Source organism: Pseudomonas sp. TE24901, from assembly GCF_054058375.1.
In genome coordinates, this window is sequence record NZ_JBSSAF010000001.1 from 622266 (window position 1) to 737608 (window position 115343).

The following is a 115343-nucleotide window of genomic DNA, read 5'->3' on the forward strand; positions in this document are numbered from 1 at the left end:
GACATAGTCGCCATAGTCCATATGCCCAGCCAGGTGCAGTTGGCGGATCCTGTCAGGCGGCAAGTTGCGGATGAACGTCCAGGCATCGAACCCATGGTTGCGCGAGCTGACGTACACGTTGTTGACGTCCAGCAGCAGCTGGCAGCCCGTCAGGTGAGCCAGGGCGTTGAGGAATTCCCACTCGGTGAATTCATCGGCCTTGGAGCGCACGTAGCTGGAGACATTTTCCAGTACCAACGGGCGCTGCAACACGTCTTGCACTTGGCGCACGCGGCCAGCCACGTGGTACAGGCTTTCTTCGGTATAAGGCAGGGGCAGCAGGTCATGCAATTGATGGGCGCTGCCGCGGCTCCAGCACAGGTGATCGGACACCCACGCCGGTTGGATGCGCTCGGCGAGCTGTTTGAGCTGTTTCAGGTAATCAGTATCAAGGGCATGGGGTCCGCCGATAGACAGGGACACGCCATGCATCACCAGGGGATAGCGCTCGGCTATCGCGTCCAGGTAGTACAAGGCCTTGCCGCCCTGCACCAGATAATTCTCGGAGATCACTTCGAACCAATCCACGGCCGGCGACTGTTCAAGGATCTGCTGGTAGTACTCACTGCGTAGACCCAGGCCATAACCCAGGCTCGGAAGAGAAGCGGACATCATTCACTCCTGGGCAAAGTGTCCGCAGCGGTGGGGGGCATCCGCTGCGGGAGCACTCGGTTGCCGGTTATTCGCCGACGGTACCGCCAGCCTTGGTGCAAGCATCAGCGCTGGCTTGAACTTTGAAGCCCTGGCCTTTGCAAGAACCCTGGCCTTTGCAAGCGTGGTCCTTGGTTTTGCAGTCGTTCTGGCCTTTGCAGGCGTTGATGCCGTAGCAGTGCACAGACATGTCAGCGGCTTGAGCCTGGGTGACAACACCAGCAAACATGGTAGCGGCGGCCATTGCGAGGGCGGCACCAGCAGCAGCGGATTTGAAGTTCATTTTTGTATCCTCATGATCGGTAGGGGTGTCGGTCTGAACGGATTGTTCAGTCTCGACATACCACTAGAGTGAGGTCCCTCATCGGCGTTACAGCCGTGTGCAAATATTTCTGAAATTATTCGTCGAGCTTCAAAAGCGGTTCCTGGAAGCGTAGCAAACGCCCGGCGTTGCCCAGTACCAGCAGGGTACTGAGGTTGTGCAGCACCGCTGCGATCATGGCGCCGGCCGCCCCCAACCAGCCAAATGCAGCAAATACCACGATGGCCAGCGTCCAGCCCAGGCCGATGATCACGTTGACCTGCAGCGTCTGCCGGCACTGACGACTCAAGCGCACGCAGGTGCCCAGGCGACGCAAGTCACTGCCGATCAGCACCACGTCTGCCGACGCCAGGGCGATATCCGCCCCGCCCGCCCCCATCGCCACACCCACCACCCCGGCTTTGAGCGCCAGGGAATCGTTGATCCCATCGCCCACCACCATCGGGCGGAAGCCGTTGCCGATCTCACCCAGCACCCGGTTGAGCTTGTCTTCCGGCAACGCCTGCGCCTCGACGTCGCTGATGCCCACGTCCAGCGCCAGATTGTCGGCCACGCTCTGGCGGTCGCCCGTCAGCAGCAATTGCCGGCCCAGGCCCAACTCCCGCAATTCTTGCAGGGCTTGGCGGGCTTCCGGCTTGACGCTGTCCGCGAGCAGCAACCAGGCGAGGAACTGCCCGTCCAGCGCCAGCCCGGCAATCGGGCCATCGTGATTCGGCACCCCAGTGGTGACGATGCCCAACTGCTCAAACAACTCCGGGCGCCCCAACGCCGCTTCGCCTTGCTCGGTCTGTGCCACCACGCCGAGGCCCTGGCGTTCGCGAATATCCGTGAGCACCAACAACTGCTCCTGGGTCGCCAGCCCTGCCAACGCCCGGCTGACCGGGTGACTGCTGGCCGAACCCAGGCTCGCAGCCAGATTCAGCAGCACCTGGCGATCCGGTGCGCGCGTCTCGATCGATTGCAGGCGCAGGGTGCCGTAAGTCAGGGTGCCGGTCTTGTCGACCACCAGGGAGGTCAGGTCGGCCAGTTCTTCGAGGAACGCCGAGCTGCGGATCAGAATCCCATGACGCGCCGCCACCGCAATCCCGGCAATCGCCGTGGCCGGCGCGGACAGCACCAACGCACACGGGCACGCAGCGACCAACACCGCCAACATTGCCTGCGCGTCGTTGGTCACAAACCAGGTCACCGCCGCCAGCAGCAACACCAGCACCATGTAGCTGCCGGCATAACGCTCCAGCAGCCGCGTGATCGGCGGCTTGGAACGCTCGGCGTTCTGCATCAGTGCGATGACTTTGCCCAGGGTCGACTCATTGCCGGTGCGGGTCACCTGCAGGCGCAGCAAGCCATCCAGGTTGATCGCCCCGCCAAACACCTGCACGCCGACGCTGGCTTCCAGCGGCACCGACTCGCCGGTGATCGGCGCCGTGTCCAGGCTCGCCTGGCCGGACAGCACCACACCGTCGGCAGGCACGCGGTCGCCGGCACGCACTTCGACGATATCGCCGGTGTTCAGCGTGCCGTTATCCACCTCGACAATGCTGCCGTCGGCCTGCACCAACCGCGCATGGCTGCGGGTCAGCTTGCCCAATGCGTGGATCGCTTCCTGGGACCCGATCACGCTGCGTTCTTCCAGCACATGGCCGAAGATCATGATGATTGGCAGCAATGCGGCGGTGAGCAGGTCGCCAGTGGCCCACGCGCCCATCATCGCCAAGGCGATCAACTGGTCGGTGATGCCATGCAGGCTCGGGTAACGCAGGCTGTACCAGGCCGAACGCATCACCGGCACGGCCACCAGCAACGAGGCCACGCCCAGTAGCAATTGGCTGACGCCCGTCTGGTCCGGTGCCAGCCAGCGCCACACCAGCCCGAGCACCAGCAAACCCAGGGCCAGCATGGCCAAGGTCAATTGCCGGGCAGCACTGCGCTGCTCGGCGGAAGTCAGCATGGGTGCGCTCATTGTTCGGCTCCCTGAATGATCAAGCGGGAGTCGTCTTTAGGATCGACCGTGGTCACCGAGCCGGCCTGGCCGAGAATCTTCGGCAAGCGCTCGCGGTACAGGCGCAACAGCAAGCCCGGGTCTTTGACCTGGGCAAGGCTGGCGACCGTGGCAGTTTGCGCCTGAGCATTGGCCAGGCGCTCGCTGGCCTGGGCATGGGCCACCTGCACCAGGCGGTCGGCTTGCTGGTTGGCGGTCTGGGTGAGTTTTTCGGCGTCGGTGCGTGCATTGGCCACGGCTTTGTCAGCTTGTTGACTGGCGGTCAGCACCGCGTTGAAGGCATTCACCGCCGGGCCCGGCAGGCTCGATTGCACGTCGACGCGGGTCACCTCGATGCCGAGCCCAAGCCCCGTCGAGGCCAATTCAGCCAAGCGCTTATTGATGCCTTGTACCAAGTCACCGCGCAGCCGCTCACGGCGCTCGGCGGCGCCATTGTCGGTGCCGATCAGTTCGGGGCGCGCCACCAGAATAGTGTCCAGGTCACGGGCCGCCGTCAGGGCCACGGCGCTGCGGGTCACCAGGCGATCCAGCGCTGGCAACACATGCTCGCCCTGCAGCACAAACGCGTAGGGCTCGGTGACTTTGTAGAACACCCGCACATCCAGCTGCACCACACCGGCGTCACCGGTCAGCAGGTAACCGGAGCCGGCCAGGGCGTCGCTCAACGGCGTGGCAAAACTCGCCACGCGGTCGGCCTGGATCGCCGTGTCGGAACGCAGCAGGTTTTCGACCCGGCGCTCAATCACTCGGTCGGCGGCCGGCAGCAACACAACCTGCTCGAACGGTTGCGGCCAGGCCAGTAACAGGCCGGCATTCTGAATCCGGTCCAGGGCGCCGAAGTGCAGCACCACGGCGCGGTTCTGCGGGTCGATCTGGCGCACATTGGAAAATGCCCAGGCCAACGCCGCCAACACGGTCACCGCGTACAGCGCCAGGAAGGTCAGGCGCCCGGCCTGGATCCACGGGCTGTCCGGGCTGTCACGCTCGGTCATGGCTGGACGTCCTTCGGCCCGTCCACCAAGGCGCGGAACGGCGCGGCATCGGTGCGCAGGATGATCTTGGTGCCCGGCGTCACCACCGTGCCCAACGTATCCAGGGAGCGCAGCAGGTTGTACAGCTGCGGGTTACCGGCGTAGGCACGCCCATAAATTTGCGCCGCTTCGACCCGCGATTGCGCCTCGATATCGGCGGCTTTCACCGTGGCATCGGCTTGCACAATGCGCGCATCACGCTCGGCAGCCGAACGGATCTGCGCCGCTTCACGCTTGCCCACGGCGGTGCGCTCGGTGGCGATGGTTTCACGCTCGGCGCGCATGCGGTCGACGGTGGCGGTGAGCGTCACCGACGGCAAGGTCAGCCGCTCGATGCCCACTTGCGCCACACGCACGCCATAGGTGGTGAGCAATTGTTGATCAATCTGCTGACGCAATTGCGCTTCGAAATCAGCGATGCGCACTTGGCTGGCGTCGGTGTTGATCAGGCTGGACAGGTCAAAGCTGGCGGCGGTGGTTTCCAGCGCCGAGCCGACGAAGGTGCGAATCTGCCGCGCCGCTTCATCCGGCTGGTTCTGCACCGCGCGCATGAAGCGCTGCACGTTGTCGGCGTCGCCCTGCACCTGCCACGCCACGTAAGCCTGCACGATGATACGCAGGCCATCGCGGGTGCCCACGTCCTGCAAACCGCTGGAGGTGGTGCGCAGGCGCAGGTCCACCGGGATCGCCGCCTCGAACGGCGCCGGCCAACGCCAGCCGAGGCCCGGCTCCAGCAACACACGGGACGGGTTGCCGAAGCGAGTGATCACCGTGGCCTCGCCGGAACGCACTTGCACCAGGCTGGCCGCTGCCACGGCAAACAGCACCAGCAACACCGCCCACGCCATGCGTCGCCAAGGGAACGGGCCGCCCGCCTGTTCGTCACCATGATGATGGTGGTGGTGATGGCCATGATGGTGATGATGACCGTGATCGTGAGAATGAGCGCTCAACAGACAGACTCCTTATTGAACGGCTTTACGCGGCACCGAAGGGTCGGCCGGCAAAGTAAAAGAACGCAGATCGATCGTCGGCGCGCCGTCGGCACCCAGGCGATGATCCAGAATGAGCAGCTTGGCGTGGGCCAGGCCTTGGCTGAGCTGGCCGAGGTATTGCTCCAGCACGAACGCCTGGCCCGCCGTCGCGTAGGCCTTTTGTTCGGCGGCAAAACGCAGGTCCGCCGCTCTGGCGCCGGCGCTCACTTCGCGCGCGGTGGCCTGGGCCTCATCGCGTACGGTGCTGGCTTGCAGCAGGGCCTGGTTGGTCTGCTCGCTGGCCGCGCCACGTTCGCGGGAAATCAGCGCCTGGGCGCCGATCTGCGCCGCTTGCACCCCGTGATAGGCATTGGCGGCACCCGCCGGCGGGTGAATCGCTTCCACTACCGTGGCGAGAATTTCGACACCACTGTCGAGTTTCTGCAGGTCGGCCTGCACGGCGCGGCCTATTTCATCAGCAAGGCTGGTGCGCTGTTCACCGAGCAATTCATCGAGGGTGCGTGAGGCAAAATCGTGGACGAGGATGCGGCTGGCGGTGCTGCGGATCAGGGTCGGCACATCCGCGCTGTTGTAGGTGGCGGCGAGTGCAGCCCGGTCAGTCAGGCCGATGCGGTAGACGAACCGCACGTCCATGTTGACGATCTGGAAGCCTTGTTTGTCGCCGCTGCTGCTGGCGATGACCTGGGATTTGTCATTCACATGACTGGCGTCCCACAAACGGTTGGCGATCAGCGGAGCCGGGCCTTCGGCGGGTGCCAGTTCCGGGGTGGAGGCTTCGCTGACGCTGGTCGCCAGCTCATGCACCACGCCGTTTTCCACAGCCAATACGCGGCCCAACGGCCACGGCAACCCGGCGTGCAGGCCGGGGCCGAACACTTCCACGGGTTTGCCAAAGCGCTCATAGATCCCACGGCCTTGCAGGGGCACTTCATGCACGCCGGTCAACGCCCAGCCCACCGCCAGCACCACCAGCAGCACCGGCAGAAACGCCCGGCGCATGTAGGTAAACGCCCAAATCTGGCGCAGATCGATACCAAAGCGGTTGTGCAGTTCGTGCTGCAAGGCCAGCAAGGGCTGCGGCGGCCAGCGCAGCAGCCCGGCGATAAAACTCTGCGCCATCAGGCGCGGTTCAAGGCGTGGCTGGCGTGGGCTGAACAGCGACAGCACGGCCCGCAGCAAAAACTCCACGGCCACCAGCCCCGGCAGCAGGCCGACCAGCACGGCCAGGCGCAGCGGCCACACAGACGCCGCACCGGCAAACAGCAAACACAGCGCACTGACCACCAGGCAAACAATCGCTACCCGGCTCAATTGCGCCAGTGGCGAAGCTTCCGGCCATTGGGCCACGGATTCCTGAGCCAGGCGGCGCTCGAACACCAGCAGGCCAAACGCCAAGGCCAACGCCAGCGAGGCACCGATGCTCGCCGATTGGCCGACGGGCGCAGCGGGCAAGGTCAGGTTCCAGAACTCGATAAGGCTGACCAGCGCCAGCAACGACCAACCCGCCAGCCACAGCACCGGCGCACCAATCTGGGCCAGCAGGCCATTGCGCAAACGCCCGACAAGGCGCGAATACCCCGCCACGTCATCGACGGGCGGCTCAATCAGTGATTCGGCGGGTTCCTCCAGCACCTGGGCACGCCAATCGGCCACCCACCACGCCGATTGCAACCCGGCCACCAGCACCAGCAGCGCCGACGAACAGGTGATCAGCACCACCGGCCAGATCGACAGCGGGGCAAACAGGGCGACAAACAGCGCCAGTATCCAACCGGCCACGGCCAGGGTTGTCAGGCTGATGCCGGCTTGGCGCAATCGACGGGCGTGAAACACCCCCTGTTGAAAACGCGGAAGGCCTTCCACCGAAGCGCCGTCAGCTTCCAGATCCACTTGCATCCACTCAACGCCCGTTAACACACAATTAGTTACGATATAACACGGAGCGTGAAATTTTTGTCCTATGAATGCAGGTTTTGAACCCACCGCAGTTCCCCTGTGAGAGCGGGCTTGCTCGCGAATGCGGTGGGTCAGCCACCCCTGTTGTGACTGTCCCACCGCATTCGCGAGCAAGCCCGCTCCCACATTTGTTCCCCAGCGTCTGCAAGACCGTGACTAAACCCCCATAAACACGAGCCATCACTGGTGCAGGCCGTGATTAATCGGCACACTCCGAAACAGTTTTTCGCGGGTCCACGGACAAGGAAGCGTCACCCCCCATGATTTCGATCTATCAACTCAAGCCGCGTTTTCAAAACCTGCTGCGCCCGCTTGTGCAGCGTCTCTACGACAATGGCACCACGGCCAACCAGATCACCGTGCTGGCCGGCGTGGTTTCCTTGTTGGTCGGCGCACTGATCGCCGCGTTTGCCCAACACCTCTGGCTGTTTGCGCTGATTCCGCTGTGGATGATCCTGCGCATGGCCCTCAATGCCATCGACGGCATGCTCGCCCGGGAATTCGGCCAGCAGTCGCGACTGGGTGCCTACCTCAATGAGCTGTGTGACGTGATCGCCGACAGCGCGCTGATCCTGCCATTTGCGCTGATCCCCGGTGTCAGCCTCATTCCCGTGCTGCTGGTGGCGCTGCTGGCGGTGTTCAGCGAATACGCCGGTGTACTCGGGCCGATGGTCGGCGCGTCACGCCGTTACGACGGGCCCATGGGCAAGAGCGACCGGGCGTTCGTACTCGGCGTGCTGGCCACCGGCGTCGCCCTGGGCTGGCTGGGTGCCGGCTGGGTCAACACGGTGATGTGGCTGGTCGCCGCCCTGCTCGCCTACACCTTGGTCAACCGTGTGCGCCAAGGCCTCAAAGAAGAACACACCTCTCCGATTGCATAAGGATTTTTGCGATGCGCGAACAGCAAGAGCACACCTTCAGTACCCATGATGGCGTCGAGCTTTTCTACCGCCACTGGCCGGCCACGGACGTTACCGGGCCACGCCAGGCGATCCTGCTGTTCCATCGCGGCCACGAGCACTCGGGGCGCATTGCGCACTTGGTGGACGAGCTGAACCTGCCGCAATTCGACTTCTATGCCTGGGACGCCCGTGGTCACGGCCAATCGCCCGGGGAGCGCGGCGACAGCCCAAGCTTCGCCACCAGCGCTCGCGACGTGCAGACCTTCTGTGACCACATCGGCACCACCTACGGCATCGAGGCAGAAAACCTCGCGGTCATCGCCCAGAGTGTCGGCGCCGTGATCGCAGCCACCTGGGTGCACGATTACGCGCCGAAGATCCGTGCGCTGGTGCTCGCCTCCCCGGCCTTCAAGGTCAAGCTGTACGTGCCCTTCGCCCGCCCGGGCCTGGCGCTGATGCGCAAGTTTCGCGGCAATTTCTTCGTCAATAGCTACGTCAAGGCCAAGTTCCTCAGCCATGACCCGGAGCGTGTAGCCTCCTACGACAGCGACCCGCTGATCACCAAGGCCATCTCGGTGAATGTGCTGCTGGGCCTGTATGAAGCGGCCGACCGTGTTGTAGCCGATGCCCAGGCGATCCAGGTGCCGACCCAAGTGCTGGTGTCTGGCTCCGACTTCGTGGTGCACCGCAAACCCCAGCAGCAGTTTTTCGACCGCCTCGGCAGCCTGAAAAAAGAGCTGCACATTCTCCCGGGCTTCTTCCACGACACCCTCGGCGAACGCGACCGGGCCACCGCCGTGAGCAGCGCCAGGCGCTTTATCCTGCAGAACTTCAGCTACTCGCTGGACCGCGCGTCCTTGCTGGATGCCGACAAGCTAGGCGCCACCTGCGCCGAATCCGAAGCCCTCGCCGCGCCACTGCCGCGCAATTCCCTGCGCGACCTGTACTGGCGCCTCACCCGCGCCAGCATGGGCCTGGGCAAAAGCCTGTCGGACGGCGTGAAGCTGGGCTTCGATACCGGTTTCGACTCGGGCAGCACCCTGGATTACGTGTACCGCAACACCCCCACCGGCAAGGGCGGGCTGGGGCGGATGATCGACACCAACTACCTCAACTCCATCGGCTGGCGTGGCATTCGCCAGCGCAAGTTGAACGTCGAGGAGCTGCTGCGCCTGGCCATGGCCAAGTTGCGTGATGAAAGCCGTGAAGTGCGCATCGTCGATATCGCCGCCGGCCATGGGCGTTACATCCTCGAAGCCTTGCAGGGCGTTTCGCCGCTGCCGGAATCGATCCTGCTGCGCGACTACAGCGACATCAACGTGCGTGACGGTAGCGCGCTGATCCGCGAAAAAGGCCTGGGGGATATCGCGCAGTTCGTCAAAGGTGACGCCTTTGATCGCGCCGACCTCGCGGCACTGGACCCCAAGCCGACGCTGGCGGTGGTGTCCGGGCTGTATGAATTGTTCGCCGATAACGGCATGGTCGGCGGCTCCCTGGCTGGCCTGGCTGAGGCCGTGGAGCCGGGTGGCTATCTGGTCTACACCGGCCAGCCCTGGCACCCGCAACTGGAACTGATCGCCCGCGCCTTGACCAGCCACCGCCAGGGCCAGGCCTGGGTGATGCGCCGTCGCAGCCAGGCGGAAATGGACCAACTGGTGGAAGCTGCCGGCTTCCGCAAGATCACCCAACGCGTGGATGAGTGGGGCATTTTCACCGTGTCCCTGGCGCAGAAGATCTGAGCATGCGCGAACCCGGCCTGTTGAAGCCCGCCGTCCTGTGGCTGCTGGTGTTGGCACCGCTGTTTTTCAGCACCTACGGCTTTGCCACGTGGGTCACCAGCCAGCGCAGCGACGTCGGCACCCTGGTGTTCGACTGGGAAACCCACATGCCCTTCTGGGCATGGACCATCGTGCCCTACTGGTCCATCGACCTGCTCTACGGCTTTTCCCTGCTGCTGCCCAACACCCGCCATGAACTCAAGCAACATGCGCTGCGCCTGCTGACTGCCCAGGTGATCGCCGTCAGTTGCTTCCTGATCTGGCCGCTGCGTTTCACCTTCGAGCGGCCAGAGCTGGACGGTGTGTTCGGCTGGCTGTTTGCGGTGCTGGCAGGGTTCGATAAGCCGTTCAACCAGGCGCCGTCGCTGCATATCGCACTGCTGGTGATCCTGTGGGTGATGTACCAGCGCCATACCCGAGGGTTTTGGCGCTGGCTGGTGCATGGCTGGTTCGCCTTGATCGGGATCTCGGTGCTGACCACTTATCAACATCACTTTATCGACTTACCCACAGGTGCCCTCGCCGGCTGGCTGTGCGTGTGGTTATGGCCGGTGGAGCATCCCAGCCCATTGTTGAATGTGCGACTGACACGGGACGTACAACGCTGGAAAATCGGTGCGCGCTACGGCCTGGGGGCGGTGCTCTTGGTGATGTTGGCCTGGGTGCTGCGCGGCGCCTGGCTGTGGATACTGTGGCCGGTGGTTTCCCTGGCGTTGATCAAGGCCAATTACTTCGTGCTCGGTGCTTCAGGCTTCCAGAAGCGCGCCGATGGCCGACTCACGCCCGCCGCACGTTGGCTGTACGCGCCCTACCTGGCGGCGGCGTGGATCAATTCACGTGTGTGGACGCGCAAGCACCCACAGCCGGACCTGATTGTGGATAACGTTTGGCTCGGGCGCATTCCGACAACGAATGAGCAAGAGCCTTTCAAGGCGATCGTCGACCTGTGCGCCGAATTACCGATTCATCCACAGGGCCGCGCCTATCAATCCATTCCCGTACTGGACCTGGTGGCGCCTACGCCCGCCGAATGCCTGCAGGCCGCGCAAGCCATCGAATGCCTGCGCTCGCACGGCCCGCTCCTGGTGTGCTGTGCCCTCGGCTATTCGCGCAGCGCCACTGCCGTGGCCGCCTGGCTGATGCACACCGGTCGCACCAGCACGGTGGACGAGGCACTGGCTATTATTCGTACAGCGCGGACCCACGTAGTCCTGCACCCCGCTCACCGCGAAGCTTTGGAGGGTTTGCCCCATGCCCGCTGATATGGAACTCCAGGTGGTCGCCAGCCTGTTGCGCCGTGGCCGCTCCCTGGATCAGTTATCCACAGGCCTGACGCTGCTCGGCTTTCTGTTTGGTCTTGCGCAACTGTTGCTGGCAAGTATCTCGACCCTCTGCCTGCTGCTCGCCCTGTGGATGATCATCCTGGGGCTGCTGCAAAAGTACTGGGCGCTGCGCGTGGCCTTCGACGCCGACCTGTTCGCCCTGCTGGCCCGCGACACCGCACGCACCCCGGACCTCGACCAGGCGCTGGTGGACCTTGGCCTGCAATCGGCCAAGCGCGTCGGCCGGCCCTGGAGCGAACGCCGTCGCGGCGCCCTCAAACTGTTGCGCAAACAAGCCTGGCTGCTCGGTGCGCAAGCGCTGCTGACCCTGGGCGTGGTCCTCGCCAGCCCTTGGCTGCCTTTCGCCGGATAAGGAATCCCCATGTTCGAACCCGTGGTCGCCACGCTGATTACTTCCATGGCCCGCACCGTCACGGGCGCCCGCAGCCTGTGGCTTGGTTGCGCGCCGGTGCCGGTGCAACGCATCTACTTCGCCAACCACAGCAGCCATGGCGACTTTGTGCTGTTGTGGGCCTCGCTGCCGCAGAACCTGCGCAAATTCACGCGCCCGGTGGCCGGCAGCGATTACTGGAACAAAAGTGCCCTGCGCCGCTACATCATCAACCGCGTGTTCAATGGCGTACTGATCGACCGTGAACGCAAGGACCCTGTGGATAACCCATTGCAGCCCATGCTCAGTGCCCTGGAGGCTGGCGATTCGCTGATCATCTTTCCCGAGGGCACACGCAACCTGGAAGACGGTTTGCTGCCGTTCAAGAGCGGGCTTTATCACCTGGCAAAAAGTTACCCACAGGCCGAATTGATCCCGGTGTGGATTGCCAACCTCAACCGCGTCATGCCCAAGGGTCGCGTGTTGCCGCTGCCCCTGCTGTGCACCACCAGCTTCGGCAAGCCGCTGCAATTGGAAGAAGACGAAGACAAAGCCGCCTTTCTCGCCCGCACCCGCGACGCGCTGCTCGCCCTTGCCCCGGAGCACGTCTGACATGCCTAGCCAAACCCTGATGTTGTTCGGCGGTATCGGCGCGATCCTGGTGCTCGCCTCGCTGATCGGCCTGATCCTCAAGCTGCGTACCCGTGGCACACCGAATGCGGTGATCGACAACCTCAACGCCCGCATCAATGCCTGGTGGGTGATGGTGGTGGTGATCGGCATCGCCTTCTGGCTCGGCACCGGCGCAGTGATCCTGCTGTTCTACGCCGTGTCGTTCTACGCCCTGCGTGAATTCCTCACGCTCACCCCCACGCGCCGCAGCGATTATCCGGCGCTGGTGGCCGCGTTCTACCTGGCCCTGCCGCTGCAATACCTGCTGATCTATTCGGATTGGTACGGGCTGTTCTCAATCTTCATCCCGGTGTACGTGTTCCTGCTGCTGCCGATCCTCGCGTCACTGGGTGGCGACAGCACGCACTTCCTGGAGCGCGCCTCGAAAGTGCAGTGGGGACTGATGATCGCGGTGTTCTGCGTGTCGTTCGTACCGGCTCTGCTGACCCTCGACATCCCGGGCTACGAAGGCCGCAACCTGTTGCTGATCGCTTACCTGGTGATCGTGGTACAGCTCTCGGACGTGCTGCAGTACGTGTGCGGCAAGCTGTTCGGCAAGCACAAGATTGCGCCCAACCTGTCGCCGTCCAAGACCGTGGAAGGTTTTGTCGGCGGCATCCTGCTCTCCTCGTTGATTGGTGCCGCGCTGTGGTGGACCACACCCTTCAACCCGTGGCAGTCGTTTTTGATCGCGCTGTTGATCAACCTGCTGGGCTTTGCCGGCGGCATCGTCATGTCGGCAATCAAGCGCGATCGCGGCGTGAAAGATTGGGGGCATATGATCGAAGGGCACGGCGGCATGCTGGATCGGTTGGACTCCGTGTGCTTCGCGGCGCCCATCTTCTTCCACCTCGTGCGCTATTGGTGGACGTGACCCCAACCTCAAGAACAGTGAAGATCAAACTGTGGGAGCGGGCTTGCTCGCGAAGGCGGTGGGTCAGCTGGCAAATTCAGCGGCTGACACGCCGCCTTCGCGAGCAAGCCCGCTCCCACAATGGGTTTGTGGTGGGCCGTTAGGTTGGTAGATGGCCCAACGGCAACGCTCCCGGAGTCTTTACGGTCTGGATCGCGAAGTTGCTGCGGATATCCCTCACCCCCGGCAGCTTCAACAGGCTGCCGGTGACAAACCGTTCATAACCGCGCAAATCCGGCACCACCACCTGCAACAGAAAGTCCGACTCCCCCGACACCAGGAACGCCGAGATCACCTCGGGCAGTGCCGTCACCGCCTCACGAAAGGCATTGGCCTCGGTGTCGTTATGCCGCTCTACCTTCACGCCCACAAACACCATCATGCCCAGGCCCACTTCATCGCGATCCAGCGTGGCCTGGTAGCCGCGAATGACCCCGGCTTCTTCGAGCAGGCGCACGCGGCGCAGGCAAGGTGATGCAGACAGGCCAATCTCGTCGGCCAGTTGCACGTTGCTCAAGCGACCATCCCGTTGCAGGGCTTCGAGTATCTTGCGGTCAAAAGCATCGAGTTTCAGATTTGGCATAAGTGAATGGTCTTTGTAGTTGTTAGTGGTGGATAGTGCCAAGACTAGCCGATTTATCAGCTGACTACGCAACCACCTGCCCCGCCCTTCGGCCCTAGAATTTGCCAACATTCAAGGGGGTGAAACATGGCGGAGCTCTGGTTGTTTTTGGTGGCCCTTTCGGTGGCGTATCTGCTGCCGGGGCCGGACATGATCCTGCTGCTGCAAACCGGCGCCCGCCAGGGCAAGACCTTGGCGCTGACCACGGCGATTGGCCTGGGGGTTGCCCGGGCGTGCCACGTGGCGTTGGCCGGCATGGGCTTGGCGACCCTGTTCAAGGTGGCACCGTGGACGTTTGACGTGGTGCGCCTGGGCGGCGCGGCCTACCTGTTGTGGTTGGGTGTGCAATGCCTGCGCGCGAATATGTTGCCCAGCCTCGACCCGACACATGCCATCACACAGGCCCACGCCTGGCGCGAAGCCTTCCAGCGCGGCCTGCTGACCAACCTGCTCAACCCCAAGGCGCTGCTGTTCTGTTCGGTGCTGCTGCCGCAGTTCATCAACCCGCAGGCCGGCCCGGTGGCGGCGCAGTTCGCGTTGCTGGGTGTGATCCTGGTGGCGGTCGGTTTCGCCTTCGACTGCTGCTACGCCCTGGCCGGTGCGCGCATCGGCCGATGGCTGGCGCGCAATCGTTCGGCGCAGCGGGTGCAGCAATGGTTGTTCGGCAGTCTTTTGATCGGTTTTGCGGTACGCCTCACCTTTGTGCAACACGCCTGAGCGGTCCGGCGTATCCACGTCATCTTTTGTATCAAAGACGCGTGTAAGATACGCCGCACTTAGCCAGGGATGCTCACCATGTTCGATTCGTTGAAAGCGATCAGCCGCCGTATAACCAGTGCGTTACTGACTGTGGTGGGGGCCGTCTTCGGCGAATGGCATCCGCCGTTCTGGCTGCGCGCTATCGGCCGGGGCCTGGCGAACCTGGGCCACAAGGCCCGCGCCTATCCGCGCCAAGCCGGTGCTGGTGTGCTGGGCCTGGCGTTGCTGGCCGGCGCCGGGTTCTATGGCTGGCAGTGGTATTCCCACCTGCCGCAGCCCCACACCGTGGGTTACTCGCTGCACAAGCCGAACCTGACCGACTACACCCAGCAGCCACCGGTTGTGGATAACTTGCAGGTGCGCTTTGCCGAATCCGTGGCCCCGCTGGCCGCCATTGGCAAGCCGGTCACAGAAGGCATCACCCTCAAACCACCCGTGGCGGGCGCCTGGCGCTGGTCCGATGACCGTACCCTGCAATTCGTGCCGGAAAAAGACTGGCCGGTAGACGCCCATTACACCCTGGACCTGGCCAAGAAAAAGCTGCTGGCCGACGGTGTATTGCTCAGCCAGTACAGCAGCCAGTTTTCCACCCAACCGTTCCGCGCCACCCTGGCGCAAAACGAGCTGTACCAGGATCCGTCCAACCCGACACTGAAACAACTGGTGGCGACCTTCCATTTTTCCCACCCGGTGGATGAAGACAACCTGCGCAAACGCGTGTCGGTGACCCTCGGCAAAGGCCTGGCCTACCGCGACGCCCAGTTGCCCAACCGTCCGGAAGTCACCTTCGACGACACCAGGCTCAACGCCTACGTCCGCTCCGCCGCCCTGGCGACGCCGCTGGAAAGCACGCCGGTGAGCGCCAAGCTCGATGAAGGCATCAAGGCCCGTGACGGCGGCAACGCCAGCACCGCGCCGCTGGTCTCGGAAGTCACCGTGCCCGGCCGCTATCGCCTGACCTTCACCGGCGCCGAAGTGAGTTTTGTCGACAACGAACGTGGTGAGCCGGAACCGGTGCTGATGTTCAGCAGCTCCAGCGCCGTCGCCGACGAAACCATTGCCGGTAAGGTGCAGGCCTGGCTGCTGCCGGAAAAAGCCCAGGACGACACGCGCCCCTATAACAGCAACGACATCGACGACGCCCTGCTGGCCCGCAGCACCAAGGTCACCCTGACCCACGTGCCCAGCGTCGAACCGCTGAACACCCTGCACGCCTTCAAGTTCAAGGCCCCGGCCGGTCGCGCCATTTACGTGCGCGTGCCTGCCAACCTGGAAGCCATCGGCGGCTACCTGGCGAAAAACCCTACGGCGTCGCTGATCAGCATGCCGGCGTACCCACGCACCCTGCAGTTCCTGTCTGACGGCGCGTTGCTCAGCCTCAACGGCGAAAAACGTCTGGGCTTCATGGCCCGTGGCGTGCCCGGCGCCCACGTGGAAATCGCCCGCCTGCTGCCCAACCAGTTGCAGCACCTGGTGGACCAGAGCAGCGGCAGCTTTGCCCGGCCGAACTTTGGCAACGAATACTTCGACCGCATGGTTGAGCGTCAGTCGCTGGACATTCCCCTGTCGTCCAACGACCCGGCAAAAACCGTCTACGACAATGTGGACCTCAGCCATTACCTCACCGCCAACGGCGGGCGGCGCGGCATTTTTGTGCTCAAGCTCAGCCCTCAGGATGACCCAGCCACCCGTACCTTCGAGTACGACCGCAGCAGCACCAGCGACCTGCGCTTCATCGTGGTGACGGACCTCGGCATCATCGCCAAGCGCTCCAGTGACGGCAGCCATGACGTGTATGTGCAATCGATCGGCAACGGTTCGCCGGTGTCTGACGCCCAAGTCGACATCATTGGCCGCAACGGCTTGCCCGTGAGCAGCGGCCGCACCGACTCCGAAGGCCACGCGCATTTCGCCAAGCTGGATGAACTGCGCCGTGAGAAAACGCCGCTGATGTATGTGGTCACACGGGGCAATGACCAGTCGTTCCTGCCGATTGCCCGCCAGTCCCAACAGTTGGATTTGTCGCGCTTCGACGTAGGCGGTCTGGAAGAGGACGGTGCGATTGATCGCCTCAGCGCCTACCTGTTCACCGACCGTGGCCTGTATCGGCCGGGCGAGACCGCGCACCTGGGCATGATCGTGCGCAGCGGCAACTGGAAAGGCGCCCTGCAAGGCCTGCCAGTCGAGCTGCAAATCACCGACCCACGGGGCCTGGAAGTGATTCGCCAGCCCCTGAAACTGTCGGCCAGCGGCTTTGAAACCTTTGATTTCCCCAGCAGTGAAGTCGCCCCGGCCGGTGAATACACCGCGACCTTGCAGTTGATTGGCCAGAAGCAGACCCGCACCGACCTGGGCAGTGTCAGCTTCAAGGTGCGTGACTTCGAGCCGGACCGCATGAAGGTCAGCCTGAGCCTGCACGACACGCCGGTACTGGGCTGGATTCCACCGGACCAGGTGGTGGCCAAGGTCACCGCCATGCACCTGTTCGGCGCCCCGGCATCCGGCCGGCGTGTCACCGCCAAGATGTCCCTGAGCCCAACGCTCGCGGCGTTCGACCGCTACCCGGATTACCGCTTCCGCCTGAACAACGCCCTGGAGGACGCCAGCACCGAAGACCTGGCCGAAACCACCGTGGATGACAACGGCCAGGCCACGCTCGACCTCAACCTGCAACGCTTCGCCAACAGCACCTATCGCCTGCAGGTGATGACCCAGGTGTTCGAAGCCGAAGGCGGTCGTAACGTGGCGGCGCAAAACGCCTTGCTGGTGTCGTCCGCGCCTTACCTGGTCGGTGTGAAAAGCCAGGATTCGCTGTCGTACGTCGCCAAGGATGCGCCGCGCCAGGTGCAATGGCTGGCGGTCGCGCCAGACCTTACACCGGTAGCGGTAGACGGCCTGACCACTGAAGTGGTGGAGCACCGTTACGTGTCGGTGCTGGTGAAGCAGTCCAACGGCACCTACAAATACGAGTCGCGCATCAAGAACATCAGCCAACCGGCCTCACCGCTGGTGATGACCAAAGACGGCGCCAAGCAGGCCCTGAACACCGGTACGCCGGGGGATTTCACCCTGCAACTCAAGGACGCCAACGGCAACCTGCTTAACCAGATCGACTACAGCGTGGCCGGGCGCGGCAACACTTCGCGCTCCCTGGAGCGCAACGCTGAACTGCAACTGCGCCTGGATAAACGCAGCTATGCCACCGGTGATGAGATCGCCATCAGCATCCGCGCGCCGTACACCGGCGCGGGCTTGATCACCATCGAGCGCGACAAGGTCTACACCCAGCAGTGGTTCAAGGCTGACAGCACCAACAGCGTGCAGCACATCCGCGTGCCTGCGGGGCTTGAGGGCAATGCCTACGTCAACGTGCAGTTTGTGCGGGACATGGGCTCGGCCGAGGTGTACATGAGCCCGCTGTCCTATGGCGTGGTGCCGTTCAGCATCAACCTGGATGCGCGGCGCATGGCGCTGAAGGTCGAAGGCCCGGCGAAGATCGAACCGGGGCAGGCCCTGGACATCAAGGTCACCGCCGACCGCCCGGGCCGTGCCGTGGTGTACGCGGTGGACGAAGGCATCCTGCAAGTGGCGCGCTACCAGACGCCGGACCCGCTGGGCTTCTTCTTCCAGAAACGTGCGTTGGAGGTCGGCACCAGTCAGATCCTTGACCTGATCCTGCCGGAATTCAGCCGACTGCTCAGTGGGTCGGCGCCTGGTGGTGATACAGAAGGCGCCCTGGCCAACCACCTCAACCCGTTCAAGCGTAAACACCAGCCGCCTGTGGCGTGGTGGTCCGGTTTGGTGGACCTGCCGGCCGGTGAAACCGTGCTGCACTACCAGGTGCCGGATAGCTTCAACGGCAAGCTGCACCTGTTTGCAGTGGCGGTAGATAACGACAGCGTCGGCGTCAGCGACGCCAACACCGAGGTACGCGGACCGATCGTGATCACCCCGAACGTGCCAGCCTTCGTGGCGCCGGGCGATGTGTTCAACGTAAGCGCCGGGGTGTTCAGCAACCTCGACGCCGCGGCGGATGTGAAGTTTGAACTGCAGACCAGCGACGGCCTGAACGTGCAAGGCGACAAGGGCAGCACGCTGTCGCTGCAACCGCGCAAGGAAGGCACGGCCGAATTCAAGATCAAGGTCGGCGAAACCCTGGGTTCGGCGGACCTGCGCTTTGTCGCCGTGCTGCCGGATGGCAAGCGAATCCAGGTGGCGGAAACCACCTCGATCCGCCCACTGAGCGAGCACCGCGTGGCCTTGAGCCTGGGCCGTTTCGACAGCGCCAGCAAAGAGCTCAAGCCCACCCGCGAGCTGTTCAGCCAACTGCGCGACGTGCAAGTGGGCGTGGCCGCGTCGCCGCTGGTATGGGCCAACGGCCTCAAGCATTACCTGGACGACTACGGCTATGCCTGCACCGAGCAATTGGTGTCCAAGGCCATGCCGGCGCTGATCTGGGGCGGCAACGCGCCGGAAGCCGAGCAGGCGTTCACAGGCGCGGTGCGCATGTTGCGCCAGCGTCAGAACGGCGCCGGTGGTTTCGGTCTGTGGGCGGCCAACCCGGATGTAGCGCCTTACGCCAGCCTGTACGCGACTGACTTCCTGATCGAAGCCAAGGAACGTGGGCTGCCGGTGCCAGAAGATCTGCTGGTGCGTTCCAATGCGTACCTGACCGACCTGGCCAATGGCCCGAGCGAAGGCCTGTCGGAATTGCGCAACCGCGCTTACGCCAGTTACCTGCTGAGTCGTCAGGGGATTCTGGTGAGCGGTGCGTTGAGTGATATCCGCGAGCGTTACGAGAGCTACTTCAAGGACACCTGGCAGAACGACTTGGGCGCCGCGTACCTGGCCGCCAGCTACAAGCTGCTCAAGCAGGATCGCCAGGCCGATACGCTGTTCCGCAAAATCCCGTGGCGCTCCCTTGTGGATAAGTGGGACAGCGACGGTCTGTACTACGACCCGTTGGTGCACGACGCAGAACACCTGCACCTGCTGGCACGTCACTTCCCGGAGATGATCGACGACGTGCCGACGGCGCTGCTGGACAAGCTCGGCAAACGCCTCAACGAACAGCGTTACAACTCGCTGTCGGCTGCGCTGTTGCTGCGTGCCCTGGACAACTACGGCCAACGTGCGCAAAGCGACATGACCCTCAAGGCCACCGCGTGGCTGAGTGACAAACAACAGCAATTGCTGGAAATGGCTGGCCAGCCACCCCGCGCTGCCGTGCCGAGCGCCACGCAGAAACTGGTGATGGAGAAAACCGACGGCCCGGCCGCGTTCTACATGCTCAGCGAAGCCGGCTTCGACAAGGGTGCCAAGCTCAAGTCGATCACCAATGGCCTGGAAATCATCCACGAATACCTCGACCTCAAGGGCGACCCGGTGAGCAAAGTCGCCGTCGGCGATGAGTTCCTGGTGCGCCTGCGCCTGCGGGCCACCGACCGCGACCAAGTGCAGCAAGTGGCCGTGGTCGACCTGCTGCCGGGCGGGGTCGAGCCTGTGTATAACCTGCCACCGGAGCCGGAAGCCGCGAGCACCGAGGAAAGTGAAGGCGACGATGCCGAGTACGTGGAAACCGGCGAAGACAGCCAAGAGGCGGATGCCTGGCAAGCGCCGATCGGCGAAACCGAGCTGAGCAACTGGCAACCGGACTACGTCGACGTGCGTGATGACCGCGTGGTGTTGTACGGCACCGCGCTGCGTGATGTAGGTACTTTCGTGTATCGCGTGCGCGCCACCAACGCCGGGACCTTCAATACGCCACCGGCTTATGCCGAAGGCATGTACGAAACCACCCTGCAAGGGCGCGGCAAAGTAGGCCAGCTTGAAATTACCAAGCCTTAAACGCCTGGCGCCGCTGTGTACGGCGGTGGTGGTGCTGGCGGGGTTGCGGCTATGGCCGCATGCCCCGCTGGAGCAGGCCGTGACCTCATCACGGGTGGTGCTGGCCGACGACGGTTCACTGCTGCGCATGACACTGGCGGACGACGGGCAATACCGCTTGTGGCTACCTCTGGAGCGGATGTCACCTTCATTGGTCGAAGCCTTGTTGCTCAAGGAAGACCGTAATTTCTACTGGCACCCGGGGGTCAACCCTCCGGCATTGCTGCGGGCGGCCATGGCCACTTACAGCGGTGGCCAGCGCCAGGGCGGCTCGACCTTGAGCATGCAATTGGCACGACGCCTGTGGGACCTCAACACCCGCCAGGTACCGGGCAAGCTGCAGCAGATGGCCCTGGCGCTGTGGCTGGAAGCGCGCTACAGCAAGCACGACATCCTTGAGGCCTACCTGAACCTGGCGCCCATGGGCGGCAATATCGAAGGCGCCGAGGCCGCCAGCCGCATCTATTTTGGCAAGTCGGCGGCGCAGCTTTCGTTGTCCGAGGCGCTCGCGCTGGCGGTGATTCCCCAACAACCCGGACGGCGTGCGCGCTTCGGGCCATCGCTGCAAAACGCCAGGCTGCGCTTGATGGCAGACTGGCGCGCCACTTATCCACAGGACCCGCGCAACGACAGCTTGCTGGACTTGCCCCTGGAAGCGCGCAACCGTCAGCAGATCCCGTTCCTGGCGCCGCACCTGAGTGAACAACTGCTGGCGTCCCAGCCGGGCAACGAACTCAACAGCACGCTCAACTTGCCACTGCAGCAATTGCTGGAACGCCTGATTACAGGCTTTATCGCCGAGCGGCGCAGCACCGGTGTGGAAAACGCCACAGCCATCCTGATCGACAGCCGCGACCAAAGCGTCAAGGCACTGGTGGGCTCGGCGGACTACTTATCCACAGGCATCCACGGCCAGGTCAACGGTGTACTGTCGCGGCGCTCGCCCGGGTCGACGCTCAAGCCGTTCCTGTACGGGCTGGCGCTGGATCAGGGGGTGATTCACCCCATGAGCATCCTCAAGGACCTGCCGAGTAACTTCGGCTACTTCCAACCGGAAAATTTCGACGGCAGTTTTGTCGGCCCACTGACGGCGCGGGATGCGTTGATCCGCAGCCGCAATATCCCGGCCGTGTGGCTGGCCAGCCAGGTGAAATCACCTTCGCTGTACGGGCTGTTGCAACGCGCCGGCATCAAGGGCCTGCGCGACGAAAGCCATTACGGCCTGGCCCTGGCGCTCGGCGGCGGCGAGATGACCCCGGAAGAGCTGGCCCGTCTGTACGTGATGCTGGCCGGCGACGGGCATTTACGCCCGTTGCGCTATTTGCAGGAACAACCTCAATCCACCGGCCCGCAACTGCTCACGCCCCAAGCGGCATTCATGGTGCGTGACATGTTGCGCCGCAACCCACGCCCCGACGGGTTGCCGAGCCGCCATTGGCGCACCGCCTGGAAAACCGGCACCTCCTGGGGTTTTCACGATGCGTGGAGTGCCGGCCTGGTCGGCCCTTACGTGCTGGTGGTGTGGGTGGGCAACTTCGATGGCCGGCCGAACCCGGCATTTATCGGGGCCAAGACCGCCGCGCCGTTGTTCTTCCGCATCGCCGACGCGTTGCCCCTGGCGTTGCCCAACGTGGTGATCAAACCCGACAAGCCGCCCGTGGGGCTGGTGCGCATCGACGTCTGCGCCGCATCCGGCGAGCTGCCCAACCGCTGGTGCCCGCAAACCCGCAAGACCTGGTACATCCCCGGTGTGTCGCCGATTCGTGTATCCAACCTGCATCGCCCGGTGCTGATCGACACCCGCACCGGCAAGGCGGCGTGCCCGCCCTTTGATGCGCAATACACCCGAGAAGAAGTCTTCGAATTCTGGCCCAGCGACGTGCAACGCCTGTACCGCGCAGCCGGCCTGCCTCGACGCACACCACCCACCGTGATGAAAAACTGCCAGCCCAATCGCATCAGTGACACGAGCGAAGCGCCGCAGATCCGCTCGCCACTGACCCAGGTGAGCTACCAGTTACGCCTGTCCCAACCCCAGGAAAGCATCCCGCTGAACGCCAACGCCGCCAGCGATGCCACCACGCTGTACTGGTTCGCCGACCAGACCCTGATCGCCCAAGGCCCGCCGCAAGCTCTGTTGAACTGGCGGCCGGGCAAGTCGGGGGAGTATCGGTTGCGGGTCACCGATGATCAGGGGCGCAGCACCAACCGGGGGCTGAAAGTGGAGTTTGTGCCCTGATCAGGCGTCTTCGTCGCTGAAACTGCCTTTGCTCACGCGTTTGGCAAAATGTTGATACGCCACGCCCATCTTACGTTGCTCAAACAGCGAGAACGCCAGGGTGCCGAGCAAGATCAGCATCCAGATCAAAAATTGCTTCAACGCATCCACATGGGCGACAAACAGCAGCAAGGCCACCACTCCGCCGATGACCGCTCCCAACCCTGCCCACGCGCCGAGTACACGTCCCACGGCCAGGCGTATCCCTTTGGGCAGCAACAACCGGGTCCAGATCAACACCATGAAAATCGTCAGCATGAAGCCGAACGCCGCCATGAACGGAATCGGAAAACCACCTTCGCGGTACAGCCAGGCGAGCAACTGATACACCGGACCCTGTCCGGCCATCTGTGGATAAGTGTCGGGCCCCGGTAAATGCAGTTGCGCAAAATGGGCCGGGGTCAGGGCCATCACGCCGACGCCGAGCAACCCGACTATCGCACCATAGAAGCCACCGGCGCGCCATAACGGCGCCAGCACGCGGCGGTTTTCCACATCGACGGTCAACGCCACACCAAACACGGCTTTCGGTTCTTTGCCCTGTGCGATCACTGTATGGCCATCGCGCTCACAGGCGTCGCCGATCAGCATCACGTCCAGATCCTGCACCAGCAGAAGTTCGCCCTGGCGACGGGAACTGCCCAGCAACGCGTATTCGTCAGGCGATTTATTGCCAAACAGGTCAATGCCCTCGGCAATCACCGCCACCTCACCGCTGGCGTCCTTCAGGCGGAAATCATTGCAGCGCGCCTCGCCAGACACTCGGCTCCAGCTCCAATCGCCGTCTTTGTCTTGGGTGCCTTCTTCGACAATCCATACATACCCCACGCACGGTTTGCCATTGACCGGCGACAGCTGGGTCTTGTCCGCAATGACCTTGCCGCGCACCTCCACCAGGCCCATGGCCAGCGAGCGTATCTGGCTGGTGGCCAGGCGCTGTTCGGTTTTGTAGAAGTTGGGGCCAAAGCTGACCAGCAGGCCGATCAGGATGAGCATCGGAAAAAACAGCGCGATCAGGATATTCGGCGCGAACACCATCAAGGCGATAAAACCGGCGAGGAACACCAGGCCCAGCGCGGTTTTCCACTTCGGCTTTTTCACCACAACGCCCGCCTGAGTGGTTTTCATGCCCCCGGCACCTCAAGCTTCACGCCTTCGTAACGGGTTTCTTCAGCGCTGATGGCCAGCAGCGGGATGCGCTGATAGCTGAGCATCCGCGCAAAGAACAGGTCGGGGAACACGGCAATGGCGATGTTGTAGAGGTTGACCGACTCATTGAAAAACTCGCGGCGGTCGGCAATGCGCTCCTCCACGGCCGAGATGGCTTGCTGCAACTCGACCATGTTGGGACCGGAGATCAACGTCGGGTAACCCTCCGCCACCGCAATCACCGACTTGAGCGCCGCATTCAACTGGTTGGACGCATCGACCTTGTCGTTGAGGCTGCTGGCATTCAGGTACTGCTGGCGCGCATCGCTGAGCCGGGTGAACAGCGCGTGCTCGTGATTCATGGCGGTCTGCACCACACGCATCAGGTCCGGGATCTGATCGGCTCGCTGCTTGAGCAGCACATCGATGTTGGCGAACGCTTTATCCACATCGTTACGCCGCATCACCAGGCCGTTGTAGACCCCCACCATCCAGCCCACCAGGCCGACGACAATGATCAGCACAACGATGCCGGCAATTAGCAGTTCGATATTCATGGTGAGCGCGTCCCTGGGTGAGTTATCCACAGGGGGCATTCTAGGGTTAAAGCCGGACCGTGCGCTCGGCAGTAGCCCACAGATTCGACAAGAGGTCGTTAATTGGATTGGGCCATTCGCACCACCTCATTTCGGTCCACCTTGCCCAGCGCATTACGCGGGATGGTCTGGCTCAACACGATGCGCTGGGGCAACTTGAACGGCGCCAGACGCGTGCGCAGCCAGGCGAGAATCTCATCCGCCGTGGTGTCGGCAGCATCCTGTTCCAGCTTGACCAGCACCACCACGCGCTGCCCGGCGTTGCAATCCGGCGCGCCGGCAACGGCGGCGTCGGCGATTGCCGGGTGCAGGATCAGTTGGTTTTCCACTTCCACCGGGGAGATCTTGTCGGTGAAGCAGACGATCTGGTCTTTGCAGCGCCCCACAAAACGAAATTCGCCGTTGGGTTCTTGCTGCATCAAATCGCCGGATGAAAACCAGCCATCACGGCTGTGGCTGATGATGTCGCCGGGGCCGGTCCAGTAGCCGAGGCTCAGATTGGGGCCGCACATCTGCAATTCGCCCACCTCGCCCGGGGCCACGGCCACGCCGTTGGCGTCCACCAGGCGGGCGCGCCCGGGCACGGCGGTGAGGGTGTCCCAGGCCGAACCGAAGGCCATGCTGCCCAGGCATTCCGTCAGGCCATAGGTGTTGTTCAGTCGCAGGTCAAAGGTGTCCTGGAAGGTCTCGGCCACCCTCGGCCGGCAGGCGTCGCCGCCAATCCCGCAGACCTTCAACGCGCTGAGATTCCGTGGGCGCCTGCGCTGGGCGTCCACCAGCGGCGGGCAGATAAACGGCGCGACAAACAGCATCGAGCCGCCCTCTTGCTCGATGGCGTCGAGCAGTTTGTCGGCATCGAAGCGGCTGAACATGACTTCCTGGCAGCCCTTGATGATCGTCGCCAGCAACACGAACGAGCCAGACACATGGGCCACCGGGGTGCTGCCGAGGGTGCACGAATCCAGATCCAGCTGCCACGCGCCCAAGGCGCCGACCACGTGGGCAATCGCGCGCTGGTTGTAGGCCACCAACTTGGGCATGCCGGTGGTGCCGGAGGTTGCCAACAGCAAGCAGGTTGAGTCGATATCAACGGGCACTGCCGCCGTTTGCGGACTGCCTTCGCCCAGCAGCGCGTGCCAGTTCGTGCTGCTGAAGGTGCGCGTGCGTTCGATAGCCGCGTCGTCTATCTGGGCGATGACGGGTTGCAAATCCGCTTCGTGGATAAACAGCCGAGGCCGCAGCCAGCCCAGAAACTCCTCCAGCTCCCGCGCGGTGAATTCGGTCTTGAGCGGCACCATGATTGCGCCGCTCATCATCGCGGCAAACAGGAACACCGCATACAGCGGCGAAGTGCGCACCAGCATGACGATCCGTTCGCCCGGCTCGACGCCCTCACGCTTGAACCCATTGCTCAGGCGCACCACCTCACCGGCCAGGCGGTGATAGGACCACACGTCACCGTCGGCAATCAGGGCAATGGCATTGGGCCGTTCGGCCGCGTGCTGGAACAGGGCCTGCAACGGGGCTTGCGAGGCGGACAGGGCTTCAAGGGGTTCGAAACAGGTCAGCATGATGGTCTTCCAGGGGTGGCTTGGCGCGTTCTCCCCAAGGGAACACCTGGAAGGGCCGGTTTATTTCGTGAAGGTTCGTTTACGCATAATCGAACACTCACATCCTTGTGGCGAGGGAGCTTGCTCCCGCTGGGGCGCGAAGCGGCCCCCGCTCTTTTGGGGACTGTTACGCAGTCCAGCGGGAGCAAGCGCCTTCGCCACAAAGACAGCGTCAGGCGACGACTTCGCCGAGGAAGCTGTAATCGATGTAACCCTCACCACGGCCGCCGTAGAAGGTGTTGCGGTCGTAATCATTAAGAGGCGCGCCGCTGCGCAGGCGCTCCGGCAGGTCGGGGTTGGAGATGAAGAGCCGGCCGAACGCGACCAGGTCGGCATCGCCCGCCGCGAGGATTTCCTCGGCGGTGTCCCGGGAAAATCCGCCAGCCGCCAGGATCGGCCCCTTGAAGATACCGCGCAGGCTTTTGGAGGCCACGGCAGGGACGTTCAACTCGATGTCTTCGTAACCGCGAATGCGCGGCTCAATGACGTGCAGATAGGCCAGGCCGAAGCGGTTGAGTGCCTCGGCCAGGTAGCCGAAGGTCGCGGCCGGGTTGCTGTCGGACATGGTGCCGAACTGACCGCTCGGAGAAATGCGCACCGCCACGCGGTTACCACCCCACACCGAGATCAGAGCCTCGACGACTTCGAGCATGAACCGCGCGCGGTTCTCGATCGGGCCGCCGTAAGCGTCGTCGCGGTGGTTGGAGCCGTCCTGCAGGAACTGGTCCGGCAGGTAACCGTTGGCGCCATGCAGTTCTACACCGTCAAAGCCTGCAGCCTTGGCGCGTTCTGCCCCACGGCGGAATTCTTCGATGACGCCTGGGATCTCTTCGAGACGGAGCGCACGGGGCACCACCTGATCCACCTCGGCGATGCTGTCACCGTCGCGGATCACCGATTTTTCTTCACCGCGAATTGCCGAAGGGGCGACGGGTTGCGCACCGTCCAGGTTACCCGGGTGCGCCTGGCGGCCGCCGTGCCAGATTTGCAGGTAGATGCTGGCGCCTTTGGCGTGCACGGCGTCGGTCACACGCTTCCAGCCGGCCACTTGCGCATCGGTGTAGATGCCAGGCGCCAGTGCATAGGCGATGCCCATGGGCGACACGCTGGTGGCTTCGGCGATCAGCAACCCGCCTTGGGTGGCGCGCTGGGTGTAGTACTCGACCATCAAGTCGCCGGGTACATCACCGGCTTCGGTGCGCAGGCGGGTAAGCGGTGCAAGCACGACGCGGTGAGCCAGGTTGAGGGTGCCGACTTGGGTAGCGCTGAATAGCTTGGTCATGATGAGTTCCGTGTTTTTGAGTGGATGCGGTGACTAGACCTGGGCGATGCCGCCATCGACAAACAGGTCGATACCGGCCACGAAGCTGCTGTCTTCAGAGGCGAGAAAGAGGGCAACCGACGCCACCTCTTCAGGCCGGCCAAGGCGACCGAGCGGAGTGGCGTGTGCGAATTGAACGCGCAGGGCGACAGCCTCTTCGGGCGTGGACACCTGGCTGTCCATGATCGGTGTATCGATGGCGCCCGGGCTGAGGGTGTTGACTCGGATGCCGCGGTCTTTCAGCTCCATCGTCCAGGTGCGTGCGAACGAACGGACCGCCGCCTTGCTGGCGCTGTAGGTGCCGTAGGTGGGATAGCCTTTGACCCCGGCAATCGAGCCGGTGAGGATGACGCTGGCGCCATCGCGCAGCAGCGGCAACGCTTTCTGCACGGTGAGCGCGAGGCCGCGCACGTTGACGTCGAAGGTCTTGTCGTAGTGTTCGGTGGAAAACGCCTCCAGGGGGCGAAGCTCCACCACACCCGCGTTGGCAAACAGTACATCCAGCTTGCCCTTCGCCTGCTCGACCGTCGCGTAGAGCCGGTCGAGGTCGCGGGGTTCGGACGCGTCGCCCTGTACCGCCGTGATGTCGCCACCAATCAGGGTGACGGCGTTGTCCAGTTCGGCTTGCCGGCGGCCGAAGATGAAAACGCTGGCGCCTTCATCGACGAAACGCTTGGCTGTCGCCAGCCCGATACCGCTGTTACCGCCCGTGATGACGGCGACCTTGCCTTGTAGCCTGGCCATGCAGTGCTCCACCTGTTGAGTGCCCGTGGGTTACGGACCAAGGACTCAACGGTACTGACGGAGGTGCATGCCTTGTAGAGGGTGACCAAGCATGAAGGTTATTCCAGATCAGAATAGCTTGGCCTTGAGCAAGAGGATCAGGTCGGCGGGGATGCCGTTGCCATCCGCGATTCCACGAACGCAACAAAAGCCCGCGCCTTGGCGCTGGCCTGACGACCCGTGGGAAACACGGCCCACAGGTCGATCGAGGGCAGTGTCCAGTCTTGCAGCACGGGTTTCACGGTTCCGGCCTGTAGCTCGGGTGCGAACATCCATTCGGAGGAGATAGTGAGGCCCAGCCCCGCCAGCACCGCTTCACGAATACCTTCAGCCGCACTGATGCGCAGCCGCCCGCGAACGGTCACAGTGGTTTTTTCCGAACCTTGCTGAAACGCCCACACCGCGCCACCGCCCCGTTGGTCGTAGACGACGGCTTGATGGGACGCCACATCCGCAGGTACCTGCGGCTCGCCAGCGCTTTCGAAATAGGCCGGTGTGCCGAGCACCAGGCGGCGAGACTGGGCGATTTTCCTGGCGGTCAAACCGGAGTCGACCAGGTCGCCCATTCTCAGCGCCACGTCGATGCCGGCTTCGATGAGATCGACGTTGCGATCATCCAGCACCACCTCGACCTCCAGCGACGGGTGCTCCGCGAGGAACAGCCCCAGGTGCGGCACGATGTGCAGCCGTGCAAAGGTCACGGCGGCGCAAATCCGCAAACGGCCGGTGAGCGCCATCGCGGCTCCCCGCGCGGCCATGTCCGCCTCGTCAGCCTCTTCGATCGAACGCTTGGCGTGTTCGTAGAAGTTTTGTCCGGCTTCGGTGGGCGTCAGGCCGTGGGTAGAACGCAGCAGCAGGCGCACGCCCAGCCGCTCTTCCAGCAGGGCGATGGCTTTTGAAATCGCTGGCTGCCCCACGTGAAGCTGGCGTGCCGCACCGGAAAACGAACCGGTTTCAATGACGCGTACCAAGGCTTCCATGGCAGCCAGTCGATTCATGACGGTTTACTCCACGGTCACCGACTTCGCCAGGTTGCGCGGCTGGTCGACGTCGGTGCCCTTGAGCACGGCAACGTAGTACGACAGCAACTGCAGCGGGATGGTATAGAGGATCGGCGACAGGGTGTCGTGGATGTGCGGCATGTTGATGACGTGGGTGCCTTCACCGTTGGTCATGCCGGCTTTTTCGTCAGCGAAGACGATCAATTGGCCGCCACGGGCGCGCACTTCCTGCAGGTTCGACTTTAGCTTCTCCAGCAGTTCGTTGTTGGGCGCAACAGTCACCACCGGCATGTCGTCATCCACCAGGGCCAGCGGGCCGTGTTTCAGCTCGCCGGCCGGGTAGGCTTCGGCGTGGATGTACGAAATTTCCTTGAGCTTGAGCGACCCCTCCATCGCCACCGGGTATTGCGCACCACGGCCGAGGAACAGGGTGTGGTTCTTGTCGGCGAACAGCTCGGCGACTTTTTCCACGGTGCTGTCCATGGCCAAGGCTTCGCCCAGGCGGGTGGGCAGGCGGCGCAGTTCTTCTACCAGCGTGGCTTCGACGCCCTCGGCGAGGGTGCCGCGCACTTGGCCCAGGGACAAGGTCAGCAACAGCAGGCCGACCAACTGGGTGGTGAAGGCCTTGGTGGACGCTACGCCGATTTCGCGACCGGCCTGGGTGAGCAGGGTCAGGTCGGATTCACGCACCAGGGAGCTGATGCTGACGTTGCAGATCGCCAGGCTGCCGAGGAAACCCAGCTCCTTGGCATTACGCAGTGCAGCCAGGGTGTCGGCGGTTTCGCCGGACTGGGAGATGGTCACGAACAGGGTATCGGGTTGCACCACCACCTTGCGATAGCGGAACTCACTGGCGACTTCGACCTGGCACGGGATACCGGCCAGTTCTTCCAGCCAGTAACGGGCAACCATACCGGCGTGGTAGCTGGTGCCGCAGGCGACGATCTGCACATTGCGCACTTTGGCGAACAGCTCGGCGGCTTGCGGGCCGAAGGCGTTGACCAGTACTTGATTCTGGCTCAGGCGACCTTCAAGGGTGCGTTGCACCACGGACGGTTGCTCGTGGATTTCCTTGAGCATGAAGTGGCGGAACTCGCCTTTATCGGCAGCCTCGGCACCGTCGCGGTATTGCACCGCTTCGCGCTCGACGGAATTGCCGTTGACGTCCCAGATCTGCACGCTTTCACGGCGGATGTCGGCAATATCGCCCTCTTCCAGGTACATGAAGCGGTCAGTGACCTGGCGCAGGGCCAGTTGATCGGAGGCGAGGAAGTTTTCTCCCAGGCCCAGGCCGATCACCAGCGGGCTGCCACTGCGGGCGGCAACCACGCGGTCGGGTTGGCTGGCGGACACGACGGCCAAGCCGTAGGCACCGTGCAGTTCCTTCACGGTGGCTTTCAGGGCCACGGTCAGGTCGCCCAGGGTCTTGAGCTTGTGGTTCAGCAGGTGCGCGATGACTTCGGTGTCGGTGTCCGAGGTGAACGCGTAGCCCAGGCCCTTGAGTTGTTCACGCAGCACTTCGTGGTTTTCGATGATGCCGTTGTGCACCACGGCCAGGTCGCCGGAGAAATGCGGGTGGGCGTTACGCTCGCAGGGCGCACCGTGGGTGGCCCAACGGGTGTGGGCGATGCCCAAACGACCTACCAGCGGCTCGCCGGCCAGGGCCTGCTCCAACTCGCTGACCTTGCCCGGGCGACGCATGCGCTCAAGCTTGCCGGCGTTGGTGAAGACCGCCACGCCGGCGCTGTCATAGCCGCGGTATTCCAGGCGCTTGAGGCCTTCGAGCAAGATGGCGGTGACGTTGCGTTCAGCGACTGCGCCTACAATTCCACACATGGTGTTTCTCCTAGATGATTGCCGCGCATATCAGCGTAATGCCGCGGGCTTGGATCTGGTCGCGGGCCTCAAGCGGCAGGCGATCATCGGTGATAAGGGTATGGACGCTGCTCCAGGGCAGTTCCAGGTTGGGAATCTTGCGGCCGATCTTGTCGGATTCGACCATCACCACCACTTCACGGGCGACCTCGGCCATCACACGGCTCAGGCCCAACAGTTCGTTGAAGGTGGTGGTACCGCGCTGCAGATCGATGCCGTCGGCGCCGATGAACAGTTGATCAAAGTCGTAGGAACGCAGTACCTGCTCGGCAACCTGACCCTGGAACGAGTCCGAATGCGGGTCCCAGGTGCCACCGGTCATCAACAGCACCGGTTCGTGTTCCAGCTCACTCAAGGCGCTGGCCACATGCAGGGAGTTGGTCATCACCACCAGGCCGGGCTGGTGGCCCAGCTCCGGGATCATGGCGGCGGTGGTGCTGCCGCTGTCGATGATGATGCGGGCGTGCTCGCGCAGGCGCATCACGGCGGCACGCGCGATGGCGCGCTTATACACCGAGATGGGCTGGGCGGCGTCACCCACCAGTTCCTGGGGCATGGTGATGGCACCGCCGTAGCGGCGCAGCAACAGGCCATTGCTTTCGAGGGCGGCCAGGTCCTTGCGGATGGTGACTTCCGAGGTTTCGAAACGCTTGGCCAATTCGTCCACGCTGACTTCGCCCTGTTCATTGAGCAAAGTCAGAATGTTGTGGCGCCGTTGGGGTGTATTTCGTTTCGACATGGTGATGATAAGTTTCGTTTCGAAAGATAACGAAGGCAATAAAAACCTATTGGCGAAAGATCGTCAAGCGGGGGCGTTGAAAATTTTTGGGAAATCACAAACCAAATGTGGGAGCTGGCTTGCCTGCGATAGCGGAGTGTCAGGCGACACCCGTCTTGGATGTCAGACCGCTATCGCAGGCAAGCCAGCTCCCACAGGGGAACCTCACTAGGCCATAGAGCTGTGGATAACTCAGCTCTTCTTGATTTTGACCGGGCGTTTCCAGCCGTCGATATTGCGCTGGCGGGCACGGGCGACAGCCAGCTGAGACTTATCCACATCCTGATTGATCGTCGAACCCGCTGCGGTATTCGAGCCATCACCAATGGTGACAGGTGCAATCAGGGAGTTGTTGGAACCGATGAATACGTCTTCACCGATAGTTGTCTGGTATTTGTTGGCGCCATCGTAGTTGCAGGTAATTGCACCCGCACCAATGTTGCTGCGAGCGCCGATGACTGCGTCACCGAGGTAGGCTAGGTGGCCAGCCTTTGCGTCGTCGCCCATACGCGCGTTTTTCAATTCAACGAAGTTACCCACATGTGCCCTGGCCCCCATCACTGTGCCAGGACGTAGACGCGCAAACGGGCCGGCATCGCTGCCCTCGCCCATGATCGCGCCGTCAAGGTGGCTGTTGGCTTTGACCACCACGCCTTTGCGCAGGGTGCTGTCCTTGATCACGCAGTTAGGCCCGATCACCACGTCGTCTTCGATGATCACGCGGCCCTCTAGGATCACGTTGATATCGATCAGCACGTCACGGCCGACGGTGACTTCGCCGCGTACATCAAAGCGAGCCGGGTCGCGCAGGGTTACGCCCTGGGCCATCAGGCGGCGGCCTTCACGGAGCTGGTAGTGACGCTCAAGCTCTGCCAGCTGCTTGCGGTCGTTGGCGCCCTGCACTTCCATCGGGTCGTGGGGCTGTTCCGTGGCAACCAGCAGGCCATCGCTCACGGCCATCTCGATGACGTCAGTGAGGTAGTACTCGCCCTGGGCGTTGTTGTTGGACAGGCGGCTCATCCAGTCGGCGAGCTTGTTGGCAGGCACCGCCATAATGCCGGTGTTGCCTTCGGTGATGGCGCGCTGGGCTTCGCTGGCATCTTTGTGCTCGACGATTGCAGCAACCTTTCCGCTTGCGTCACGCACAATGCGACCGTAGCCGGTGGGGTCATCCAGCTCTACGGTGAGCAGGCCCATTTGGCCAGGCACCACGTGCTTGAGCAGGCGCTGCAGGGTGTCGACTTCGATCAGCGGCACGTCGCCGTAGAGGATCAGCACGGTGTCGGCGGTGATAAATGGCACGGCTTGCGCGGTGGCGTGGCCGGTGCCGAGTTGCTGGTCTTGCAATACGAAATTCAGGTCATCGGCCGCCAGGCGTTCACGCACCACATCGGCGCCGTGGCCGATCACCACGTGGATGCGTTGTGGATCAAGTTGCCGGGCGCTGTGGATAACATGACCCAGCATGGAATTGCCGGCAACCGGGTGCAGCACCTTGGGCAGGGCCGAACGCATGCGGGTGCCCTGGCCTGCGGCGAGAATGACGATTTCAAGAGACATGAATGGCTACCAATCCTGGGCGGTCCGGCTTCAGACCAGAGAAGTGTTTTGCTGAAAAAGAAAAAGGGTAGCCGAGGCTACCCTTTTTAATCAATCGCGCTTGAAGCATGACGGCGTGGCCGCTTACTTCTTGCGGATCTGCTGGAGCGTGCGCAGCTGGGCTGCAGCCTCGGCCAGACGTACAGCAGCAGCGCTGTAGTCGAAGTCCGCACCCTTTTCGTTCAGGGCCTTCTCAGCAGCCTTGACGGCTTCCTGAGCGGAGGCTTCATCCAGGTCGCCAGCACGTTGCACGGTGTCGGCAAGTACCTTGACCATGTTCGGCTGAACCTCGAGGAAACCACCGGAGATGTAAAACACCTCCTTGTCCCCGCCTTGCTTGGTCAGAGTGATCGGACCTGGCTTCAAGCTGGTGATCAGCGGTGCGTGGCCCATGGCAATACCAAGGTCACCCAATTCGCCGTGTGCAATCACCATCTCTACCAGACCGGAGAAAATTTCCCCTTCCGCGCTGACGATATCGCAATGGACTGTCATAGCCATCTGATTGCCTCAACCTGATGAGCGCCCGTTTCCGGGCGCTTGGATTACAGTTTCTTGGCTTTCTCGATCGCTTCTTCGATGCCGCCGACCATGTAGAACGCTTGTTCTGGCAGGTGGTCGTAGTCACCGTTGAGGATGCCTTTGAAGCCAGCAATGGTGTCTTTCAGGGAAACGTATTTACCCGATGCACCGGTGAAGACTTCAGCCACGAAGAACGGCTGCGACAAGAAACGCTGGATCTTACGAGCACGGTTTACCAACTGCTTGTCGGCTTCCGACAGCTCGTCCATACCCAGGATCGCAATGATGTCCTTCAGTTCTTTGTAACGCTGCAGCACGTACTGAACGCCGCGAGCGGTGTCGTAGTGCTCCTGGCCGATCACGTTCGGGTCCAGCTGGCGCGAAGTCGAGTCGAGTGGATCGACCGCTGGGTAGATACCCAGGGAAGCGATGTCACGGGACAGTACGACGGTGGCGTCCAAGTGGGCGAAGGTGGTCGCAGGCGACGGGTCAGTCAAGTCATCCGCAGGTACGTATACCGCTTGGATCGAGGTGATCGAACCTTCTTTGGTCGAAGTGATACGTTCTTGCAGAACGCCCATCTCTTCGGCCAGGGTCGGCTGGTAACCTACTGCCGAAGGCATACGGCCCAGCAGTGCGGATACTTCAGTACCGGCCAAGGTGTAACGGTAGATGTTGTCGACGAACAGCAGAACGTCGTTACCTTCGTCACGGAACTTCTCGGCCATGGTCAGGCCAGTCAGTGCTACGCGCAGACGGTTTCCCGGCGGCTCGTTCATCTGACCGTAAACCAGTGCCACTTTGTCCAGAACGTTGGAGTCCTTCATCTCGTGGTAGAAGTCGTTACCCTCACGAGTACGCTCACCCACACCGGCGAACACGGAATAACCGCTGTGCTCGATGGCGATGTTACGGATCAGTTCCATCATGTTTACGGTCTTGCCTACACCGGCACCACCGAACAGACCCACTTTACCGCCTTTGGCGAACGGGCAAACCAGGTCGATAACCTTGATGCCGGTTTCCAGCAGGTCGTTGCCGCCAGCTTGCTCGGCGAACGACGGTGCAGCGCGGTGGATGCCCCAACGCTCGTCGGTGGCAATCGGGCCAGCTTCGTCGATCGGGTTGCCCAGTACGTCCATGATCCGGCCCAGGGTCGCTTTACCGACCGGTACGGAGATGGCTGCGCCAGAGTCGACAACGTCCAGACCGCGCTTCAAGCCTTCGGTGGAACCCATCGCAATGGTACGAACTACGCCGTCGCCCAGCTGCTGCTGAACTTCCAGGGTAGTTTCCGCGCCTTGTACTTTCAGCGCGTTGTAGATGCTCGGTACGCTGTCGCGTGGAAATTCCACGTCGATAACGGCGCCGATGATTTGAACGATACGTCCGCTACTCATAGCTGGATCCTCTGAATATTTGAACCGTTAAACCGCGGCAGCGCCGCCGACGATTTCCGAGATCTCTTGGGTGATCGCAGCCTGACGCGCCTTGTTGTAGATCAGCTGCAAATCGCTGATCAGATCACCGGCGTTATCGGTAGCGTTTTTCATCGCGATCATCCGCGCCGCTTGTTCAGCTGCGTTGTTCTCGACCACCGCCTGGTACACCTGCGACTCCACGTAGCGCACCATCAAGCCGTCAAGCAGCTCTTTGGCGTCTGGTTCGTAGAGGTAGTCCCAGTGGTGCTTGAGTTCCTGATCCGGAGTCGCCACCAGTGGAATCAATTGCTCCACGGTTGGCTGCTGGGTCATGGTGTTGATGAACTTGTTGGATACCACGGACAGGCGGTCAATCCGGCCTTCCAGGTACGCATCCAGCATCACCTTCACACTGCCGATCAAATCATTGATCGACGGCTCTTCACCCAGGTGGCTGATAGCTGCAACGACGTTACCGCCGAAGTTACGGAAAAAGGCCGCACCCTTGCTACCAACAACACACAGATCGATCTCGACGCCCTTTTCGCGGTTTACCGCCATGTCCTTGACCAGGGCCTTGAACAGGTTGGTATTCAAACCACCGCACAAACCACGGTCACTGCTCACTACCACATAACCCACACGCTTAACTTCGCGGTCGATCATGAACGGGTGGCGGTATTCCGGGTTGGCGTTGGCCAAATGCCCAATTACCTGGCGGATACGCTCCGCATAAGGACGGCTAGCAGCCATGCGCATTTGTGCCTTGCGCATTTTGCTGACCGCCACTTTTTCCATGGCGCTGGTAATTTTTTGCGTGCTTTTGATGCTCGCAATCTTACTGCGAATCTCTTTTGCGCCTGCCATGTAACACCTATCAGGTTAGCAAGCGGGAGCCTTGCGGCTCCCGCTGCGGCTTACCAGGTTTGGGTGGCCTTGAACTTCTCGATACCGGCTTTCATGCCAGCGTCGATTTCGTCATTGAAGTCACCCTTCACGTTGATCTTGGCCAACAAGTCGGCGTGATCGCGGTTGAAGTAAGCAATCAGCGCTTGTTCGAAGCTGCCGACCTTGGTGATTTCGACGTCAGTCAGGAACCCACGCTCAGCGGCATACAGCGACAACGCCATGTCAGCGATCGACATTGGGGCGTATTGCTTCTGCTTCATCAGCTCGGTAACGCGCTGACCATGCTCAAGTTGCTTACGGGTCGCTTCGTCCAGGTCAGAAGCGAACTGGGCGAATGCCGCCAGTTCACGGTACTGAGCCAGAGCGGTACGGATACCACCGGAGAGCTTCTTGATGATCTTGGTCTGAGCGGCACCGCCCACACGGGATACCGAAACACCGGCGTTCACTGCAGGGCGGATGCCCGAGTTGAACATGGCCGATTCCAGGAAGATCTGACCGTCGGTGATGGAAATCACGTTGGTCGGAACGAACGCGGAAACGTCGCCAGCCTGGGTTTCGATGATCGGCAGTGCGGTCAGGGAACCGGTTTTGCCGGTCACTGCGCCGTTGGTGAACTTCTCTACGTACTCTTCCGAAACGCGGGATGCGCGCTCCAGCAGACGGGAGTGGAGATAGAACACGTCGCCTGGGTAAGCTTCACGGCCTGGTGGACGACGCAGCAGCAGGGAAATCTGGCGGTAAGCCACTGCTTGCTTGGACAGATCGTCATAAACGATCAGCGCGTCTTCACCGCGGTCGCGGAAGTATTCGCCCATGGTGCAACCGGAGTACGGTGCCAGGAATTGCAGCGCAGGAGATTCCGAAGCACTGGCAGCCACGATGATCGTGTTGGCCAGGGCGCCGTTTTCTTCCAGCTTGCGAACCACGTTGGCGATGGTCGATTGTTTCTGACCGATGGCTACGTAGACGCAGAAAATGCCGCTGTCTTTCTGGTTGATGATCGCGTCGATCGCCAGAGCGGTCTTACCGATCTGACGGTCACCGATGATCAGCTCACGCTGGCCACGGCCGACTGGGATCATGGCATCGACAGCCTTGTAGCCAGTCTGTACTGGCTGGTCTACCGACTTACGCCAGATCACGCCTGGAGCAACTTTCTCGACCGCGTCGGTCTCGGTGTTGCCCAGTGGACCTTTACCGTCAACAGGGTTACCCAGTGCGTCGACAACGCGACCCAGCAGTTCCTTACCAACAGGAACTTCCAGGATGCGGCCAGTGCACTTGGCGCTCATGCCTTCAGCCAGACTGGTGTACGCGCCCAATACAACGGCACCTACGGAGTCTTGCTCCAGGTTGAGGGCCATACCGTAGACGCCGCCCGGAAACTCGATCATCTCGCCGTACATGACGTCGGCCAGACCGTGAATCCGCACGATGCCGTCAGATACGCTGACGACAGTGCCTTCGTTACGGGCTTGGGAGGTCACATCGAGCTTGTCGATGCGGCCCTTGATAATTTCACTTATTTCGGAAGGATTGAGTTGCTGCATTGCTCTGCTGCCCCTTCAAACTCAAGATTTCAATGCTTCGGCAAGTTTCGCGATTTTGCCGCGAATCGAGCCATCGATAACCAGGTCGCCGGCACGGATAACAACACCACCGATCAGTGATGCGTCCTCCGAAGCTTGCAGGCGCACTTCCCGATTGAGTCGTGCACTGAGAACCTTGGCGAGTTTGTCTTGCTGTTCTTGGTTCAATGCAAAAGCACTGGTCACTTCAACGTCTACCGACTTCTCTTCTTCGGCCTTGTACAGGTCGAACAGAGCGGCGATCTCCGGCAACAGCGGGAGACGGTCGTTTTCGGCAACGACATTGATGAAGTTCTGTGCCTTCACATCAAACTTGTCGCCGCACACTTCAATAAAAGTGGCGGCCTTGTCTGCGCTCGTCAGGCGCGGGGCCTTGAGCACGCGCTGCATGGTGTCGTCTTGCGACACCGCTGCTGCCAGGCCGAGCATGGCTGACCAAGAGGCCAGCTGCTGGTGGGCCTGGGCGTGCTCGAAGGCTGCCTTGGCGTAAGGTCGGGCCAACGTGGTCAGTTCTGCCATGATCGCCCTCGCTTAAATTTCAGCAGCCAGTTTGTTAACCAGCTCCGCGTGCGCGTTTTGATCGATTGTGGCACCGAGGATCTTCTCAGCACCGCCGACCGCCAGAGCACCCAGTTGGGCACGCAGCGCGTCTTTGACGCCGTTCAGTTCCTGTTCGATCTCGGCATGAGCCGAAGCCTTCACACGGTCAGCTTCGACGCGGGCTTTTTCAACAGCCTCTTCGACGATCTGGTTACCGCGTTTCTTGGCTTGCTCAATGATTTCAGCTGCCTGTGCCTTAGCTTCGCGCAGTTGATGACCCGCTTTCTCTTGGGCCAACTCCAGGTCGCGAGCTGCACGGGTGGCAGCGTCCAAACCGTCCGCGATCTTCTTCTGACGTTCGTGCAAAGCCGCGATGACCGGAGGCCACACGAACTTCATGCAAAACACTACAAAAATGAAGAACGCAACGGATTGGCCAATCAGGGTTGCATTAATGTTCACGCCAACACCTCGCTCATTCGTTGTCCATCACCCCAATCACTCGAAAAGTCGAGTGATTAGCCAGCGAGTTGACCAACGAAGGGGTTCGCGAAGGTGAAGAACAGAGCGATACCAACGCCGATCATGGTCACGGCGTCGAGCAGGCCGGCGACGATGAACATTTTAACTTGCAGCATTGGGACCATCTCTGGCTGACGCGCTGCGCCTTCCAGGAATTTGCCGCCCAGCAGGCCGAAACCAATGGCAGTACCCAGGGCGCCCAGGCCGATCAACAGTGCAACAGCGATAGCGGTTAGACCAACTACAGTTTCCATCTTTCCTCCCGACTTTTACGTCGTATGGTTTAGGTTTTTTAGATTTTAAAGCGGTAAAACAAATCGTTTCATAGCCCTGTTGGGCCACCTTCCCGTTTCACCGGGAAGGACATCAGACTAGTCGAGACTGGTCTTAATGGTTCTCTTCGTGCGCCATCGACAGGTAGACGATGGTCAGCATCATGAAGATGAAGGCCTGCAGGGTGATGATCAGGATGTGGAACACAGCCCACGCCCACTGCAGAACTACGCCCAGGCCGCTAAGCCAGAGCAGGCCGCTGCCGAACATCACAGCGATCAGGATGAACACCAGCTCGCCGGCATACATGTTGCCGAACAGTCGCAGGGCCAGGGAGATCGGCTTGGCGACCAGGGTCACGAACTCCAGCAGGAAGTTCACCGGAATCAGCAGGGCTTGAACGAAGATGTTCTTGCTGCCGAACGGGTGCAGGGTCAGTTCGCCGATGAAGCCGCCGATGCCCTTGACCTTGATGCTGTAGAAAATGATCAACGCGAACACCGACAGGGCCATGCCCAGGGTGGCGTTAGGGTCCGTGGTGGAAACCGCACGGAATGGAATGTGGTGATCGCCGGAGATCAGGATGGCCAGCTGAGGAATCCAGTCGACCGGTACCAGGTCGACGGCGTTCATCAGGAACACCCAGACGAAGATGGTCAGTGCCAGCGGTGCAATCACCGGGCTACGGCCATGGAAGCTGTCTTTCACGCTGCCATCGACGAATTCGACCAATACTTCAACGAAGTTCTGCAAAGCACCTGGCTGACCGGAAGTCGCCTTCTTTGCCGCCATGCGGAAAATCAGGACGAAGATCAGACCCAATGCGACCGACCAGCCCAGAGTATCCAGGTGGAAAGCCCAGAAACCCATTTCTTTGGCTTCTGCTGCGGAGTGGGCAAAGCCCCAGCCGCCATTGGGTAGCTGACCGAAGGTCAGGTTCTGCAAGTGGTGCTGGATATAGCCCGAAGCGGTTGTTTCTGCCATGGTTGCCTCAAACGCCCTAAGGTCTCGAAAGTCTTGTTTTCATTAGCAGGGGAGCGAACCAGCTGACCAGTTGGGTCAACACGAAGACGCCGAATACAGCCAGCGGCGCCAATGGCTTCACACCTGCAAAGGTCAGTGCAAACAGCACTGCCGTCAAAATCAGTTTCCCCGCCTCGCCGGCATAAAAGGACCGGACGATAGCCTGGGCTGCTCGGGCGCCGGAAAACCGAAAGGCCCTGTGAGCAAAATACATATTGGGCAGCAAGGCTATCAGGCCTCCGCAGAGTCCTGAATATCCGGCAACGACTCCATGCCAATACCAAAGCGCCAATGCGGCGATCAGCAAAATGACAAATTGAGCCAATAAAACCGGAAAAACGGCCAAGCGATGGAACGGCAACGTGTTTGGCGTGCGGGTTTCCATCACTCTTGCTCCTCAATGGTCGGCTGCCGGAAATCAATAACTTGGCATAATTTGTGCCGACAAAATGCGCGCAGAGTATAGGGGCGGTTCAGCCCCTATTCAACTGTCGGGTAGTGTTTTCCGATCGCGCGCTACATAAGCAAATGTTTCAGCGGATGTGGGCAAGGACGCCCTGAAGCTCATCGAGTGAGTTATATCCGATCACCAATTGCCCTTTGCCTTTCTTGCCATGGCGAATTTGCACCGCAGAGCCCAGGCGCTCGGCTAGGCGCTGCTCGAGGCGCGCGATATCCGGATCAGGTTTGGCTGTTTCGACCGGTGCAGGTTTGCCGCTGAGCCACTGGCGAACCAGGGCTTCGGTCTGACGAACGGTGAGCCCCCGTGCGACAACGTGTCGCGCCCCTTCAACCTGTTGATTTTCGGGCAAACCGAGCAAAGCACGGGCGTGGCCCATTTCCAGGTCGCCGTGGGACAACATGGTCTTGATGACTTCCGGCAGAGCGATCAGGCGCAGCAGGTTGGACACCGTCACGCGGGATTTACCCACCGCCTCGGCCACTTGCTGCTGAGTCAGCTGGAATTCCTGCTGCAGACGCTGCAACGCAATCGCTTCTTCGATCGGGTTGAGGTCTTCGCGTTGGATGTTCTCGATCAATGCCATAGCGATGGCGGTTTCATCCGGCACGTCGCGCACCATGGCCGGGATGGTTTCCTTGCCGGCCTGCTGGCTGGCGCGCCAGCGGCGTTCACCGGCGATGATCTCGAAGCGCCCACCACCGATTGGGCGTACCACGATTGGCTGCATCACGCCCTGGGCCTTGATCGAATTGGCGAGTTCCTCCAGCGCCTGGGGGTCCATGTCTCGGCGTGGCTGATATTTGCCACGCTGGATCAGGTCCAGGGGCAGGTGCTGCAACTCGCGCTCGTCGGCCTGTACCGCTTGTTCTTCAAGCGACGTGACGGTCGGACCACTCAGCAGTGCATCCAGTCCACGTCCGAGACCTCGTTTCTTGACGGCCATGGGGATTCCTTAAGTTGGCTGGGCAGCAGCGGTGCGTGAGTTGCGGCGTTGGCGACGAACCATCTCGCCGGCAAGGGCCAGGTAGGCCAGTGCGCCACGGGATTGTTTGTCATACGCCAGCGCCGGCATGCCGTAACTGGGCGCTTCGGCCAAACGGATGTTGCGTGGGATCACCGTGTCGTACAACTGGTCGCCAAAGTGTTCCTTGAGCTGCGCCGACACATCGTTCATCAGGCTCAGGCGCGGATCGAACATGGTGCGCAAAAGACCTTCGATCTGCAGGTTCGGGTTGAGCAACTCGGCGATACGCTTGATGTTATCCACAAGGTCGCTCAGACCTTCCAGTGCGTAGTACTCGCACTGCATGGGGATAATCACCCCATCGGCGGCCACCAATGCATTAAGCGTGAGCATCGACAGCGACGGCGGGCAGTCAATCAAAATGTAATCGTAATTCTCGCGGATCGGCGCCAAAGCGCTGCGCAGACGGCTTTCTTTCATCTGCATTTCCAGCAGCACCACTTCCGCCGCGGTCAAGTCGCGGTTGGCCGGCAGCAGTTGATAACCACCGTGTTCGGAGAAGTGCATGGCCTGGGCCAGGTCGCACTCGCCAATCAGCAAGTCGTAGACCGAGTTTTCCAGGCCGTGTTTATCCACACCGCTACCCATGGTGGCGTTGCCCTGTGGATCAAGATCGATCAACAGCACCCGGCGCTTGGTAGCGACCAGGGATGCTGCGAGGTTGATGCAGGTGGTGGTTTTGCCCACGCCACCTTTCTGGTTCGCTATCGCGAATACCTTAGCCATTCTTGCTTGTGTTCCCAATCATGCCGTGCGGCGCAGTATCAGCAGATGGCGTTGGCCTTGGCAACCGGGTACGGCCAAGGCGTGTTCGCTATCGAGGTGGAAGTCTGCCGGCAATGCTAACAGCTCATCGCTTGGATGGACGCCCTTCATTGCCAGCCAGCGGGTGTCGCGGTCGCCCAGGTGGCGAGTCCAGTTGCTGAAGTTCTCCATGCTGCTGAACGCCCGGGAAACAATTCCGTTGAAAGGCTGTTCAGGCGTGAAGGCTTCGACGCGACTGTGGATAACTTGCAGGTTATCCAGCTTGAGTTCGAGTTTGACCTGGGTCAGGAAGCGGGTTTTCTTGCCGTTGCTGTCCAGGCAAGTCACTTGGGACTCGGGAAACAGGATCGCCAGTGGAATACCCGGCATGCCGCCTCCACTGCCCACGTCGAGCCAGCGGCCGTTTTCGATGAATGGCATCACGCTCAAACTGTCGAGCAAGTGGCGGGACACCATTTCGTCCGGATCACGCACGGCAGTCAGGTTGTAAGCCTTGTTCCACTTGATCAACAGGGCCAGGTAACCCAGCAGCAGTTCATGCTGGGCTGCAGTCAGGTCAACGCCCAACTGGCGCGCACCTGTGGATAACTCTTCGGCGTGTTGCGAGGTGACCAACGAACTCAAGCGCTTTGCTCCAACTGACGGCCCGCGCCGCGTTTTTTCAAATGAATCATCAATAGCGAAATGGCTGCCGGGGTGACGCCGGGAATACGTGAAGCCTGGCCCAGTGTCTCTGGACGAGTTATCCCCAGCTTGCTTTGAATCTCTTTCGACAACCCGGAAATCCCGGTGTAGTCGATATCCGCAGGCAGCTTGGTGTCTTCACTGGCGCGCAGACGAGCAATCTCATCCTGTTGGCGATCAATGTAACCGGCGTATTTGGTCTTGATTTCGACCTGTTCCGCGACCTGTGGATCTTGCGCGCCATTGCCTGTCACTTCGACCAGACCAGCGTAGTCGATTTCCGGACGAGACAGCAGGTTCAGCAAGTTGTATTCGTGAGTCAGCGGCGTGCCGAATTTTTCGGCGATCGCATCGCCCTGCTCCGTACCGGGGCGAACCCAGGTGCTTTTCAAGCGTTGTTCTTCCAGCTCGATGCTTTCGCGCTTTTTGCAAAAGGCAGCCCAACGCATGTCGTCGACCAAGCCCAACTCGCGACCTTTTTCGGTCAAACGCAGGTCGGCGTTGTCTTCGCGCAGGATCAGACGGTATTCCGCCCGCGAAGTGAACATCCGATACGGTTCCTGGGTACCCAGAGTAATCAGGTCGTCGACCAACACGCCGATGTACGCTTCATCGCGACGCGGGCACCAGCTGTCTTTGCCCTGGGCGCGCAATGCTGCGTTGGTCCCGGCCAGCAAACCTTGGGCACCGGCTTCTTCGTAACCGGTGGTGCCGTTGATTTGCCCGGCGAAGAACAGGCCGCCGATCACTTTGGTTTCCAGGCTGTACTTCAGGTCACGCGGGTCGAAGTAGTCGTATTCGATGGCATAGCCCGGGCGCACGATGTGGGCATTTTCCATACCGCGAATCGACTGCACGATCTGGATTTGCACGTCAAACGGCAAGGAAGTGGAAATCCCGTTCGGGTACAGCTCGTGGGTGGTCAAGCCTTCGGGCTCGATGAAGACCTGGTGGCTTTGCTTGTCGGCAAAGCGGTGGATCTTGTCTTCAATCGACGGACAATAGCGTGGACCAATACCTTCGATCACCCCGGAATACATCGGCGAACGGTCGAGGTTCGCAGCAATGATTTCGTGGGTGCGGGCGTTGGTGTGGGTAATCCAGCAGCTGACTTGTTTCGGATGCTGCTCTTTGGACCCCATGAACGACATCACGGGGATAGGCGTATCACCGGCTTGCTCGGTCATTACCGAGAAATCCACAGAACGCCCGTCAATACGCGGCGGGGTCCCGGTTTTCAGGCGGCCGACACGCAGCGGCAATTCACGCAGGCGTTTTGCCAGGGCAATCGAGGGCGGATCACCAGCGCGGCCGCCGGAATAGTTCTGCATGCCGATGTGGATAAGTCCGCCGAGGAACGTACCGGTGGTCAATACCACGGATTCCGCGAAGAAACGCAGGCCCATCTGGGTCACAACACCGCGCACCTGATCCTGTTCGACGATCAGGTCATCGGCGGCCTGTTGAAATATCCACAGGTTCGGCTGGTTTTCCAGGGTTTCGCGGACCGCGGCCTTGTACAGGATACGGTCGGCTTGAGCCCGAGTTGCGCGCACGGCCGGGCCTTTGCGGCTGTTCAGCACGCGAAATTGAATACCACCCTTGTCGGTAGCCATGGCCATCACGCCGCCGAGGGCGTCGATTTCTTTGACCAAATGGCTTTTGCCGATCCCACCAATGGCGGGGTTGCAACTCATCGCACCGAGGGTTTCCACGTTATGCGTCAGCAACAGGGTTTTTACGCCCATGCGTGCTGACGCCAGTGCTGCCTCGGTACCGGCATGACCGCCGCCGATGACGATCACTTCAAAACGGGAAGGGAAATCCACCACGCACCTCGTGCCTGCTTATGTAGGTAATCAGGAATTGTTTGTTGAAAGGGTTTTAGAGCTTTGGCGGCAAGTATAGGGACTTAGCCCTTCCTAAAGAACCCTTTGCACAAAATTTAACCAGCTGTGGATGAATCACAGACAATAGAAATTAAAAGAGAGAAATTTATTAAATCTTTGTTTTTATGTTTATTTCTACTGACCTACCTTTCTGTGGATAGATTTACACAGCCCTTTATTTACGTGGTGTACAGCGATTCAAAAGTCTGTGGTCATGTGCCAATGAGGCCCTTGGATAAGTGCTCTAAGCCTGTGGATGAAAGAGGTGGTTATCCACAGTCGGGTTTTTACTCAGGTTTCAGGCCCTGTTATCAACTGGGCACAGAGGCGGTTATTCACAGGGCTTAATCCACAGAAATTCACTTCCTGGGCCAAATGGCGTCCACGCGAATGCCTCCAAAGTCTTGGTGACGGAAGGAAAATTCGGGAGGTGTCGGGCGAAAGGGGGAGAACAGACAGGCACGAATGGCCTGTCTGTGGATAACGAAAGGTTATTTACCGATGCAAAAGCTGGAAAAGATCCGACCGAGCAAGTCATCAGAGCTGAATGCCCCGGTGATTTCCCCCAACAGTTGCTGTGCTTGACGCAGATCCTCGGCCAACAGCTCTCCAGCACCTGCCAGGGTCAGCTGCGCCCGACCGTGCTCCAACGCCGCGCTGGCGTGTCGCAGGGCTTCCAGGTGCCTACGGCGTGCACTGAAGCTGCTCTCCGAGGTCTGTTCGTATCCCATGCAGGCCTTGAGGTGCTCACGGAGCAATTCCAGGCCTTCGCCGGCCGCCTTGGCACTCAAGCTGATGGTGACATGCCCGTCCGCACTGGTTTCCATCGCGATGGCTTCACCGGTCAGGTCCGCCTTGTTGCGGATCAAGGTGACTTTGGCCGGGTCCGGCCTTTGCTCAAGAAATTCCGGCCACAATGCAAAGGGATCTACAGCCTCAGGCGCCGTGGCATCCACCACCAACAGCACGCGATCCGCTTCACCGATTGCCTTGAGCGCACGCTCCACACCAATTTTTTCCACCTGGTCATCGGTATCGCGCAAGCCGGCCGTGTCGACCACGTGCAGTGGCATGCCATCAATGTGGATATGTTCACGCAGGACGTCCCGTGTGGTGCCGGCAATCTCGGTAACGATCGCCGCTTCACGGCCCGCCAACGCGTTCAGCAGGCTGGATTTGCCCGCATTCGGCCTGCCGGCAATTACTACCGTCATGCCGTCACGCAACAGCGCCCCTTGGCCCGCTTCACGCAGGACGGTGGATAACTCGTCGCGAACCTTGTCCAGCATCGCCAGAACGTGACCATCGGCAAGAAAGTCGATTTCTTCTTCAGGGAAATCAATGGCCGCTTCCACATAGATGCGCAGGCTGATCAGTTGCTCGGTCAGGTTATGCACACGCAGGGAAAACGCGCCCTGCAGCGAGCGCAACGCATTGCGCGCTGCCTGTGAAGAACTGGCCTCGATCAAGTCGGCAATTGCTTCGGCCTGGGCCAGATCAAGCTTGTCATTCAGGAACGCCCGCTCGCTGAATTCCCCGGGCCGTGCCAGGCGGCAACCCAATTGCAGGCAGCGCTGCAGCAGCATATCCAGCACCACCGGGCCGCCATGGCCCTGCAGTTCCAGGACATCTTCACCGGTAAACGAGTTCGGCCCCGGGAAATACAGGGCCAGGCCCTCGTCTAATACGCTTTTGTCAGCATCCAGGAAAGGGCCGTAATGGGCATAGCGCGGCTTCAGCTCGCGGCCACTGATGGCCTGGGCCGCCACGCCTGCAAGCGGCCCGGAAATTCGAACGATACCGACACCGCCGCGACCTTGAGCGGTAGCGACAGCAGCGATGGTTTCACGAGGAGCGCTCATCAGCAGGTTCCAGAACAAAAGTGACGGAAAGCAAAACGCCCCACTAGGGGGCGTCTTGAGTGGTTATCCACAGAGTAATTTACGCCGCAGCTTTTTTGGTAGCCGCTTCGATTTTACGTGTGATGTACCACTGTTGAGAGATCGACAACACGTTGTTGACCACCCAGTACAGCACCAGACCAGCAGGGAACCACAGGAAGAAGAAGGTGAAGATGATTGGCATCATTTTCATGACCTTGGCCTGCATCGGATCCGGCGGAGTCGGGTTCAGTCGCTGCTGGATGAACATGGTCGCGCCCATGATGATCGGCAGGATAAAGAACGGGTCTTTGATCGACAGGTCAGTTATCCACAGCATGAACGGAGCCTGGCGCATTTCTACGCTTTCCAGGAGTACCCAGTACAGCGAGAGGAACACCGGCATCTGTACGAGAATCGGCAAGCAACCGCCCAACGGGTTGATCTTCTCTTTCTTGTACAGCTCCATCATGGCCTGGGACATTTTCTGCCGGTCATCACCATGTTGTTCTTTCAGAGCCGCCAGTTTCGGAGCCACGGCACGCATGCGCGCCATCGACTTGTAGCTGGCTGCCGACAGCGGGAAGAAGATCCCTTTGATCAGCATGGTCAGGAAGATGATCGAGAAGCCCCAGTTACCCACAATGCTGTGGATATGTTGCAGCAACCAGAAGATCGGCTGGGCAATGAACCACAGGATGCCGTAGTCCACAGTCAGTTCCAGGCCTGGGGACAACTCCTTGAGTACTGCCTGGCTTTTCGGGCCGGCGTACAGGGTAGCGCTGGTTTCAGCCTTGGCGCCTGGTGCCACGGTCAATGCCGGGCCAGTAAAACCAATGATGTAGTTGCCTTGGCTGTCTTTGCGGGTTTGCACCAGGTTGGCTTCACCCTTGTTCGGGATCCAAGCGGTCACGAAGTAGTGTTGCAACCAGGCAACCCAGCCACCTTGCACGGTTTCTTTCAGCGCGCCCTTGTCGATATCTTTCATCGACACTTTTTTGTACGGCTCGCTACTTGTCCACAGGGCGGCGCCCAAGTAAGTCGCGGTGCCGGTGGCAGTGCTGGAAGAAGGATCGGCGCTGTTGTCACGCTTCAATTGGGCAAACAGGTTGCCGGTCCATGCCTTGTCGCTTTCGTTGTCGATCAGATAAGTGACCTTCAAGTCGTACAAACCACGGGTGAAGCTGAAACGCTTGATGTAATTGACGCCGTCGAGGCTGAATTTCAGGTCGACGTTCAACTGGTTCTGGGCATCAGCCAGTTGGTAAGTCTTCTGTTCGGTCGAATAAACCGGACGACCGGTCGCACGTGCATCCGGACCGTTGGTGCCGGTCAGGCCACTTTGTGCCAGATAAATACGTTCGCCACCGTTATCGAACAGTTGGAACGGAACATCCGGGTGATCCTGACGACGTGGATACAGCGGCAGCTTCAGCTGGGCGATATCACCACCTTGTGGGTCGATTGCCAGGTCGAGCACATCCGTTTTTACGTGGATGAGGTCTTTATTGGTGATAACCGGCGTTTCAACTGGGGTGCTGGTATCGGCATTCGCGCTGGGTACATCGGCACTGGCGGAAGCATTGTTACCCAACGGGGTGTCCGGAATAGCCGGCGCAGCCTGATTGGTAGCAACATTCTGAGTCGGCAGGGCAGCCTGGCCATAGTCCTGGTTCCAATTAAGAACCATGACGTAGGACACGATTGCCAGGGCGACGATCAGGATCGTGCGTTTAATATCCATGATTACTCGGCCATCGAAGAAGAACGGGAGGTAGGGATAGGTGGAACCGGGTCATAACCACCGGGATTCCACGGATGACAGCGACCTAAACGACGAAAGGTCAGCCAGCCACCGCGCAGAAGACCATGATTTTCTATGGCCTCTAACGCGTAGCAAGAACAACTGGGGTAGAAACGACAGTGGTTGGCCATCAGAGGACTAATGGCGTAGCGATAAAACTGGATCGGAACGAGGGCCAGTTTACGCATCAAGGCTGTCTACCCCTACAGTTTCGGTGCTGACTGCTGGTGCTGGCTTGTGGGTACGCGCCAAACGTTTCCAGAGCTTGCCGAAATGCTGAATCAATTCGGGGTTTTCTACATCCCCCAAGCCTTTGCGCGCGACGATAACAATATCCCAACCAACCAGAGTGTCCTGGTGGAGGCGAAACGATTCGCGCATCAGACGCTTGAGGCGATTGCGCTCAACGGAGAGCTTTACGCTCTTCTTGCCAATCACCAACCCGAGACGGGGGTGATCAAGATCGTTGTTACGCGCAAGGAGCAGGAGATTTTTCCCCGGAACCTTGCCGGTGGGGGAGTCAAAGACTGCCTTGAAGTGCCGGGGGTTTAGCAGACGCTTTTCCCGACTGAAGTCCTGACTCACCACCAGTACCGGATTATCAAACTGCCAGACGCGCACGACCTTTGGCGCGGCGACGCGACAGGACTGCACGGCCGTTCTTGGTAGCCATGCGAGCACGGAAACCGTGGGTACGGGCGCGTTTGATGGTGCTTGGTTGGAAAGTACGTTTCATGGCGTTGTTACCTGGTTCGTCCACAACGGGCCGGAATGGCCCCCGTTTTAAGAGACCGGCGATTCTAGAGAAAGCAAGCCTCTAGGTCAATTTCCAACCAGCTTTTCCTTTAATTAGATCTCTAACGGTCAGGAAGCTCTTTTCTGTGTGCCTGCCTTTCATGTGCTTGGGCATAGATATAAAAATAAAGAAGGAAGTTATTTAAAGCTTTTCTGTAAAGCTTATAAAAGCTAGAGCACAGATCGTCTGTGGATAACTGCATTGAGGCTAGATTCTACGTGCTGTACAGAGAATGACAACTACGGGGGAAAACGGTGCTCTCCCTGTGCTGCGCTGTCGGATAAGCTGTGGGTGAAACAGGTTGTTATCCACAGGCCAGTTACCCACAGACTTTCGACCCCACTTGTACAACGAGCTCAGGCGCGCTTATCCACAGAGCTTATGCACAGACCATTGGTCGTATTTTTTGTGGTTAAGGCATTGATTTTGGGTGTGCTGTGAGCAACCTACATGTGGATAAGTGGGCGTCTCGCCGCTACAATGGCGGCTGTTTTTGCCTCACCGGCTTTCAACTTAGGGGATATCCGTGTCAGTGGAACTTTGGCAGCAGTGCGTGGAGCTTTTGCGCGATGAGCTGCCTGCCCAGCAATTCAACACCTGGATCCGTCCGCTACAGGTCGAAGCCGAAGGCGACGAGTTGCGTGTCTACGCGCCGAATCGTTTTGTTCTCGACTGGGTCAACGAGAAGTACCTGAGCCGCGTTCTCGAATTGCTCGACGAACATGGCAACGGACTCGCGCCTGCGCTTTCCTTATTAATAGGCAGCAAACGTAGTTCCGCACCTCGCGCCGCACCCAATGCACCGCTGGCTGCTGCTGCATCGCAAGCCCAGGTAGCGACCGCTCCGGTTGCCACCCCGCCTGCCCCGGCACCTGCGGCGTCAAAATCTGCTGCGCAGAAGAATGCTCCAGAGCACGAAGAGCCGTCCCGCGACAGCTTTGACCCGATGGCCGGCGCCAGCTCACAACAGGCCCCGGTGCGTGCCGAACAACGCACTGTCCAAGTCGAAGGCGCGCTCAAGCACACCAGCTATCTGAATCGCACCTTTACCTTTGAGAATTTCGTCGAAGGTAAATCCAACCAGTTGGCCCGCGCGGCTGCCTGGCAAGTCGCCGACAACCCCAAGCACGGTTACAACCCGCTCTTCCTTTATGGCGGCGTAGGCTTGGGTAAGACGCACTTGATGCACGCTGTGGGTAACCACCTATTAAAGAAGAACCCGAATGCCAAGGTCGTGTACCTGCACTCGGAGCGCTTCGTGGCTGACATGGTCAAGGCCTTGCAGCTCAACGCAATCAACGAGTTCAAGCGGTTCTACCGCTCCGTTGATGCCTTGCTGATCGATGACATTCAATTCTTTGCGCGCAAGGAACGTTCCCAGGAAGAGTTCTTCCATACCTTCAACGCCCTGCTCGAAGGTGGCCAGCAGGTCATCTTGACCAGTGACCGGTACCCGAAGGAAATCGAAGGCCTGGAAGAACGCTTGAAATCCCGTTTCGGTTGGGGCCTGACCGTTGCGGTCGAGCCGCCAGAATTGGAAACCCGCGTTGCGATCCTGATGAAGAAGGCCGACCAGGCCAAAGTCGATCTGCCACACGATGCGGCATTCTTCATTGCCCAACGCATTCGCTCCAACGTGCGTGAACTGGAAGGCGCCCTCAAGCGCGTCATCGCTCACTCGCACTTCATGGGCCGCGACATCACCATCGAGCTGATTCGCGAATCCCTGAAAGACTTGTTGGCGCTGCAAGACAAGCTGGTGAGTGTGGATAACATCCAGCGCACCGTGGCCGAATACTACAAGATCAAGATTTCCGACCTGCTGTCCAAGCGCCGCTCGCGCTCGGTCGCACGTCCTCGTCAGGTGGCCATGGCACTCTCCAAAGAGCTGACCAACCACAGCCTGCCGGAAATCGGTGATGTGTTTGGCGGTCGCGACCACACCACGGTCTTGCACGCGTGCCGCAAGATCAACGAACTTAAGGAATCCGACGCGGATATTCGCGAGGACTACAAGAACCTGCTGCGTACACTGACTACTTGATGACACCAGCGCAGCTTATTAAGGCAAGGGACTAGACCATGCATTTCACCATTCAACGCGAAGCCCTGTTGAAACCCCTGCAACTGGTCGCAGGCGTCGTCGAGCGCCGACAGACCTTGCCGGTGCTCTCCAACGTATTGCTGGTGGTCGAAGGCCAGCAACTGTCCCTGACCGGTACCGACTTGGAAGTCGAGCTGGTCGGTCGTGTACAGCTGGAAGAACCCGCCGAACCTGGCGAGATCACCGTACCGGCGCGCAAGCTGATGGATATCTGCAAGAGCTTGCCGAACGATGCGCTGATCGACATCAAGGTCGATGAAGCCAAATTGGTCGTCAAGGCCGGTCGCAGCCGCTTCACCTTGTCCACGCTGCCAGCCAACGATTTCCCGACGGTGGAAGAAGGCCCAGGCTCGCTGACGTGCAGCCTGGAGCAAAGCAAGCTGCGTCGTTTGATCGAACGCACCAGCTTCGCGATGGCCCAGCAGGACGTGCGTTACTACCTCAATGGCATGCTGCTGGAAGTGTCCGAAGGCATTATCCGCGCTGTGGCTACAGACGGCCACCGCCTGGCGATGTGCTCGATGCGCGCTGACATTGGTCAGCCTGACCGCCACCAGGTCATCGTGCCGCGTAAAGGTATCCTGGAGCTGGCTCGCTTGCTCACTGAACCAGAAGGCATTGTCAGCATCGTGCTGGGCCAGCACCACATCCGCGCAACCACCGGCGAGTTTACCTTCACTTCCAAGCTGGTCGACGGCAAGTTCCCGGACTACGAGCGCGTTCTGCCTAAAGGCGGTGACAAGCTCGTACTCGGTGATCGCCAAGCCCTGCGTGAAGCGTTCAGCCGTACTGCGATCCTGTCGAACGAGAAATACCGGGGTATCCGCCTGCAACTGGCCAATGGTCAGTTGAAAATCCAGGCCAACAACCCGGAGCAGGAAGAAGCGGAAGAAGAAGTGGGCGTCGACTACAACGGCGGTTCACTGGAAATCGGCTTCAACGTGAGCTACTTGCTCGACGTGCTGGGTGTGATGACCACCGAACAGGTTCGCCTGATTTTGTCCGACTCCAACAGCAGCGCCCTGGTGCAAGAATCTGATAACGACGACTCGGCTTACGTTGTCATGCCGATGCGCTTGTAATCATGCCCAGCAGAAGCTAGATGTCCCTCAGTCGCGTCTCGGTCACCGCGGTGCGCAATTTGCACCCGGTGACCTTCTCCCCCTCCCCCCGCATCAACATCCTCCACGGTGCCAACGGCAGTGGCAAAACCAGCGTGCTGGAAGCCATTCACCTGCTGGGGCTTGCTCGTTCCTTTCGCAGTGCTCGCCTGTTACCGGTGATTCAGTACGAACAATTGGCGTGCACAGTGTTTGGCCAGGTTGAACTGGCTGAAGGTGGGCACAGCGCCCTGGGGATATCCCGTGATCGTGGCGGGGAGTTTCAGATTCGTATCGATGGTCAAAACGCGCGCAGTGCGGCGCAGTTAGCGGAAATCCTGCCGCTGCAGTTGATCAACCCCGACAGCTTCCGCCTGTTGGAAGGCGCACCAAAAATCCGCAGACAATTCCTCGATTGGGGAGTGTTCCACGTGGAACCGCGTTTCATGGCCACTTGGCAGCGCCTGCAGAAGGCCCTGCGGCAGCGGAACTCATGGCTGCGGCATGGTACACTTGACGCCGCTTCGCAAGCGGCCTGGGACCGGGAACTGTGCCTGGCCAGCGATGAAATAGATGAATACCGACGCGCCTATATCAAAGCCTTGAAACCAGTCTTTGAGCAGACCTTGAGTGAGCTATTGGATCTCGAGGGGCTGACGCTGAGCTACTACCGTGGTTGGGACAAAGAGCGTGAACTGAGTGCGGTGCTCGCCACGTCCTTGCAACGGGATCAGCAAATTGGCCACACCCAGGCCGGACCCCAACGGGCTGACTTGCGCCTTAGACTAGGCGCACACAATGCCGCGGATATCTTGTCCCGTGGCCAGCAGAAGTTGGTGGTGTGTGCACTGCGTATTGCCCAGGGCCACCTGGTTAGCCAGGCTCGGCGCGGTCAATGTATTTATCTGGTGGATGACTTGCCGTCAGAACTCGACGAGCAACACCGCCGTGCGTTATGCCGCTTGTTGGAAGACTTACGCTGCCAGGTGTTTATCACCTGTGTAGACCACGAATTATTGAGGGAAGGCTGGCAGACGGAAACGCCAGTCGCTTTGTTCCACGTGGAACAGGGCCGTATCACCCAGACCCACGACCATCGGGAGTGAAGGCATGAGCGAAGAAAACACGTACGACTCGACCAGCATTAAAGTGCTGAAAGGTTTGGATGCCGTACGCAAACGTCCCGGTATGTACATCGGCGACACCGATGATGGTAGCGGTCTGCACCACATGGTGTTCGAGGTGGTCGATAACTCGATCGACGAAGCTCTGGCCGGTTACTGCGACGATATCAGCATCATCATCCACCCGGACGAGTCCATCACCGTGCGCGACAACGGTCGTGGCATTCCGGTAGACGTGCACAAAGAAGAAGGCGTTTCGGCGGCAGAGGTCATCATGACCGTGCTCCACGCCGGCGGTAAGTTCGACGATAACTCCTATAAAGTTTCCGGCGGTTTGCACGGTGTAGGTGTTTCGGTAGTAAACGCCCTCTCCGAAGAACTGGTATTGACTGTTCGCCGCAGCGGCAAGATCTGGGAACAGACCTACGTGCACGGTGTGCCCCAAGCGCCGATGGCCATCGTGGGCGACAGTGAAACCACCGGTACCCAGATTCACTTCAAGGCCTCCAGCGAGACCTTCAAGAATATCCATTTCAGCTGGGACATCCTGGCCAAGCGTATTCGTGAGCTGTCCTTCCTGAACTCCGGCGTAGGTATCGTTCTCAAGGACGAGCGCAGCGGTAAGGAAGAGCTGTTCAAGTACGAAGGTGGCCTGCGTGCGTTCGTTGAATACCTGAACACCAACAAGACTGCGGTCAACCAGGTATTCCACTTCAACATCCAGCGTGAAGACGGCATCGGCGTGGAAATCGCCCTGCAGTGGAACGACAGCTTCAACGAGAACCTGTTGTGCTTCACCAACAACATTCCGCAGCGCGATGGCGGTACTCACCTGGTGGGTTTCCGTTCCGCTCTGACGCGTAACCTGAACACTTACATCGAAGCCGAAGGCCTGGCCAAGAAGCATAAAGTTGCCACCACCGGTGATGATGCCCGCGAAGGCCTGACCGCGATTATCTCGGTTAAAGTACCGGACCCTAAGTTCAGCTCCCAGACCAAAGACAAGCTGGTGTCTTCCGAAGTGAAGACCGCAGTGGAACAAGAGATGGGCAAGTACTTCTCTGACTTCCTGCTGGAGAATCCGAACGAAGCCAAGCTGGTTGTCGGCAAGATGATCGATGCGGCACGTGCTCGTGAAGCGGCGCGTAAAGCCCGTGAGATGACCCGCCGTAAAGGTGCGCTGGATATCGCTGGCCTGCCGGGCAAATTGGCCGACTGCCAGGAGAAGGACCCTGCCCTCTCCGAACTGTACCTGGTGGAAGGTGACTCTGCTGGCGGTTCCGCCAAGCAGGGTCGTAACCGTCGCACCCAGGCCATCCTGCCGTTGAAGGGTAAGATCCTCAACGTCGAGAAAGCGCGCTTCGACAAGATGATTTCCTCCCAGGAGGTTGGCACCTTGATCACGGCGTTGGGTTGCGGTATCGGCCGCGAAGAGTACAACATCGACAAGCTGCGCTATCACAACATCATCATCATGACCGATGCTGACGTCGACGGTTCGCACATTCGTACCCTGCTGCTGACCTTCTTCTTCCGTCAGTTGCCGGAGCTGATCGAACGCGGCTACATCTACATCGCCCAGCCGCCGCTGTACAAAGTCAAAAAGGGTAAGCAAGAGCAATACATCAAAGACGACGACGCCATGGAAGAGTACATGACGCAGTCGGCCCTGGAAGATGCCAGCTTGCACCTGAACGACGAAGCCCCGGGGATTTCCGGTGAGGCGCTGGAGCGCTTGGTTAACGACTTCCGCATGGTGATGAAGACCCTCAAGCGTCTGTCGCGCCTATATCCGCAGGAGCTGACCGAGCACTTCATCTACCTGCCGGCCGTCAGCCTCGAACAGTTGGGCGATCATGCAGCAATGCAGGATTGGCTGGCCCAGTACGAAGTACGCCTGCGCACCGTAGAGAAGTCTGGCCTGGTGTACAAAGCCAGCCTGCGTGAAGACCGTGAACGTAACGTATGGCTGCCAGAGGTCGAACTGATCTCCCACGGCCTGTCGAACTACGTCACCTTCAACCGCGACTTCTTTGGTAGCAACGACTACAAAACCGTGGTGACCCTGGGCGCGCAACTGAGCACCCTGCTGGACGACGGCGCTTACATCCAACGTGGCGAACGCAAGAAGCAGGTCAAGGAATTCAAGGAAGCTCTTGACTGGCTGATGGCCGAAAGCACCAAGCGCCACACCATCCAGCGATACAAAGGTCTGGGTGAAATGAACCCGGATCAACTGTGGGAAACCACCATGGACCCAAGTCAGCGTCGCATGCTGCGCGTGACCATCGAAGACGCCATTGGCGCAGACCAGATCTTCAACACCCTGATGGGTGATGCGGTCGAACCTCGCCGTGACTTCATCGAAAGCAACGCATTGGCGGTTTCCAACCTGGACTTCTGATCAGACGAACCGGCAAAACAAAAAGGCCAACGCTTAGCGTTGGCCTTTTTTATTGGTCGTTTGAATGAGCATTTTTGAAATGCTCCACGTGGAACATCCCCGTTTACCCAGGAGTCGTCGCAGAAACGCTTTCCAACCGATACCCGTAGCCGTAGATGGTCAGCAGTTGCCATCCACGATCTGCGGTGAGCCCCAGCTTGTTCCGCAGGCGGTAAATATGAGTGTCCAGCGGCCGTGAAGAGACCATTTCTTCATGGGTCCAAAACCGTTCATACAAGTATTCCCGAGACAGCGGCCGAGCCAAGTTGGCAAACAAGCAGCTAGCGAGTCGATACTCTCGCTCGGTCAGGTTGATCGGTTTGCCCGCACGGGTAACGGTCAACTCGGCATCATCAAAGGTCAGGTCATTGAAACTCTGCACTTCATGGGTGTTGGTTTTTTGCAGGCCGTGGCGGCGCAAAACGGCCGAGACCCGGGCCTTCAATTCATTGGGACGAAAGGGCTTGCTGACGTAGTCATCGGCGCCGCTGTTCAATGCGGTGACGATATCGCTCTCGGCATCACGGCTCGTCAGCATGATCACCGCAGGGGGCGATTCCATGTGTTCGCGAGTCCAGCGCAAGAGAGCAATCCCGGTGATATCGGGCAACTGCCAATCGAGTATCAGCAGGTCAAATGTTTCCCGGCGCAGTTGGCGGAGCAGGTCTTCACCGCGTTCAAAAAAATGCAGGGACCAAGGCTGTTCCGTGGTGCTGGGGATTTGTCGCAGTGTCTGTTCAACCCGACGCAATTCAGCGGGCTCGTCATCCAGTATTGCGACACGCATGGGTGGGTCCTTTCTACGAAAAAATACGGCGGCCAACTTCGCGCTAGGCTGCTCAATTACCGGCCTTTGAATCTGAAGAATTGTGGTCAGACTCAACGGTCCTATGAATCCCTCGGTAGGCTGATATCAAAGAGCCCTTAACCTACTGAAAGACTTCAAAACCGATGTAGGAAAGATACCGGCTCCTGCCCCTGAGGAAAAGGATCAGCCGACACATGCGCTGCCGTCATCCTGTGCGCGTTGGTGTCAGATGCCTTCTGGAACCCATAACCTTGATGAGCACCATGACTTCTTCCCTTAACCGAGTGCGCTATGTCCTCCCCTCATTGCTGGGTTTGGTGGTGGGGGCGGCCAGTGCTTCTGCTTTGGTGCGCCCCCCCTATGTTGATGACCAATGGTTGTGTCGAGCTCAGCCGTTACCGGCCGTTGTGCAGCACCTGACAGGAGAAGCCTGGAAGCTGGACACCAAGGGACAGTTACGCCTATTGCAGGAGGGCATGACGATTGATGAGAAAGAAGGTGTGAAAACCTCGGCGTCGGCGTTCGTTAGCCTGTTGCTGGGCGATGGATCCCGGGTCGTGCTCCCGTCCAGTTCGCAGGTGCGTTTGCATATGGTCGAGAAGCAATCGATTCCCCAGGTCATCCTGGAACAAGGCCAGGCCGAGGCCTATGTGATCAAGCGGCCCAGTGAGCATGACCGGTTTCAGATCGTGACGCCCATTGGTGTGCTGGGCGTGCGCGGTACGCACTTTCGGGTGCGGGACGATGGCGAGCAATCGGTGCTTGAGGTGCTGGATGGGCAGGTAGCGGCCAACCGAGACATCCGGAAAAAACCTAATGAAGACGAAGTAAAAGTCGGCGCACGCCAAGGCCTGCTGTTTAAGAAACAGGGTGATTTGAACGCCGTGACGCTCCTGCCCGCGCCCAAGTTAGTGGGTCAGGACGGTCAAAAAGGCGATGCACCAGTGTGGACGCTGTACGTGCGGCCCTTACCCGGCGCCCAGCGCTATCGCGCCCAAGTCGCCACCGACCAAGCCTTTATGAACATCAAGCAGGAAAACTTTTCCAGCGAGCCAAAAATGAGCTTCACTGGGCTCAAAGCATCGTTCTATCACGTGCGATTGTCGGCTTACGACGAACACGGCCTGGAGGGAATAACCGGGGTTTATGACATCTTCTACTATCCGCCCGCAACGCAGGCCAAGGCCTCTGGTGGCTAATCCATGATGCTCTGGCGCAAGGCCGAGAAACGCCAACCCACCCACGCCCAGCGCCTGTTCCACGGTTTGGTCCGTGAGTGGCTGTGGATAGGTTTGCTGCTCTTGCCTATCACTGCTTACCTGTCGCTCAGCCCAGGACTGGCGCTGAACAACCCGCTGTATGACAGCCTGCGCCGCCTCACCCCGCTGCCGGTAGACCCGCGCATTCTGCTGGTCACCATTGATGACAAGAGCTTGAAAGACCTCGGCCGATGGCCTTGGCCGCGCAGCCTGCACGCAGACCTGATTGACCGCCTGAGTGCTGCACAGCCGGCAGCCATCCTGTTCGATGTGATCTTCAGCGAACCCGGTGAGCCGGCCAACGATCGGCGCCTTGCCCAATCAGTGTGCGAGGCCGGTAACGTGTTGCTGCCCCTATTGCGCGAAGACGCCACCCGCTACAGCCAACCCAGCGCACAAATACTGCCGCTGCTCAAATGTGCCAAGGGCGTAGGGCATATCAATGTCGAGGCCGACAGTGACGGCGTGGTTCGCAACCTGTACATGCGTGAAGGCCCGCCTGATGACACCACGCCGCAACTGGCGTGGATGGCGTACACGCTGAGTGGCCAGGCGGACGAGATGCCAGGTGAGGCGCTGGAGCCGGTCAGTGCGCACTGGCACCGTGAACACGCCATACGCATTCCGTTCATTGGTGCCCACACGCACTTTCCGAGTGTGTCCTACGCCAGCGTCTTACGGGGTGAGGTGCCTGCTGAGCAACTGCGTGACCGGCTGATTCTGGTGGGTGCCACGGCATCGGGAATGGGCGACCGTTTTGTCACCCCGCTTTCCTCCACCGTCGGCACCACAGCCGGCGTGGAGATCCAGGCCAACGTCCTCAACGGTCTGCTTCAAGGCCGGAGCATCGTTGACCTTCCCGGCTGGCTGGCGGCGTTGATGGCGACGTCACTGGTGGCGTTGCTGCTGGGCTTGTTGCTCTACCGGCCCCGCTACGCCCTGTGGATGACCTTGGGCTGCATGGCGGCCGCGTTGCTGGGCGCTTGGGGGCTGCTGCGCCTGGGGCACTGGTGGTCGCCTGCGGCCTGCTTGATTGGCCTGCTACTCAGTTACCTGATCTGGAACTGGCGCCGCCTCAGTGTGATCCTTGCCTATTTCGGGTGGGAACTGGCCCGGCTCGACAATGAGCCCAAAGTGCTTCCAGAACGCCGCCGAGCGCCCGCCAGCAAGGGCGATGTACTGCAGGCGCGTATCTTTGCCCTGGAGCAAGCCGTGAGTCGTACGCGGGACACCCGGCGCTTCATGGCCGATGGCCTCGAATGCTTGCCGGTAGCCACGCTGATTACCGACCCTCAGGGCAACATCCTGCTGGCCAACCGCATTGCCCGCGACGTATTTGGCCATGACCTGATCACCGCAAACCTGCTCGAAGAACTGGCCGACCTGGGCTACCCGCCGCTGCACAATGGCGTGCGCCCTGCCCTGTCCGCGCTGGAGTTGGTCGAGTTCCGGGACATCCACCAACGCAGCCTGCGTATGGAACTGGCCCCCATGTTGCCGGCCGACGGTGACGTCGCCCTGGGCTGGCTGCTGAGCCTCACAGACCTGAGCAAAGAACGTAACGCCCAGCAGCATCGGGAAACCATGTTGCGTTTCCTGTCTCACGACCTGCGTGCGCCCCACTCCGCGATTCTTGCGCTGCTGGATGTGCACAACGGCGAGTCCCCGGTGTTCGCCCAGATCGAGCAACAAGTGCGGCGCGCGCTGAGCCTTACCGAATCTTTCGTACAGTTGGCGAAGGCCGAGGCTGACGGTTACCAGTTCCAGCCAACCCTGTTCGCCATGTTGGTGATGGATGCCTTCGACCAGGTGGCGGTCATCGCGCAGCTCAAGGGTATTCATTTGGTCCACGACCTGGATGAGGCCGACGAGGGCATGATCCTGGCCGACCAATCGCTGCTGACCCGGGCGTTGTTCAACGTGCTGGAGAATGCGATCAAGTATTCAGCATCCGGCACCACCGTCCGCTTGAGCCACGCCAGCGAGCAGGGCTGGTTGGAGTGCCGCATCAGCGACCAGGGGCCGGGGATTGCGCCAGCGGATCTACCGGAGCTGTTCAGCCAATACCGACGCTTCGATTCGGCCCAGGGCAGTGAGGGGCTGGGGTTGGGCCTGACCATGGTCAAGGCCGTGCTGGAACGTCATGGCGGACGCATTCAGTGCGAGAGCGAGCTGGGCAAAGGCACGACATTCAGCCTGCAACTGCCCTTGCTGGATGACTGAAAAACGTACTTTTCTGCTGTGCATAAAAAACCGGTCACAAGGACCGGTTTTTTAATGCTGAAAAAACTTATGCACGTTTTTCGCGATTTTATGAGGTTGAGAAATATGTAAGTAAATCAGCCTGTTATGAATCAAAAAAGCCAATTCGCCAACAAACCGTACACAGGTTATCCACAGATCCTCAAACCGCCGGCGTCTCGACCACAACCGGCTCCGGCGGCAACGAACCCATGGCCCGTTGCTGGGCTTCATTCCACGCCTGGGCACGGTCATTCAGTGCCGCAATGGCGCGCGGGCCTTCACCTTCGGCGTACATCGGTTCACCGATTACCACCGTGATGGTGCCCTCGCGTTTGGCCCAACCGGTCTTTGGCCAGAACTTGCCAGCGTTGTGCGCAATCGGCAGCACCGGCAGGTTGGCGTTGACTGCCAGAGCAGTACCGCCGCGTGAGAACTTGCCTACGGTGCCGTAGGGAACGCGCGTACCTTCCGGGAAGATCAGTACCCAAACGTTGTCCTTGAGCAGCTCATCGCCCTTCTTGGCCACGTGCTTGAGAGCAGCCTTGGGGTTGTCACGGTCAATGGCGATCGGCCGCAGCATGGCCATGGCCCAGCCGAAGAACGGCACATACAGCAGCTCACGCTTGAGCACCTGGCTCAGGGGTGAGAAATAGGCCGAGAGAAAGAACGTCTCCCAGGTGCTCTGGTGGTTCGACAGAATCACGCAGGGCTGGTCGGGCACGTTTTCGGCCCCCTTGACCTCGAAACGGATGTTCAGGAACACCTTGGTCAGCCACAACGCGCAGCGGCACCAATAGACGTTGATAAAGCGATAGCGCGCCTTGAACGGCAGGAAGGGCGCAATAAAAAAGCTCAGGGTGCACCAGAGGAACGAACTGGTGCCCAGCAGCAGGTAAAAGAAAAAGGTTCTGATGGCCTGCAAGATCGACATGGCGGCATTTACCGTTGCGGGACACGGCCCGCCTGTTAAAAGCGCACTCCCGAACAGTCCTTGGTCAGGAAGTCGAGGGCGGCTAGTTGTTGATAAGTTCTGCGGCAACCGCCGCCAGATCGTCAAAAATCAAGGTGCCTACCGGCAGGTTTTTCGCCTGGGTCTTTTCGCCTTTCCCGGTCTTAACCAAAACTGGCTGAGAGTCGACGGCTTTGGCCGCCTCCAGGTCACCGAGGCTGTCCCCGACGAACCATATCCCAGCCAGTGGCACCTTGTAATGTTCTGCAATGGTTTTCAACATGCCAGGCTTGGGTTTGCGGCAATCGCAGCCCTCGTCCGGCCCGTGGGGGCAGTACACGACCAGCCCCACCTCACCGCCCTGCTCGGCCACTAACGTGCGCAAGCGCGCATGCATGGCGTCCAGGGTGGCGATGTCGTAGTAACCACGGGCGATGCCGGACTGGTTGGTGGCGATGGCCACCGTCCAGCCGGCTTTGCTCAACTGCGCGATGGCCTCGATCGAGCCGGGCAGTGGGATCCACTCCGCCACCGACTTGATGTAAGCGTCGGAGTCGTAATTGATCACCCCGTCCCGATCGAGAATCAGCAGTTTCAACATGGTCAGCTCAGCGTCGAAATGTCAGCGATGTTGACGAACAAGCCGCGCAGGCGCGCCAGCATGGCGTAGCGGTTTTTCCGCACACCGGCATCGTCGGCGTTGATCATCACGGCTTCGAAGAACGCATCCACCGGCTCACGCAAGGTGGCCAGGCGTGCCAAGGCTTCGGCGTAGTTGCGTTCGGCGATCAGCGGTTTCACCGCGTTTTCTGCCTTGGCGATGGCCGAGTTCAGCGAGAACTCCTTGGCATCGGCAAACAGGCCAGGGTCGACTTCGGCGTTGCCCAGGCCTTCGGCCTTGCTCAGCAGGTTCGACACGCGCTTGTTCACAGCGGCCAGGGCATCGGCTTCCGGCAGTTTGCGGAAGGCCTGTACGGCTTGTACGCGTTGGTCGAAGTCCAGCGCCGAACCCGGCTGCAGGGCACGTACCGACAGGTACACCGACACGTCCACGCCTTCGTCTTCATAACGCGCACGCAGGCGGTCGAACACGAATTCCAGCACCTGCTCGGCCAGGCCGGCTTGCTTGACCTTGTTGCCGAACTGGCCCACAGCGAACACCACGGCCTGGGTCAGGTCGAGGTCCAGCTTCTTGTCGATCAGGATGCGCAGCACACCCAGGGCGGCACGGCGCAGGGCATACGGGTCTTTGCTACCGGTTGGCAACATACCGATACCGAAGATACCCACCAGCGTATCCAGTTTGTCGGCGATCGCTACGGCTGCACCGGTCAAGGTGCTTGGCAGTTCAGCGCCAGCACCACGCGGCATGTACTGCTCGTTCAGCGCCAGGGCCACATCGTCGGGCTCGCCGTCGTTGAGGGCGTAGTAGTAGCCGGCAACGCCTTGCATCTCCGGGAACTCGCCGACCATCTCGGTGGCCAGGTCGCACTTGGACAGCAGGCCTGCACGCGCAGCCCATGCAGCGTCACCGCCAATGCGTGGCGCAATATAGGCGGCCAGCTTGGAAACACGTACGGCCTTGTCGTAGACGCTGCCGAGTTTTTCCTGGAACACCACGTTCTGCAGGCGCAGGTTGAAGTCTTCCAGCTTCTGCTTCTTGTCTTGCTTGAAGAAGAACTCGGCATCAGTCAGGCGCGGGCGCACGACTTTCTCGTTACCGGCGATGATCTGCTGCGGGTCCTTGCTCTCGATGTTGGCCACGGTGATGAAGCGCGGCAGCAACTTGCCATCCACGTCCAGCAGGCAGAAATACTTCTGGTTGTCCTGCATGGTGGTGATCAGGGCTTCTTGCGGCACGTCGAGGAAACGTTCTTCGAACGAGCACACCAGCGGCACCGGCCATTCAACCAGGGCGGTCACTTCATCCAGCAGGTTTGGCGGCACGATGGCGGTGCCTTCCTGCAGGCGGGCCAGCTCTTCGGTCCGCTTGCTGATCAGCTCGCGACGCTCGTTGGCGTCGGCCAGCACGTAGGCAGCACGCAGGTCGGCGGCGTAGTTGGCCGGCGAAGTGATGCGTACAGCTTGCGGGTGGTGGAAGCGGTGACCACGAGAATCACGACCGGCTTTCTGGGCGAGAATGGTGCAGTCGATGACCTGGTCACCGAGCAACATCACCAGCCACTGGGTCGGACGCACGAACTCTTCTTTGCGCGCACCCCAGCGCATGCGCTTCGGGATAGGCAGGTCGTTCAACGAGTCTTCAACGATGGTCGGCAGCAGGCTCGCGGTCGGCTTGCCGGTGATGACCTGGCTGAACCGCAGTTTCGGGCCGCTCTGGTCGATCTCGCTCAGCTCGACGCCACACTTCTTGGCGAAACCCAGTGCCGCTTGAGTCGGGTTGCCTTCGGCGTCGAAAGCGGCCTGGCGTGGTGGGCCGTCGAGGTTGATGCTGCGGTCCGGTTGCTGGGTTTCCAGCGCGGTCAGCAACACCGCCAGGCGACGTGGCGCGGCGTAGACTTTTTTCGCTTCGAATTTGAGGCCAGCGGTTTGCAGGCCTTTTTCGATACCGGCCAGGAACGCGTCGGCCAGGGTGTTCAGTGCCTTGGGTGGCAGCTCTTCGGTGCCCAGTTCAACCAGGAAATCTTGAGCACTCATTGTGCAGCCTCCAGCTTAGCCAACACTTCATCACGCAGGTCCGGGGTAGCCATCGGGAAGCCCAGCTTGGCGCGAGCCAGCAGGTAGGCTTGGGCGACGGAACGCGCCAGGGTGCGCACACGCAGGATGTATTGCTGGCGCGCGGTTACCGAGATGGCACGGCGGGCGTCCAGCAGGTTGAAGGTATGGGAGGCCTTCAACACCATTTCATAGCTTGGCAACGGCAGCGGCTGGTCCAGTTCGATCAGGCGCTTGGCTTCGCTTTCATAGAAGTCGAACAGTTCGAACAGCTTGTCGACGTTGGCGTGTTCGAAGTTGTAGGTGGACTGCTCCACTTCGTTCTGGTGGAACACGTCGCCGTAGGTGACCTTGCCGAACGGGCCATCTGCCCACACCAGGTCGTAGACCGAGTCCACGCCCTGCAGGTACATGGCCAGGCGTTCCAGGCCGTAGGTGATTTCGCCGGTCACCGGGTAGCACTCGATGCCGCCCGCTTGCTGGAAGTAGGTGAACTGAGTCACTTCCATGCCGTTGAGCCAGACTTCCCAGCCCAGGCCCCAGGCGCCCAGGGTCGGCGATTCCCAGTTGTCTTCAACAAAACGGATATCGTGGACCAGTGGGTCCAGGCCCACATGCTTGAGCGAGCCCAGGTACAGTTCCTGGAAGTTGTCCGGGTTCGGCTTCAACACCACCTGGAACTGGTAGTAGTGCTGCAGACGGTTCGGGTTTTCGCCGTAGCGGCCGTCAGTCGGGCGACGACTGGGCTGCACATAAGCGGCGTTCCAGGTTTCCGGGCCGATGGCCCGCAGGAATGTTGCGGTGTGGAAAGTGCCGGCGCCTACTTCCATATCGTAGGGCTGAAGTACCACACAACCTTGCTCGGCCCAGTATTGCTGGAGGGCGAGGATCAAGTCTTGGAAGGTACGCACGGCTGGCGTAGGCTGGCTCACGAAATTCACCTGTTACTTGGGCTGCGATTTAAAGAGCGGGAGTATACCCGATTCGGCCGCGCCACCATCCCCTGGAGCCTTATGCCACGCTGCTTTTGGTGTTCTGAAGATCCGCTGTACATGGCTTATCACGATCAGGAGTGGGGAACGCCGCTGCGCGACGCACAGGGCTTGTTCGAGTTGCTTTTGCTCGAAGGGTTCCAGGCGGGCCTTTCCTGGATCACCGTTTTACGCAAACGCGAGCATTATCGAAAGGTCTTGTTTGGTTTTGATGCGCAGCGCCTGGCGCGCTTGACCGATGACGAGATCGAAGCGCTGATGCAGGACCCGGGTATCGTGCGCAATCGCCTGAAGCTCAACGCCACCCGTCGCAATGCCGCGGCCTGGCTGGCGCTGGAGGACCCGGTAGGGTTGCTCTGGTCCTTCGTTGGCGGCAAGCCCAAGGTCAATCATTTCAAGGATCGCAGCGAAGTCCCGGCGATCACCCCCGAGGCCGAAGCCATGAGCCGCGCCTTGAAAAAAGCCGGCTTCACCTTCGTCGGCCCGACCATTTGCTATGCCTTCATGCAGGCCTCCGGCATGGTCATGGACCATACCCTGGACTGTGACCGTTACGCGGACCTGGCCAACGCCGGTTAGAATGCTGGCTTTGCGCACCACACACGATCAGGAGTGACCTGTGGAAAAGTTTAAAGGCGCCTTGCTGGTAGGCGCTCTCCGGTTGTTTGCCCTGCTGCCCTGGCGCGCTGTCCAGGCGGTCGGCACGGCGATTGGCTGGATCATGTGGAAAACCCCCAACCGTTCCCGCGACACGGTACGGATCAACCTCTCCAAGTGCTTCCCGGACATGGACCCGGCCGCCCGCGAACGCCTCGTCGGCCAAAGCCTGATGGACATCGGCAAGTCCCTGACCGAAAGCGCCTGTGCCTGGATCTGGCCGGCCCAGCGCTCCATCGACCTGGTGCGTGAAGTCGAAGGCCTGGACGTGCTGCACGAAGCCCTGGCCTCTGGCAAAGGCGTGGTTGGCATCACCAGCCACCTGGGCAACTGGGAAGTGCTGAACCACTTCTATTGCAGCCAGTGCAAACCGATCATTTTCTACCGTCCGCCCAAGCTCAAGGCGGTGGACGAATTGCTGCGCAAGCAGCGCGTGCAGTTGGGCAACCGCGTGGCGGCCTCCACCAAGGAGGGCATCCTCAGCGTGATCAAGGAAGTGCGTAAAGGTGGCCAGGTGGGCATTCCCGCCGATCCGGAACCGGCTGAATCGGCCGGGATCTTCGTACCGTTCTTCGCCACCCAGGCACTCACCAGCAAGTTCGTGCCGAACATGCTGGCGGGCCACAAGGCTGTTGGTGTGTTCCTGCACGCGCTGCGGCTGCCGGACGGTTCGGGTTACAAAGTGATTTTGGAAGCAGCGCCGGAAGACATGTACAGCACCGACACCGCCACGTCCTGCGCGGCGATGAGCAAGGTGGTGGAACGGTATGTCGGCGCCTACCCAAGCCAGTACATGTGGAGCATGAAGCGCTTCAAGAAGCGCCCACCGGGCGAGGCGCGCTGGTACTGATACCGGCCTGACATTTGTAGTGAGCGAGCTTGCCTCGCGCGGGCAAGCCCGCTCACTACAACAGCACGCGTCTAAACGCGATCCAGCTTTTTAAGAAACACCGCCATCTCTTTCTCGGCCTGTTTATCGCCATGGGCCTGGGCCGCCACAATCCCCTGCTCCCACGCCAACCGCGCCGCCGCACGGTCTTCCAGCCCCAACTGCGCCTTGCCCAACAGCTTCCACGCCGCCGAATATTTCGGGTCGAACTCCACGCACTTGCGCAAATGCTCCGCCGCCTTGGCGTGGTCCTTCAAGTCCAGGTAACCCTTGCCCAGCCCAAAGCGCAGCAGCGAATTATCCACGCCCTTGGCCAGCATTTTCTCGAGTGACTCAAGCATACGAAGAACCCTGTAGGAGCCGGCTTGCCGGCGATAGCGTCATCAGAAAAAGCTCAGCCCCACGTGGAACAACTTCTCCACATCGCGGATATGTTTCTTATCCACCAGGAACAGGATCACATGGTCACCGGTAGCGATCACCGTGTCGTCGTGGGCGATGATCACCTCTTCGTCACGAATGATCGCGCCAATGGTGGTGCCCGGCGGCAGGCCGATATCGCGGATGGCTTTGCCGATCACCTTGCTCGACTTGGCGTCACCGTGGGCAATCGCTTCGATGGCCTCCGCCGCGCCACGGCGCAGGGAGTGCACACTCACAATGTCGCCACGGCGCACGTGGGCGAGCAACGTACCGATGGTAGCCAGTTGCGGGCTGATGGCGATGTCGATATCGCCGCCCTGGATCAGGTCCACATAGGCCGGGTTGTTGATGATGGTCATCACCTTCTTTGCCCCGAGCCGCTTGGCCAGCAGCGACGACATGATGTTGGCTTCGTCATCGTTGGTCAGCGCCAGGAAGATATCTGCGTCGGCGATGTTTTCTTCCATCAGCAGGTCGCGGTCTGAGGCACTGCCTTGCAGTACGACAGTACTGTCCAGCGTGTCGGACAAATGCCGGCAACGTGCCGGGTTCATCTCGATGATCTTGACCTGGTAGCGGCTCTCGATGGCCTCGGCCAAACGTTCGCCGATCTGCCCGCCGCCGGCGATGACGATGCGCTTGTAGGTCTCGTCGAGGCGGCGCATTTCGCTCATCACTGCGCGAATATTCGCCTTGGCAGCAATGAAGAATACTTCGTCGTCGGCCTCGATCACCGTGTCGCCCTGGGGCAGGATCGGCCGGTCACGCCGGAAAATCGCCGCGACGCGGGTTTCCACATTTGGCATGTGCTCGCGCAACTGGCGCAGTTGCTGGCCCACCAGCGGGCCACCGTAGTAAGCCTTCACGGCCACCAGTTGGGCCTTGCCTTCGGCAAAGTCGATCACCTGCAAGGCGCCAGGGATTTCGATCAGGCGCTTGATGTAGTGGGTAACCACTTGTTCCGGGCTGATCAGCACGTCGACCGGAATCGCGTCGTTGTCGAACAGGCCGGCGCGGGTCAAGTAGGCCGCTTCGCGCACGCGGGCGATCTTGGTCGGGGTGTGGAACAGGGTGTGGGCGACCTGGCACGCGACCATGTTGGTCTCGTCGCTGTTGGTCACCGCCACCAGCATGTCGGCGTCGTCGGCACCGGCTTGGCGCAGCACGGTCGGGAACGACGCGCGGCCTTGTACAGTGCGGATGTCCAGGCGGTCGCCGAGGTTGCGCAGGCGCTCGCTGTCGGTGTCGACCACCGTGATGTCGTTGGCTTCGCTGGCCAAATGTTCAGCCAGCGTGCCGCCGACCTGCCCTGCCCCAAGGATGATGATTTTCATCCGGTCACTCCCTTAAAACCGTTCAGCCGCGAGCGGCGGCGATCTTGATCAGTTTGGCGTAGTAGAAGCCGTCGTGGCCGCCTTCTTGGGCGAGCAATTGGCGACCGTGGGGCTGCTTGATGCCGGCCGTGGTAGCCAGGTCCAGTTCGCGTGCGCCGCTGGTACGGGCAAGGAAGGCTTCGATGACCTCGGTGTTCTCGGTCGGCAGCGTGGAGCAGGTGGCGTAGAGCAGGATGCCGCCGACTTCCAGGGTTGGCCACATCGCGTCGAGCAATTCGCCTTGCAGCACAGCCAGGGCGGCGATGTCGTCGGGTTGGCGCGTGAGCTTGATGTCCGGGTGACGGCGAATCACGCCGGTGGCGGAGCACGGCGCGTCCAGCAGGATGCGTTGGAAGGGTTTGCCGTCCCACCAGGTGGCGGTGTCGCGGCCGTCGGCAGCGATCAGCTCGGCGCTCAGGCCCAGGCGTGCAAGGTTCTCACGCACGCGCACCAGGCGCTTGGCTTCCAGGTCGACCGCGACCACACCGGCGAGGTCTTTTTCGACTTCCAGAATGTGACACGTCTTACCGCCCGGAGCGCAGCAGGCGTCGAGTACGCGTTGGCCGGGTGCCAGGTCGAGCAGATCGGCGGCCAGTTGCGCCGCTTCGTCCTGCACGCTGATCCAGCCTTCGGCAAAGCCCGGCAGGCTGCGCACATCGGTGGCGGCTTCGAGCACGATACCGTCGACGCTGTACACGCATGGCGTGGCGTTGATACCGGCGTTGGTGAGCAATTGCAGGTAGGCGTCGCGGCTGTGATGACGACGGTTGACCCGCAGGATCATCGGCGGGTGAGCGTTGTTGGCGGCGCAGATGGCTTCCCATTGCTCAGGCCAGAACGCCTTCAGCGATTTTTGCAGCCAACGCGGGTGGGAGGTACGCACCACCGGGTCATGCTCCAGCTCGGCCAGCAGCGCTTCGCTTTCGCGCTGGGCGCGGCGCAGCACGGCATTGAGCAGGGCCTTGGCCCACGGCTTTTTCAGTTTGTCGGCGCAACCCACGGTCTCGCCGATGGCGGCGTGGGCCGGCACGCGGGTGTAAAGCAGTTGGTAGAGGCCGACCAGCAACAGCGCTTCCACATCCGCATCCGCCGCCTTGAACGGTTTTTGCAGCAGCTTGGCTGCCAGCGCCGACAAGCGTGGCTGCCAACGGGCTGTGCCAAAGGCCAGGTCCTGGGTGAAACCTCGATCGCGGTCTTCAACCTTATCCAGCTGGGTGGGCAACGAACTGTTCAGCGAAGCCTTGCCGTTGAGTACGGCGGCGAGAGCCTTGGCGGCGGCCAGACGTGGGTTCATTGGGCAGCACCCAGGACGGTGCCTAGGGCAAATTTCTCACGACGGCTGTTGAACAAATCGCTGAAGTTAAGCGCCTTGCCGCCAGGCAATTGCAGACGGGTCAGGCACAGCGCCTGTTCACCGCAGGCCACCAACAGGCCCTCTTTGCTGGCGCCGATGATCTCGCCGGGCGCGCCTTTGCCTTCTGCCAGGGTCGCGGCCAGTACTTTCAAGGCTTCGCCGTTAAGGGTGCTGTGGCAGATTGGCCACGGGTTGAAGGCGCGTACCAGGCGCTCCAGCTCAACGGCCGGGCGGCTCCAATCGATGCGTGCTTCGTCCTTGTTCAGCTTGTGGGCGTAAGTGGCCAGGCTGTCGTCCTGCACTTCGCCTTCCAGGGTGCCAGCCGCCAAGCCGGCAATGGCCTGGATCACGGCGGGCGGGCCCAGCTCGGCGAGGCGGTCGTGCAGGCTGCCGCCGGTGTCTTGGCCGGTGATCGGGGTGGTCACCTTGAGCAGCATCGGGCCGGTGTCCAGCCCGGCTTCCATGCGCATCACGGTCACCCCGCTTTCGCTGTCGCCGGCTTCCACGGCGCGTTGGATTGGTGCCGCACCACGCCAGCGGGGCAGCAGCGAGGCGTGGCTATTGATGCAGCCCAGGCGCGGAATATCCAGCACCGCTTGCGGCAGGATCAGGCCGTAGGCCACGACCACCAACAGGTCGGGTTTCAGAGCCGCCAACTCGGCCTGGGCCTCGGCGTTGCGCAGGGTCGGCGGTTGCAGTACGGGGAGGTTGTGTTCCAGCGCCAGTTGCTTGACCGGGCTCGGCATCAGTTTTTGCCCGCGACCGGCCGGGCGATCCGGTTGGGTGTACACCGCGACGATGTCATAAGGGCTGGCAAGCAGGGCCTTGAGGTGTTCGGCGGCAAATTCGGGAGTGCCGGCAAAAACAATGCGCAGTGGCTCGGTCATGGGAGGTCTCGGTTAAAAACAGTCACAAAAGAAAAAGGCTTGCCGCAGCAAGCCTTTGGAAGAGAGGCATCAAGCTTGCTGGCGATGCTTTTTTTCCAGCTTCTTCTTGATCCGGTCACGCTTGAGCGTGGACAGGTAATCGACAAACAGCTTGCCGTTGAGGTGGTCGCATTCGTGCTGGATGCACACCGCCAGCAGGCCTTCGGCGATCAGCTCGAACGGCTTGCCATCACGGTCCAGGGCCTTGATCTTCACGCGCAGCGGGCGTTCGACGTTCTCGTAGAACTCTGGCACCGACAGGCAGCCCTCCTGGTATTCACCCATCTCGTCGGTCAGCGGTTCGAACTCGGGGTTGATGTACACCATCGGTTCGCTGCGATCTTCCGACAGGTCCATGACCACGACACGCTGATGCACGTTGACCTGGGTCGCGGCGAGGCCGATGCCCGGGGCTTCATACATTGTTTCAAACATGTCATCGACCAACTGACGAACCTTGTCGTCCACTACGGCCACCGGTTTGGCGATCGTGCGCAGGCGCGAGTCGGGAAATTCGAGGATGTTCAAAATAGCCATAAGCGTAATTGCTGCACATGTGAGGTAGAGGCAAATCGGCGTTGGGATGGACCCAGACAGCCGGTGTGAAACGCCCAAAAGCCACGAAGGCACGGGGATTTCACGCGAACGCACATAATAAAGGAGATTCACCCCATGAGGAAATCGCTACTCGTCTTGCTGCTGTGGGCCCCTTTCGCCATGGCCCTGCTGCCCCCGCCCGCCCAGCGTCTGGATCAACCGACGCAACAGGCGATCCAACGCTTCCTGCTGCACAACCGCATTCTCGATACCCCGCAGGATTTGGACAATGCGCCGTACATCGTCGCGGCGGACGCCGGGCGTGTCCTGGGCGCCCATGACGAACGGGTGCATGCCCGGGGCCACCTGGACCCGGCCCTGCCCATCTATGGGATCTTTCGTCGGGGCAAGACCTACACCGACCCCGATACCCAGGAACTGCTGGGCGTAAACGCCGATGACGTCGGCACGGCTCGCTTTGTGACCGCGGGCGATCTCACCACCCTGGCGGTGCAGCGGGTGACACAGGAGGTGCGCCCCGGCGACCGCTTGCTGCGAACCGAAACCCCCATTGCGTTGGCAGATCTTGAAGTCGCGCAACGTGCGCCCTTCATCGAAGGAAAAATCATCGACATCCCCAAGGGCGTGACTCAGATCGGCGTGCTGGATGCTGTCACCCTGAACAAGGGTCGCCGCGATGGCTTGGTCGAAGGCCAATTGCTCACGGTGATCAAGGCCGGCGCCACCGTGCGCGACAACCTCACGGGCGCTCCGGTGAAGCTGCCCGACGAGCGCGCGGGCACCCTGCTGGTGTTTCGCATCTACGAAAAGCTCAGTTACGGCCTGGTACTCAGCGCCTCACGGCCACTGGCAGTCATGGACCGCTTCGAGACTGCCCATCAAACACAATAAATAGGCTGCTAAATAAGTTACCAACAGAGTTATCCACAGCTTGTTCCGGTCAAGGATGATCAGATGTATCCGATAAACAGCCATGAAATTTCTCCGTCAGAACTGGAAGCTCGTCTACGCTTGCACAGGCTGCCGGAACTGGGTCCGAAGCGTTTTCGCCTGTTGATCGAAGCGTTCGGCTCGGCCTCCAAGGCGATCAGCGCGCCGGCCAGTGCCTGGCGTTCCCTTGGGTTGCCCGCGATCAGTGCAGAGGCACGGCGCAGCCATGCAATACGCGACGGTGCCAGTGCTGCGTTGGCCTGGCTGGCCCGCCCGGCCCAGCATTTGCTGATGTGGGACCAACCCGACTACCCGGCACTGCTCGCTCAGATCGACGATGCGCCACCGCTTTTATTCGTGGCCGGCAACCCCGCCATCCTCGAAAAACCGCAGTTGGCGATGGTCGGCAGCCGCCGTGCTTCTCGCCCTGGGATGGACACAGCCGCTGCGTTTTCCCGCAGCCTGGCGAGTGCCGGTTTTGTGATTACCAGCGGGTTGGCGCTGGGCATCGACGGGGCCGCGCACCAAGCGGCATTGGATGTCGGTGGGCATACCATCGGCGTGCTCGGTACCGGGCTGGAAAATTTTTATCCACAGCGCCACAGAAAGCTCGCCGACGCGATGATTGCCCAGGGCAGCGCCGTGGTTTCCGAGTTTCCGCTCGATGCCGCACCCCAGGCGGGCAACTTTCCACGGCGCAATCGGATCATCAGCGGCTTGTCCCTGGGTGTGCTGGTGGTGGAGGCCAGCATGGCCAGCGGTTCGTTGATCACCGCGAAGCTGGCGGCCGAGCAAGGGCGCGAGGTGTATGCGATTCCGGGCTCCATCCATCATCCTGGGGCCAAGGGCTGTCATCATCTGATCCGCGAGGGTGCGGTGCTGGTGGAGACCATCGAACACATTCTTGAAGGGTTGCGCGGTTGGCAGGCGCTGTCCCGCCCGGCGCCAGTGCCGGTGACCCATCCGCTGGTGGCCCTCTTGCATGCCGCACCCCATACCAGCGAAGCCTTGGCGATGGCCAGTGGGCGGCCTTTGTCCCAGGTGTTGGCAACCCTTACGGAACTGGAGCTTGAAGGTCAGGTGATCTGCGAAAGCGGGCGCTGGCTTGCGCGCTGTGCGCTTTTGTAGGGATGGGTTTTGTAACGAAGATCGGTAAACTGCGCAGAGCTTTAAGTCCGGAGAGTGAGCAATGGTCAACAGGTGGCGTGTGCTGGAAGCCGCACGAGAAATTCGCGCAGGCGCGGTGATTGCCTATCCGACCGAAGCGGTCTGGGGCCTGGGCTGCGACCCGTGGAATGAAGAAGCGGTGGACCGGTTGCTGGCGATCAAGAATCGCTCGGTGGACAAGGGCCTGATCCTGGTAGCGGACAACATCCGTCAGTTCGACTTCCTGTTCGAAGACTTCCCGGACGCCTGGATCGAACGCATGGCCAGTACCTGGCCGGGGCCGAACACCTGGCTGGTGCCCCATCAAGACTTGCTGCCCGAGTGGGTGACCGGTGTGCATGACACCGTGGCCCTGCGGGTCAGCGATCACCCGTTGGTGCGGGATTTGTGTTCGCTGGTCGGGCCGCTGATTTCGACGTCGGCCAACCCCCAGGGGCGGCCGTCTGCGCGCACGCGGCTTCGCGTGGAGCAGTATTTCCGTGGTCAGCTTGACTTGGTGTTGGGCGGTGCTTTAGGTGGACGCAAGAACCCGAGCCTGATTCGGGATTTGGCCACGGGTGAGGTGGTGCGCCCTTCCTGAGACCGAGGCGCGGCCATCGCGGGCAAGCCCGCTCCCACTTTTTGACTGTATTCACAGATCCAAATGTGGGAGCCGGGCTTGCCCGCGAAGAGGCCCTCACAGACGCCGAAAACCCATAGTCTTAAGGCAGCAGAATGGTCGACCCCGTCGTCCGCCGCCCCGACAACTCCGTCTGTGCCTTCGCCGCATCCGCCAGTGCATACCGCTGGTTGATATCGATGCGTACCTTGCCGCTCTTGATCATCGAGAACAGATCATCGGCCATCGCCTGAAGGTTTTCCGGGTTATTGGCGTAAGTCGCCAGGGTTGGGCGCGTCACATACAACGAGCCTTTCGCCGCCAGGATCCCCAGGTTCACCCCGTCGACCGCACCCGACGCATTGCCAAAGCTCACCACCAACCCACGGGGTGCCACGCTGTCCAGCGAGGTCAGCCAGGTGTCCTTGCCGACGCCGTCATACACCACCGGGACTTTCTTGCCTTCGGTCAATTCCAGCACGCGCTGTGCGACGTTTTCCTTGCTGTAGTCGATGGTTTCCCATGCGCCCAGGGATTTGGCCAGCGCGGCTTTTTCCGGCGAGCTGACGGTGCCGATCAGCTTCACGCCCAGCGCCTTGGCCCACTGGCAGGCCAGGGAGCCCACGCCACCGGCAGCGGCGTGGAACAGGATGGTTTCACCGCCCTTCAACTCATAGGTCTGGCGCAGCAGGTACTGCACGGTCAGGCCCTTGAGCATGGCGCCAGCAGCTTGTTCGAAGCTGATGTCGTCTGGCAGGTGCACCAGGTTGGCGGCAGGCAGCACGTGCAGTTGGCTGTAGGCACCCAGTGGGCCACTGCCGTAGGCCACGCGGTCACCGACCTTGAATTGGGTGACTTCGCTGCCGACCGCATCGACCACACCGGCACCTTCTGCGCCCAGTCCCGACGGCAAGGCGGGCGGCGCGTACAGGCCGCTGCGGAAATAGGTGTCGATGAAGTTCAGGCCGATGGCCTCGTTACGCACGCGAACCTGTTGTGGGCCAGGCTCCGCTGGGGTGTAGTCCACATACTCAAGCACGTCGGGGCCGCCATGGGCACTGAACTGGATACGTTTGGCCATCTGCACTTCTCCTGGGTTCGAATTCGCGTAGCCCCCTATCGGACTCCTAAGCTTGATCTTCGTCAACTGCGGCACAGCGGGGTGCGGTGGTATCCTGTGCGCCCATTTGCCGCCGACGCCCAATGGCCTCGCGTAGCTTTGCCCGATTCAAGGTGATGCCATGACTACCCGCACCGAGGCTGTAAAGGCCTACCTGCTTGACCTGCAAGACCGCATTTGCAGCGCCCTGGAAACCTTCGAGACGGACACTCGCTTTATCGAAGACGCCTGGACCCGGCCTGCCGGTGGCGGTGGTCGCACCCGAGTGATCGCAGACGGTTCGGTGATCGAAAAAGGCGGTGTCAACTTTTCCCACGTGTTTGGCAGCGGTCTCCCACCGTCTGCCAGTGCCCATCGCCCCGAGTTGGCTGGCCGAGGTTTCGAAGCCTTGGGCGTATCGCTGGTGATCCACCCGCATAACCCGCACATACCTACTTCCCACGCCAACGTGCGCTTTTTCATCGCCGAAAAAGAAGGCGAAGAGCCGGTGTGGTGGTTCGGTGGCGGCTTCGACCTCACGCCCTACTACGGCAACGAAGAAGACTGCATTCACTGGCACCGCGTAGCCGAGCAGGCCTGTGCGCCGTTCGGCCCGGACGTGTATTCGCGCTACAAGGCCTGGTGCGACACCTACTTCCACATCAAGCATCGCAACGAACCGCGTGGCATCGGCGGCCTGTTCTTCGATGACTTGAACGAGTGGGACTTCGACACCTGCTTCGCCTTCATTCGCGCCATCGGTGACGCCTACATCGACGCCTACCTGCCGATCGTGCAGCGCCGCAAGGCCACGCCCTATACCGCGCAGCAGCGCGAGTTCCAGGAGTTCCGCCGTGGCCGCTACGTGGAATTCAACCTGGTCTACGACCGTGGCACGCTGTTCGGCCTGCAATCGGGCGGGCGCACCGAATCGATCCTGATGTCGCTGCCGCCGCAAGTGCGCTGGAGCTACGACTGGAAGGCCGAAGCCGGCAGCGAAGAAGCGCGACTTACCGACTACTTCTTGCAAGACCGTGACTGGCTGGGCCTCGCCGCGCCTAAGGCGGCTGTCTAATGGACCGTTATGTCGTGTTCGGCAACCCCATTGGCCACAGCAAGTCGCCGTTGATCCACCGTATGTTCGCCGAGCAGACCGGCGAGCAACTGGACTACAGCACCTTGCTGGCGCCGCTGGAGGATTTCACCGGATGTGCCCGTGCCTTTTTTGCACAAGGCCGTGGCGCCAACGTCACCGTGCCGTTCAAGGAAGAAGCCTACCGCCTGGCCAACACCCTCACCGAGCGTGCTCAGCGCGCAGGCGCAGTGAACACCCTGAGCAAGCTGGCCGACGGCAGCCTGTTGGGTGACAACACCGACGGTGCCGGCCTGGTGCGCGACCTCACGGTGAATGCGGGGTTGAACCTGCAAGGCAAGCGCATTCTGTTGCTGGGCGCTGGTGGCGCGGTACGTGGCGCGCTGGAGCCGTTGCTGGCCGAGCAGCCGGCTTCACTGATCATCGCCAACCGCACCGTGGAAAAGGCCGAAATGCTCGCTGAGTTGTTCGACGACCTGGGCCCGGTGTCTGCCAGCGGTTTCGACTGGCTGCGTGAGCCGGTGGACGTGATCATCAATGCCACGTCCGCCAGCCTGTCAGGCGATGTACCGCCGATTGCAGGCAGCCTGATTGAACCGGGCAAGACCTTTTGCTACGACATGATGTACGCCAAGGAACCGACGGCGTTTTGTCGCTGGGCCACTGAACAGGGCGCAGCCGTGGCAATGGATGGCCTGGGTATGCTGGTTGAGCAAGCGGCGGAAGCCTTCTTCCTGTGGCGCGGTGTGCGCCCGGAATCGGCGCCCGTACTGGCTGAACTCCGCCGCCAACTGGGCTGATACAGAACTAAATGTGGGAGCGGGCTTGCTCGCGAATGCGGTATGTCAGCCAAAAATTACTTAGCTGAACCACCGCATTCGCGAGCAAGCCCGCTCCCACATTTTTAACTGCGTTCAATCCTGAAAATTGATAGGGCAGCTGTCGGCCCCTTCCAGCTTTTTCAACTCTTCTACTACCTGCGGCCGCGCCCGCCGCAACGTCAGGCTGCGCCCCAGCCCATGCAACCGTCGCGCCTCCTGGTGCAGCATCTCCACCCCGGAGTAATCGATAAAGTTGATCTGCTGGGCCTCAATCACCACCCGCTCACCCTGCAGGCTCTGCAGGCGCACCTGCAGGTAGTGGCTGGCGCCGAAGAAGATCGACCCCCCTACCCGCAACACATCTTCATCGCCGTCACGCCATTGCTGCACTCGGGGTTGCGACGTGCGCTTGAGATAGAAAAACAGCGACGCCAGCACGCCCGCATAAATTGCTGTTTGCAGTTCCAGCAGCAAGGTGGCGATGCAGGTCAGGCTCATCACCACAAATTCGGCGCGACTGACGCGGAATAAGGCGCGAATGCCGCGACGGTCAACCAGCCCCCAACTGATCAGCAAGATGCTGGCGGCCATGCTCGGGATCGGAATGTGGGCGATCAACGCCGCGCCAAACAACGCAAACAGCGCCACCCACAAGGCAGAAAAGATGCCGGCCAACGGCGAACAGGCGCCTGCCTCGTAGCTCAGGCCGGAGCGGGTAAAGGAACCCGCTGACAAATACCCGGAGAAAAATCCGCCGACGATGTTGGATAACCCCTGCGCACGCACTTCCTGGTTGGCGTCGAGCAGCTGTTGCGAACGCGCCGACAGCGAGCGGGCGATCGACAGGCTGGTGACCAGCCCCAACATGCCCACCGCCACGGCGCTCGGCAGCAGGCGCAGGATCACATCCAGGTCCATGGGCAACGGGCTGAACGGCGGCAGTTTGCCGATAAACGAACTGACCAGTGCCACATGCCCGAACATCGCCGGCCATAACCAGGCGACCAGGCTGCCCAGCGCCAGCGCGATCAACAGGGTTGGCCAGCGTGGTACGAGGTATTTGAGCAGCGCGCCCACCAGTAACGTGCCTACTCCGAGGAGGAGTGAGGCATGGTCCCATTCGCCGCTGTGATGGACCAGTGCCAGCAGGCTGTTGATTGCTGTGGCCTGGCTCGGTAAATCCAGCCCCAGCAGATTGGGTAATTGTCCGAGCGCAATCACCACGGCTGCACCCAAGGTGAACCCGAGCACCACCGAATGGGAGACAAAATTCACCAGCGCGCCAAAGCGCAGCATGCCCAACAGCCACTGGAAAACCCCGGCGAGGAATGTCAGCAACAGGATCAAGGTGATGTAGTCCTGCGACCCCGGCACGGCCAACGGGCTGACGCTGGCGTAAAGAACAATGGAAATCGCCGCTGTGGGCCCACAGATCAGGTGCCACGACGAACCCCACAGGCACGCGATCAGCACCGGGATAATGGCCGCGTACAAGCCATATTCGGGTGGGAGACCGGCGATCAATGCGTAGGCAATCGACTGCGGCAGGGCGAGCACCGCGCCGCTGAGGCCGACGATTGCGTCCCGCCCCACGCTGGCGCGGGTTTGGCGCGGCAGCCAGCGCAGGAAGGGGAAAAGAGTGTGGCGGGTGGGCCGGGGCATCAGGGTCTCGGTTTGAAGGTTTTACGCAGAATATCAGTACATACAAAACCCTGTGGGAGCGGGCTTGCTCGCGAATGCGGTGGTTCAGCTAAGCAATTGTTGACTGACACGCCGCATTCGCGAGCAAGCCCGCTCCCACATTTGAATTGCATCAGGTCTTAGAGTTTTGCTTTAACTGCGGGCAATGCATCCTTGCCATCCACGGTCTTCACCCCCTCCAACCACTTATCCAGCACCGCCGGGTTAGCCTTGATCCACGCCTTCGCCGCGTCGGCGTTGCTGACCTTGTTGTTGGTCACCTCGGCCATGATGCTGTTTTCCATGTCCTGGGTGAAACTCAGGTTGGTCAGCAGTTTGCCGACGTTCGGGCAGGCCTGTGCATAACCCTTGCGGGTCAGGGTGTACACGCTGCCTTTGTCACCAAAATACTTTTCGCCACCGGTGAGGTAGTGCATTTTCAACTGCACGTTCATCGGGTGCGGCGTCCAGCCGAGGAAGGTGACGAACTTCTGTTTCTTCACTGCTCGCGACACTTCGGCCAGCATTGCCTGTTCACTGGACTCGATCAGCTTCCACTGGCCCAGGTCGAAGTCGTTTTTCTTGATGATGTCCTGCAACGAGATATTCGCTGGCGCGCCGGAGCCGATGCCGTAGATCTTTTTGTCGAACTTGTCGGCAAATTTGTTCAGGTCGGCGAAGTCATGTACGCCGGCGTCCCACACGTAGTCGGGCACGGCGAGGGTGAACTCGGTGCCTTCGAGGTTTTTCGCCAGTTGCACCACATCGCCATTGGCCACGAACTTGTCATAGAACCCTTGCTGCGCCGGCATCCAGTTGCCCAGGAACACATCCACCTGGCCGTCCTTGAGCCCGCCAAACGTGATCGGCACCGCCAGGGTGTCGACCTTGGCCTTGTAGCCCATGCCCGTCAGCAGGAAACCGGTGATGGCATTGGTGGCTGCGATATCGCTCCAGCCCGGATCGGCCATTTTCACCGTGTCACAGCGGGTGTCCGCGTACACATTGGCGCTGCTCAACGCCAGGGCTGCGAGTATCACCGTCAACTTTTGCATGGCCTTCCCTCTGTTTATTTATTGGTTTTGGCAGGGTTGTGGATAACGTGCCATGCGCTCCAGGTCGTCGAGGTCGATATGGTTGCGCATGTATTGCTGACTGGCGTCGACCAGTGGCTGGTGATCCCAGCTCTTCAGCTCTCCTTCGGTCAGTGCTTCAAACACCAGGCGACGGCGGCGTTGGCTGGCGAGCACCTGTTGGTGGATCGCCGGGATGTCCCATTTGGCTCGCGCCTCATTCAAAAACGCCTCGAACAGTGCCCGGTGTTCCGGTGACTGGCTGAGGTTCTCCCGCTCGTGCGGGTCGTTGTGCACATCGAACAGTAGACAAGGGTCGTCTTCGCTGTAGATGAATTTGTAGGCGCCACGGCGAATCATCATCAGCGGGCTGATGGTGCCTTCGGCCATGTATTCGCCAAAGACCTCGTCGTGCCCGCCCTGCCCTTGCAGGTGCGGCACCAGCGAGCGGCCGTCCAGCGGCAGGCGTGGGTCCAGCTCGCCACCGGCCAGTTCCACCAGCGTCGGCAACAGGTCAGCGGTGGACACGGCTTTGCCCACGCGGCCCGCCGCAAATTGCCCCGGTGCACTCACCAGCAGCGGCACGCGGGCGGCCATCTCAAACCAGTGCATTTTGTACCAGAGGCCACGCTCGCCGAGCATGTCGCCGTGGTCGCCGGAGAAGATGATGATCGTATTGTCCGCCAGGCCCGTGTCTTCTAGCGTTTGCAGCAGCTTGCCGACATTGCTGTCGATGTAGCTGCAGGCGCCGAAGTAGGCGCGCCGCGCATCGCGGATCTTGTCCACCGGCAGCGGTTTGTCCCACAGGTCGTAGACCTTGAGCAGACGCTGGGAATGCGGGTCGAGATCGGCTTGGTCGGGCGTCGTAGGCAAAGGGATATCGGCGTCGTCGTACAGGTCCCAGAACGGCTTCGGAATGGTGTACGGGTCGTGAGGATGGGTCATGGAGACGGTCAGGCAGAACGGTTGATCGCCGTCCTTGCGGATATGGTCGAACAGGTACTGCTGGGCCTTGAACACCACCTCTTCGTCGAAATCCAGCTGGTTGGTGCGCACGCATGGGCCGGCCTGCAACACCGAGGACATGTTGTGGTACCAGCTGGGGCGTACGTCCGGCTCATCCCAGTTCACTGCCCAGCCGTAGTCGGCGGGGTAGATGTCGCTGGTGAGGCGTTGTTCGTAGCCGTGCAACTGGTCCGGGCCACAGAAGTGCATCTTGCCTGACAGCGCGGTGCGGTAGCCGAGACGGCGCAGGTAGTGGGCGTAGGTCGGCACATCGGCGGGGAAATCGGCGGCATTGTCGTAGGCGCCGATCTTGCTCGGCAGTTGGCCACTCACCAGGGTAAAGCGCGACGGCGCGCACAGCGGGCTGTTGCAATAAGCGGCGTCGAACACCACGCCTTGCTCAGCGAGGCGGCTGAGGTTGGGCAGCTTGATGGGTGAAGAGCCGTAGAACGGAAGCAACGGCGCGGCCATTTGATCGGCCATGATGAAAAGAATGTTCTTGCGCTTCATGATCTATCGGCATTCCATAGGCAGTGTTTATGCCAATGAGCATGCAGCCCATGAAAAGTGGGGTAAAGCCCATGAAAAGCAATGTCTAGGATAAGCACAGCTTATGTATGAAGCCCTCGGCGATTTATCCCTTGATTTGCTGCGCGCGTTCGAAGCGGCGGCGCGTCACCGCAGCTTTACGGCGGCGGCAATGGAGCTGGGCACCACCCAGCCGGCCATCAGCCAGCAGATCAAGCGCCTGGAAGAACAGTTGGCGATCCGCCTGTTTGATCGCATCTATCGCGGCATCGAACTGACCGACGCCGGCGCGTTGCTGTTCGAGCATGTGCAAGGCGGTTTGCAGGGGATCAACCAGGGCCTGAGCCTCATCACTCAGCAGGATCAGCATGAAGTGCTGCAAGTCGCCACCGACTTCGCCTTCGCCGCCTATTGGCTGATGCCGCGCCTGCATCGCTTCCATAAGGCCAACCCGCAGGTGGATGTGAGCCTGGTGACGAGCGAGCGCAACCACGCCACCTTGCGCAGCGATATCGACGTGGCCGTTCTGTTTGGCGACGGCCGTTTCAAACAAGGCGACAGCCTGTGGCTGTTCAATGAGGAAGTGTTCCCGGTGTGCAGCCCGCAATGGCTCAAGGAACAGACCTCCGCGCTGACTGTGCAAAATTTGCACGATTTTCCCCTGCTGCACCTGCGCCAGGAAAACAACAGCCAGTGGTTCGATTGGGCCGGCGTGTTTCGTGAGCTGGGCATCAGCGCCGCGCCCACTCCGGGCCAACTGCGTTTCGACAACTACACCTTGCTGATCCAGGCGGCGATTGCCGGCCAGGGCGTGGCCATTGGCTGGCGCCACTTGGTGGATAACCTGCTGGAGCAGGGTTGGTTGTGCCGGCCGGTCAGCGACACCGTAATCTCGCGCTTCGGCTATTACGTCGTGCAGCCTCAACGCAAACGCCGAGGGCAGTTGGTCGAGCGCTTTGTCGACTGGCTGGTGGCCGAGCAAGCCAGCAGCGCGCAGTCGTTGACTGGGCTGGCCCTGCCGTCCATTGCGGTCTAGCATCTGGCGCATAGTGGATCCGGAGTCCGTCATGCAACGTATCAAGGGCTATCACGCCCATATCTACTTCGACGCCAGCACCCTCGAACAGGCGCGCACCCTGTGCGAAGACGCCGCCAAACTTTTTCCGCTGCGCATGGGCCGCGTGCACGAACGCCCGGTGGGGCCGCACCCGGATTGGAGCTGCCAATTGGCGTTCGACCCTGAATACATCGGTGTTGTGCTGCCGTGGTTGGTGATCCATCGCAATGGCCTGGTGGTGTTTCTGCACCCTGAAACCGGTGATGACCTGAAGGATCACACCGACTATGCCGTCTGGATGGGGGCAATGCGGGAGCTGAACCTGTCAGCCTTTTCTTAAATGCCATCCCTAAATATGGGATTGATATTTATATATTGAGACTTGCGTCCGCGTAGGTTTATATTCGCTGCATCCGCTCAAAACTCAGGTGAAGCGATGCAGGCGCAATTGATCGCGCTCGATTGGGGGACCAGTTCCCTTCGTGCTTATAAACTCGGCTGCGCAGGTGTGGTGCTGGAACAGCGCTCGCTGGCGTGGGGCATCATGCATTTGCCTGATGAGCCCCGGGACATTGCCGGTGTGCGTTGCAGCAATGGCTTCGAGTTGGCGTTCGATGCCGCGTGTGGCGACTGGCTTGACGCCGAACCCGGGTTGCCCGTGATCGCCTGCGGCATGGTCGGCAGCGCCCAGGGCTGGAGCGAAGCGGCCTATCGCACCACCCCTGTCGATGTCGCCAGCCTCGGCCAGGCGTTGCACCAGGTGCGCAGCCTGCGCGGTGTGGACGTGCATATCGTGCCTGGCGTGATCGAGCAGGTCGGCTTGCCCAATGTGATGCGCGGCGAAGAAACCCAGGTGCTGGGCGTGCTCCAAGGGTTGGGTGCCGACGCGTTGATCGGCCTGCCTGGCAGCCATTCCAAATGGGTCGAGGTGGTCGAAGGTCGCATCACACACTTCGATACCTTCATGACCGGCGAGGTGTTTGCGGTGTTGAGCAGGCACAGCATCCTGGGGCGCACCCAGCAACCGTGCGAACACTTCCAGGCCCAAGCCTTTGATCGCGGCGTGCAGGTGGCGCTTTCCAACGATGGCCAGCGCGGCGTGCTATCCACCCTGTTCAGCGCCCGCACCCTTGGGCTCACCGGTGAACTTGCCCCAGACCAGCAGCCCGATTACCTGTCCGGCTTGCTCATCGGTCATGAACTTGCCGGCCTGCCCGACAGCGCCAAACACCAGCCGATCATCCTGGTCGGCGCCGCCCCGCTCTGTGCCCGTTATCAACGCGCCCTCGCCCTCTTCGGCTTCGCCCATGTCAGCCTGGCGCAGGAGGCCACCGAGCGCGGCCTGTGGCAACTGGCCGTGGCCGCCGGGCTCACTCAACCTGTATCGGAGGCCTGACATGCTCAAGCAAGCACTCGCGCAAAACGGTTTGATCGCCATCCTGCGTGGCATTCGCCCGGACGAAGCCGAGGCCATCGGCCACGTGCTGTACCAGGCCGGTTTTCGCGTGATCGAAGTCCCGCTCAATTCGCCCGACCCTTACACCAGCATCCGCACCCTGCGTGACAGCCTGCCCGCCGATTGCCTGATCGGTGCGGGCACGGTGTTGACGCCAGAGCAGGTTGAGCACGTGAAGGCGGCCGGTGGCCAGGTGATCGTCATGCCCCACAGCGATGCCAAGGTGTTGCGTGCCGCCAAAGCCGCTGGCCTGTTTCTGTCGCCAGGCGTGGCCACGCCCACCGAAGCCTTCGCCGCACTGGCCGAAGGCGCCGACGTGTTGAAGCTGTTCCCTGCCGAGCAAATGGGCCCGGCGGTGATCAAGGCATGGTTGGCTGTATTGCCAGCCGGCACCTTGCTGCTGCCGGTGGGCGGCATCACCCCGGACAATATGCAGGTGTTCATCGACGCCGGCGCCAAAGGGTTCGGGCTGGGTTCCGGGTTGTTCAAGCCGGGTATGACCGTGGAACAGGTAGCCAGCCGTGCCCAGGCCTATGTCGCCGCCTGGAAAGCCCTGAGCTGATTTCAAGTCTTGCGCCTGCAGGCGCCGCATCTACAAGAGAGATAACAGATGAAAATCACCAAACTCACGACCTTTATCGTCCCGCCGCGTTGGTGCTTCCTGAAAGTTGAAACCGACCAGGGCGTGACCGGCTGGGGTGAACCCGTGGTCGAAGGCCGCGCTCACACCGTCGCCGCTGCCGTCGAAGAACTGTCCGACTACCTGATCGGCAAAGACCCCCGCAATATCGAAGACATCTGGACGGTGCTCTATCGCGGCGGTTTCTATCGCGGCGGCGCCGTGCACATGAGTGCCCTGGCCGGTATCGACCAGGCGCTGTGGGACATCAAGGGCAAGGCCCTCGGCGTGTCCGTCAGCGACCTGCTCGGCGGGCAGGTGCGTGACAAGATCCGCGTGTATTCCTGGATCGGCGGCGATCGCCCGGCCGACACTGCCCGCGCTGCCAAGGAGGCCGTGGCCCGTGGTTTTACTGCGGTGAAAATGAACGGCACCGAAGAACTGCAATTCGTCGACAGCTTCGAAAAAGTCGACCTGGCCCTGGCCAACGTCGCCGCTGTGCGTGACGCGGTTGGCCCGAACGTCGGCATAGGCGTGGACTTCCATGGCCGGGTGCACAAGCCCATGGCCAAGGTACTGATGAAGGAGCTCGACCCGTACAAGCTGATGTTCATCGAAGAGCCGGTGCTCAGCGAGAACTACGAGGCGCTCAAGGAGCTGGCGCCGCTGACCAGCACGCCGATTGCCCTGGGCGAGCGCCTGTTCTCGCGTTGGGACTTCAAGCGTGTACTCAGCGAAGGCTACGTCGACATCATCCAGCCGGATGCGTCCCACGCAGGCGGCATCACCGAAACCCGCAAGATCGCCAACATGGCTGAAGCCTACGACGTGGCCCTGGCCCTGCACTGCCCGCTGGGCCCGATTGCCCTGGCCGCGTGCCTGCAACTGGACGCGGCTTGCTACAACGCGTTCATCCAAGAGCAAAGCCTGGGCATTCACTACAACGAGAGCAACGACCTGCTCGACTACGTGCGCGACCCCGGCGTGTTCGACTATGACCAGGGCTTCGTGAAGATCCCCAACGGGCCGGGCCTGGGCATCGAGATCAACGAGGAATACGTGATCGAACGCGCGGCCATCGGCCACCGCTGGCGCAACCCGATCTGGCGCCACGCCGATGGCAGTTTTGCCGAGTGGTGATAACCCTTCCCCTGACGAAACCGAATCCACTGTAGGAGCTGGCTTGCCAGCGATAGCGCCGGGTCAGCTTGCACCTCTGGCACTGATCCACCGCCATCGCTGGCAAGCCAGCTCCTACAGTCGGGCGTGTTCTGTCAGCCAATATCCGTCCTCAATAAACATAAAAAGAGGCAACCCCCATGCACCCTGAATCCTTCACCGGGCAGGCTTCTTTAGTCACGCCTACGAGAAAGCGCTACTTCATCATGGTGCTGCTGTTTATCACCGTGGTGATCAACTACCTCGACCGCAGTAACCTGTCGATTGCCGCCCCGGCGCTGACCAGCGAGCTGGGCATCGACCCGGTGCATGTCGGGCTGATCTTCTCCGCGTTCGGCTGGACCTACGCCGCCATGCAGATCCCGGGCGGCTGGCTGGTGGACCGCGTGCCGCCACGCATTCTCTACACGGCGGCTTTGCTGCTGTGGTCTATCGCGACCGTCATGCTCGGCTTTGCCGCCAGCTTTATCGCCCTGTTCGTGCTGCGCATGGCGGTGGGCGCGTTGGAAGCGCCGGCGTATCCGATCAACAGCCGAGTGGTCACCACCTGGTTTCCCGAGCGTGAGCGTGCCACGGCGATTGGCGTCTACACCTCCGGGCAGTTTGTCGGGCTGGCGTTTCTCACGCCGGTGCTGGCGTGGCTGCAACACGCGTTTGGCTGGCACATGGTGTTTGTTGTTACCGGTGGTGTCGGCATCTTGTGGGCGGTCATCTGGTACGCGGTGTACCGCGAGCCAAAGGATTTCAAGGGTGCCAATAGCGCGGAAATCCAGCTGATTCGTGAAGGTGGCGGCCTGGTGGACATGCAGGAAAAAACCGCCAAGGCGCCGTTCAGTTGGGTCGACCTGGGGATCGTGCTGAGCAAGCGCAAGCTTTGGGGCATCTATCTCGGGCAGTTCTGCCTGAACTCCACGCTATGGTTTTTCCTGACGTGGTTTCCGACCTACCTGGTGAAATATCGCGGCATGGACTTCATCAAGTCCGGCTTGCTGGCATCGCTGCCGTTCCTTGCTGCGTTTGTCGGCGTGCTGTGTTCCGGGATCTTTTCCGACTGGCTGATCCGTCGCGGCGCGTCGGTGGGGTTTGCGCGCAAGCTGCCGATCATCGGCGGGTTGCTGATCTCTACGGCGATCATCGGCGCCAACTATGTGGATTCGACGGCCTGGGTGATTGCGTTCCTGGCCGTGGCGTTCTTTGGTAATGGCCTGGCGTCGATCACCTGGTCGCTCGTCTCGACCTTGGCGCCGGCGCGGTTATTGGGGCTGACGGGGGGCGTGTTCAATTTCATCGGCAATTTGTCGGCGATCGCCACGCCCATCGTGATTGGCTTTTTGGCCAGCGGCGACTCGTTTGCGCCGGCGATTACCTACATTGCCGTGTTGGCATTGCTCGGCGCGCTCTCTTACGTGTTGCTGGTCGGTAAAGTCGAGCGGATCGAGTTGTAGGAATCGGGCGACCTTGAGGTCGCCCTTTTCATTCTGGATTACGGCACCGACATCTCGTTACGGAACACATTCAATGGGTCCCAACGTTGCTTGGTGCGCCGCAGACGGCTTTCGATAATGAGGTCGGGGAAGAAAACCTTGTACCACTGCGGGTTCGGTCCCTTGTTGGGGTCACCGTCGATAAACAGCATGTCGCGGTCGGGGTAATTGATATAGCACCCCTGGAATTGGGCATTGATGGGAACACCAGAGTCATTGGCGAAGGCGGCGAAGAACAAGCCTTGAATCCACTGTGCGTGTGCCTGATCTGATGCGGTGCTTTCATCACGCCAGTAGCATTGCGGCTGCCACTTAAGATACGACGAGCGCTGCGCCACCGATGACTCCCGGCGTACTGCGGCGCTGGCCTCATTGATCTGCCCGCCAAATGACTGGATCTGGATCAGGCTCTGAGTCAGTTGTTTACCTGGGTCATTCCAGGTCAGTGTGTCCCAGATCGCCTGCAGTACCGTTGGTGTGAAAATACCTGTCTGGTAAGCCGACTTATATCGGCCACGCTGGTTCGGGCCGGAACCGTTGAGCGTCTGTTGGCAATGCAGCCAATCCATCTGGCGCGTCGCTGCTAGTGCAGACTCCACGGAGTTGATCGTGCGCCCGGTCGGGTTGCTGCGTGGCAGGTGGGTCGTTGGGAAAGGGCTCAGGCATTCGGTGGCAGGAATACCGATGGCATTGAGCATTGAGCTGACAAAGTCCTCGAATGGGGCCCGGTCGTTCACCTCACCGTTCTTATCCACGTAATGAACATCCATCGTGACGTTGCCGGTGTTCTGATGCCGCATTTCCAGCTTGGTCGCCAAGCCCCACGTGTCGGGGTTGGCTTGATTGCGAGAAAACCAGTCCTGATAGGCCGTCAGCAACTTGTCGAGTGCCGGCTTGGTCAGCAGCGACCAGTCCCACTCCAACACCAACCACAGCACTTCCTTGGGGGCTTCGGGCAACGCTTCGAAGTAATAGCTGGTGATAATCCCGAACTGTCCGCCGCCTGCCCCGCAACACGCGGCAAACAGGTCCCGCTCGTCCTGATCGGTGCTGTTGCGGGAGACGTGTACAGGTGCAAGGCCATTGCCTTGAGCATTGGGCACCAGCATATCGACGCCACTCAACCAGTCACATACCAAGCCATCCTTGCGCGACAGCAATCCATAGCCACCGCCGCAAATATGGCCGCCCAGCCCGACGGAGTAACATGAGCCGCCTGGCAGGCTCTTGTTGGCTAATTTGTACAGTGCCACGTAGGCATCCCAGTTCTGGCCGCCAGCCTCCAAGCGGAATCCGTAGCGATGTGGCGAAGTGGGGACCAGTTCCGAAGCGATCTGCCCTTTGGGGTCGTAGACCACTTGGTTGAGTTGGCTGATATCGAGGATCGACAACACTTCATTGGGATTGCCGGGCATTTTGTTGGCGACGAAACCTTCGTAGCAATGACCGCCGCTGCGCACGGTGATACGGCCATCGGGCACTGCCAGCGCCTGGGCGGCGGCATCGATAATGTCTTGGGTGCTATAGCACAGGTAAATCAGGTTGGCGCCGTTGGGCGAGGACTGGCCTTGGACATTACCCAGGGGCCAGCGAAGGTTGAAGCCTTTTTGCAGGGTTGAATGACGACGGTCCGACGGGGTGACGAGATCAAATGCCATGATGTACTCCAAAGAGCCAAGGATGACTTCTGATGCGACTAACTTAACAACCTCGAGGCAAGGAATGCGTGGCTTGCAGAGGTGTTAGAAGGCAATAGGCATGAAGTGGCTTGAAGGGTGAACATACGTTCACCCTTCAAGCCTAGCGGAAGAAATACAGATGCAGAGGGCTTAGTTCAGGACGCCGTCGAGGATTTCGTAGACGATCCCCGTGCCCACGGCGATCAACACCACGTCAGGCCCGGAACGGCGCCATTCGTAGCCTGGGTACTGCGGCAGGCGGCCCAGCGCTCGGTTGTCCAGGCGCTCGCCATAATAGCCGCGTGGCAGCGGCTGGCCACGCACCAGGCGTACGTTTGGGGGCGGCGGTGCGCCACGGGCGAACTGGCCGTGGTTGTCGTGGATGATCTGGCGTACCGGGCCGAAATCCTGCGGTGGGCCACGGCGGTTGTCTGGCGGGCCGCGATGGTCATCGCCGCGCTGCTCGTGCTGGCCTTGCGGGCCGCCACGGTCGGGGCCGCCCTGATCGTAGGGCGCCGCGTGTGCCAGGGCAGTGGCACCCAGCATCAGCACGCCGAGACCGGCGATCAAGCGTTTAGGCATTTTCATGGGGGCTTTCCTCAGTACTGCACGAACAAAAAAGGGATTTCGAACGAGGTTCGAAATCCCTTGGTCTTGTCAGTTTAGGTACTGAGTTTTCAGTTTGATTCCTCTGTATCAGGAACTTTACCTACTGCTACACGGCGTTTACTTACGGGCGTTACGGACACCTTCCGACAGCGCCGCGCACAAGCTCAATACGCCATCAATCGCTTGCTGATCATTTTTCGCAGTGGCGATGTGGTCGATTAATGCCGAACCTACCACGACACCGTCCGCCAACCGCGCGATGGCTGCCGCTTGCTCCGGCGTGCGAATACCAAAACCGATGCTGATCGGCAGGTCGGTATGCCGACGCAGGCGGGTCACGGCCTCTTCGACGTGTTCCAGGGTCGCGGCGCCGGCACCGGTCACACCGGCCACCGACACGTAGTACACAAAGCCGGAGCTGCCGTTGAGCACGGTGGGCAAGCGCACGTCATCGGTGGTCGGCGTGGTCAGACGGATAAAGTCGATGCCAGCGGCCTGGGCCGGGTCGCACAGCTCGCCGTTATGCTCTGGGGGCATGTCGACCACGATCAGGCCATCAACGCCGGCCTCTTTGGCGTCGGCGATGAACTGCGGCACGCCGTACTTGTGGATCGGGTTGAAGTAGCCCATCAGCACCAGGGGCGTGTCGTTGTTGTCCTTGCGGAACTCACGCACCATCTGCAGGGTTTTCACCAGGTTCTGCTTGGCGTTCAGCGCACGGATATTGGCCAGCTGGATCGCCGGGCCGTCGGCCATCGGGTCGGTGAAGGGCATGCCCAGCTCGATCACGTCGGCACCTGCGGACGGCAGGCCTTTGAGGATGGCCAGCGAGGTGTCATAGCCCGGGTCGCCAGCGGTGACGAAGGTCACCAGGGCGGCGCGGTTCTGTTCTTTAAGCTGTGCGAAGCGGGTGTGCAGGCGGCTCATCAGTGTTTCTCCTGCTGAGAGGTTTCCATGTGGTGCATGACGGTCTGCATGTCTTTGTCGCCACGGCCGGACAGGTTGACCACCATCAGGTGATCTTTCGGCAAGGTCGGTGCGCGTTTGAACACTTCGGCCAGGGCGTGGGCGCTTTCCAGTGCAGGAATGATCCCTTCCAGGCGGCAGCATTTGTGGAAGGCGTCGAGGGCTTCGTCGTCGGTCACCGAGGTGTACTGGACGCGACCGATGTCATGCAACCAGGCGTGTTCCGGGCCGATGCCGGGGTAGTCCAGGCCGGCAGAGATCGAGTGGGCGTCGATGATCTGGCCATCGTCGTCCTGCAGCAGGAAGGTGCGGTTGCCGTGCAACACGCCCGGTACGCCGCCGTTGAGGCTGGCGGCGTGCTTGCCGGTCTCGATGCCATGGCCGGCTGCTTCAACGCCGATGATTTCAACGCGGGTGTCATCCAGGAATGGGTGGAACAGGCCCATGGCGTTGGAACCGCCGCCGATGCACGCCACCAGGCTGTCTGGCAGACGGCCTTCCTGGGCTTGCAACTGGTCGCGGGTTTCCTTGCCGATCACGGCCTGGAAGTCGCGGACCATCGCCGGGTACGGGTGCGGGCCGGCCACGGTGCCGATCAGGTAGAAGGTGCTGTCGACGTTGGTCACCCAGTCACGCAACGCTTCGTTCATCGCGTCCTTGAGGGTGCCGGTGCCGGCAACCACCGGGATCACTTCGGCGCCCAGCAGCTTCATGCGGAACACGTTGGCCTGCTGGCGCTCGATGTCGGTGGTGCCCATGTAGATCACGCATTGCAGGCCGAAGCGCGCAGCCACGGTGGCGGTGGCCACACCGTGCATGCCGGCGCCGGTTTCGGCGATGATGCGTTTTTTGCCCATGCGTCGCGCCAGCAGGATCTGGCCGATGCAGTTGTTGATCTTATGCGCGCCGGTGTGGTTCAGCTCTTCGCGCTTGAGGTAGATCTTGGCGCCGCCGCAGAACTCGGTCAGGCGTTCAGCGAAATACAGCGGGCTTGGACGGCCCACGTAGTCGCGTTGGAAGTAGGCCAGTTCTTCTTTGAATGCTGGATCTTCCTTGGCCGCTTCGTATTCGCGGGCCAGGTCGAGGATCAACGGCATCAGGGTTTCAGCGACGTAGCGGCCGCCGAACGCGCCAAACAGGCCGTTGGCGTCTGGGCCGTTGCGTAGATCGGTCTGGGACTGAGTCATGGGACGCTCCAGGAAGGAATGGGTGTGGGAAGCAATGAGGGCCACTCTACCCCTGACCTTCTGCGCTGAAAACCGATAAGATCGCTGCAACCTGTCAGGAAAACTCACAGATGAGCCGAGACCTTCCCCCTCTCAATGCCCTGCGTGCCTTTGAAGCCACTGCGCGATTGAACAGCGTCAGCCAGGCCGCAGAGCAATTGCATGTGACCCACGGTGCTGTCAGCCGGCAGTTGAAGGTGCTGGAGGAACAGTTGGGTATCAGCTTGTTCGCCAAGGATGGGCGCGGCCTTAAACTCACAGATGCGGGCGTACGTCTCCGTGATGCCACCACCGATGCGTTCGAGCGGCTCAGAGACGTGTGTGCGGAACTGACCCAGGCCAGCGCCGACGCACCTTTCGTGCTCGGTTGTTCGGGCAGTTTGTTGGCGCGCTGGCTGATCCCGCGTTTGGGCCGCTTGAATGCAGATTTGCCGGACCTGCGTTTGCACTTGTCGGCGGGTGATGGTGATCTGGACCCGCGCCGCCCAGGCCTGGACGCGCTGTTGGTGTTCGCGGAGCCGCCATGGCCGGCGGACATGCAGGTGTATGAACTGGCCAGTGAACGCATCGGCCCGGTGATGAGCCCGCGCTTTGCCGGTTATGAACGCTTGCGCGAGGCGCCGGCTGAAGCTTTATGTGGTGAAAAGCTGTTGCACACCACCTCACGTCCACAGGCCTGGCCCAGTTGGGCCACGCAGCACGGCATCGAACCCGGCGCGTTGAAACACGGCCAGGGCTTTGAACATTTGTATTATTTGCTGGAGGCGGCAGTGGCAGGGTTGGGCGTGGCGATTGCCCCGCAGCCACTGGTGGCCGAGGACCTGCGGGCAGGCCGCCTGGTGGCGCCATGGGGCTTCAGTGAAACCCCGGCGCACCTGGCGCTGTGGCTACCCAAGCGTGCCGCAGATGGGCGCGCCGGGCAGCTGGCGCAGTGGCTCAAGGCTGAGCTACTGCGCGAACCGGTTTAATCGCCGCGTTTGCACAGCAGGTAAGCGGCGAGCAGACCCAATGCACCGACGGCGACGCCGGCTGTGGTCCACGGGTGCTCTTGTGCGTAGTCCCGGGTGGCAACACCGGTTTCGCGGATTTTGACTTTGCTTTCTTCGTAGGCATCGCTGATCAAGTGGCGGGAATGCTTGAGGGCATTCTCGGCATTGCTTTTCAGGGCCTTCAAGGTTTTGCGCGACTCGTCGGATGCATCGTCCTTGAGGCTTTCCAGCGATTTGAGCAGGCTCGAAATCTCGGCTTCCATGCTTTCCAGCGACGCTTTGCGTAAAGAAGTGTTGGCCATGTGGACTCTCCTGAAGTGATTGAGTGGCAGGTGTAGATACCGACTGCGGCGGTTTCAGAAAGTGCAGTAAATCTGAACTTTCACCCAGGAACGGTCGCCAGAAGCAGTAAGAACATTGACTGCTACGCTTGCTTAACGACCCTTAGGAGAACTGCCATGAGTGATCATCACACCTACAAGAAAGTCGAACTGGTGGGCTCGTCCACCTCCAGCATCGAAGACGCGATCAACAATGCCCTGGCCGAGGCCAACAAGAGCATCAAGCACCTGGAATGGTTCGAGGTGACTGAAACCCGCGGCCACATCAAGGACGGCAAGGCCGCGCACTTTCAGGTCACGCTCAAGGTGGGGTTCCGAATTGCCAGTAGTTGATGGCATCGGTTGAACTTTGCCGACTGGCCGATTGCCATAACCTGCGCTACAACCTTAGGGTGCCGACGCGACGCGCGCCGGCACGCTCTTTTCGATCAGCGCAAGGAAAGTAACGGATGAAGAAGTTCCTGTTAGCGGTAGGTTTGTTGAGCATTGCGGGCACAGCCCTGGCGGCGGGCAAGCCATGTGAAGAGCTGAAAAGCGAAATTGCTGCGAAAATCGACGCCAAGGGCGCCAAGCATTACTCGCTGGAAGTAGTGGACAAGGGCGCTGCAGCCGAAGGTTACAAAGTAGTCGGTAGCTGCGAAGCCGGTACCAAGGAAATTGCTTACAAGCGCGGTTAATCCCGTGTTGCAGACATAAATTCGACGCACTTGTGGCGAGGGAGCTTGCTCCCGCTGGAGTGCGTAGCGCTCCCATTTTTTGGGGCCGCTACGCAGCCCAGCGGGAGCAAGCTCCCTCGCCACAGGTGCGTCGTTTTTTTGCCTGAGGGGGTCAACCCTTCATCAATTGCGCCAGCAACTCGTAGGAATGAATCCGGTCGGCGTGCTCGTACAGGTCACAGGTGAAAATCAGCTCATCGGCGCCGGTTTGTTCGATCAGCACTTCCAGCTTGGCGCGGATCTTCGCCGGGCTACCCACCATCGCTAGGCCCAGGAAGCTGCCCACAGCGTCTTTTTCATGGGGCAGCCACAGGCCGTCCATGGTTTTCACCGGTGGGCGCTGCACCAGGCTCTGCCCGCGCATCAGGGCGAGAATGCGCTGGTACACGGAAGTCGCCAGGTAATCGGCCTGCTCATCGGTGTCGGCGGCCACCAGCGGAATGCCAAGCATGACGTAGGGCTTGTCCAGCACGGCTGAAGGCTTGAAGTGGTTGCGGTAGACGCGGATCGCCTCGTGCATCAGGCGTGGTGCGAAATGGGAGGCGAAGGCGTAGGGCAAGCCTCGCTCACCTGCCAGCTGTGCGCTGAACAGGCTGGAGCCCAGCAGCCACACCGGCACGTTGGTCCCGGTGCCGGGAACCGCAATCACCCGCTGGTCGGGGGTGCGCGGGCCCAGGTAGGCCATCAGTTCGGCGACATCTTCAGGGAAATCGTCAGCACTGCCGGAACGCTCACGACGCAGGGCGCGGGCGGTCATCTGGTCGGAGCCGGGCGCACGGCCCAGGCCCAGGTCGATACGGCCGGGGTAGAGGCTTTCAAGGGTGCCGAACTGCTCGGCAATCACCAGCGGCGCGTGGTTGGGCAGCATCACGCCACCGGAGCCGACGCGGATGGTCGACGTACCGCCCGCCAGGTAGCCCAACAACACCGAAGTGGCCGAGCTGGCGATGCCGTCCATGTTGTGGTGCTCGGCCACCCAGAAGCGGTTGTAGCCGAACTTTTCCACGTGCTGGGCCAGGTCCAGGGAGTTGCGCAACGACTGTGCCGGGCTGCCGTTGGCGCGCACGGGCACGAGGTCGAGGGTCGAGAACTTCACGTCGGACAGCGATTTCATAAGCCTGCTTCTCCATTAGGTGCGCAGGCTTATAGACGAACCAAAACCTGCCGCTTCATGTGCATGGTTAATGAGATGTGGGCATATACCCGAGATTCAATAGCGAGGATGGAAATTTCCTACTGCATTGCTAGGTTTCTCCGACAAGATGAACTTTGGCGGGGCGTCTATCCTCAGAACCCTTACTGACGCAAAACCACCGTTCGAGGAGACCGCTATGAGTATCGTGAAAAAAGCATCCGCGCATTGGGAAGGTGACCTGAAGACTGGCCTGGGCTCCATCTCTACGGAAACCGGCGTATTGCGCGAAGCGCCCTACGGCTTCAAGGCGCGTTTCGAGGGCGGCAAGGGCACCAACCCTGAGGAATTGATTGGCGCGGCCCATGCCGGCTGCTTCTCCATGGCCTTTTCCATGATTCTGGGTGATGCCGGCCTCAAGGCTGACAGCATCGACACCCAGGCCGAAGTCACCCTGGATCAAGTCGACGGCGGCTTCGCCATTACCGCTGTGCACCTGATCCTCAAGGCCAAGATCCCCGGCGCGAGCCAGACGCAGTTCGATGAACTGAGCAAAAAGGCCAAGGAAGGTTGCCCGGTCTCCAAGGTGCTGAATGCAAAAATCAGCCTGGATGCCACTCTCGTAAACTAACGCAACAGAACCCCTGTGGGAGCGGGCTTGCTCGCGAATGCGGTGTAACAGTCACAGATTTATTGACTGACACACCGCATTCGCGAGCAAGCCCGCTCCCACATTTGGTTTGTGTTAAATCAGAACTCGCATTTATAAACTGTGGTCGAATAGCCATTACTGCCTAGGCGCACACCCGTGCGCAGTGCATTCAGGGAGCTTCACACATGAAACGTTTTGCCTTGGCGATCATCTGCGGTGTTCTGGCCACGTCGGCCGTGGCCGCTCCAAAAGATTGTGAAGAGCTCAGGAAAGAGATTGAAACGAATATCCAGGCCAAGGCGATTCCTTCGTACACCCTGGAAATCATCACCGCCGAAGAAGCCAAGAATCACGACAGTGCGATGATTGTCGGTTCTTGCGAAAACGGCTCCAAGCGCATCCTCTACCAGAAAAACAACGACTGATCAGAGGCAGTTCACACTGCGTTCTTCGGCCAGTAACTTGCCAGCAGCGTCATACAGCCGGATGTTGGGCGTGAACGCCAGCGAGCGTCCTTCCAACTGATAGTGCTGCCCCGCCTGGAAATTGTCGTACTGCAGGGTCATGAAGCAGGTGCGGTCGCGCGTCTGGTCCAGCCCGCCGATGCCCGTGCCGGTATTTACCTCGAAATCGAAGCGCACCATCAGCTCATGGCTGCCCGGTGGCACCTGGAAGAAACGCCCGTCGTTGAGGTTCTTGCCGTCCAGGCGCTGGGCCATTACCAGCTTGGCACCGGGTGTCGGGGTGATGAAGTCGACCCAGGCCTGGTGCGGGTCCGCTGGCGGGATCGGCGTGGTTGCGCACGCTGTGAGGAACACGGCGGCGAGGGGAAGCAAGAGCTGGCGCATGGCAGGCACTCAACGGTTGGAAAGAATTGAGCCTGGCGCAGATGGCAGCAGACTCCCTATGAGTATAAACACGCCACGCCATGGAAAAATTCCGTGCAGGCAGGATAGTCTGGCGAATCAATAACCCAGGAGTCGGGGCATGGTCAGGCGTTTTCTTCCAGGGTTGCTGGCGGTGCTGCTCAGCGGTTGTTCCAGCGTCAGCTATTACAGCCAGTTGGCCAGCGGCCAATGGCAGTTGCTGCGTGCGCGTGAGCCGGTTGCCGAGGTGATCGCCGACCCTTCCCGCCCCCAGGTTTTGCGTGAGCACCTGGTGCAATCGCAGAAAGCGCGCACCTTTGCCAGCGAACACCTGCACTTGCCCGACAACCAGAGTTACAGGTTGTACGCCGACATTGGCCGGCCTTACGTGGTCTGGAATGTCTTCGCCACGCAGGAATTTTCCCTTTCACCTGAAACCCATTGCTTTCCGATTGCCGGTTGCGTGGCCTATCGCGGTTATTACAACCAGGGCGCGGCGCGTGGCGAAGCGGCGTTGTTGCGGCAACGGGGCATGGACGTGTCGATTGGCGGGGTGGAAGCCTATTCGACCTTGGGTTGGTTCAACGACCCGATCATGAGTTCGATGATGAACTGGGGCGATGAGCGCCTGGCCACGCTGATCTTCCATGAATTGGCGCACCAGCGTTTTTATGTGAAGGACGACACCGAGTTCAACGAGTCCTATGCCAACTTCGTTGAGCAGGAAGGCACCCGCCAATGGCGTGCTGCACGCGGCCTGGCGCCGGTCAGCGACGCGGCATTGAAGCAACGCGACCAGTTCATCCGGCTGGTGCTCGACACTCGCAAGCGCCTGGAAACGCTGTACGCCCAACCGTTGGCCGCCGATGTGATGCGCCAGGCCAAAGCCGCAGAGTTTGAGCGCTTGCGCCGTGATTACCGGCAGATGCGCGACAGCCAGTGGGCGGGGGATAAACGCTATGACGTGTGGATTAACCAGCCGATGAACAATGCGCGACTGTTGCCGTTCGGGCTGTATGACCAGTGGGTGCCGGCGTTTGCGGCGTTGTTTCGGCAGGTGGATGGGGATTGGGTGAGGTTTTTTGCGGCGGTGGAGAAGATGGGTGGGTTGCCGGTGGCGCAGCGCAAGGCGGCGTTGAAACAGTTGGAAGGGGGTGGTCTTTAGGGCCTCATCGCCGGCAAGCCGGCTCCCACAGTTGACCCCATTTCAAATATGGAACCCGGTCAACTGTGGGAGCTGGCTTGCCGGCGATGGCAATCTCAAGGCCGCTGCAAAAACGCCTGATGCATCTGCGCCAACGTCTCAAAATGCCAGGTCGGCGCCTCGGCACTCAACTCCTCGAAGCTGCCAAACCCATACCCCACCGCTGCTGAATCCAGGCCATTGCTGCGCGCGCCGATCAGGTCGTGCTTGCGGTCACCAATCATCAAGGTGGTGGCCGGGTCCAGGCCTTCTTCGCGGATCAAGTGCGCGATCAGCTCAACCTTGTTGGTACGCGTGCCATCCAGCTCGCTGCCGTAGATCACCTTGAAATGCTTGGCGAAATCAAAATGCCGGGCGATTTCGCGGGCAAACACCCAGGGCTTGGACGTGGCCACGTAGAGCTGGCGGCCTTGGCTGCTCAGGTCTTCCAGCAACGGCATCACGCCTTCGAACACACGGTTTTCATACAGGCCGGTGACCTTGAAGCGTTCGCGATAAAAATTCACCGCCTCCCACGCCTTGGCCTCATCGAAGCCGTAGAACTGCATGAAGGCTTGCAGCAGCGGCGGGCCGATGAAGTGTTCCAGCTTCGTCAGGTCCGGCTCGTCGATGCCGAGCTTGCCGAGGGCGTATTGGATCGAACGGGTGATGCCTTCACGCGGGTCGGTGAGGGTGCCGTCCAGGTCGAACAGGACGGTGGTGTAGTTCAGGGTCATTGATTGAATCCTTCGGCCAGGTGCAGGTCTTTGAGCTTCACGTAGTTCGCTGCGCTGTAGGTGAAAAAGGCACGCTCCTTGTCGGTCAACGGACGGATTTGTTTAACCGGGCTGCCCACGTACAAAAAGCCGCTCTCGAGTTTCTTGCCCGGTGGCACCAGGCTGCCGGCGCCGATGATCACGTCATCCTCGACCACCGCGCCGTCCATCACGATGCTGCCCATGCCGATCAAAATGCGATTACCGACGGTGCAGCCGTGCAGCATGACCTTGTGGGCGATGGTCACGTCGTCGCCGATCAGCAGCGGGAAACCGTCCGGATTGAACGGGCCGGCATGGGTGATGTGCAGCACGCAGCCGTCCTGCACGCTGGTGCGGGCACCGATGCGGATGCGGTGCATGTCGCCACGGATCACCGTGAGCGGCCAAACCGAGCTGTCGGTGCCGATTTCGACATCGCCGATCACCACCGCCGAAATATCGACAAAAGCCCCGGCGCCCAGGGTTGGCGTGTGGTTCTGATAGGTGCGAAGGGTCACGATAGCCTCTCTCTCTTCTGCTGATAGCTGCGGTGGGCATTGATTGTAATTAAGATGGCCCCATCTTTGTTCTTACATGTTTCTTCAGCCAAGGTACCCACCGTGAGCGCGAACAACCCACTTTTGCAGTCCTACGACCTGCCGCCGTTCTCGGCGATCCGTGCCGAGCACGTCCAGCCGGCCATCGAACAGATCCTCGCCGACAACCGCGTCGCCATCGAAGGCATCCTGCAAAGCCAGGGCCAAAACCCTACGTGGGCTGGCCTGGTGCTGGCCATGGACGAACTGAATGATCGCCTGGGCGCTGCCTGGAGCCCGGTCAGCCACCTCAACGCCGTGTGCAACAGCGCCGAACTGCGTGAAGCGTACGAAAGCTGCCTGCCGGCCTTGAGCGCCTACTCCACCGAGATGGGCCAGAACCGTGCGCTGTTCCAGGCCTTCGAAGCCTTGGCCAACAGCCCGGAAGCCGCGGGTTTCGACGTGGCGCAGAAAACTATCCTGGAACACTCCCTGCGTGACTTCCGCCTGTCGGGTATCGATTTGCCGCCCGAGCAGCAAAAACGCTACGCCGAAGTGCAGAGCAAACTGTCCGAGCTGGGCAGCAAGTTCTCCAACCAGTTGCTGGATGCCACCCAGGCCTGGACCAAACACGTTACCGATGAGGCCACCCTCGCCGGCCTGACCGACTCGGCCAAGGCGCAGATGGCCGCCGCTGCCCAGGCCAAAGGCCTCGACGGCTGGCTGATCACCCTGGAGTTCCCGAGCTACTACGCGGTGATGACCTACGCCCAGGACCGCGCGCTGCGTGAGGAAGTTTACGCGGCCTATTGCACCCGCGCGTCGGACCAAGGCCCGAATGCCGGTCAGAACGATAACGGCCCGGTTATGGAGCAGATCCTCGACCTGCGCCAGGAACTGGCTCAGTTGCTGGGCTACGCGTCCTTCTCCGAACTGAGCCTGGCCACCAAGATGGCCGAGTCCAGCGACCAGGTCCTGAGTTTCCTGCGCGACCTGGCCAAGCGCAGCAAGCCGTTTGCCACCCTGGACCTGCAACAGCTCAAGGCCTACGCCGCCGAACAAGGCTGCGCGGACCTGCAAAGCTGGGACAGTGGTTTCTACGGCGAAAAACTGCGCGAGCAGCGCTACAGCGTGTCCCAGGAAGCCCTGCGCGCCTACTTCCCCATCGACAAAGTACTGAGCGGCCTGTTCGCCATCGTGCAACGCCTGTACGGCATTGAAATCGCCGAGCAAAAAGGCTTCGACACCTGGCACCCGGATGTCCGCCTGTTTGAAATCAAGGAAAACGGCCAGCACGTGGGCCGCTTCTTCTTCGACCTGTACGCCCGCGCCAACAAGCGTGGTGGCGCGTGGATGGACGGCGCGCGTGACCGTCGCCGCACGATCGACGGCGTACTGCAAAGCCCGGTGGCCAACCTGGTGTGCAACTTCACACCTGCCGACAGCGGCAAACCTGCCCTGCTGACCCACGATGAAGTGACCACGCTGTTCCATGAGTTCGGCCACGGCCTGCATCACCTGCTGACCCGCGTTGAACACGCCGGCGTTTCCGGTATCAACGGGGTGGCTTGGGATGCGGTGGAGCTGCCGAGCCAGTTCATGGAGAACTGGTGCTGGGAGCCGGAAGGCCTGGCGCTGATCTCCGGCCACTACGAAAGTGGCGAACCGCTGCCACAAGACCTGCTGCAAAAAATGCTCGCCGCCAAGAATTTCCAATCCGGCCTGATGATGGTGCGCCAGCTGGAGTTCTCGCTCTTCGACTTCGAGCTGCACGCCACTCACGGCGACGGCCGCAGTGTTGCTCAGGTATTGGAGGGTGTGCGTGATGAGGTGTCGGTGATGCGTCCGCCCGCCTACAACCGCTTTCCCAACAGCTTTGCGCATATCTTCGCGGGCGGTTACGCGGCGGGGTACTACAGCTACAAATGGGCCGAAGTGCTGTCGGCCGATGCCTTCTCCAAGTTCGAAGAAGACGGCGTGCTCAATGCCGAGACCGGTCGCGCCTTCCGCGAGGCGATCCTGGCCCGTGGCGGTTCCCAGGCGCCGATGGTGCTGTTCGTCGATTTCCGCGGACGCGCGCCGTCGATTGACGCACTCTTGCGCCACAGCGGCCTGAGTGAGGACGCGGCAGCATGAGTGAAGGGCCTGTGATTACCAAGAAACAATTTATCGCCGGGGCGGTTTGCCCGGCGTGCAGCGAGCCGGACAAGTTGAAGATGTGGACCGAAGACAACGTGCCACACCGTGAGTGCGTGGCCTGCGGTTATACCGACACGCTGAATGACCAGGGCTTGTCGGTGCCCAAGGAATTGGGCACGCGGGTGAATACGTCGGCGTTGAAAGCGCCAGCGGACCCGAAGGTGCAGGCGGTGCAGTTTTTCCCCAATCCGAAGCTGAAAAAGGACTGACTGATGTGATGTTTTTTGCCCTGAAACACAGGTTTCAGGGCGAAGAGCATTAAGCATCTACGCCCCTCAATTCTGACGCGTGTTCCAGGATGGCTGCCCCCCTTTTGCGGTTATCAAGGAAGCACCATGCCGGACCTCAACCCTCTGTTGCAGGACTATCACCTGCCGCCTTTCTCGGCCATCCGTGCCGAGCACCTTGTGCCTGCCATCGACGCGATTGTGCTGAGCAGTCGCACCGAAGTAGCCCGTATCATTGCCAGCCAGCGACACCACCCAAACTGGGATGATTTGATGTTGGCGATGGAAGCCGTTACCTCCCGCATTGACGAGGTGCTATCGGTGATTTACATCCTCGACAGCACCACTACCGACCCAAGATGGTTGGAGGCCAGTGCGCTGGCCACTTTTCGGGCTTCAGCGTTCACCCAAGAGCTGACAGGTAATCAAGGGCTGTACGACTGCTACAAAGCGTTGGCCGCGAGTTCATCTGCGGCGCTGTTTGATGCGTCCCGCCAGAGTTTGCTGAAGCGCACGCTGAAAAAATTTCGGCTGGCCGGCATTGAGCTGGAACCGGCTATGCAGAAAAAACGGGTGATGCTCGACCATAAAATTGCCGGTCTCCAGCAATTGTTCCTGACCCGACTGGAACAGGCTAACAACGCGTGGCGCAAACACATCACCGATGAATCGCGATTGCAGGGACTCACCCCGACCCTCAAGGCACGGATGGCGCAAAAGGCGCGAGCGGCTAACGTGCAGGGTTGGCTCATTACCCTGAATGACGAGAATTACCGGGAATGCATGGCTTACGCGCAGGATCGAACATTGCGAGAGGAGATTTTCGTTGCCTACAACACGCGTGCTTCTGATCTGGGCCCGCACGCTGGGCAGTTCGACAATGGCCCCTTGTTGCAAATGCTGAGGGTCAGCCGTCATCAGAAAGCCATGCTATTGGGTTACGCCAATTTTGTTGAATTGGCACTCGAGCTGCAAATGTTGGAGACCCGGGATCAAGTCCTGGATTTTATTCGTGACCAAATTGCGTCATCACGCACAGTCTTTGCACATGACAAACAGGTGCTTGAGGCGTTGGGGCATGAGCTTGGACTGACAGGCCTGCAGCCCTGGGATTTCACGTTCCTGGCGCAAATCATCCGGCAAAGAACCTGCGGGGTTTCCGAAGATGATCTGCGCGTCTATTTTCCTCTCGAGAACACCTTGTCTCAGCTATTTGCGCTCGTAAAGCAACTGTTTGGTATCGAAATCAGCGAGCTTTATGGCTTCGATGCTTGGGCTTCCGGGATCCGTCTCTTTCAGATAACAGAACATGGTGAAGTGCTGGGGCAGATCTTTTTTGTGCCGTATCGGCAAAATGACGGGGGTTACCCCTACGCAATATCGTTGAGAAACCGCTGGACCACGGCTGAAAGTCGCAGGGTGCAACCGATGGCTGTGCTGTTCACTCAGTTTGAAGGTACCCCCGATGAGACGTGTTTGCTCGGGCATCGGCAACTCAAGATCCTTTTTCATGAGTTCGGTCATTGCTTGCAGCAACTATTGGTGGGCATCGGTTACCGCACCAAAATGGGTACTGATGACTCAGGTATCGACAGCGCGGAATTTTTCGGCCAGTTCTTCGAACGCTGGTGTGACTCGCCGGATTGTCTCGCATGGCTTTCCAGCCATTTCAAAACGGGGGCGTCTTTGCCCATGGCGATGGCTCGGCAACAAGCCCTGTATACCGATACCCAGTCTTCCTGGGAGCAGGCAGAGTCGTTGACGCTTGCATTATTTGATATCGAAGTACACGGCTCACAGGACGATGGACGTACCATTGAACACGTATTTGCGAGCGCCAACCGTGAAGTCGGTCACCTGCCGTCGCTGGACACTGTGCGTTATGCCAACAGCTTCAGCCATTTGGTATCGGGATATGAAGGTGGGTATTACGCCTACCAATGGTCTGAGGTGCTGGCGCGCAGAGCCTTCAAAAGGTTTGAGCGCGAAGGTGTTTTCAATGCCGCGACGGGTCGGGCGTTTCGCGAGCAGGTGCTCGCTCCCGGCCACTCTCGTTCATTGCTTGAGTCGGTGCGGTTGTTTTCAGAGGAACCCTCGGGGCGCGCGCCCTGAAGTCAGGTGTCGGAATTGGCCGTGTTCATCCAGCTTTTCATTGAACACAGGGCAAAGGCGCTGGTGCTGCACTCTCCGTTCTGCAGTGCCGTGCGTAACTTGGCGACATCCGCTTTCATCATGTAGCGAACACCGTCCTTGAAGCCGTTGCTGCTGCCGAAGCCGCCTTGGGTCATCTCGTTCAGCGCATCTTCTTTGCTCCAGCCTTGCACCACCACGCGGTACATCGCCGCCATCAGGCCGGTGCGGTCAGAGCCATGTTTGCAATGCATCAACACCGGGCCGTTGGCTTCGGCTTCCTGAATCGCCCTAAGCGCCGCGAGCACGTCGGAATCATCGACATGGTTGGTGCGATAAGACAACTGTACCTGTTTGATATCAGATGACTTCAGCCACGCCGAATCAGACTCCGGCAAGAAGTTGATCACCGTGCCGATTTTCAGTTGGTCCAACACGGGCAGCGCATTGCTGTCTGGCAAGGCACTGCGATACAGCGTGGGCGTCATCTGATGCAGATTGAATTGGTCGCCTACTGGCTGAGCCCACTCGGGTGGTCGGATAGACGTGGCATCGTCGGCCTGGGCAGGGGCGCCGATAAACATCGCAAGGAGCGCCAGGCTGAGGGCCGGTAACAATCGAAGAGTGAACATGCGTGACGTGACCCGATAAGGGAGTGGTAATGGGGCCCAGAGTGGTCTTGAGGGGGTGAATGGGGTGTGAGGTGTGCGTCAAAGGATCGTGAACCGGCGCATCTGATCCGCTGTTTTTGCAGCTGAATCGATTCCCTCGATGCTTAGCCTGCTATCATTTGTAACTATTGATTGCCAGTGTGTTCTATCCCCTTGGATCCCATGCCTTGGCAAACCTTCACGCTGCTCCCAGAAGCGGCTGATCAACCCGTGACTTCATGATGAGGTGCCTCTATGTCTGATCAAGATCAAGACAACCCCCGGCGTGACTTTTTGCGCAAATCCTTGACCTTGATCCCGGTGGTCACGGTTGCCAGCACGGGCCTGGGTGGCTCGATGCTGATGGCCACGCCCGAGCCGGCCCAGGCTGCTCCCGCCCCGTCGGCCGCCAGCGACAAGCCCTACGAACCGACCTACTTCACGGCCGAAGAGTGGGCCTTCATCAACGCTGCTGTTGCGCAGTTGATTCCCGCGGATGAGCAGGGCCCGGGTGCGCTGGAAGCCGGCGCGCCGGAATACATCGACCGCCAGATGAACACGCCTTACGCCAGTGGCGCACTGTGGTTCATGCAAGGCCCGTTCAACGCCGACGCCCCGCCAGAGATGGGGTGGCAGTCCAAATTGGTACCCAAGGAAATTTATCGCCTGGGTATCGCCGCCACGGATGCGTGGTCGAAGGCGTTCAACGGGAAAGCTTTTGCTGCGCAAGACAGCGCTACCCGAGACGATATGTTGCGTCGTTTGGAGGCTGGCGGCAGTGAGGTCAGCGCGCATTTCGCAGCAGTACCTCCGAAAATGTTCTTCAACCTGTTGCTGCAAAACACCAAGGAAGGGTTCTTCTGCGACCCGATCCACGGCGGCAACAAAGGCATGGTCGGCTGGACCATGATTGGTTTCCCCGGCGCCCGCGCCGACTTCATGGACTGGGTTGAACGCAACGAGCAATACCCCTTCCCGGCTGTTTCCATTCGCGGCGAGAGGGCGTAAACGTGGCGACCATCATGAAGAAAGTGGATGCGGTGATCGTGGGCTTCGGCTGGACCGGCGCGATCATGGCCAAGGAGCTGACGGAAGCAGGCCTTAACGTGGTGGCGCTGGAGCGCGGCCCGATGCAGGACACTTACCCGGACGGCAACTATCCCCAGGTCATCGACGAGCTGACCTACAGCGTGCGTAAAAAACTCTTCCAGGACATCTCCAAGGAGACGGTGACCATTCGCCATAGTGTGAATGACGTCGCTCTGCCCAACCGTCAGTTGGGCGCATTCCTGCCGGGCAATGGCGTGGGTGGCGCAGGTTTGCATTGGTCGGGCGTGCACTTTCGTGTCGACCCGATTGAGCTGCGCATGCGCAGCCATTACGAAGAGCGCTACGGTAAAAACTTCATTCCCAAGGACATGACCATCCAGGACTTCGGCGTCAGCTATGAAGAGCTGGAGCCGTTTTTCGACTACGCCGAGAAGGTGTTCGGCACCTCGGGCCAGGCGTGGACGGTCAAGGGGCAGTTGGTGGGTGAAGGCCGTGGCGGTAACCCGTATGCGCCGGACCGCTCGAACCCGTTCCCATTGGAGTCGCAGAAAAACACCGTCTCTGCACAGCTGTTTCAGAAGGCCGCTACCGAGGTCGGTTACAAGCCTTACAACCTGCCGTCCGCCAATACGTCGGGGCCATACACCAACCCCTACGGCGCGCAGATGGGCCCGTGCAATTTCTGCGGGTTCTGCAGCGGCTACGTCTGCTACATGTACTCCAAGGCTTCGCCGAACGTGAACATCCTGCCGGCCCTGCGCCAGGTGCCGAACTTCGAGCTGCGGCCCAATTCCCACGTGCTCAAGGTCAACCTCGACAGCACCAAGAGCAAGGCCACCGGCGTGACCTACATCGACGGCCAGGGTCGTGAGTGCGAGCAGCCGGCCGACCTGGTGATCCTCGGGTCTTTCCAGTTCAACAACGTGCGGTTGATGCTGCTGTCGGGTATCGGCAAACCTTACGACCCGATCACCAATGAAGGCGTGGTGGGCAGAAATTTCGCCTACCAGAACATGGCGACCATCAAGGCGTTCTTCGACAAGGACACCCACACCAACAACTTCATCGGTGCGGGTGGTAATGGCGTGGCCATCGACGACTTCAACGCCGACAACTTCGACCACGGGCCGCATGGCTTCGTAGGCGGCTCGCCGATGTGGGTCAACCAGGCGGGCAGTCGGCCGATTGCCGGCACCTCCAACCCACCTGGCACCCCGGCCTGGGGCAGTGCCTGGAAGCGCGCTACCGCCGATTACTACACCCACCAGGTGTCGATGGACGCCCACGGTGCCCATCAATCCTACCGGGGCAACTACCTGGACCTGGACCCGGTGTACCGCGATGCCTACGGCCTGCCGTTGTTGCGGATGACGTTCGACTGGCAGGAAAACGACATCAAGATGAACCGCTTCATGGTCGAGAAAATGGGCAAGGTCGCGCAGGCGATGAACCCCAAGGCCATCGCGCTGCTGGGCAAGAAAGTCGGTGAGCACTTCAACACCGCCTCGTACCAGACCACCCACCTCAATGGCGGCGCGATCATGGGCACCGACCCGAAAACCAGCGCGTTGAACCGCTACCTGCAGTGCTGGGATGTGCACAACGTGTTTGTCCCGGGCGCGTCCGCTTTCCCACAAGGCCTGGGCTACAACCCGACCGGCTTGGTGGCGGCGCTGGCCTATTGGTCGGCGCGGGCGATCCGCGAGCAGTACCTGAAAAACCCCGGCCCACTGGTTCAGGCATAAGGAGCGATGACCATGAAAGCATTCGTTATCGCCTCCCTGGCGCTCTTCAGCAGCTGTTCCGTCAGTGCGGCTGACACCGACCTGATCAAGCAGGGCGAATACCTGGCCCGCGCCGGCGACTGCGTGGCCTGCCACACCGCCAAGGGCGGTAAACCCTTCGCCGGTGGCCTGCCGATGGAAACGCCCATCGGCGTGATCTATTCCACCAACATCACCCCGGACAAGACCGGCCTGGGCGACTACAGCTTCGAGGACTTCGACAAGGCCGTGCGCCATGGCGTCGCCAAGAGCGGTAGTACGCTTTACCCGGCGATGCCCTACCCGTCTTACGCACGCGTCAGCGACAGCGATATGCAGGCGTTGTATGCGTACTTCATGAAGGGTGTGGAACCGGTTGCCCAAGAGAACAAGGACAGCGATATTCCTTGGCCCCTGAGCATGCGCTGGCCGTTGGCAGCATGGCGCTGGATGTTCGCGCCGACGGTTGCAGAGGTGCAACCACAGGCGGCTGCCGACCCGGTGATCAGCCGCGGTGCGTACCTGGTGGAAGGCCTGGGCCACTGCGGCGCGTGCCATACGCCGCGTGCCCTGACGATGCAGGAAAAAGCCCTGAGCGCCACTGACGGCAATGCATTCTTGTCCGGCAGTGCGCCGCTGGAAGGCTGGATCGCCAAAAGCCTGCGCGGTGACCATAAGGACGGCCTCGGCAGTTGGAGCGAGGAGCAACTGGTGCAATTCCTCAAGACCGGTCGCAGTGACCGCAGCGCGGTGTTCGGCGGCATGAGCGATGTGGTGGTCCACAGCATGCAGTACATGTCGGAAAATGACCTGACCGCTATCGCCCGTTACCTCAAGAGCCTGCCGGCGGTGGATCCGAAAGATCAGCCGCACCTGTACGACAAGCAGGTGGCTGACGCGCTGTGGAAAGGCGATGACAGCAAACCGGGCGCCTCGGTGTATATCGACAACTGCGCGGCTTGCCACCGCACCGACGGCCACGGCTACACGCGTGTATTCCCGGCGCTGGCGGGCAACCCCGTGTTGCAGACGGCGGATGCGACGTCCTTGATCAATATCGTGTTGAACGGCGGCACCTTGCCGGCCACCCACACGGCGCCGTCTACCTTCACCATGCCCGCGTTTGCGTGGCGCCTGTCGGACCAGGAAGTGGCGGATGTGGTCAGTTTCGTGCGTGGCAGTTGGGGTAACAAGGGCACGCCTGTGAAGGCCAGTGACGTGGCGGACCTGCGCAAGAATGATATGCGCACCACCTCGGGCGATGACCTGGGCCAAGTGACGCAAAAACACTGACGCGTACCTGACCGCCAAACGGCACTGGTCAGAACCCTTGCGCCTCGATACTGTATATAAAAACAGTATCGAGGCGTTTTCATGTCTACTCCGTTGCCGCCCCGTGGCCGGGGCACTGCCACCAACCTGCACAACCGCTTCGCGCCCACCGTCAGCGTGGTCGAGGACGACGGCTGGTACCAGGAAGTGCCACCCACCCAGGGCACTGAAGTGCGCATTGAAACGGCCAAGACCATCATCACCCGCAACAACTCGCCGGACCTGCCGTTTGATCGCTCAATCAACCCTTACCGAGGTTGCGAGCATGGCTGTATCTACTGCTACGCGCGGCCCAGCCATGCCTATTGGGACATGTCCCCCGGGCTGGACTTCGAGACCAAGTTGATTGCCAAGAGCAACGCCGCCGATGTGTTGGAGCAGCAGTTGTCGAAACCGGGCTATATGTGTGCGCCGATCAACCTGGGCTCCAATACCGACCCGTACCAGCCCATCGAGCGCGAATACAGGATCACCCGTCAAACCCTTGAAGTGCTGCTGCGCTACCGGCATCCGGTGACGATCATCACCAAGGGCTCGCTGATCCTGCGCGACCTTGATTTGCTCACTGAGCTGGCCAAGCAGCGACTGGTGGCGGTGATGATCAGCCTCACCAGCCTGGATGACGAACTCAAGCGCATCCTGGAGCCGCGCACGGCGGCGCCCAAGGCGCGGTTGCGGGCGATCCGGGTGATGCGTGAGGCGGGTATCCCGGTGGGGGTGCTGTGTTCGCCGATGATCCCCATGATCAACGACAGCGAGCTCGAAAGCCTGCTCACGGAAGCCCACGCAGCCGGTGCTCAAAGTGCAGCCTACATGATGCTGCGCCTGCCCCTTGAGGTGGCGCCGCTGTTCGAGGAATGGCTGGCGGCGCATTACCCGCAGCGAGCGGCCCATGTGATGAGCCTGGTGCGGCAAGTGCGGGGTGGCGAGGTGTACGACAGCCGCTTTGGCGTGCGCATGCGTGGCGAGGGGCCGTTTGCCGATTTGCTGGCCCAGCGCTTCAGCAAGGCGATCAAACGCCTGGGGCTCAATCGTCGGGAGGGGTTTAATCTGGATTGCACAGCGTTCTGCCCACCGGGCAGGCAGATGGCATTGTTATAGGTAGACTAGTCAGGATAAGAGCGTTCTTATGTAGGAATGGTCGCACATTGATATCACTGAAACCTGCGACCTAGAGCGGTTTGTTCAGTTTGAATTAAGTTTAGATGGTTACCTTGTTCAGCGAGTGACTGATGGGTCGGAAGCCTGCTCTGTGGCATTTCACAACTATTGCCCTGAGCCGGCGTCGAACTGGCCTGAATATTCCCCCGCCTTAATCAAGAGGATGAATCATGAGTGACAAGGATAAACAGCCGTTGGCTGCGTCGGCATCAGCCCCTCAGGTGTCTGAAACCGCCGATGCAGCGCTGAAGCATATTGTTGACGGCTTTTTGCATTTCCATCACGACGTCTTCCCCCAGCAGGAAGAACTGTTCAAGAAACTCGCCACGGCCCAGAGCCCGCGGGCGATGTTCATCACCTGCGCCGACTCGCGCATCGTCCCTGAGCTGATTACCCAAAGCTCTCCAGGCGATCTGTTCGTAACCCGTAACGTCGGCAACGTGGTGCCGCCCTACGGGCAGATGAACGGTGGTGTTTCCACCGCCATCGAGTACGCGGTACTGGCCTTGGGCGTGCAGCACATCATCGTGTGCGGGCATTCCGACTGCGGTGCCATGCGTGCGGTGCTCAACCCTGCCAGTCTGGAGAAGATGCCGACGGTCAGGGCCTGGCTGCGCCATGCCGAGGTCGCCAAGTCGATGGTTGAGGACAACTGCGACTGTGCCAACGAAGGCGAGAGCATGAAGGTGCTGACTGAAGAAAACGTCATCGCCCAGCTGCAACATCTGCGCACCCACCCTTCCGTGGCTTCGCGCATGGCCAATGGTCAATTGTTTATCCACGGCTGGATCTACAACATCGAGACCAGTGAGATCCGCGCCTACGACGCCGACCAGTCGGCCTTCCGCTCGTTGAGCGGCGACGGGCCGATCCCATGCGCGACGCCTAAAGCGCGCTTCTAAAACACTTCCTTGCCGGGTAACGCGATGGCTGCCATTAGAGCAGCCAGGCGTTGCCACGCCCGGCGAATGCCTCGGGAGAGTCATCATGCGTGCTGCTCAATTGAAAGCTGTACTGCCGCGGGAGCTGCTCGCCTCTGTGGTGGTGTTTTTGGTCGCCCTGCCCTTGTGCATGGGTATTGCGATTGCGTCCGGCATGCCGCCGGCCAAAGGCCTGATTACCGGGATCATCGGTGGCCTGGTGGTGGGTTGGCTGGCGGGGTCGCCCCTGCAGGTCAGCGGCCCGGCTGCCGGGTTGGCGGTGCTGGTGTTCGAGCTGGTGCGTCAGCACGGCATGCTGATGCTGGGGCCGATCCTGTTGCTGGCGGGTTTCCTGCAATTGGTTGCCGGGCGCTTGCGCCTGGGCTGCTGGTTCCGGGTCACGGCACCCGCTGTGGTGTACGGCATGCTGGCGGGGATCGGTGTGCTGATCGTGCTGTCACAGGTCCACGTGATGCTCGATGGCGCGCCCAAGCCTTCGGGGTTGGACAACCTGGCCGGGTTCCCGGCGGCTCTGGCTGAAGCCATTCCCACCCTGGGTGGTGGCCTTGGCTGGCAAGCGGGGCTGCTCGGCTTGTCGACGATGTTGGTGATGTACCTGTGGGATAAATTACGCCCGCAGAGCCTGCGTTTTGTACCGGGCGCTTTGTTGGGTGTTGGTCTGACCACGGTGGCAAGCCTGGTGCTGGCCTTGCAGGTCAAGCGCGTGGAGGTTCCGGAAAACCTTGCGGACGCCATCGACTGGCTGCGTCCCAGTGACTTGCTGAATCTGGCCGACCCACAACTGCTGATCGCCGCCTTTGCTGTCGCGTTTATCGCCAGTGCCGAAACCCTGCTGTCCGCCGCTGCGGTTGACCGCATGCACAGCGGCCAGCGTTCTGATTTCGACAAAGAATTATCCGCTCAAGGTGTAGGCAATATGCTGTGTGGCCTGGTCGGCGCCTTGCCGATGACGGGGGTGATCGTGCGCAGTTCGGCCAACGTGCAAGCCGGGGCGACGACGCGTCTGTCGGCGATGTTCCACGGCCTGTGGCTGCTGGCGTTCGTGCTGTTGCTGTCGAGTGTGCTGCAGAGCATTCCGGTGGCGAGCCTGGCGGGCGTGCTGGTGTACACCGGGATCAAGTTGGTTGACCTCAAGGCATTCAAGGCGCTGGGGCGATATGGGCGGATGCCGATGCTGACCTATTCGGCGACGGCACTGGCGATCGTCTTTACCGACTTGCTGACAGGTGTATTGATCGGCTTCGGGTTGACGTTGGTCACGTTGGCCCTCAAGGCTTCGCGGCTGAAAGTCAGCTTGATCGACCTGCCCCAGGAAGGCGAGATGGAATTGCGGTTGGTCGGTGCGGCGACCTTTCTGAAAGTGCCGGCGTTGACTCAAGTGCTGGCGACGGTGCCTGCGGGGACTACCGTGCATGTGCCACTGAGCAACCTGAGTTACATCGACCACTCCTGCCTGGAGTTGCTGGAGGAATGGGGACGGGCGAATGCGGCGAAAGGCTCGACGCTGGTGATCGAGGCGCGCGGCTTGAAGCGACGGCTGGAAGGCCGTGAGCGGACGACGGCAGGCCTGGGCTCCGCGCCCGCCTGACACCACAACCCACCCTGTAGGCGCTGGCTTGCCAGTTAGTTAAGGAACCAAAGGGTGGCCAGGCTCTTGTAGTGAGCGGGCTTGTCCCGCGCTGGGCTGCGAAGCGGCCCCGAAACCAGACAACTGAGTTCTGTCTGGAAGAGCGCGGCGACCGGATTAGGGCGGCTGCGCCACCCAGCGCGGGCGGTGCGACGATTCGACAAGCCCGCTCACTACAGAGGTCGTGTTGCGCTTAACTGACTGGCATTAGGGCAAACCAGCTCCCACAGTTGATCGTTTGCGGCCCGGAAAATTAAGCCGGTTGATCCAGCGCCAACTCAACCCCTAGCTGGCGCGACAGGCACGGCCAACGCTTCCACGCTGCTTCCGTATCCGGGCTCTTGAGGGTCTCGCGGTACGCTTCAACCGACTCCAGTGCAAAGCTGTCTTCGTTCAACATTTCATCCACGGCCAAGTGCACCGCTTCATCCAGCTGGTTGGCAAACTGCTCGCCAATCAATTGGTGCGCGATCAGGTTGGCAACCGTGGTATCCGCCGGAATCAACGGCTGGCCGAAATGCTTGATGTACAGGTCGTTGACCTCTTCCACCAGGCGATGGGCCAGGTAGGCCTCGTCCAACAGGCCGTCGAGCCCTTCGTGGCCGGCCAGGATCGCAGGCGGCTGCAGGAAGAAATGCTCGGCGATTTTCAGTACCGGCTTGATCTGGCTTTCGATGCCGGCTTCGCGGGCCACGTCATTGGCGGCGTCCAGCAGGTCGGGGACGAGGTCGATGTAGGCGGTGACAAAGCGGGTCATGACAATGTTGCGATCACCGTCAGCCAGGGAGATGGCCGAGTGCAGGTGCGGCAATTGTTTTTCCAGTTGCTGGGCAAGCTGGCCAGTGCTGGCTTCGTGTTGATGGGCACGGGAAATCTGCTCGCGCAATGCGGCGGTGTTCATGAAAGCTCCAGTGATGCAGGCGTAGGAAAAGGGAGAGGATAAGGTAGCTCGTTTATACGAGCGCCTCAGACGCATTTGTCATAATTATTTCATGGTTATGCGCCTCCGTTATATCGAATTGCCATCGTTCGTCGGATAAACGATTCCGCTCCCGGTTTTATTGGCTCCGGCCGTCTGTTTTTACTCATTTTCCCCTACACATTGCGGGGTTGCAGGGCGTGTCTATACTCGGATTTGTACGCAATTAGCTGATGACGCCCAACTGCATGAAGCAGGCAAGGCAAGGCGGTTGTAAGCAGTATGGAAGCCGCTCCCTTCGCCGCAGGTGCAAACCGGCGGGATAACAAGAAACATAAAGGGGAACCCGCAATGACGCGACATCCACACGTTTGGATGGGCCTACTGTTGTGGTCAGTATTCGGCCAGGCGCAAGCCGCCTGGACAACGAATATGGCGCCAGGGGCTACTGAAGTCAGTCACGCCGTGTTTGACCTGCACATGACCATTTTCTGGATCTGTGTGGTAATCGGCATTGTCGTGTTTGGCGCGATGTTCTGGTCGATGATCCTGCACCGTCGGTCTACGGGCCAGGTGGCCGCCAAGTTCCACGAGAGCACGACCGTGGAAATCCTCTGGACCGTGGTGCCCCTGCTGATCCTGGTGGCCATGGCTATTCCGGCGACCAAGACCCTGATCAACATCTACGACAGCAGTGAGTCGGATATCGATATCCAGGTCACCGGCTATCAGTGGAAGTGGCACTACAAATACCTGGGCCAGGACGTGGAGTTCTTCAGCAACCTGGCCACGCCCGCCGAACAGATCCACAACCAGGCCACCAAGGGCGAGCACTATTTGCTCGAAGTCGACCAGCCGCTGGTGCTTCCGGTGGGCGCCAAGGTGCGCTTCCTGGTGACGGCGGCCGACGTGATCCACTCCTGGTGGGTGCCGGCCTTTGCGGTCAAGCGCGATGCCATCCCCGGTTTTGTCAACGAGGCCTGGACCCGTATCGAGAAGCCCGGCATCTACCGGGGCCAGTGCGCCGAGCTGTGCGGCAAGGACCACGGCTTCATGCCCATCGTGGTCGAGGTCAAGTCCAAGGCCGACTACGACACCTGGCTCGGCGAGCGTAAGGAAGAAGCCGCCAAGCTCAAGGAGCTGACCTCCAAAGAGTGGACGCTAGACGAACTGGTGGCCCGTGGCGACAAGGTCTACCACACCACCTGCGTGGCCTGTCACCAGGCCGAAGGCCAGGGCCTGCCGCCGATGTTCCCGGCGCTCAAGGGCTCGCCAATCGCCATTGGGCCTAAGGAAGACCACCTGCACCGTGTCTATTTCGGCAAGCCCGGCACCGCCATGGCGGCGTTTGGCAAGCAGCTTTCGGAAGTGGATATCGCCGCCGTGGTGACCTACGAACGCAACGCCTGGGGCAACAACAAAGGCGACATGGTCACGCCCAAAGACGTGCTGGCTCTGAAACAGGCGCAAAGCAAATGACAGCCCTCACTGCGTATGCCCTGAACCGCCCCGCCCACTCGCTTGCAGGAGAACGGCCATGAGCACTGTGATCGACCATGGTCATGCCGACCATGCCCACGGCCCCGCCAAAGGATTGATGCGCTGGGTGCTGACCACCAACCATAAAGACATCGGCACGATGTACCTGTGGTTCGCCTTCACCATGTTCCTGCTCGGCGGCTCGTTCGCCATGGTGATTCGTGCCGAACTGTTCCAGCCGGGCCTGCAGATCGTGCAACCGGCGTTTTTCAACCAGATGACCACCATGCACGGTTTGATCATGGTGTTCGGTGCAGTAATGCCGGCGTTCGTCGGCCTGGCCAACTGGATGATCCCGCTGATGATCGGCGCGCCGGACATGGCTCTGCCGCGCATGAACAACTTCAGCTTCTGGCTGTTGCCGGCCGCGTTCCTGCTACTGGTGTCGACCCTGTTCACCCCCGGGGGCGGGCCGAATTTCGGCTGGACCTTCTATGCCCCGCTCTCCACCACCTATGCACCGGAAAGCGTGACGTTCTTTATTTTCGCCATCCACCTGATGGGCATCAGTTCGATCATGGGGGCGATCAACGTGGTCGCCACCATCCTCAACCTGCGTGCGCCCGGCATGACGTTGATGAAAATGCCGCTGTTCGTGTGGACCTGGCTGATCACCGCCTTCCTGTTGATCGCGGTGATGCCGGTGCTGGCGGGCTGCGTGACCATGATGCTGATGGACATCCATTTCGGCACCAGTTTCTTCAGCGCGGCCGGTGGCGGTGACCCTGTGCTGTTCCAGCACGTGTTCTGGTTCTTCGGTCACCCGGAGGTGTACATCATGATCCTGCCGGCGTTCGGTGCCGTCAGCTCGATCATCCCGACCTTCTCGCGCAAGCCGCTGTTCGGCTACACCTCGATGGTCTACGCCACGGCGAGCATCGCGTTCCTGTCGTTCATCGTGTGGGCGCACCACATGTTTGTGGTCGGCATCCCGCTGGTGGGCGAGCTGTTCTTCATGTACGCCACCCTGCTGATCGCCGTGCCCACGGGGGTGAAGGTGTTCAACTGGGTCAGCACCATGTGGCAAGGCTCGCTGACCTTCGAGACGCCGATGCTGTTTGCCGTAGCCTTCGTGATTTTGTTCACCATCGGCGGCTTCTCCGGGCTGATGCTGGCGATTGCGCCCGCCGACTTCCAGTACCACGA

General features: G+C 60.7%; 104 protein-coding genes (2 of these 104 cut by a window edge). 45 read left to right on the forward strand and 59 right to left on the reverse strand.

The window, feature by feature from the left end; genetic code table 11:
• The 6 genes from bufB to hflK (ACVWVP_RS02885) all read right to left on the reverse strand — a co-directional run.
• Positions 1-651 carry the 5' portion of an MNIO family bufferin maturase gene (gene bufB / locus ACVWVP_RS02860; RefSeq protein WP_457404439.1) on the reverse strand. It extends 195 nt beyond the left edge of the window, so 651 of the gene's 846 nt are visible here — the first part of the coding sequence; its start codon is at positions 649-651; its stop codon lies beyond the left edge, outside the window.
• A gap of 67 nt (positions 652-718) precedes the next feature.
• Positions 719-973, reverse strand: a complete 255-nt coding sequence (gene bufA2 / locus ACVWVP_RS02865; RefSeq protein WP_176994547.1) for a BufA2 family periplasmic bufferin-type metallophore — start codon at positions 971-973, stop codon at positions 719-721.
• 115 nt (positions 974-1088) lie between these two features.
• Complete coding sequence (locus tag ACVWVP_RS02870) at positions 1089-2975, reverse strand: cation-translocating P-type ATPase (protein ID WP_457404440.1); 1887 nt, start codon at positions 2973-2975, stop codon at positions 1089-1091.
• Positions 2972-4006: a protease modulator HflK gene (gene hflK, locus ACVWVP_RS02875; protein WP_259172433.1), complete on the reverse strand. Its 1035-nt coding sequence runs from the start codon at positions 4004-4006 to the stop codon at positions 2972-2974. The genes ACVWVP_RS02870 and hflK (ACVWVP_RS02875) overlap by 4 nt, the downstream gene beginning before the upstream one ends.
• Complete coding sequence (gene hflC / locus ACVWVP_RS02880) at positions 4003-5001, reverse strand: protease modulator HflC (RefSeq protein ID WP_457404488.1); 999 nt, start codon at positions 4999-5001, stop codon at positions 4003-4005. Before hflC ends, hflK (ACVWVP_RS02875) begins: the two co-directional genes overlap by 4 nt.
• 9 nt (positions 5002-5010) lie before the next feature.
• Positions 5011-6936 (reverse strand): protease modulator HflK, encoded by a 1926-nt coding sequence (gene hflK / locus ACVWVP_RS02885; protein ID WP_457404441.1) that lies wholly within the window; start codon positions 6934-6936, stop codon positions 5011-5013.
• Between the two features lie 320 nt (positions 6937-7256).
• Between hflK (ACVWVP_RS02885) and ACVWVP_RS02890 the strand changes: the two genes are divergently transcribed.
• From ACVWVP_RS02890 to ACVWVP_RS02915, 6 genes are read left to right on the forward strand one after another with little or no spacing between them, the layout of a single operon-like run.
• Positions 7257-7877, forward strand: a complete 621-nt coding sequence (locus ACVWVP_RS02890; RefSeq protein WP_178924211.1) for a CDP-alcohol phosphatidyltransferase family protein — start codon at positions 7257-7259, stop codon at positions 7875-7877.
• 11 nt (positions 7878-7888) lie between these two features.
• The gene (locus ACVWVP_RS02895) at positions 7889-9637 is read left to right on the forward strand and encodes a bifunctional alpha/beta hydrolase/class I SAM-dependent methyltransferase (protein WP_457404442.1); all 1749 of its coding nucleotides are present in this window, start codon (positions 7889-7891) and stop codon (positions 9635-9637) included.
• A gap of 2 nt (positions 9638-9639) precedes the next feature.
• Positions 9640-10938: a phosphatase PAP2/dual specificity phosphatase family protein gene (locus tag ACVWVP_RS02900; protein WP_457404443.1), complete on the forward strand. Its 1299-nt coding sequence runs from the start codon at positions 9640-9642 to the stop codon at positions 10936-10938.
• On the forward strand, positions 10928-11371 hold the full coding sequence (locus tag ACVWVP_RS02905) for a hypothetical protein (RefSeq protein WP_176994554.1): 444 nt from the start codon (positions 10928-10930) through the stop codon (positions 11369-11371). The genes ACVWVP_RS02900 and ACVWVP_RS02905 overlap by 11 nt, the downstream gene beginning before the upstream one ends.
• A 9-nt stretch (positions 11372-11380) precedes the next feature.
• Entirely contained in the window at positions 11381-12001 is a 621-nt protein-coding gene (locus ACVWVP_RS02910; RefSeq protein WP_457404444.1) for a lysophospholipid acyltransferase family protein, read from the forward strand.
• Between the two features lies 1 nt (position 12002).
• Positions 12003-12935: a phosphatidate cytidylyltransferase gene (locus ACVWVP_RS02915; RefSeq protein ID WP_178924220.1), complete on the forward strand. Its 933-nt coding sequence runs from the start codon at positions 12003-12005 to the stop codon at positions 12933-12935.
• A 139-nt stretch (positions 12936-13074) separates the two neighbouring features.
• On the opposite strand, the gene ACVWVP_RS02920 is transcribed toward ACVWVP_RS02915, so the two are convergent.
• Positions 13075-13548, reverse strand: coding sequence for an Lrp/AsnC family transcriptional regulator (locus tag ACVWVP_RS02920; RefSeq protein WP_176994674.1), 474 nt, complete (start codon positions 13546-13548; stop codon positions 13075-13077).
• A 135-nt stretch (positions 13549-13683) separates the two neighbouring features.
• On the opposite strand from ACVWVP_RS02920, the gene ACVWVP_RS02925 reads away from it, so the two are divergent.
• The 3 genes from ACVWVP_RS02925 to pbpC all read left to right on the forward strand — a co-directional run bounded on the left by ACVWVP_RS02925 (position 13684) and on the right by pbpC (position 22480).
• Positions 13684-14313: a LysE family translocator gene (locus tag ACVWVP_RS02925; RefSeq protein ID WP_457404445.1), complete on the forward strand. Its 630-nt coding sequence runs from the start codon at positions 13684-13686 to the stop codon at positions 14311-14313.
• 78 nt (positions 14314-14391) lie between these two features.
• On the forward strand, positions 14392-20202 hold the full coding sequence (locus ACVWVP_RS02930; RefSeq protein ID WP_457404446.1) for an alpha-2-macroglobulin: 5811 nt from the start codon (positions 14392-14394) through the stop codon (positions 20200-20202).
• The gene (gene pbpC, locus ACVWVP_RS02935) at positions 20183-22480 is read left to right on the forward strand and encodes a penicillin-binding protein 1C (RefSeq protein ID WP_457404447.1); all 2298 of its coding nucleotides are present in this window, start codon (positions 20183-20185) and stop codon (positions 22478-22480) included. The genes ACVWVP_RS02930 and pbpC overlap by 20 nt, the downstream gene beginning before the upstream one ends.
• Here the strand turns inward: pbpC and ACVWVP_RS02940 are convergent, their stop codons facing one another.
• The 27 genes from ACVWVP_RS02940 to rpmH all read right to left on the reverse strand — a co-directional run bounded on the left by ACVWVP_RS02940 (position 22481) and on the right by rpmH (position 49278).
• Positions 22481-23647 carry a hypothetical protein gene (locus ACVWVP_RS02940; protein ID WP_178920939.1) on the reverse strand — a complete coding sequence of 389 codons (1167 nt, stop codon included), beginning with the start codon at positions 23645-23647 and terminating at the stop codon, positions 22481-22483.
• Positions 23644-24225 (reverse strand): LemA family protein, encoded by a 582-nt coding sequence (locus tag ACVWVP_RS02945; protein WP_457404448.1) that lies wholly within the window; start codon positions 24223-24225, stop codon positions 23644-23646. Before ACVWVP_RS02945 ends, ACVWVP_RS02940 begins: the two co-directional genes overlap by 4 nt.
• 98 nt (positions 24226-24323) lie before the next feature.
• Positions 24324-25835, reverse strand: coding sequence for a class I adenylate-forming enzyme family protein (locus ACVWVP_RS02950; RefSeq protein WP_457404449.1), 1512 nt, complete (start codon positions 25833-25835; stop codon positions 24324-24326).
• Positions 25836-26046: 211 nt separating this feature from the next.
• A complete protein-coding gene (locus tag ACVWVP_RS02955) occupies positions 26047-27156 on the reverse strand; it encodes an alkene reductase (RefSeq protein ID WP_457404450.1) in 1110 nt (369 codons plus the stop codon).
• 33 nt (positions 27157-27189) lie between these two features.
• Positions 27190-27939 carry an SDR family NAD(P)-dependent oxidoreductase gene (locus ACVWVP_RS02960; protein WP_457404451.1) on the reverse strand — a complete coding sequence of 250 codons (750 nt, stop codon included), beginning with the start codon at positions 27937-27939 and terminating at the stop codon, positions 27190-27192.
• A gap of 137 nt (positions 27940-28076) precedes the next feature.
• Entirely contained in the window at positions 28077-28976 is a 900-nt protein-coding gene (locus ACVWVP_RS02965; protein WP_457404452.1) for a LysR family transcriptional regulator, read from the reverse strand.
• 6 nt (positions 28977-28982) lie between these two features.
• The gene (glmS, locus tag ACVWVP_RS02970) at positions 28983-30815 is read right to left on the reverse strand and encodes a glutamine--fructose-6-phosphate transaminase (isomerizing) (RefSeq protein ID WP_178920934.1); all 1833 of its coding nucleotides are present in this window, start codon (positions 30813-30815) and stop codon (positions 28983-28985) included.
• 10 nt (positions 30816-30825) lie between these two features.
• Positions 30826-31593: a DeoR/GlpR family DNA-binding transcription regulator gene (locus tag ACVWVP_RS02975; RefSeq protein WP_122716288.1), complete on the reverse strand. Its 768-nt coding sequence runs from the start codon at positions 31591-31593 to the stop codon at positions 30826-30828.
• A 231-nt stretch (positions 31594-31824) separates the two neighbouring features.
• Positions 31825-33192, reverse strand: coding sequence for a bifunctional UDP-N-acetylglucosamine diphosphorylase/glucosamine-1-phosphate N-acetyltransferase GlmU (gene glmU / locus ACVWVP_RS02980; RefSeq protein ID WP_259172446.1), 1368 nt, complete (start codon positions 33190-33192; stop codon positions 31825-31827).
• Between the two features lie 123 nt (positions 33193-33315).
• The gene (locus ACVWVP_RS02985) at positions 33316-33732 is read right to left on the reverse strand and encodes a F0F1 ATP synthase subunit epsilon (RefSeq protein WP_178920930.1); all 417 of its coding nucleotides are present in this window, start codon (positions 33730-33732) and stop codon (positions 33316-33318) included.
• 44 nt (positions 33733-33776) lie between these two features.
• Complete coding sequence (gene atpD / locus ACVWVP_RS02990; RefSeq protein WP_178920928.1) at positions 33777-35153, reverse strand: F0F1 ATP synthase subunit beta; 1377 nt, start codon at positions 35151-35153, stop codon at positions 33777-33779.
• A gap of 27 nt (positions 35154-35180) precedes the next feature.
• Positions 35181-36041: a F0F1 ATP synthase subunit gamma gene (gene atpG, locus ACVWVP_RS02995; protein WP_010207685.1), complete on the reverse strand. Its 861-nt coding sequence runs from the start codon at positions 36039-36041 to the stop codon at positions 35181-35183.
• A 50-nt stretch (positions 36042-36091) separates the two neighbouring features.
• Positions 36092-37636 carry a F0F1 ATP synthase subunit alpha gene (gene atpA / locus ACVWVP_RS03000; RefSeq protein ID WP_016970694.1) on the reverse strand — a complete coding sequence of 515 codons (1545 nt, stop codon included), beginning with the start codon at positions 37634-37636 and terminating at the stop codon, positions 36092-36094.
• Positions 37637-37657: 21 nt separating this feature from the next.
• Positions 37658-38194 (reverse strand): F0F1 ATP synthase subunit delta, encoded by a 537-nt coding sequence (locus tag ACVWVP_RS03005; RefSeq protein ID WP_016970693.1) that lies wholly within the window; start codon positions 38192-38194, stop codon positions 37658-37660.
• A gap of 12 nt (positions 38195-38206) precedes the next feature.
• Positions 38207-38677, reverse strand: coding sequence for a F0F1 ATP synthase subunit B (locus tag ACVWVP_RS03010; protein ID WP_060756576.1), 471 nt, complete (start codon positions 38675-38677; stop codon positions 38207-38209).
• Positions 38678-38733: 56 nt separating this feature from the next.
• On the reverse strand, positions 38734-38991 hold the full coding sequence (gene atpE, locus ACVWVP_RS03015; protein WP_002555987.1) for a F0F1 ATP synthase subunit C: 258 nt from the start codon (positions 38989-38991) through the stop codon (positions 38734-38736).
• A 133-nt stretch (positions 38992-39124) separates the two neighbouring features.
• Positions 39125-39994 (reverse strand): F0F1 ATP synthase subunit A, encoded by an 870-nt coding sequence (gene atpB, locus ACVWVP_RS03020; protein WP_058424360.1) that lies wholly within the window; start codon positions 39992-39994, stop codon positions 39125-39127.
• 16 nt (positions 39995-40010) lie between these two features.
• Complete coding sequence (locus ACVWVP_RS03025) at positions 40011-40418, reverse strand: F0F1 ATP synthase subunit I (RefSeq protein ID WP_071485335.1); 408 nt, start codon at positions 40416-40418, stop codon at positions 40011-40013.
• Positions 40419-40566: 148 nt separating this feature from the next.
• The gene (locus tag ACVWVP_RS03030) at positions 40567-41439 is read right to left on the reverse strand and encodes a ParB/RepB/Spo0J family partition protein (RefSeq protein WP_016970690.1); all 873 of its coding nucleotides are present in this window, start codon (positions 41437-41439) and stop codon (positions 40567-40569) included.
• A 9-nt stretch (positions 41440-41448) separates the two neighbouring features.
• Positions 41449-42246 carry a ParA family protein gene (locus ACVWVP_RS03035; RefSeq protein ID WP_176994571.1) on the reverse strand — a complete coding sequence of 266 codons (798 nt, stop codon included), beginning with the start codon at positions 42244-42246 and terminating at the stop codon, positions 41449-41451.
• 18 nt (positions 42247-42264) lie between these two features.
• Positions 42265-42909 (reverse strand): 16S rRNA (guanine(527)-N(7))-methyltransferase RsmG, encoded by a 645-nt coding sequence (gene rsmG / locus ACVWVP_RS03040; protein WP_090401325.1) that lies wholly within the window; start codon positions 42907-42909, stop codon positions 42265-42267.
• A complete protein-coding gene (gene mnmG, locus ACVWVP_RS03045; protein ID WP_457404453.1) occupies positions 42906-44798 on the reverse strand; it encodes a tRNA uridine-5-carboxymethylaminomethyl(34) synthesis enzyme MnmG in 1893 nt (630 codons plus the stop codon). The genes rsmG and mnmG overlap by 4 nt, the downstream gene beginning before the upstream one ends.
• A 551-nt stretch (positions 44799-45349) precedes the next feature.
• Positions 45350-46720 (reverse strand): tRNA uridine-5-carboxymethylaminomethyl(34) synthesis GTPase MnmE, encoded by a 1371-nt coding sequence (gene mnmE / locus ACVWVP_RS03050; protein WP_259172450.1) that lies wholly within the window; start codon positions 46718-46720, stop codon positions 45350-45352.
• Positions 46721-46799: 79 nt separating this feature from the next.
• Complete coding sequence (gene yidC / locus ACVWVP_RS03055) at positions 46800-48482, reverse strand: membrane protein insertase YidC (RefSeq protein ID WP_457404454.1); 1683 nt, start codon at positions 48480-48482, stop codon at positions 46800-46802.
• Between the two features lie 2 nt (positions 48483-48484).
• Positions 48485-48730, reverse strand: a complete 246-nt coding sequence (yidD, locus tag ACVWVP_RS03060; RefSeq protein WP_003213574.1) for a membrane protein insertion efficiency factor YidD — start codon at positions 48728-48730, stop codon at positions 48485-48487.
• The gene (rnpA, locus tag ACVWVP_RS03065) at positions 48723-49130 is read right to left on the reverse strand and encodes a ribonuclease P protein component (RefSeq protein ID WP_457404489.1); all 408 of its coding nucleotides are present in this window, start codon (positions 49128-49130) and stop codon (positions 48723-48725) included. Before rnpA ends, yidD begins: the two co-directional genes overlap by 8 nt.
• Before the next feature lie 13 nt (positions 49131-49143).
• A complete protein-coding gene (gene rpmH / locus ACVWVP_RS03070) occupies positions 49144-49278 on the reverse strand; it encodes a 50S ribosomal protein L34 (RefSeq protein ID WP_003213577.1) in 135 nt (44 codons plus the stop codon).
• A gap of 586 nt (positions 49279-49864) precedes the next feature.
• Here rpmH and dnaA point away from each other — a divergent pair.
• The 4 genes from dnaA to gyrB are packed head-to-tail and all read left to right on the forward strand — an operon-like array spanning position 49865 to position 56070.
• Positions 49865-51382 (forward strand): chromosomal replication initiator protein DnaA, encoded by a 1518-nt coding sequence (gene dnaA / locus ACVWVP_RS03075; protein WP_178920920.1) that lies wholly within the window; start codon positions 49865-49867, stop codon positions 51380-51382.
• A 38-nt stretch (positions 51383-51420) separates the two neighbouring features.
• A complete protein-coding gene (gene dnaN, locus ACVWVP_RS03080; protein ID WP_176994578.1) occupies positions 51421-52524 on the forward strand; it encodes a DNA polymerase III subunit beta in 1104 nt (367 codons plus the stop codon).
• A gap of 20 nt (positions 52525-52544) precedes the next feature.
• The gene (gene recF / locus ACVWVP_RS03085; protein WP_101265038.1) at positions 52545-53648 is read left to right on the forward strand and encodes a DNA replication/repair protein RecF; all 1104 of its coding nucleotides are present in this window, start codon (positions 52545-52547) and stop codon (positions 53646-53648) included.
• Between the two features lie 4 nt (positions 53649-53652).
• Positions 53653-56070 carry a DNA topoisomerase (ATP-hydrolyzing) subunit B gene (gyrB, locus tag ACVWVP_RS03090; RefSeq protein WP_176994579.1) on the forward strand — a complete coding sequence of 806 codons (2418 nt, stop codon included), beginning with the start codon at positions 53653-53655 and terminating at the stop codon, positions 56068-56070.
• Positions 56071-56173: 103 nt separating this feature from the next.
• Here gyrB and ACVWVP_RS03095 read toward each other — a convergent pair whose 3' ends face one another.
• Positions 56174-56896 (reverse strand): response regulator transcription factor, encoded by a 723-nt coding sequence (locus ACVWVP_RS03095; RefSeq protein WP_178920918.1) that lies wholly within the window; start codon positions 56894-56896, stop codon positions 56174-56176.
• Positions 56897-57180: 284 nt separating this feature from the next.
• On the opposite strand from ACVWVP_RS03095, the gene ACVWVP_RS03100 reads away from it, so the two are divergent.
• Positions 57181-58116 carry a FecR family protein gene (locus ACVWVP_RS03100; protein WP_457404490.1) on the forward strand — a complete coding sequence of 312 codons (936 nt, stop codon included), beginning with the start codon at positions 57181-57183 and terminating at the stop codon, positions 58114-58116.
• Between the two features lie 3 nt (positions 58117-58119).
• The gene (locus tag ACVWVP_RS03105) at positions 58120-60399 is read left to right on the forward strand and encodes a CHASE2 domain-containing protein (protein WP_457404455.1); all 2280 of its coding nucleotides are present in this window, start codon (positions 58120-58122) and stop codon (positions 60397-60399) included.
• A 181-nt stretch (positions 60400-60580) separates the two neighbouring features.
• Here the strand turns inward: ACVWVP_RS03105 and ACVWVP_RS03110 are convergent, their stop codons facing one another.
• From ACVWVP_RS03110 to glyQ, 4 genes are all read right to left on the reverse strand, one after another.
• Positions 60581-61351, reverse strand: a complete 771-nt coding sequence (locus tag ACVWVP_RS03110) for a lysophospholipid acyltransferase family protein (protein ID WP_176994582.1) — start codon at positions 61349-61351, stop codon at positions 60581-60583.
• A gap of 82 nt (positions 61352-61433) precedes the next feature.
• Positions 61434-61970, reverse strand: coding sequence for a D-glycero-beta-D-manno-heptose 1,7-bisphosphate 7-phosphatase (gene gmhB / locus ACVWVP_RS03115; protein WP_012721458.1), 537 nt, complete (start codon positions 61968-61970; stop codon positions 61434-61436).
• A gap of 2 nt (positions 61971-61972) precedes the next feature.
• Positions 61973-64027 carry a glycine--tRNA ligase subunit beta gene (gene glyS / locus ACVWVP_RS03120; protein ID WP_178920912.1) on the reverse strand — a complete coding sequence of 685 codons (2055 nt, stop codon included), beginning with the start codon at positions 64025-64027 and terminating at the stop codon, positions 61973-61975.
• Positions 64024-64977 carry a glycine--tRNA ligase subunit alpha gene (gene glyQ / locus ACVWVP_RS03125; protein WP_003187265.1) on the reverse strand — a complete coding sequence of 318 codons (954 nt, stop codon included), beginning with the start codon at positions 64975-64977 and terminating at the stop codon, positions 64024-64026. Before glyQ ends, glyS begins: the two co-directional genes overlap by 4 nt.
• 81 nt (positions 64978-65058) lie before the next feature.
• Between glyQ and ACVWVP_RS03130 the strand changes: the two genes are divergently transcribed.
• Positions 65059-65616, forward strand: coding sequence for a DNA-3-methyladenine glycosylase I (locus ACVWVP_RS03130; protein ID WP_176994585.1), 558 nt, complete (start codon positions 65059-65061; stop codon positions 65614-65616).
• Positions 65617-65656: 40 nt separating this feature from the next.
• Positions 65657-66544, forward strand: coding sequence for a lysophospholipid acyltransferase (locus tag ACVWVP_RS03135; protein ID WP_178920910.1), 888 nt, complete (start codon positions 65657-65659; stop codon positions 66542-66544).
• Positions 66545-66615: 71 nt separating this feature from the next.
• Here the strand turns inward: ACVWVP_RS03135 and ACVWVP_RS03140 are convergent, their stop codons facing one another.
• The 5 genes from ACVWVP_RS03140 to def form a co-directional block, all read right to left on the reverse strand.
• Entirely contained in the window at positions 66616-66924 is a 309-nt protein-coding gene (locus tag ACVWVP_RS03140) for a tetratricopeptide repeat protein (RefSeq protein WP_457404456.1), read from the reverse strand.
• 42 nt (positions 66925-66966) lie between these two features.
• Positions 66967-68340: a Trk system potassium transporter TrkA gene (gene trkA, locus ACVWVP_RS03145; RefSeq protein ID WP_178920906.1), complete on the reverse strand. Its 1374-nt coding sequence runs from the start codon at positions 68338-68340 to the stop codon at positions 66967-66969.
• A gap of 22 nt (positions 68341-68362) precedes the next feature.
• Entirely contained in the window at positions 68363-69673 is a 1311-nt protein-coding gene (gene rsmB, locus ACVWVP_RS03150) for a 16S rRNA (cytosine(967)-C(5))-methyltransferase RsmB (protein WP_178920904.1), read from the reverse strand.
• Positions 69670-70620, reverse strand: a complete 951-nt coding sequence (gene fmt, locus ACVWVP_RS03155; protein ID WP_178920902.1) for a methionyl-tRNA formyltransferase — start codon at positions 70618-70620, stop codon at positions 69670-69672. The genes rsmB and fmt overlap by 4 nt, the downstream gene beginning before the upstream one ends.
• A gap of 69 nt (positions 70621-70689) precedes the next feature.
• On the reverse strand, positions 70690-71196 hold the full coding sequence (gene def / locus ACVWVP_RS03160) for a peptide deformylase (protein WP_016978734.1): 507 nt from the start codon (positions 71194-71196) through the stop codon (positions 70690-70692).
• A 135-nt stretch (positions 71197-71331) separates the two neighbouring features.
• On the opposite strand from def, the gene ACVWVP_RS03165 reads away from it, so the two are divergent.
• The 3 genes from ACVWVP_RS03165 to ACVWVP_RS03175 all read left to right on the forward strand — a co-directional run bounded on the left by ACVWVP_RS03165 (position 71332) and on the right by ACVWVP_RS03175 (position 73894).
• Complete coding sequence (locus ACVWVP_RS03165; RefSeq protein WP_457404457.1) at positions 71332-72108, forward strand: peptidoglycan-binding protein; 777 nt, start codon at positions 71332-71334, stop codon at positions 72106-72108.
• A 63-nt stretch (positions 72109-72171) separates the two neighbouring features.
• Positions 72172-73275: a DNA-processing protein DprA gene (dprA, locus tag ACVWVP_RS03170; protein WP_457404458.1), complete on the forward strand. Its 1104-nt coding sequence runs from the start codon at positions 72172-72174 to the stop codon at positions 73273-73275.
• A gap of 61 nt (positions 73276-73336) precedes the next feature.
• Positions 73337-73894, forward strand: coding sequence for an L-threonylcarbamoyladenylate synthase (locus ACVWVP_RS03175; protein ID WP_178925952.1), 558 nt, complete (start codon positions 73337-73339; stop codon positions 73892-73894).
• A 121-nt stretch (positions 73895-74015) separates the two neighbouring features.
• Here ACVWVP_RS03175 and ACVWVP_RS03180 read toward each other — a convergent pair whose 3' ends face one another.
• Entirely contained in the window at positions 74016-74993 is a 978-nt protein-coding gene (locus ACVWVP_RS03180) for a quinone oxidoreductase family protein (RefSeq protein WP_457404459.1), read from the reverse strand.
• A gap of 160 nt (positions 74994-75153) precedes the next feature.
• On the opposite strand from ACVWVP_RS03180, the gene hemF reads away from it, so the two are divergent.
• Positions 75154-76086, forward strand: coding sequence for an oxygen-dependent coproporphyrinogen oxidase (hemF, locus tag ACVWVP_RS03185; protein ID WP_178925954.1), 933 nt, complete (start codon positions 75154-75156; stop codon positions 76084-76086).
• Positions 76086-76904, forward strand: coding sequence for a shikimate dehydrogenase (gene aroE / locus ACVWVP_RS03190; RefSeq protein WP_457404460.1), 819 nt, complete (start codon positions 76086-76088; stop codon positions 76902-76904). The genes hemF and aroE overlap by 1 nt, the downstream gene beginning before the upstream one ends.
• Positions 76905-77018: 114 nt before the next feature.
• On the opposite strand, the gene ACVWVP_RS03195 is transcribed toward aroE, so the two are convergent.
• The 3 genes from ACVWVP_RS03195 to betC all read right to left on the reverse strand — a co-directional run bounded on the left by ACVWVP_RS03195 (position 77019) and on the right by betC (position 81193).
• The gene (locus ACVWVP_RS03195; RefSeq protein ID WP_457404461.1) at positions 77019-78587 is read right to left on the reverse strand and encodes a SulP family inorganic anion transporter; all 1569 of its coding nucleotides are present in this window, start codon (positions 78585-78587) and stop codon (positions 77019-77021) included.
• Between the two features lie 158 nt (positions 78588-78745).
• Positions 78746-79660, reverse strand: coding sequence for a choline ABC transporter substrate-binding protein (gene choX / locus ACVWVP_RS03200; protein ID WP_457404462.1), 915 nt, complete (start codon positions 79658-79660; stop codon positions 78746-78748).
• Between the two features lie 18 nt (positions 79661-79678).
• Positions 79679-81193 carry a choline-sulfatase gene (betC, locus tag ACVWVP_RS03205; protein WP_259172465.1) on the reverse strand — a complete coding sequence of 505 codons (1515 nt, stop codon included), beginning with the start codon at positions 81191-81193 and terminating at the stop codon, positions 79679-79681.
• Between the two features lie 103 nt (positions 81194-81296).
• On the opposite strand from betC, the gene ACVWVP_RS03210 reads away from it, so the two are divergent.
• The 6 genes from ACVWVP_RS03210 (at position 81297) to ACVWVP_RS03235 (ending at position 86967) form a co-directional block, all read left to right on the forward strand.
• Positions 81297-82247 carry a choline sulfate utilization transcriptional regulator gene (locus tag ACVWVP_RS03210; RefSeq protein WP_178923985.1) on the forward strand — a complete coding sequence of 317 codons (951 nt, stop codon included), beginning with the start codon at positions 81297-81299 and terminating at the stop codon, positions 82245-82247.
• A 31-nt stretch (positions 82248-82278) separates the two neighbouring features.
• On the forward strand, positions 82279-82608 hold the full coding sequence (locus ACVWVP_RS03215; protein WP_178923983.1) for a DOPA 4,5-dioxygenase family protein: 330 nt from the start codon (positions 82279-82281) through the stop codon (positions 82606-82608).
• A 96-nt stretch (positions 82609-82704) separates the two neighbouring features.
• Positions 82705-83664 carry a 2-dehydro-3-deoxygalactonokinase gene (locus tag ACVWVP_RS03220; RefSeq protein WP_457404463.1) on the forward strand — a complete coding sequence of 320 codons (960 nt, stop codon included), beginning with the start codon at positions 82705-82707 and terminating at the stop codon, positions 83662-83664.
• A 1-nt stretch (position 83665) separates the two neighbouring features.
• Positions 83666-84286: a 2-dehydro-3-deoxy-6-phosphogalactonate aldolase gene (locus ACVWVP_RS03225; RefSeq protein WP_259172467.1), complete on the forward strand. Its 621-nt coding sequence runs from the start codon at positions 83666-83668 to the stop codon at positions 84284-84286.
• A gap of 48 nt (positions 84287-84334) precedes the next feature.
• The gene (dgoD, locus tag ACVWVP_RS03230; RefSeq protein WP_178923977.1) at positions 84335-85483 is read left to right on the forward strand and encodes a galactonate dehydratase; all 1149 of its coding nucleotides are present in this window, start codon (positions 84335-84337) and stop codon (positions 85481-85483) included.
• 179 nt (positions 85484-85662) lie between these two features.
• The gene (locus ACVWVP_RS03235; RefSeq protein WP_178923976.1) at positions 85663-86967 is read left to right on the forward strand and encodes an MFS transporter; all 1305 of its coding nucleotides are present in this window, start codon (positions 85663-85665) and stop codon (positions 86965-86967) included.
• A gap of 38 nt (positions 86968-87005) precedes the next feature.
• Here ACVWVP_RS03235 and ACVWVP_RS03240 read toward each other — a convergent pair whose 3' ends face one another.
• The 4 genes from ACVWVP_RS03240 to trpB form a co-directional block, all read right to left on the reverse strand.
• The gene (locus ACVWVP_RS03240) at positions 87006-88664 is read right to left on the reverse strand and encodes a BBE domain-containing protein (RefSeq protein WP_178923974.1); all 1659 of its coding nucleotides are present in this window, start codon (positions 88662-88664) and stop codon (positions 87006-87008) included.
• A gap of 171 nt (positions 88665-88835) precedes the next feature.
• Complete coding sequence (locus tag ACVWVP_RS03245) at positions 88836-89273, reverse strand: anti-virulence regulator CigR family protein (protein ID WP_178923972.1); 438 nt, start codon at positions 89271-89273, stop codon at positions 88836-88838.
• A 138-nt stretch (positions 89274-89411) separates the two neighbouring features.
• The gene (gene trpA, locus ACVWVP_RS03250) at positions 89412-90221 is read right to left on the reverse strand and encodes a tryptophan synthase subunit alpha (RefSeq protein ID WP_178923970.1); all 810 of its coding nucleotides are present in this window, start codon (positions 90219-90221) and stop codon (positions 89412-89414) included.
• The gene (gene trpB / locus ACVWVP_RS03255) at positions 90221-91447 is read right to left on the reverse strand and encodes a tryptophan synthase subunit beta (RefSeq protein ID WP_178923968.1); all 1227 of its coding nucleotides are present in this window, start codon (positions 91445-91447) and stop codon (positions 90221-90223) included. The genes trpA and trpB overlap by 1 nt, the downstream gene beginning before the upstream one ends.
• Before the next feature lie 110 nt (positions 91448-91557).
• Between trpB and ACVWVP_RS03260 the strand changes: the two genes are divergently transcribed.
• Positions 91558-92454 carry a LysR family transcriptional regulator gene (locus ACVWVP_RS03260; RefSeq protein WP_259172470.1) on the forward strand — a complete coding sequence of 299 codons (897 nt, stop codon included), beginning with the start codon at positions 91558-91560 and terminating at the stop codon, positions 92452-92454.
• On the opposite strand, the gene ACVWVP_RS03265 is transcribed toward ACVWVP_RS03260, so the two are convergent.
• Positions 92451-92777, reverse strand: coding sequence for a DUF883 family protein (locus ACVWVP_RS03265; protein ID WP_003170746.1), 327 nt, complete (start codon positions 92775-92777; stop codon positions 92451-92453). The two genes, ACVWVP_RS03260 and ACVWVP_RS03265, sit on opposite strands and share 4 nt — an antisense overlap.
• A gap of 156 nt (positions 92778-92933) precedes the next feature.
• Here ACVWVP_RS03265 and ACVWVP_RS03270 point away from each other — a divergent pair, with 156 nt between their 5' ends.
• The gene (locus ACVWVP_RS03270; RefSeq protein ID WP_007953919.1) at positions 92934-93149 is read left to right on the forward strand and encodes a dodecin; all 216 of its coding nucleotides are present in this window, start codon (positions 92934-92936) and stop codon (positions 93147-93149) included.
• Positions 93150-93265: 116 nt separating this feature from the next.
• Positions 93266-93493 carry a DUF1161 domain-containing protein gene (locus ACVWVP_RS03275; RefSeq protein ID WP_457404464.1) on the forward strand — a complete coding sequence of 76 codons (228 nt, stop codon included), beginning with the start codon at positions 93266-93268 and terminating at the stop codon, positions 93491-93493.
• Between the two features lie 151 nt (positions 93494-93644).
• Here ACVWVP_RS03275 and ACVWVP_RS03280 read toward each other — a convergent pair whose 3' ends face one another.
• Positions 93645-94646, reverse strand: coding sequence for an LLM class flavin-dependent oxidoreductase (locus tag ACVWVP_RS03280; RefSeq protein ID WP_021491416.1), 1002 nt, complete (start codon positions 94644-94646; stop codon positions 93645-93647).
• Positions 94647-94863: 217 nt separating this feature from the next.
• On the opposite strand from ACVWVP_RS03280, the gene ACVWVP_RS03285 reads away from it, so the two are divergent.
• Together ACVWVP_RS03285 and ACVWVP_RS03290 are read left to right on the forward strand one after the other, a co-directional pair.
• Entirely contained in the window at positions 94864-95295 is a 432-nt protein-coding gene (locus ACVWVP_RS03285) for an OsmC family protein (RefSeq protein WP_457404465.1), read from the forward strand.
• A gap of 206 nt (positions 95296-95501) precedes the next feature.
• A complete protein-coding gene (locus ACVWVP_RS03290; RefSeq protein ID WP_178923962.1) occupies positions 95502-95741 on the forward strand; it encodes a DUF1161 domain-containing protein in 240 nt (79 codons plus the stop codon).
• On the opposite strand, the gene ACVWVP_RS03295 is transcribed toward ACVWVP_RS03290, so the two are convergent.
• Positions 95742-96164, reverse strand: a complete 423-nt coding sequence (locus ACVWVP_RS03295; protein WP_178923960.1) for a PA0061/PA0062 family lipoprotein — start codon at positions 96162-96164, stop codon at positions 95742-95744.
• Positions 96165-96303: 139 nt separating this feature from the next.
• Here ACVWVP_RS03295 and ACVWVP_RS03300 point away from each other — a divergent pair, with 139 nt between their 5' ends.
• Entirely contained in the window at positions 96304-97347 is a 1044-nt protein-coding gene (locus ACVWVP_RS03300; protein WP_457404466.1) for an aminopeptidase, read from the forward strand.
• A 95-nt stretch (positions 97348-97442) separates the two neighbouring features.
• Here the strand turns inward: ACVWVP_RS03300 and ACVWVP_RS03305 are convergent, their stop codons facing one another.
• Together ACVWVP_RS03305 and ACVWVP_RS03310 are read right to left on the reverse strand one after the other, a co-directional pair.
• Positions 97443-98102 carry an HAD family hydrolase gene (locus ACVWVP_RS03305; RefSeq protein WP_178923956.1) on the reverse strand — a complete coding sequence of 220 codons (660 nt, stop codon included), beginning with the start codon at positions 98100-98102 and terminating at the stop codon, positions 97443-97445.
• Complete coding sequence (locus tag ACVWVP_RS03310; protein WP_178923954.1) at positions 98099-98641, reverse strand: gamma carbonic anhydrase family protein; 543 nt, start codon at positions 98639-98641, stop codon at positions 98099-98101. The genes ACVWVP_RS03305 and ACVWVP_RS03310 overlap by 4 nt, the downstream gene beginning before the upstream one ends.
• A gap of 54 nt (positions 98642-98695) precedes the next feature.
• Here ACVWVP_RS03310 and prlC point away from each other — a divergent pair, with 54 nt between their 5' ends.
• From prlC to ACVWVP_RS03325, 3 genes are all read left to right on the forward strand, one after another.
• Positions 98696-100795 carry an oligopeptidase A gene (prlC, locus tag ACVWVP_RS03315; RefSeq protein ID WP_457404467.1) on the forward strand — a complete coding sequence of 700 codons (2100 nt, stop codon included), beginning with the start codon at positions 98696-98698 and terminating at the stop codon, positions 100793-100795.
• A complete protein-coding gene (locus ACVWVP_RS03320) occupies positions 100792-101067 on the forward strand; it encodes a YheV family putative zinc ribbon protein (RefSeq protein ID WP_010207776.1) in 276 nt (91 codons plus the stop codon). Before prlC ends, ACVWVP_RS03320 begins: the two co-directional genes overlap by 4 nt.
• Positions 101068-101193: 126 nt before the next feature.
• Complete coding sequence (locus ACVWVP_RS03325) at positions 101194-103197, forward strand: M3 family metallopeptidase (RefSeq protein WP_457404468.1); 2004 nt, start codon at positions 101194-101196, stop codon at positions 103195-103197.
• 2 nt (positions 103198-103199) lie between these two features.
• On the opposite strand, the gene ACVWVP_RS03330 is transcribed toward ACVWVP_RS03325, so the two are convergent.
• Positions 103200-103847, reverse strand: a complete 648-nt coding sequence (locus ACVWVP_RS03330) for a dual specificity protein phosphatase family protein (RefSeq protein WP_178923950.1) — start codon at positions 103845-103847, stop codon at positions 103200-103202.
• A 273-nt stretch (positions 103848-104120) separates the two neighbouring features.
• Here ACVWVP_RS03330 and ACVWVP_RS03335 point away from each other — a divergent pair, with 273 nt between their 5' ends.
• The 6 genes from ACVWVP_RS03335 (at position 104121) to ACVWVP_RS03360 (ending at position 111700) form a co-directional block, all read left to right on the forward strand.
• Entirely contained in the window at positions 104121-104873 is a 753-nt protein-coding gene (locus ACVWVP_RS03335; RefSeq protein WP_178923949.1) for a gluconate 2-dehydrogenase subunit 3 family protein, read from the forward strand.
• A gap of 2 nt (positions 104874-104875) precedes the next feature.
• Positions 104876-106660: a GMC family oxidoreductase gene (locus ACVWVP_RS03340; RefSeq protein ID WP_178923948.1), complete on the forward strand. Its 1785-nt coding sequence runs from the start codon at positions 104876-104878 to the stop codon at positions 106658-106660.
• A 12-nt stretch (positions 106661-106672) separates the two neighbouring features.
• The gene (locus ACVWVP_RS03345; RefSeq protein ID WP_178923947.1) at positions 106673-107971 is read left to right on the forward strand and encodes a cytochrome c; all 1299 of its coding nucleotides are present in this window, start codon (positions 106673-106675) and stop codon (positions 107969-107971) included.
• An 81-nt stretch (positions 107972-108052) separates the two neighbouring features.
• Positions 108053-109111, forward strand: coding sequence for a PA0069 family radical SAM protein (locus tag ACVWVP_RS03350; RefSeq protein ID WP_178923946.1), 1059 nt, complete (start codon positions 108053-108055; stop codon positions 109109-109111).
• Positions 109112-109341: 230 nt separating this feature from the next.
• Positions 109342-110073, forward strand: a complete 732-nt coding sequence (locus tag ACVWVP_RS03355) for a carbonic anhydrase (protein WP_457404469.1) — start codon at positions 109342-109344, stop codon at positions 110071-110073.
• Positions 110074-110158: 85 nt separating this feature from the next.
• Positions 110159-111700, forward strand: coding sequence for a SulP family inorganic anion transporter (locus ACVWVP_RS03360; RefSeq protein ID WP_457404470.1), 1542 nt, complete (start codon positions 110159-110161; stop codon positions 111698-111700).
• A 292-nt stretch (positions 111701-111992) separates the two neighbouring features.
• Here the strand turns inward: ACVWVP_RS03360 and ACVWVP_RS03365 are convergent, their stop codons facing one another.
• A complete protein-coding gene (locus ACVWVP_RS03365) occupies positions 111993-112640 on the reverse strand; it encodes a hypothetical protein (RefSeq protein ID WP_178923943.1) in 648 nt (215 codons plus the stop codon).
• A 369-nt stretch (positions 112641-113009) separates the two neighbouring features.
• Between ACVWVP_RS03365 and coxB the strand changes: the two genes are divergently transcribed.
• Both coxB and ctaD read left to right on the forward strand, forming a co-directional pair.
• Positions 113010-114137, forward strand: coding sequence for a cytochrome c oxidase subunit II (gene coxB / locus ACVWVP_RS03370; RefSeq protein WP_178923942.1), 1128 nt, complete (start codon positions 113010-113012; stop codon positions 114135-114137).
• Positions 114138-114195: 58 nt separating this feature from the next.
• Positions 114196-115343 carry the 5' portion of a cytochrome c oxidase subunit I gene (gene ctaD, locus ACVWVP_RS03375; protein ID WP_178923941.1) on the forward strand. Its footprint extends 436 nt past the window's final position, so 1148 of the gene's 1584 nt are visible here — the first part of the coding sequence; its start codon is at positions 114196-114198; its stop codon lies off the right edge, out of view.

Coding starts and splice junctions, on each gene's coding strand:
- bufA2 (WP_176994547.1), bottom strand. CDS start 973: ATGAACTTCAAATCCGCTGCTGCTGGTGCCGCCCTCGCAATGGCCGCC.
- ACVWVP_RS02870 (WP_457404440.1), bottom strand. CDS start 2,975: ATGAGCGCACCCATGCTGACTTCCGCCGAGCAGCGCAGTGCTGCCCGG.
- hflK (WP_259172433.1), bottom strand. CDS start 4,006: ATGACCGAGCGTGACAGCCCGGACAGCCCGTGGATCCAGGCCGGGCGC.
- hflK (WP_457404441.1), bottom strand. CDS start 6,936: ATGCAAGTGGATCTGGAAGCTGACGGCGCTTCGGTGGAAGGCCTTCCG.
- ACVWVP_RS02890 (WP_178924211.1), top strand. CDS start 7,257: ATGATTTCGATCTATCAACTCAAGCCGCGTTTTCAAAACCTGCTGCGC.
- ACVWVP_RS02895 (WP_457404442.1), top strand. CDS start 7,889: ATGCGCGAACAGCAAGAGCACACCTTCAGTACCCATGATGGCGTCGAG.
- ACVWVP_RS02900 (WP_457404443.1), top strand. CDS start 9,640: ATGCGCGAACCCGGCCTGTTGAAGCCCGCCGTCCTGTGGCTGCTGGTG.
- ACVWVP_RS02905 (WP_176994554.1), top strand. CDS start 10,928: ATGCCCGCTGATATGGAACTCCAGGTGGTCGCCAGCCTGTTGCGCCGT.
- ACVWVP_RS02910 (WP_457404444.1), top strand. CDS start 11,381: ATGTTCGAACCCGTGGTCGCCACGCTGATTACTTCCATGGCCCGCACC.
- ACVWVP_RS02915 (WP_178924220.1), top strand. CDS start 12,003: ATGCCTAGCCAAACCCTGATGTTGTTCGGCGGTATCGGCGCGATCCTG.
- ACVWVP_RS02925 (WP_457404445.1), top strand. CDS start 13,684: ATGGCGGAGCTCTGGTTGTTTTTGGTGGCCCTTTCGGTGGCGTATCTG.
- ACVWVP_RS02930 (WP_457404446.1), top strand. CDS start 14,392: ATGTTCGATTCGTTGAAAGCGATCAGCCGCCGTATAACCAGTGCGTTA.
- ACVWVP_RS02940 (WP_178920939.1), bottom strand. CDS start 23,647: ATGAAAACCACTCAGGCGGGCGTTGTGGTGAAAAAGCCGAAGTGGAAA.
- ACVWVP_RS02945 (WP_457404448.1), bottom strand. CDS start 24,225: ATGAATATCGAACTGCTAATTGCCGGCATCGTTGTGCTGATCATTGTC.
- ACVWVP_RS02950 (WP_457404449.1), bottom strand. CDS start 25,835: ATGCTGACCTGTTTCGAACCCCTTGAAGCCCTGTCCGCCTCGCAAGCC.
- ACVWVP_RS02955 (WP_457404450.1), bottom strand. CDS start 27,156: ATGACCAAGCTATTCAGCGCTACCCAAGTCGGCACCCTCAACCTGGCT.
- ACVWVP_RS02960 (WP_457404451.1), bottom strand. CDS start 27,939: ATGGCCAGGCTACAAGGCAAGGTCGCCGTCATCACGGGCGGTAACAGC.
- ACVWVP_RS02965 (WP_457404452.1), bottom strand. CDS start 28,976: ATGAATCGACTGGCTGCCATGGAAGCCTTGGTACGCGTCATTGAAACC.
- glmS (WP_178920934.1), bottom strand. CDS start 30,815: ATGTGTGGAATTGTAGGCGCAGTCGCTGAACGCAACGTCACCGCCATC.
- ACVWVP_RS02975 (WP_122716288.1), bottom strand. CDS start 31,593: ATGTCGAAACGAAATACACCCCAACGGCGCCACAACATTCTGACTTTG.
- glmU (WP_259172446.1), bottom strand. CDS start 33,192: ATGTCTCTTGAAATCGTCATTCTCGCCGCAGGCCAGGGCACCCGCATG.
- ACVWVP_RS02985 (WP_178920930.1), bottom strand. CDS start 33,732: ATGGCTATGACAGTCCATTGCGATATCGTCAGCGCGGAAGGGGAAATT.
- atpD (WP_178920928.1), bottom strand. CDS start 35,153: ATGAGTAGCGGACGTATCGTTCAAATCATCGGCGCCGTTATCGACGTG.
- atpG (WP_010207685.1), bottom strand. CDS start 36,041: ATGGCAGGCGCAAAAGAGATTCGCAGTAAGATTGCGAGCATCAAAAGC.
- atpA (WP_016970694.1), bottom strand. CDS start 37,636: ATGCAGCAACTCAATCCTTCCGAAATAAGTGAAATTATCAAGGGCCGC.
- ACVWVP_RS03005 (WP_016970693.1), bottom strand. CDS start 38,194: ATGGCAGAACTGACCACGTTGGCCCGACCTTACGCCAAGGCAGCCTTC.
- atpE (WP_002555987.1), bottom strand. CDS start 38,991: ATGGAAACTGTAGTTGGTCTAACCGCTATCGCTGTTGCACTGTTGATC.
- atpB (WP_058424360.1), bottom strand. CDS start 39,994: ATGGCAGAAACAACCGCTTCGGGCTATATCCAGCACCACTTGCAGAAC.
- ACVWVP_RS03025 (WP_071485335.1), bottom strand. CDS start 40,418: ATGGAAACCCGCACGCCAAACACGTTGCCGTTCCATCGCTTGGCCGTT.
- ACVWVP_RS03030 (WP_016970690.1), bottom strand. CDS start 41,439: ATGGCCGTCAAGAAACGAGGTCTCGGACGTGGACTGGATGCACTGCTG.
- ACVWVP_RS03035 (WP_176994571.1), bottom strand. CDS start 42,246: ATGGCTAAGGTATTCGCGATAGCGAACCAGAAAGGTGGCGTGGGCAAA.
- mnmE (WP_259172450.1), bottom strand. CDS start 46,720: ATGAGCGCTCCTCGTGAAACCATCGCTGCTGTCGCTACCGCTCAAGGT.
- yidC (WP_457404454.1), bottom strand. CDS start 48,482: ATGGATATTAAACGCACGATCCTGATCGTCGCCCTGGCAATCGTGTCC.
- yidD (WP_003213574.1), bottom strand. CDS start 48,730: ATGCGTAAACTGGCCCTCGTTCCGATCCAGTTTTATCGCTACGCCATT.
- rpmH (WP_003213577.1), bottom strand. CDS start 49,278: ATGAAACGTACTTTCCAACCAAGCACCATCAAACGCGCCCGTACCCAC.
- dnaN (WP_176994578.1), top strand. CDS start 51,421: ATGCATTTCACCATTCAACGCGAAGCCCTGTTGAAACCCCTGCAACTG.
- recF (WP_101265038.1), top strand. CDS start 52,545: ATGTCCCTCAGTCGCGTCTCGGTCACCGCGGTGCGCAATTTGCACCCG.
- gyrB (WP_176994579.1), top strand. CDS start 53,653: ATGAGCGAAGAAAACACGTACGACTCGACCAGCATTAAAGTGCTGAAA.
- ACVWVP_RS03095 (WP_178920918.1), bottom strand. CDS start 56,896: ATGCGTGTCGCAATACTGGATGACGAGCCCGCTGAATTGCGTCGGGTT.
- ACVWVP_RS03100 (WP_457404490.1), top strand. CDS start 57,181: ATGACTTCTTCCCTTAACCGAGTGCGCTATGTCCTCCCCTCATTGCTG.
- ACVWVP_RS03105 (WP_457404455.1), top strand. CDS start 58,120: ATGATGCTCTGGCGCAAGGCCGAGAAACGCCAACCCACCCACGCCCAG.
- ACVWVP_RS03110 (WP_176994582.1), bottom strand. CDS start 61,351: ATGTCGATCTTGCAGGCCATCAGAACCTTTTTCTTTTACCTGCTGCTG.
- gmhB (WP_012721458.1), bottom strand. CDS start 61,970: ATGTTGAAACTGCTGATTCTCGATCGGGACGGGGTGATCAATTACGAC.
- glyS (WP_178920912.1), bottom strand. CDS start 64,027: ATGAGTGCTCAAGATTTCCTGGTTGAACTGGGCACCGAAGAGCTGCCA.
- ACVWVP_RS03130 (WP_176994585.1), top strand. CDS start 65,059: ATGCCACGCTGCTTTTGGTGTTCTGAAGATCCGCTGTACATGGCTTAT.
- ACVWVP_RS03140 (WP_457404456.1), bottom strand. CDS start 66,924: ATGCTTGAGTCACTCGAGAAAATGCTGGCCAAGGGCGTGGATAATTCG.
- trkA (WP_178920906.1), bottom strand. CDS start 68,340: ATGAAAATCATCATCCTTGGGGCAGGGCAGGTCGGCGGCACGCTGGCT.
- rsmB (WP_178920904.1), bottom strand. CDS start 69,673: ATGAACCCACGTCTGGCCGCCGCCAAGGCTCTCGCCGCCGTACTCAAC.
- fmt (WP_178920902.1), bottom strand. CDS start 70,620: ATGACCGAGCCACTGCGCATTGTTTTTGCCGGCACTCCCGAATTTGCC.
- def (WP_016978734.1), bottom strand. CDS start 71,196: ATGGCTATTTTGAACATCCTCGAATTTCCCGACTCGCGCCTGCGCACG.
- ACVWVP_RS03165 (WP_457404457.1), top strand. CDS start 71,332: ATGAGGAAATCGCTACTCGTCTTGCTGCTGTGGGCCCCTTTCGCCATG.
- dprA (WP_457404458.1), top strand. CDS start 72,172: ATGTATCCGATAAACAGCCATGAAATTTCTCCGTCAGAACTGGAAGCT.
- ACVWVP_RS03175 (WP_178925952.1), top strand. CDS start 73,337: ATGGTCAACAGGTGGCGTGTGCTGGAAGCCGCACGAGAAATTCGCGCA.
- ACVWVP_RS03180 (WP_457404459.1), bottom strand. CDS start 74,993: ATGGCCAAACGTATCCAGTTCAGTGCCCATGGCGGCCCCGACGTGCTT.
- hemF (WP_178925954.1), top strand. CDS start 75,154: ATGACTACCCGCACCGAGGCTGTAAAGGCCTACCTGCTTGACCTGCAA.
- aroE (WP_457404460.1), top strand. CDS start 76,086: ATGGACCGTTATGTCGTGTTCGGCAACCCCATTGGCCACAGCAAGTCG.
- ACVWVP_RS03195 (WP_457404461.1), bottom strand. CDS start 78,587: ATGCCCCGGCCCACCCGCCACACTCTTTTCCCCTTCCTGCGCTGGCTG.
- choX (WP_457404462.1), bottom strand. CDS start 79,660: ATGCAAAAGTTGACGGTGATACTCGCAGCCCTGGCGTTGAGCAGCGCC.
- betC (WP_259172465.1), bottom strand. CDS start 81,193: ATGAAGCGCAAGAACATTCTTTTCATCATGGCCGATCAAATGGCCGCG.
- ACVWVP_RS03210 (WP_178923985.1), top strand. CDS start 81,297: ATGTATGAAGCCCTCGGCGATTTATCCCTTGATTTGCTGCGCGCGTTC.
- ACVWVP_RS03215 (WP_178923983.1), top strand. CDS start 82,279: ATGCAACGTATCAAGGGCTATCACGCCCATATCTACTTCGACGCCAGC.
- ACVWVP_RS03220 (WP_457404463.1), top strand. CDS start 82,705: ATGCAGGCGCAATTGATCGCGCTCGATTGGGGGACCAGTTCCCTTCGT.
- ACVWVP_RS03225 (WP_259172467.1), top strand. CDS start 83,666: ATGCTCAAGCAAGCACTCGCGCAAAACGGTTTGATCGCCATCCTGCGT.
- dgoD (WP_178923977.1), top strand. CDS start 84,335: ATGAAAATCACCAAACTCACGACCTTTATCGTCCCGCCGCGTTGGTGC.
- ACVWVP_RS03235 (WP_178923976.1), top strand. CDS start 85,663: ATGCACCCTGAATCCTTCACCGGGCAGGCTTCTTTAGTCACGCCTACG.
- ACVWVP_RS03240 (WP_178923974.1), bottom strand. CDS start 88,664: ATGGCATTTGATCTCGTCACCCCGTCGGACCGTCGTCATTCAACCCTG.
- ACVWVP_RS03245 (WP_178923972.1), bottom strand. CDS start 89,273: ATGAAAATGCCTAAACGCTTGATCGCCGGTCTCGGCGTGCTGATGCTG.
- trpA (WP_178923970.1), bottom strand. CDS start 90,221: ATGAGCCGCCTGCACACCCGCTTCGCACAGCTTAAAGAACAGAACCGC.
- trpB (WP_178923968.1), bottom strand. CDS start 91,447: ATGACTCAGTCCCAGACCGATCTACGCAACGGCCCAGACGCCAACGGC.
- ACVWVP_RS03260 (WP_259172470.1), top strand. CDS start 91,558: ATGAGCCGAGACCTTCCCCCTCTCAATGCCCTGCGTGCCTTTGAAGCC.
- ACVWVP_RS03265 (WP_003170746.1), bottom strand. CDS start 92,777: ATGGCCAACACTTCTTTACGCAAAGCGTCGCTGGAAAGCATGGAAGCC.
- ACVWVP_RS03270 (WP_007953919.1), top strand. CDS start 92,934: ATGAGTGATCATCACACCTACAAGAAAGTCGAACTGGTGGGCTCGTCC.
- ACVWVP_RS03275 (WP_457404464.1), top strand. CDS start 93,266: ATGAAGAAGTTCCTGTTAGCGGTAGGTTTGTTGAGCATTGCGGGCACA.
- ACVWVP_RS03280 (WP_021491416.1), bottom strand. CDS start 94,646: ATGAAATCGCTGTCCGACGTGAAGTTCTCGACCCTCGACCTCGTGCCC.
- ACVWVP_RS03285 (WP_457404465.1), top strand. CDS start 94,864: ATGAGTATCGTGAAAAAAGCATCCGCGCATTGGGAAGGTGACCTGAAG.
- ACVWVP_RS03290 (WP_178923962.1), top strand. CDS start 95,502: ATGAAACGTTTTGCCTTGGCGATCATCTGCGGTGTTCTGGCCACGTCG.
- ACVWVP_RS03295 (WP_178923960.1), bottom strand. CDS start 96,164: ATGCGCCAGCTCTTGCTTCCCCTCGCCGCCGTGTTCCTCACAGCGTGC.
- ACVWVP_RS03300 (WP_457404466.1), top strand. CDS start 96,304: ATGGTCAGGCGTTTTCTTCCAGGGTTGCTGGCGGTGCTGCTCAGCGGT.
- ACVWVP_RS03305 (WP_178923956.1), bottom strand. CDS start 98,102: ATGACCCTGAACTACACCACCGTCCTGTTCGACCTGGACGGCACCCTC.
- prlC (WP_457404467.1), top strand. CDS start 98,696: ATGGCCCCATCTTTGTTCTTACATGTTTCTTCAGCCAAGGTACCCACC.
- ACVWVP_RS03320 (WP_010207776.1), top strand. CDS start 100,792: ATGAGTGAAGGGCCTGTGATTACCAAGAAACAATTTATCGCCGGGGCG.
- ACVWVP_RS03325 (WP_457404468.1), top strand. CDS start 101,194: ATGCCGGACCTCAACCCTCTGTTGCAGGACTATCACCTGCCGCCTTTC.
- ACVWVP_RS03330 (WP_178923950.1), bottom strand. CDS start 103,847: ATGTTCACTCTTCGATTGTTACCGGCCCTCAGCCTGGCGCTCCTTGCG.
- ACVWVP_RS03335 (WP_178923949.1), top strand. CDS start 104,121: ATGTCTGATCAAGATCAAGACAACCCCCGGCGTGACTTTTTGCGCAAA.
- ACVWVP_RS03345 (WP_178923947.1), top strand. CDS start 106,673: ATGAAAGCATTCGTTATCGCCTCCCTGGCGCTCTTCAGCAGCTGTTCC.
- ACVWVP_RS03350 (WP_178923946.1), top strand. CDS start 108,053: ATGTCTACTCCGTTGCCGCCCCGTGGCCGGGGCACTGCCACCAACCTG.
- ACVWVP_RS03355 (WP_457404469.1), top strand. CDS start 109,342: ATGAGTGACAAGGATAAACAGCCGTTGGCTGCGTCGGCATCAGCCCCT.
- ACVWVP_RS03360 (WP_457404470.1), top strand. CDS start 110,159: ATGCGTGCTGCTCAATTGAAAGCTGTACTGCCGCGGGAGCTGCTCGCC.
- ACVWVP_RS03365 (WP_178923943.1), bottom strand. CDS start 112,640: ATGAACACCGCCGCATTGCGCGAGCAGATTTCCCGTGCCCATCAACAC.
- coxB (WP_178923942.1), top strand. CDS start 113,010: ATGACGCGACATCCACACGTTTGGATGGGCCTACTGTTGTGGTCAGTA.